Origin of the sequence: Curtobacterium sp. MCJR17_020 (assembly GCF_003234365.2) — a bacterium.
Taxonomy (GTDB): domain Bacteria; phylum Actinomycetota; class Actinomycetes; order Actinomycetales; family Microbacteriaceae; genus Curtobacterium.
This window is the reverse complement of sequence record NZ_CP126260.1, coordinates 2278492-2392581: the sequence shown is the minus strand read 5'-3', so window position 1 is coordinate 2392581 and position 114090 is coordinate 2278492. Positions and strand designations below refer to the sequence as shown.

Sequence of the window (114090 nt, the reverse complement as noted above, 5' to 3'; positions counted from 1 at the left end):
TCCTGTGCCTCGCGCACGGTGCGGTCGGCCTCGGCCCGGCTCGACGCCCGCAGGCGCTGCGCGTCGATGTCCGCCTGGCTGATGAGCCGGGTGGACTGCTCCTCCGCCACGCGCAGGGTCGACTCGAGTCGTGTGCCCAGGCCGCTGTAGGTGGGGGTGCCGGCCTCGTCGAGTTCGCCCTGGAGCTCGGAGACGCGGGACTGCAGGAGGCGGATCTCCTTCGCGGCGTCGGCACGGTCGGTGTTCGACTTGATGAGCTCACGGCGCAGGTCGTTCAGTGAGCGGTCGACGTCGTCGCGGCGGTACCCGCGCAGCTCGGTCCCGAACTCTGCCTCGTCGTTCGCCACGTGTCGCTCCTGGGTGCTCGGCGGAGGGCCGGATCCGGCCCGCGGTCGATTGTAGTGGTGGCCCGACGGGGTCGTCTGAGTCCGGCGACAGCCCGGATGGATGCGCTGCTCAGCCATGCTCGCTATCCTGAGTCGCTGATTCGCGCGCCGACATCCCCACCCCGGCGCGGTAGGGAGAGTGTTCGTGCGATTCGTCCTGGCGATCGTCAGTTTCGTCATCGGCCTGCTGCTCGTCGCGTTGGCGGTCGGACAGCGGACCGTGTTCGCTCCGCCGTCCTCGCTCGTCGCGGACAGCTCGACCACCAGCTCCGCTCCGGTCACCGTGATCCCCGGGTCGACGCTCAACGCGAACCCCGGCTACCAGCGCATCAACGTGTCCGGCTCCGGCAAGGTCTTCGCGGCGTACGGCAAGACGGCCGACGTCGACGCGTGGGTCGGTGACGCCGAGCACACCACGCTCCGGTTCGACGCCGAGAGCGCGGAGCTGGTGGGCAAGACCACCGGCTCCGAGGCGTCCGTCCCGTCGCCGAAGGGCAGTGACCTCTGGTACCAGGAGTACGACGGCTCCGGGCAGTTCACGGTCCGCCTGCCGCAGGACGTCTCGGTCCTCATCGTCAGCGACGGCACCGCCGCCGCCCCGAGCGACGTCTCGGTCACCTGGCCGAAGGACACCGCGACGCCGTCCGTCGGGCCCCTGCTGGTCGCCGGTGGCGTCTTCGCGCTCGGCGGCATCGTGCTGCTGGTGCTGGCGTTCCTGCACCAGCGCCGCGGTCGTGGGCCGCGTCGTCGCAGCGGCGGCACCCGACCGCCGCGCGTGCGGGCCTCGCGTCGTGCCGCCGCTGCCGGTGCACAGGTCCCGACGCGGGGCCGCCGTGGGTCGCGCGCCTTCATCGCGGTCCCCGTGGTCCTGGTCGGCACGCTCGCCCTGGCCGGCTGCTCGTCCGACTACTGGCCGCAGGGCGGGGACCCCTCGCTCGCGACCCCGACCCCCACGGCCAGCGCGACCGGCGCGGCGGAGACCACCGAGCCCACGGCTGCGACCAAGCAGCAGATCACCCGGGTCGTCGAGCGGATCGCCACGGTGGCGAAGCAGTCCGACGGCGCCCGCGACCGTGACCTGGCGAAGACCCGGTTCACCGGTGCCGCGCTCGACCTGCGGCTGGCGAACTACTCCATCCGCGGCAAGGACTCCGACGCAAAGGCACCGCCGGCGATCTCGGCCGGTCAGGTGTGCGTCGCGTTGCCGCAGCAGACCGACACGTGGCCGCGCACGGTCTTCGTGATCGTCGCCGAGGACTGCGACGCCAAGTCGGCACCGCAGGCCCTGACGCTCGTGCAGGACACCGCGCGCGACCCGTACAAGGTCGCCTACGACGTCTCGCTCGAGGCCGACGCCAAGATCCCGAGCCTCGCGCCGACGTCGATCGGCGCGGCGCTCCTGGCTCCGCAGTCGAAGCTCCTCGCGATCGCCCCGGACCAGGTCGCGACCGCCTACGGCGACATCCTTTCCAAGGACTCGAAGAGCGAGTACGCCGACCTCTTCGCCACCGAGGGTGACGGCCTCCGCACCACCATCGGCAAGGCGTACAAGGACAAGAAGGCGAAGTCCCTGCCGGACACGGCGAAGATCGAGTACTCGTCCGAGGCTCCGGAGGACTCCGCCGTCGCGATCGCGACCGACGACGCCGGCGCGCTCGTCTCCGCCGACCTCAACGAGATCGAGAAGGTGACCCCGACCGCCTCCGGCGCCGAGGTCAACACCGAGGGTGCCGTCAAGGCACTGTCCGGGGTCGACACGAGCAAGAAGGGCATCAGCGCCACGTATGGCGTCCAGCTGCTCTTCTACGTGCCGCCGGTCGCCTCGGATGACAAAGTGGTCCTGCTCGGGTTCACGCAGGGCCTGACCGCAGCGAGTGAGGTGCAATGAGCAACATCCCCCCGACCCCGTCCGGGCTCCGCGGAGCCGTGGACCTGTCGTCCCTCGTCGACCGCGCACAGCGGCCGCCCCAGCCGCCCGCCGGTGCTCCGGCGCAGGCGGGAAGCCCGACCGGTGCAGCAGTGCCGGGCACCGAGACGGGCGGCGACCTGACCGTCCCGTCACTCGTGCTCGACGTCACCGACGACACGTTCCAGGACGTCCTGGAGCTGTCGTCCGTGGTGCCGGTCATCGTCGACATCTGGGCCGAGTGGTGCGGGCCGTGCAAGCAGCTCTCGCCGATCCTCGAGCAGCTGACCGCCGAGTACGGCGGGCGCGTGCTGCTCGCCAAGGTGGACGCCGACACGAACCCACAGCTCGTGCAGGCGTTCCAGGCGCAGTCGATCCCGACCGTCGCCGCGCTGATCGGCGGACGCCCGCTCGGGCTCTTCGTCGGCGCGCTGCCCGAGGCGCAGGTCCGCGACGTCTACGAGCAGGTGCTCCAGGCAGCCGAGCAGAACGGCGTCTCCGGTCGCGTCACCGTGGACGGTGCCGCCGCGCCGGAGGACACCGCCGAGCAGGGTGAGCCGGAACCGGAAGCGTTGCCGCCGCACCACCAGGCCGCGTACGACGCGATCGAGCAAGGCGACTACGCCACGGCGATCACCGAGTACAAGACCGCGATCCTGCAGGACCCGCACGACCAGATGGCCGTCGCGGGGCTCGCACAGGTGTCGCTGCTGGACCGGCTGAACGGCCACACCGCCGAGGACATCCGTGCCGCCGCCGGCGCGGGTCCGAAGGACGTCCAGGCGCAACTCGCGGTCGCCGACCTCGACATCTCCGGTGGCCACGTCGAGGACGCCTTCGGGCGCCTGCTCGACCTGGTGCCGACGGTGTTCGGCGAGGACCGTGAGGCCCTGCGTGTCCGCCTCGTCGAGTACTTCGAGCTCATCGGGACCGACGACCCGCGCGTGGTCGCGGCCCGCCGTCGTCTGGCGAGCGCCCTGTACTAGACGCACGCAACGAACGGACGGGAGGCCCGTGGCGGATCCGCCACGGGCCTCCCGTCCGTTGGTGCGCTCGGAACGTCCTACTGCTCGAGCTTGAGCCAGACGGCGCCGAGCGGCGGCACCACGAGGTGCGCCGACGCGGGTCGACCCGCCCACGGGGTGTCCTCGGCCGTGACGACCCCGAGGTTGCCGACACCGGAGCCGCCGTACTCCGCCGCGTCGGTGTTGAGCACCTCGTGCCAGTCGCCGGCGCTCGGCAGGCCGAACCGACGCTCCACGGGCACGCCCGAGAAGTTCACGAACACCGCCAGCCGGTCGTCGCCGTCCTTGCGCAGGAACCCGAGTGTCGAGTGCGGTGCGTCGCCGCCCTCAATCCACTCGAAGCCGTCGGCCGTGCTGTCGTGCGTCCAGAGGGCGGGCGTGTCCTTGTAGACCCGGTTCAGGGCGGCGACGAGGTCCTGCACACCGCGGTGCCCGGGCTGGTCGAGGAGCCACCAGTCGAGCCCCTTCGCCTCGGACCACTCTGCGGGCTGGGCGAACTCCTGCCCCATGAAGAGCAGCTGCTTGCCGGGGTGCGCCCACATGAACGCCAGGTAGGCCCGGACGTTCGCGAGCTTCTGCCACTCGTCGCCGGGCATCTTGCCGTAGAGCGAACCCTTGCCGTGCACGACCTCGTCGTGGCTGATCGGCAGGGTGAACTGCTCACTGAAGGCGTAGACGAGCGAGAACGTGATCTCGTCGTGGTGGTAGCTCCGGTACGCGGGGTCGCGCTGCACGTACTCGAGCGAGTCGTGCATCCAGCCCATGTTCCACTTCTGGCCGAACCCGAGCCCACCGGCGCTGGTCGGCTGGGTCACGCCGGGCCACGAGGTGCTCTCCTCGGCGATCATCACGATGCCCGGGTAGCGCTTGTACGCGGTGGCGTTCGTCTCCTGCAGGAACGCGACGGCGTCGAGGTTCTCACGGCCGCCGTGGATGTTCGGCAGCCAGTCGGTGCGGGAGTAGTCGAGGTACAGGATCGAGGCGACGGCGTCGACGCGCAGGCCGTCGATGTGGAACTCCTCGAGCCAGTACAGGGCGTTGGCGACCAGGAAGTTCCGGACCTGCGGCTGCCCGAAGTCGAACACGTAGGTGCCCCAGTCGAGCTGCTCGCCGCGGCGGGGGTCCGGGTGCTCGAACAGCGCGTGGCCGTCGAAGCGTCCGAGTGCCCACTCGTCCTTCGGGAAGTGTCCGGGGACCCAGTCCATGATCACGCCGATGCCTGCGGAGTGCAGGCGGTCGATCAGGTACCGCAAGTCGTCGGGGGAGCCGTAGCGTGCGGTCGGGGCGTAGTACCCGGTGACCTGGTAGCCCCACGAGCCGCCGAACGGGTGCTCGGCGAGCGGCAGGAACTCCACGTGCGTGAAGCCCGTGTACTGCACGTGCCCGATGAGCTGGTCGGCGACCTCGCGGTACGACAGCCCGGGGCGCCACGAGCCGAGGTGCACCTCGTAGACGCTCATCGGCGCATCGTGCGTGGTCGTCTCCGCGCGGCGGTCCATCCAGGCGCGGTCGCCCTCGGACCACGTGTAGCTCGACTCGGTGATGACCGAGGCGGTGGCCGGGGCGATCTCGGCCTCGCGGGCGAACGGGTCCGCGCGCTCGACCCAGCCGGAGTCGGTGAGGATCTGGAACTTGTACCGCTGCCCGGCGACGGCCCCCGGCCAGAACAGCTCCCAGACGCCGAGGTCGCTCAGGCGGCGCATCGCGGTGGTGCGGCCCTCCCAGCCCTCGAAGTCGCCGATCACGCGGACGGCCGTGGCTCGGGGTGCCCACACGGAGAACGCGACGCCGTCGACGCCGTCGATCGAGCGGACGTGCGCGCCGAGGTGGTGCCAGAGCTGCTCGTCGCGGCCCTCTCCGAACAGGTGCAGGTCGAGCTCGCCGAGCGTCGGGGCGAACCGGTACGCGTCGTCGGTCGTCCAGGTGGCGTCGTCCTCTTCCGAGGACTCGTCGAAGTCGTAGTCGGCCTCGACCCGGTAGCGCCCGAGCTCCTCGGCGGTGGCACCGGCCCAGAGACCGTCGCCCTCGTGGGTCAACTCGACGTCGTCGCCGTCGAGCCGGACGAGCCGGACCGCCTGCGCCAGGTGGCGCACCACGCGGACGCTCGTGCCGCCGTCGACGGCGTGCGGGCCGAGGACGTCGTGGGGCTGCGACCAACGGCCCTCGGCGACCTGCTGCCGGAGCCACTGCTCGACCGGCGCCGGACGCGGGCCCGTGCTGCCGGCGGTGGCGGGCTCGGGCGCCGGCGGCGTCGGGAGGGCGAACGACGGCGCGACGGTGGCCGGGCTTCCGGTCGGAGCGTCCGAGTGCGCGACGGCGTCGACGGACGGTACCCGCGGATGGGTGGCGTCGGCGGGGTGTCCCGCCAGCGTGGCGGATTCGGCGACCCCGCGGTCGGGCGCCTCGCGCGGTGCAGCGGGAGCACCGGGCAGGTCTTCGTCGGGGGCGGAGACCCGCGGCTCGTAGCGCGGCTCCTGCTCGGCGTCGGACGGCGTCCGCGCGGGCACGGGCGGCGGCGGGGGCGGTACCGGCGGCACGGCGGGGCCGCGGCGCGACGGCGGGGTCGGCTGGGGTGCGGTCGGGTCGTTCGTCATCGGTGCAGTCCTTCCACGACGAGCAGGTGCACGGGTTCTTGGAACGCGTCCAGGCGGACGTAGTTCGATGCGCCCCAGACCCAGCGCTGCCCGGTCACGACGTCACGGACGTCGAACCGGCTGTCGGCCGGCAGGCCGAGCGCAGCGAGGTCCAGGTGCACGGTGGTCTCACGCGCCGAGTGCGGGTCGACGTTCGCGACGACGATCACGGTGTCGGCGTGCCCGGAGCGGATGAACTCGCCGGACAGGTGCTTCGAGTACACGACGGTCGCCGGGTCGTCCGCGGCGTGCACGTGCAGGTTCCGCAGCTGGCGGAGGGCGGGGTGCGCGGCACGGAGCCGGTTGAGCATCGTCACGTACGGGGCGAGCGACGCGCCCTCGGCCTCGGCCAGGGCGAAGTCACGCGGCTTGTACTCGTACTTCTCGTTGTCGATGTTCTCTTCCGAGCCCGGTCGGGCGACGTCCTCGAACAGCTCGTACCCGGAGTACATGCCCCATGTCGGGGCGCCCGTCGCAGCGAGCGCGGCACGCACCTTGTAGCCGGCGCGACCACCGAACTGCAGGTACTCGGTAAGGATGTCCGGCGTGTTCACGAACAGGTTCGGGCGCAGGTAGTCGCTCGTCTCGTGCGACAGCTCCTCGAAGTAGGACTCGACCTCTTCCTTCGTGTTCCGCCACGTGAAGTACGAGTACGACTGCTGGAACCCGACCTCGGCGAGCGCACGCATCATCGCCGGCCGGGTGAACGCCTCGGCCAGGAACACGGTGTCCGGGTGCTCGTCGCGGACTTCGCGGATCACGCGCTCCCAGAACCAGAGCGGCTTGGTGTGCGGGTTGTCGACACGGAAGATCCGGATGCCGAAGTCGATCCAGTGCCGCAGGACGCGCAGGACCTCGGCGACCAGGCCCTCGGGGTCGGAGTCGAACTGGATCGGGTAGATGTCCTGGTAGCGCTTCGGCGGGTTCTCGGCCGTGGCGATCGAGCCGTCGGCGCGCTGCGTGAACCAGTTCGGGTGCTCGGTGACCCAGGGGTGGTCGGGGGAGCACTGCAACGCGAAGTCGAGCGCCACTTCCATGCCGGTGTTCTTCGCGGTCTCGACGAAGTCGCGGAAGTCGTCCTCCGACCCGAGGTCGGGGTGGATCGTGTCGTGCCCACCCTCGGCGGAGCCGATCGCCCAGGGGCTGCCGGGGTCGTGCGGCCCCGGGGTGAGCGTGTTGTTCGGGCCCTTGCGCGCGGTCGTGCCGATCGGGTGGATCGGCGGCAGGTAGACGACGTCGAAGCCCATCCGGGCGACGGCGGGCAGACGACGGGCCGAGGTCCGGAAGTCGCCGCTCTTCCACGAGCCGTCCGGGTTCTTCTTCGCGCCTTCGCTGCGGGGGAAGAACTCGTACCAGGCGCCGACGCCGGCGCGGGTGCGCTCGACGTCGAGCAGCTGCGTCGGGGAGTGCGTGCGGAGCGAGGTGAGCGGGGCTTCCTCGACCTCGGCCACGATGCGCGGGTCGTCGACGGCGGCCAGGCGCTCGGCCGGGTCGAGGTCGGTGTCGCGCACCTTGGCTGCCGCACGGGTGGCGGCGGGGGAGTCGGTCTCGTCGGCGAGGCGGTCGAGCAACAGGGCGCCGTCGAGGAGCGTCGCCTCGGTGTCCACCCCGGCCGCGATCTTCAGCCGTGCGGCGTGCAGCCACGTGGCCCAGTCGTCGGAGTAGGACTCGACGTGCCAGGTCCAGACGCCGACGTGGTCGACCTGGACGGTCGCCTCGTACCGGTCGGTACCGGGCGCGCCGAGGGCCAGGGGGACGGTCCTGGTGCCCCCGTCCGGGCGTTCGAGGACGAGGTCGGCGCCGATGATGCCGTGTCCTTCTCGGAAGACGGTCGCACCGAACGTGATCACCTCGCCGTCGAACGCCTTGCCGGGGAACCCGTTCGGCGTCCTCGGGGCGAGCTCGGTGATCGGGATGCGCCCGATCTTCGGTCGGCGGGGTCGGTCTGCGGTGGCCACGGAGCCGACGCTACCCGGCGAGCGCCTCCGCGTTCCCCGGAATCCGCCCGCTGTGGACGGTCGGGCGCGCCGTGGACCTGTGGAGGAACCGGACGGGAGGCCCGTGGCGGGGCCGCCACGGGCCTCCCGTCCGCCCCTGGTCGCGTGCCGGGCGCGGGCCGGATCGCGCGCTACGCCGGCTCGAACAGGTGGATGCCGGGGCCGTAGGCGGTGAACACCTGACCGGCGGGGCGGAGCCGCTCGTGGTCACGGTGCTTCTCGCTCGACCACGCGAGGCGGTAGCCGAGCACGTCCTCGCGCACCGGCAGCGTCAGGTCACGTGTGCGTCCGCTGCCGTGCACGACGACCAGCACGCGGTCGTACGGCTCGTGCTCGGGCGTCGACTCGGCGAAGTACTGCAGGACGCGGTGCACCGGCTGGTCCCAGCCCTCGATGGTCATCGGGTGCCCGTCCGGCCCGTACCAGGACATCCGCGAGGCACCCGGGGTCTCCTGCCCCTCGACACCGAAGCGCGTCGGCCGGAGTGCGGGGTGCGCGTGCCGGAACCGGGCGAGCGCGGCGACGGCCTCGGTCATCGACTCGGCGTCCTCGTCGCCCGACCAGTCCACGGGGGTGAGGTCGTCGGAGACGACGTACGCGTTGTTGTTGCCGTGCTGCGTGCGGCTCCGCTCGTCGCCCGCGGTGAGCATCGGCACCCCGGCGGAGAGCAGCAGCGTCGCGGCGAGGTTCCGCATCGACCGGCAGCGCGCTGCCCGGACGCCGCGGTCGGCGGTGTCGCCCTCGACGCCGTGGTTGAACGAGCGGTTGTCGTTCGAGCCGTCGCGGTTCTCCTCGCCGTTCGCCTCGTTGTGCTTGCCGTCGTACGACACCAGGTCGAGCAGCGTGAAGCCGTCGTGCGCGGTGACGAAGTTGACGCTCGCGAGCGGGCCGCGCTCGGCGCCGAACAGGTGGCGGGAGCCGGTCAGCGCGCCGGCCAGCGCGCCGATGCCGGTCTGGGGCATGCCGTTGCGGCGTTCCTCGGCGATGTCGGTGAGCCAGAACTGGCGGACCGTGTTGCGGAACCCGTCGTTCCACTCGCTCGTGCGTTCCCCTGCCCCGCCGAAGCCCCCGGTCTTCCAGCCGTCCGGACCGACGTCCCACGGCTCGGCGATGACCAGGGTGTCCTGCAGGTCGGGGTGGTTCCGGATCCGCTCGAGCAGCGGGTGCGACGGGTCGAAGACGTGGTCGGCGTTCCGGGCCAGGGCAGCCATCAGGTCGAAGCGGAAGCCGTCGACCTGCACCTCGCGCGCCCAGTAGACCAGGCTGTCGACGATCAGGTCCGCCGTGGACTCCACCGAGGTGTCCAGGGTGTTCCCGCAGCCGGTGGTGTCGTAGTAGGTGTCCCGGAACGGCGGCGCGGCCTGGGTCCACCGGTACCGGTTCGCGCCGTCGGTGCCGCGCAGGCTGGTGGTGGGTCCGCCGAGGCCCTCTTCCGCCGTGTGGTTGTAGACGACGTCGAGCACCACCTGGATGCCGGCCTCGTGCAGCAGCCGGACCATGCCCTTGAACTCGCGCAGGACCGCGGACGCGCCCTCCGCCCGTGCGGGTGCGGAAGCGTGCGCGGCGTGCGGCGCGAAGAACCCGAGCGTGTTGTAGCCCCAGGCGTTCTCGCGGCCGGCGTCCCGCAACCAGTTCTCGGTGTCGAACGCGTGCACCGGCAGGAGCTCGAGCGTCGTGACACCGATCCGGTGCAGGTGCGCGATGGTGCTCTCGTGCGCCACCCCGGCGTACGTGCCGCGCAGGTGCTCCGGCAGGTGGGGGTTCGCGGCGGTCAGGGTGCGGACGTTCGCCTCGTAGACGACGGCGCGGTCGAGCGGGACCGTGGGCTTCACGACGCCGCCCCAGTCGAAGGCGTCGTCCACGACGACGCTCGTCCAGCGGGGCGTGCTGGTCCCGGTGACGAGTCCGAGCCCGGCCCCGTCGTCGGGTCCGCTCTCGTGCGCGCCGGTCGGCGCGATGCCGCGGGCGTACGGGTCGAGCAGGGGCCGTGTCGGGTCGAACTCGTTCCGCGGTCCGACGGGGCCGTTGACGAGCAGGTGGTACCGGTCACCGGGGACGACGCCGGGCGTCTCGGCCGCCCACACGTCGGTCGCCGGCAGCCGCTCGAGCGGGTACCGGGCCGACTGCCCGTCCGCTCGCTCGACGACCACGACGACGGCCGTGGCGGTGGCGGACCGCAGGGAGAACCGCGGGACGTCGGCCCCGAGGTCGAACCCCGGGGTGTGGTCGATCGCTGTCTCGTGCACCCGACAAGGGTACGAGGACCGACGCGTATCCTGGACACCGCTCGTTCCAGGGGGTGCAGATGCCGGTCTACCTCGACCACGCCGCGACGACGCCGATCCTGCCGGAGGCGCTCGCCGCGTTCACCGACGCGCTCGGGACCGTCGGCAACCCGTCCTCGATCCACAGCGCCGGGCAGCGCGCCAAGATGCTGCTCGAGGACGGCCGCGCCGCCGTCGCCCGGTCGCTCGACGCCGACACCGTCGAGGTCGTGTTCACCTCCGGCGGCACCGAGAGCATCAACCTCGCCGTGAAGGGCCTGTTCTGGGCTCGTCAACGCGACCGTGCCCGCCCCCGCATCGTCGTCCCGGGTGGCGAGCACCACGCCACCGTCGACACCCTGACCTGGTTGGAGACGCACGAGGGCGCCGTCGTCGACGTGGTCCCGTTGGACGCGCAGGGTCGCGTCGACCTCGTCGGACTGGAGGCACGACTCGCCTCCGCCGACGACGTCGCCCTGGTCACGTTCCTGTGGGCGAACAACGAGGTGGGCACCATCCAGCCCGTGTCACGGATCGTGGAGCTGGCGCACGCCGCCGGCGTGCCCGTGCACAGCGATGCCGTCGCCGCCTACGGCCAGGTGCCGGTGTCGTTCGCCGCGTCCGGCCTCGACGCCCTGAGCGTCTCCGCGCACAAGGTCGGCGGACCGGTCGGCATCGGTGCGCTGGTGCTCGGGCGGAAGGCCACAGTCGAGCCCCTCATCCACGGCGGGGGGCAGCAGCGGCAGGTGCGGAGCGGCACCCAGGACGCCCCCGCTGCAGCATCGTTCGGCGTCGCGGCCACGATGGTCGCCGCCGAGCCGATGCCGCACCCGTCGCTCGTCGCCCTGCGCGACCGGCTCGTCGCCGGAGTCCGTGCGGCCGTGCCGTCCGCCGTCCTGATGGGCGACCCCGACGACCGGCTGCCCGGCAACGCGCACTTCACGTTCCCGGGCTGCGAGGGCGACTCGCTGCTGTTCCTGCTCGACGCGGCCGGGGTCGCGGTGTCGACCGGGTCGGCGTGCCAGGCCGGCGTTCCCGAGGCGTCGCACGTGCTGCTCGCGATGGGCCTGTCGGAGCAGGACGCCCGCGGCGCGCTCCGGATCACGCTCGGACACACCTCGACCGATGACGACGTCGACGCCTTCCTGGCGGCGTTGCCGGACGCGGTCGCGCGGGCCGGGGCTGCGGGCATGGCGTCGCGGGAGCCGCTGCTGGGGCGGTAGAGCGCCCGCCGGCGGCGGTGCGACGCCGACCGGCCTGCCACGCCGGTAGGATCGGTGACCATGGTCGAACTGGACTTCACCGAGCAGCTCTCCGCCCTCCGAGAGACCTTCGGCAACATCCGCTCGGTGGTCGACGTCGACCGCCTGCAGCGTGAGATCGCCGACCTCAGCGAGCAGGCGGGCGCCCAGGACCTCTGGGACGACGTCGAGCACGCGCAGCAGGTGACGAGCGCGCTCTCGCACCGGCAGTCGGAGCTCAAGAAGATCACCGACACCGAGCGACGCATCGACGACCTCGAGGTGCTGGTCGAGATGGCGAACGAGGGCGACGACCAGGACTCGGCGGACGAAGCCGTCGCCGAGCTCAAGGCGATCCAGAAGACGATGGGCGACCTCGAGGTGCAGACGCTCCTCGACGGCGAGTACGACGACCGCCCCGCCGTGATCACCATCCGGGCCGGGGCCGGGGGCGTCGACGCCGCGGACTTCGCCGAGATGCTCATGCGCATGTACCTCCGGTACGCCGAGCAGCACGGCTTCAAGACCACCGTGATGGAGACGTCCTACGCCGAAGAAGCGGGCATCAAGTCCGCCACGTTCGAGGTCGACGCCCCCCACGCCTTCGGCACCCTGTCGATCGAGGCCGGCACCCACCGACTCGTCCGCATGTCGCCGTTCGGCGCCGCGGGCAAGCGGCAGACCTCGTTCGCCGCGGTCGAGGTCATCCCGCTCATGCCGGAGACGATGGTCATCGACATCCCGGAGAACGACATCCGCGTCGACGTCTTCCGCTCGTCGGGCCCCGGCGGGCAGTCCGTCAACACGACCGACTCCGCGGTCCGTCTGACGCACATCCCGACCGGCACCGTCGTCTCGATGCAGAACGAGAAGTCGCAGATCCAGAACCGTGCGGCCGCCATGCGCGTGCTGCAGTCGCGCCTGCTCCTCCTGAAGAAGGAAGAGGAGAACGCGAAGAAGAAGGAGCTCGCCGGCAACATCACGGCGAGCTGGGGCGACCAGATCCGGTCCTACGTGCTGGCGCCGTACCAGATGGTCAAGGACCTGCGGAGCGAGCACGAGGTGAACAACCCCTCAGCCGTGTTCGACGGCGACCTGGACGGCTTCATCAACGCCGGCATCCGCTGGCGCAAGCAATCCGTCGACGCGTAGGGGTTCGTGAGCCGCGCGCCTCGCTTGCTTTCCAAGCGGGGCGACCTACCCTGATCCGGTCATGATCAAATTCGACCAGGTCACCAAGGTCTACTCGGGCAACCCGAGTCCGGCGCTCGACAACCTCACCCTCGAGATCCTCAAGGGCGAGTTCGTGTTCCTCGTGGGCGCCTCGGGTTCCGGCAAGTCCAGCTTCCTGCGCCTCGTGCTCAAGGAGGAGAAGCCCTCCCGCGGCCAGATCCACGTGCTCGGGCAGCGCCTCGGCTCCCTGGCGTCGCGGAAGGTCCCGTACTTCCGGCGCAACCTCGGCGTCGTGTTCCAGGACTTCCGACTCCTGCCCAACAAGAACGTCTTCGACAACGTCGCGTTCTCGCTGCAGGTGATCGGCAAGAGCAAGGGCTTCATCAGCGAGGCCGTCACCGACGTGCTGAAGCTCGTCGGTCTCGCGGGCAAGGCGACCCGCATGCCGCACGAGCTCTCCGGTGGTGAGCAGCAGCGCGTGGCGATCGCCCGCGCCGTCGTCAACAAGCCGGCGATCCTGCTGGCCGACGAGCCCACCGGCAACCTGGACCCCACCACGTCCGCCGGCATCATGGCGCTCCTCGAACGCATCAACCAGGGAGGCACCACTGTGCTCATGGCGACCCACGACGCCAGCATCGTGAACCAGATGCAGCGTCGGGTCATCGAGCTGTCGAACGGCACGGTCCTCCGTGACGAGCAGTCCGGCGGCTACCAGACCCAGGCGGTCCCGATCCAGCGCGGAACCGTCTCGAACACGACCGGCATCCAGACCATCCCGGGGCTCATCCGATGAGGCTCGGGCTCGTCATGTCCGAGGTCGGCTCGGGCCTGCGGCGCAACGCGTCGATGGTCGTGTCCGTCGTCCTCGTGACCTTCATCTCGCTCACCTTCGTCGGGACCGCGATCCTGCTCCAGATGCAGATCAACCAGATGAAGGGGTACTGGTACGACCGGGCGCAGGTCGCCGTCTACCTGTGCACCGACACCGACACCACCGGCAACTGCACGGGTGCCAAGGCCACCGAGGACCAGCGGAAGCAGGTCCAGGCCCAGCTCGAGTCGTCCACCCTCAAGCCGTACATCGAGAAGACGTACTACGAGGACCAGGACCAGGCGTTCACCCGCTTCAAGGAGCAGTTCAAGGACTCGGCGGCGACAGAGTTCGTCAAGCCCGAGTACCTCAACGAGACGTTCTGGGTGAACCTGAAGAACCCGTCGCAGGCCGACGTCCTCGTCGAGAGCCTGTCGAAGGTCGCCGGTGTGCAGAGCGTCGTCGACCAACGCGGCTACCTGCAACCGATCTTCAACCTGCTCAACGCGTCGTCGTACACGGCGATCGGCATCGCGGCGCTCATGCTCGTCGCCGCCGTGCTCCTCATCGCGACCACGATCCGGTTGTCCGCCTTCAGTCGCCGGCGAGAGCTCGGCATCATGCGGCTGGTCGGTGCGTCGAACCGGTTCATCCAGACGCCGTTCGTGCTCGAGGGGGTGATCGCCGCCGCCATCGGAGCCGTCCTGGCGGGTGGTGCCATCACCGCCGTGGTGTGGTTCTTCGTCCGGAACTTCCTGGCCGAGCGCTTCACCGGCACGGCGTTCATCGGCATGGGCGACGCCGCCATCGTGGTGCCGTCGGTGATCGTCATCGGGGTGTTGCTCGCCGCGGTGTCGGCGTCGATCGCCATCCGCCGCTACCTCAAGGTCTGATCCGCCGCGCCGGGAAGGTGCGTGCGGCGTCCGCTGTTGGGTAGTCTGTAGGGCTGCGCAGTGCAGTGCCCGGAACGAGAGGAGTCGTCATGGCGAAGGAACGCGGTGAGAAGATCGTCGCGACGAACCGTCGCGCCCGACACGACTACCTCATCGAGGACACGTACGAGGCCGGCATGGTCCTGTCCGGCACCGAGGTGAAGTCCCTGCGCATGGGTCGTGCCTCGTTGGTCGACGGGTACGCCTACATCGACCGGGGCGAAGCCTGGATCGATGCGGTGCACATCCCCGAGTACACCGAGGGCACGTGGAACAACCATTCACCCCGGCGCAAGCGGAAGCTGCTCCTGCACAAGCAGCAGATCGTGAAGATCTCGCACAAGACGTCACAGGGCGGCTACACCCTCGTGCCGCTGCAGATCTACTTCCACGACGGTCGTGCCAAGATCGAGATCGCGGTCGCCAAGGGCAAGCGCGAGTTCGACAAGCGTCAGGCCATGCGGGAGAAGACCGACAAGCGTGAGGCCGAGCGGGCCATGCGCACGAAGAACCGCGTCGGCGAGTAGCGCGTCACACCTCGGTCAGCTAGACTGAGGGACTGCTTCATCGGAGCAGACGCGACACAACTCAACAGCGTGACAGCGGCTCGCACGTCCGGCCCGCATGGGGATGATCGGTTTCGACATTGCCTGTGTGCCGACGGGAAGCGGGCCGAGGACCCACGGTTATCTCGTGAACGATCCGTGGAAAACAACAAGTGCCAATTCCAAGCGCACTGACTTCGCTCTCGCTGCGTAAGCAGCCCAGCACATGAAGTCCGTCGGCCAGGTGACCGTCCCCTAACCTGATCCCGGCGTCATCCAGAGGACTTGCTGCACGGTTGCGCCTCAGGGCCGTGCGGGACTTGCACTGAGACTGGGCCCGTCGTCCTAGAAGCCGGTAGCAAAGGACGGGGCCGAGCAGAACGAACCATCCGGATACGCCCGTAGAAGACGTCGAATTGCAGCGATGGACGGGGGTTCGATTCCCCCCATCTCCACCATTCGCCGGTCGTCGAGCCGCTGTCACCACGTGTTGCACGAACGCCCCGTCACCGTCCCTGGACGATGCCGGGGCGTTCGCTGTCTCGCCACGTCAGGGGACTACGCTCCGGGGGAGGCGCAGGGAAACGCCCGCGCCGACCCCGAACGGAAGGCCCCCACGTGGTGCAGGAGATCGCGATCCGAGTCCGTCTGCGCGAACAGGAGCGAGTGGTCCTCGCCGACTACGAGCGGATCGTCGGGTCCGTCGCGACGGTCGCTGCCCTCGCCGCCTGGTTGCCCACGCCCGACGCTCGCCTGGTCGTCCGCGGCCGGGGTGCCGAGCCCGTCCGCCTCGAGACCGTCACCTACGGTTCGGTCGTCGAGATGCTCGTCGTGCTCGACCAGCGCTCGACTGCTGTCGAGCGGGGTGCTGCAGCGATCGCCGCGCTGATCGAGTCGGTGCGGCACGAGCACGTCGCGGATGACGTGGCCGGGGTCGCCGGTGAGCTGGACCGCTTGGACCGCGCTGCGCCGCGTGGGCGGTCGGTCGTCGAGCGGACGCTCCGCACGTTCCTCGAAGGGGCTCGGGCCGACGTCCTGGCACGCAAGACCACGACCCGGGTGCGGACCGCGCAGGCGCTGCTGCGGCTCGCCGAGGACGATGCCGTGCTCACCGTCGAGCGGGTCACCGACGCGCTCGCTCCCGTGCTCGAGGAACACGTGGTGGACGTCACGCTGGACACGGGTTCCGCCGTGGTCGTCGAGCCGATCGACGGGGTCGAGTCGCCGGAACTGGCCCCGGTCCTGCCGCTGCCCTCCGGGGAAGCGCAGCAGAAGCAGCATGCGGGTGACGGCAAGAAGCTGCAGAAGGACGAGAAGAAGCCGTCCAAGAAGCAGGACGACGGCAAGAAGAAGCAGGAAGACGGCAAGAAGAAGAAGTCCGACAAGAAGAAGTCCGACAAGAAGAAGAAGTCCGACAAGAAGAAGAAGTCCAAGAAGTAGCAGCCTGAGTGCTTATACAGCACAATTGTTTCCGGCGTGTTAAGAAATTCGGCCAACCCGCTGTCCCGGTGCCAGAGTCGATGAGCGCGACCCCCGTTCGTGGGGTCCCGCTCACTCGACGGGAGCAGCAGTGGCTACAACGACGACGCCGGCGTTGCCGGACTCCGGCCTCAAGCGGAACGTGGGCTTCATCGGGCTCATCTGGGCCTCGACGGGCTCGATCATCGGCTCCGGTTGGCTCTTCGGGTCGCAGGAGGCCCTGAAGACCGCCGGGCCGGCCGCGATCATCTCGTGGCTCATCGGTGGTGTGGCGATCCTCGTCCTCGCCCTCGTGCACGCCGAACTCGGCGGCATGTTCCCGATCGCTGGCGGAACGGCGCGGTTCCCGCACATCGCGTTCGGGGGCATCGCCGGTGCGTCGTTCGGCTGGTTCTCCTGGTTGCAGTCCGTGACCGTCGCCCCGATCGAGGTCGAGGCGATGATCAAGTACGCGCAGCACTGGCAGTTCGCGCACCCGTGGCTGCACACCACGACGGTGGACGGGGAGACGCAGCAGCTGCTCACCGGCGCGGGCATCGCGGTCGCCGTCGTCCTCATGGCGGTGGTCACCGTGATCAACCTGCTCAGCGTCCGGATCCTCGCGAACACGAACTCGGCGGCGACGTGGTGGAAGGTCGCCATCCCGCTGCTGGTCATCATCGTGCTGGCGTTCAGCGGGTTCCACGGCTCGAACTTCACGGCGGCCGACGGCTTCATGCCCGAGGGGGCCAAGGGGGTCCTCGCGGCCGTGTCCACCTCCGGCATCATCTTCGCCTTCCTCGGCTTCGAGCAGGCCGACCAGCTCGCGGGTGAGGCGAAGAACCCGCGACGGGACATCCCGCGTGCCGTCATCGGCTCGGTGCTCATCGGGCTGGTGATCTACCTGCTGCTGCAGGTCGTGTTCCTCGGGGTGCTCCGGTCGGACGCGATCCAGGGGTCCTGGGCCACGGCCGACTTCACGAAGTACACGGGGCCGTTCGCCGACATCGCGATGGCAGCGGGCATCACCTGGCTGGCGGTGGTCATCTTCATCGACGCGATCATCTCGCCCGCGGGGACCGGGCTGATCTACGTGACGGCGACGAGCCGCATCTCCTACGGACTCAGTCGCAACGGGTACTTCCCGAAGGCGTTCGAGTGGACGACGAAGCAGGGCGTGCCGTGGGTCGGGCTCGTCACGGCGTTCGTCGTCGGGTGCGCGTGCTTCGCACCGTTCCCGTCGTGGCAGGGGTTGGTGAGCCTCATCACGAGCGCGTCGGTCCTGATGTACGCCGGTGCCCCGTTGGCGCTCGGTGCGTTCCGGAAGCGGATCCCGGAGATCGAACGTCCCTACCGGATGCCCGCCGCTGCGGTGCTGTCGCCGATCGCGTTCATCGTCGCGAACCTCATCATCCTGTGGACCGGGTGGGACACCGACTGGAAGCTCGGCGTCGCGATCCTCATCGGTGCGGTGGTGATCGTCCTGAACAACGTGTTCCGTGGCCGGTCGAGCGTCCGGCCGCGATGGGACTGGAAGGCCGCACAGTGGCTGCTGCCCTACCTGATCGGCATGGGACTCATCGTGTTCCTCAGCGACTTCGGTCCGCTGACGCACCCGGTGTTCCCGCTGTGGATCGACATCGTCGTCGTCGCGGTGTTCTCGCTGGTGGTCTACTACTGGGCGATCAACTCCGCGTCGGACCGTGCGGAGATCCTCCGCACGGCCGACGACGTCCGTGACGTCGAGGAATCAGGCGTGGTCGAGCCGGTCCACCACTAGAAGTCGAACAGGTTCGCCCGGATGCCCCCGGCGCCGTACTCCCGCCGCAGGAGCCCACGGCGCCGGAGCACCGGCACCAGGTCGCCGAACATCCGGTGGATCTGCGCCGGGTGCAGGTCGCCCGAGAAGATGATGCCGTCGTTGTCGGCGTCCGACCCGAGCTCCTCGATGAAGTCCGCGAACTCGTCGGCGGTCCCGACGAAGCCCTCGCGCGAGGACACCCGACCCTTGCGGGCCTTGCGTTCCAGAAGCGCACGCAGCGGGGCGTCCGGGGTGTCGCCGAGCAGCCCGCGGATCGTGCCGGCGGAGACGTGGTCACCGAAGGTCCCGTCCGGCACGGGAGCGTCGAGGTCGAGCGCGAGCAGGTCCGTCTCGGAGTCGCTCGACCACGCGATCGCCGCGGTCCGCAGGTCGTCGTCGGACGGATGCCTCGAAGCGGACACGATCCGGTCGGCTTCCTCGGGGGACGACACGATCTCGGGCTTCAGGACGAACAGGATCCGCAGGGAGTCCGCGGAACGCCCGGCGACGGCGGCCGCGGAGACCACCCGAGCGCGGTAGTCCCGCACAGCCGACGCCGACAACGGCGCGAGCGCGAGTTGCACGTCCGAGTGGGTGCCGGCGAACGCGAGGCCCCGACCGGAGCCACCGGGGGAGACGACCACCGGGTCCGAGTCGAGCGGCAGTGCGTTGAGCGGACCGTCGGCGGTGAAGTGCTCGCCCTCGTGGTGGAAGGCGTCGAGCGCGTCACCGTCGGCGAAACTCCAGTCCGATCGGTTCCCGATGAACCCGGATCCCCACGACCCCCAGAGCCGGCGGAGCAGCGTGATCCACTCCTCGGCCCGGTCGTAGGCCTGGTCGTGCGGCAGCGGCGGCAGACCGGCGTGCCGGGCACTGCCGACGTCGGTCACGACGTTGATGCCGAGCCGCTCGGAGGAGAGGTGCGCCAGCGTGGCGAACTGTCGTGCAGCCAGGTACGGCGGGGTGAACCCTGCGTTGACGGTCGGCGCGATGCCGATGTGCGAGGTCGCCGCGAACAGGTACGGCGCGAGCAGCAGCGGGTCGTGCTTCGGGCCGCCGTACGCCTGGCGGATGCGCAGGTCGAGCGTCGACGGGTTGCCGAGCGAGATGGCGTCCTCGGCGATGACCAGGTCCATGCCGGCCTGCTCGAGCGTGCGGACGGACTGCTGGTACAGGTCGGGCTTGGTCCAGTCGTGGCCCCAGTCCCAGTCCGAGCGCCCCCACGCCTGCGGGCCGAACCCGCGTGAGAAGAAGTACCCGAAGTGTTGCGGTCGTGCCATCGTCTAGAGCTCCTCCGAGATCACGTGCGTGCCTGGGACCGAGTGTTCCAGGGACGCGCGCTCCGCGTCGGACGCGCCACGGGCCTCCAGACCGACTCTGCCGTCTGCAGAACGCAACGCGGCGAACCCGCGCTCCAGGTCGCGGAGCAGGTCCGCGACGTCCTCGATGCCGACGGACAGCCGGATCAGGCCGTCGTCGATGCCCTGGTCGGCGCGCTCCGCGGCGGTCTTGCCGGCGTGCGTCGTCGTCGCGGGGTGCAGGATCAACGAGCGGACGTCGCCCAGGTGGGTCATCCGGCTGAACAGCTGGACGCTGTCGATGAAGGTGTGCGCGGCGGCTTCGCCGCCCGCCAGCGTGAACGCGAAGACGGAGCCGGCCCCGCGCGGCAGGTAGCGCTGGGCGAGGTCGTGGAACGGACTGGAGGCCAGACCCGCGTGGTCGACGCTCGTCACCTCCGGCTGTGCTTCCAACCACTGCGCCACCGCCAGCGCGTTCGCGCTGTGGCGTTCCACGCGCAGGCTCAGCGTCTCGATGCCCTGGCGGATCAGGAACGCGTTGAACGGCGACGGGGTGGGGCCGATGCGCGAGGCGACGACGTCACGGGCGAAGACGACGAACGCCCGGTTGCCGTAGCGCTCGACGTAGCTGTCGCCGCCGAGCGACCGCTCCGGGCTGGTGAGGTGCTGCCAGCGCTCGGGGGAGGCGGACCAGTCGAACGTGCCGCCGTCGACGACCACGCCGCCCAGACCCGCGCCGTGGCCGGACAGGAACTTCGAGGCCGAGTGGATGACGATGTCGGCGCCGTGCTCGACCGGGCGGACCAGGTACGGCGTCGCCAGCGTGTTGTCGACGATCAGGGGGACGCCGGCACGGTGCGCGGTGTCGGCGACGCCGGTGATGTCGAGGACGTCGTTCTTCGGGTTCGGGATCGTCTCGGCGAAGAACGCCTTCGTGTTCGGGCGGACGAGCCGTGCCCACTCGTCGAGGTCGCGCTGGTCGGCGACGAAGTCGACCTCGATGCCGAGGCGGCCGAGGTTCTGCACGAGCAGCCCCTTGGTGCCCTCGTAGATGCTGCGGGCGGCGACGACGTGGTCGCCGGCCTGCAGGAGGCCGAGGAACGCGATGGTGGCCGCCGCCTGGCCGCTGCCGACGAGGATCGCCTCGACGCCCCGCTCGAGCAGGGCGACGCGGCGCTCGACGTCGGCGTTCGTCGGGTTGCCGAGGCGGGTGTAGGTGTAGCCGTCCTCGGTGCCGGCGAAGCGGTCGCGCGCCTGGTCGAAGTCGTCGAACAGGAAGCCGGAGGACATGTGGATGGCGGGGATCCGTGCGCCGTGCCCTGCGTCGGGCACGAAGCCGCCGTGCACCTGTTCGGTCGAGAAACCGTGATCGTCGTTCGCCATGGGACACCTCCGGGAGTCGTCTGGCGGTAGCCTCGCAGCCTTCGCTGCGTGGACAGGCGATTGCGGCGTTCCGTTACGCGGAACGGGGGCTGCGCACCTGCTTTTCGACACGCCACGAGTCGATCACCGCGTGGATCGTCGCGGACGTCGTGCGAGCACGACGCGCGAGCCGTCAGCCCCGGTACCCGACCGATGCGACGGCCGCCGACAGTCGGCCGGGCAGCCCCGGCGGGATCTCGGCCGGCAGGGCGTCGAGCGCGAACCAGCGGACGTCGTCGCTCTCATCGCTGACGGCCGTCACCACCGACGGGTCGGCGAGGGCGACGAAGCCGACGTCCCAGTGCGCCGCGCAGGTGAACCCGCCGCCGAGCTCGTGCCGGTCCAGGTCCGCGATGCGGCCGTCGAGGAGTTCGAGGTCGGTGATGCCGGACTCCTCGCGGGCCTCGCGACGAGCGGCGTCGGCCAACGAGGCATCCGACGGCTCGAGGTGCCCGCCGAACTGCACCCAGAAGCCGCCCTTGCGGTGCAGGCAGAGCAGCACCCGGGCCAGGTCCGGCGAGAACACGAAGCACGACGCGGTGAGGTGCTCCGGGCCGCCGTCACGCCACAGGGAGGCATCCCCTCCGGCGGCGACGAACGCGGCGAACGCATCGCGGTGCCGATCGTCAGCGGTGGCGAGGGCGGTGGTGACGATGTCGAGCAGCACCGCACCATCCTCCCAGGTGTGATGACGGGCAGGGCTGCGATGCTGGTCCCTTGACCACCGCAGCCCCGCCCCTCGTGTTCGTCGCGCTCGTCGTCGGCGCGCTCCTGCCGTTCCTGCCGCTCGTCGGACGTGTCGCCCGGATCGCCGCGACCATCGCTCACGAGGTCGGGCACTGCATCGTCGTCGTCCCGTTCGGTGGCCGCATCCAGCGCATCGACCTGCACCCGGACGGCTCCGGCGAGGCCTGGGTCCAGCTCGGTCGGGTCCCCGGCGGCATCCGCTGGCTCGTCCGGATCCTCAACCTCTACGCCGGGTACAGCGCACCGCTCTGGGCCGGGGTGCTGCTGGTCACCGGGGTGCTGCACGGCTCGCGGTGGCTGCCCGTCGCCGTGCTCGGTGTGATCGGGCTCGTGGCGCTGGTGTTCGTGCGGAACTGGTTCGGGCTGCTCGTCGTGCTCGGGTTCGACGTCCTGGCGCTGTGGGTGGCACTGCGTCCGTCCGAGACCACGGTGCTCGTGGTCGCCGCCGTCGGGGCGTTCTTCGTCGTCGACGGACTGCGGTCGGTCGTGCAGGTCGCGCGGTGGCTGCTCACCGGTGCCCGCGTGCAGACGGACTTCCACATCGCCGCGGCCGAGATGCGGGTGCCGGCCGGAGTCTGGTTCGTGCTGTTCGTGCTGGTGAACGGCATCGCGGTGTGGCTCGCACGGGTCCCGCTGCTCGAGGTCTGGGACACCGTCGTGGCGGGCGTGCGCGCGCTGGTCTGACCGCGCGCCGGGGTCAGCCCAGGACGGTCGGCCCGGCCACCACGACGACGAGCACCGTCGTCATGGCGATCGCGAACGCCGTGAGCACGACCAGGAACGTCGTCAGGTGGTTCATCCGACCGCGCATCACTCGACCGTCACCGACTTGGCCAGGTTGCGCGGCTTGTCGACGTCGCAGCCGAGCTGCAGCGCGAGTTCGCGGGCGAGCATCTGCAGCGGCACGACGGCCTCGAGCGGACCCCACGGCGCCGCCATGGCGCCCCAGGCGAGTCCGCCGGTGCCGCGGCTGCCGAGCGCCGGGATGTCCGACCCGTCGCCGCCGATGGTGATGACGAACCCGCCGCGGGCCCGGACCTCGGCGATCGCCGACTGGATCTTCGGCTCGCCGTGGTCGATCACGACGACGGGGGTGCCCTCGTCGACGAGTGCGAGCGGACCGTGCTTCAGTTCACCCGCGGGGTACGCCTCGGCCCAGCGGTAGCTGAGCTCCTTGAGCTTGAGTGCGCCCTCGGCGGCGTACGGCAGGCCGGCACCGCGGCCGAGGAACAGGAAGCCGGTGGCCTCCTTCACGCTCGACACCAGGAGCGGCATCCGGTCGGCGGACACCTGCGTGGCGTGCTCGATGCGTGCCGGCAGGTCGAGGAGCTCGTCGACGAGCGCGTGGGCACGTGCGACCTCGATGCGGCCGGACGCCACGAGTGCGGAGATCACCGCGGCGACACCGACGACGACCTGCGCGGTGAACGTCTTCGTCGCGGCGACACCGATCTCCGGACCCGCGTGGCAGTCGAGCACGGCGTCGGCGCGACGGGCCAGCGAGGAGTGCACGTTGTTCGTCAGCGCGAGCACCGGGTGGCGGTCCTCGAAGCGGTCGAGCGCGCGGAGGACGTCGGCGGTCTCGCCGGACTGGCTGATCGCGACGACCAGGGTGTCGGGGCCGAGCACGGCCTGGTCGGCCTCACTGGCGACGACGATGTCGGTGGGGACGCCGCCGATGCCACGCAGCGCGGTGGCGATCACCTGGCCGGCGTTGAGCGAGGTGCCGCACGCGACGATCGCCAGGCGCTGGAAGGCGGGCAGCCCGAGGCCGACCCACATGCTGCCGTCCGCGGTGCGGCGGGCGATGCGGTCCAGGATCGTGCTGACGACGTCGGCCTGCTCGCCGATCTCCTTCGCCATGTGGTCGGGGTGGTCGCCGAGGTCCAGCGCGGTGGCGGCGAACGGCGACGGGGTCGGGAACGGCACGGGCACGGTGATCCCGTTCGACGACCAGGTCCAGGCCTCGCCGAGCTCGACGACGTCACCGTCGCGGAGCGCCACGAAGGTCTCGCACCACTCGGCGATCGCACCGATGTCGCTCGCCACGAAGTCGCCGCGGGCGGACCGGGCGACGACGAGCGGAGAACGGTCCGCGGCCACGACCATCCGGCCGTCGCGGGCGTCGAGGACGACGATCGCCCACGACCCCTCGAGCTGCGCGGTCGCGATCTGCACGGCGAGCATCAGGTCCGGGTCGACGGCCAGGGCGCGCTCGACGAGGTGCGCGATGACCTCGGAGTCGACCTCGGAGCGGAACCGGTGGCCCTGCGCCGTGAGCATGTCGCGCAGGCGCTCGGCGTTCTCGATGATGCCGTTGTGCACGATGCTGATCCGGCGTGAGCAGTCGGCGTGCGGGTGGGCGTTCGCCTCGCGCACGGCGCCGTGCGTGGCCCAGCGGGTGTGGCCGATGCCGACGCCGGTCAGGGCGTCGCCGGACCGGGCGGCGACGAGCGTGCGCAGGTCCCCGACGCGGGAGACCGATCGGATCGTCTCGGTGCGTCCGGCGGCGGTCCGGACGGCGATGCCGGCGGAGTCGTAGCCGCGGTACTCGAGTCGTTCGAGTCCGTCGAGCAGGTAGGGCGTCGCGTCGTCAGACACGCGGGCCGCGATGATGCCGCACATCGGCTGTCCCTTCGGGGGAACGGGGTGGGGGAGTGGAGCGGGGGTTCGGCACCGACCGCCGTCGGGTCTGCCGCGCGTCCGGGTCCTCGCGGTCCTGACCGGCGCCCGTCCTCGGATCAGGCGAGGACGGACGACGGAGTGGGTGGGCCACGAGGTTCGGGTACCGGACGGGGTACCGCGGTCTGGCCCCTGGGGAGGGGCACGGCGGTCGGTGCATGAGAAGCCTCACCCCGCGACGCCGCCACGGCAACAGTCGTCGACTGCTCTTGCGGTTCCCCGCGTGCGGGGGACGCCGCGGTGCGGTCGCGTGCGGACTCCCGCAACGCGCGCCGCGTTCTGACCATGGAAAAGACGGACGGGAGGCCCGGTACCAGCTGGTACCGGGCCTCCCGTCCGTCTTGTGCTCGCGTCGACTACGTGAGCAGCGCGACCAGGTGGGAGCGCGACCGCGCGCCCACCTTGCGGTAGATCTGCGTGAGCCGCAGCTCCACCGTGCGCTGCGACATGAACAGCGACGACGCGATCTCGCGGTTGCGGTAGCCCTCCGTCACCTTCTGCACCACGGCGCGCTCCTCGGCCGTGAGCGAGGTGAGCACCGCGGAGGCGTCCGGAGCGCTCCGGGGCGTCCCCGGCATCGACGCGGACAGCACCGGTGCGGACCGGAGCGACGGCCCCGTGCCGAACGGCGGCATGGCCGCTGCCGGTGCGGGGGTGACGAGGGGACGGCGCATGCCGGCCGCCTCGTACGCTGCCGCTGCCGCCGCACCGAGACGCGGACGCTCGGCGGGGCTGCCGACCGTCGCGAGGGCCGCGAACGTCCGTGCCCGCTCGAACTGCGAGTCGTGCGGCTGGAACAGCTCCAACGCGCGGCGACGGGCGGTGTCACGGGTGGTGTCGTCGGCGACGAGCGCGAGGCTCCTCGCCAGCACGAGCGCACCCCAGCGACCCGGTCGGGCGTGGTGGTCCGCAGCGAGCCGAGCGGTGATGGTGCGGGCGTCGTCGATCCGTCCGAGGCGTGCGTACGCCTCGACCAGGTCGCCGAGGTGCCGGAGCACCGCGGGGTTCCGCAGGGACCGGCCGATGGCGTCCGCCGCTTCGAGTGCGGCGGCTGCCTCCTCCAGTCGGCCATCGAGCAGCAGGACCCGACCGCGGAGCGCGTGCAGCTTCGCCGTCGCGCCCCACAGGCGGCTCGTCGAACGCTGCTCGAGGCACCGGTCGACGACGGCGAGGGCCTCGGCCGAGCGCCCCTCGGCGAAGTGCCGCCAGGCGATCGCGATGGCCCGCGACGGCTCACGGAGCCGCTCGACCACCGAGGATCCGGCTTCCCACACGTCGATCGCGCGGAGCGCCTGCCGGAAGTTCCCGGAGCGCACCTCGTTCTCGGCGGTCAGGTAGCGGGCTGCCTCGATCCACACCGGCGCCGTCTGCGGGCCGCGGGCGAGGACGAGTGCGAACACCCGACGCGCGCTCCGGTACCGCTCGGCGATGCTCAGCGCGTGGGCGAGGAGCAGCAGGGCCGGGTCGGACATCGCCAGCAGCACCGACGTCGCGAGTCCGTCGTGCAGGTCGGTGTCCGACGGCAGGGTGCCGTCGATCGCGGCGATGAGCTCCCGCGCGGTCGTCGTGATCTCCACCGTGTGCGGAGACGCCGACGCCTCGAGGGGCTCGACGCGGTGCAGCAGGTCCTTCGCCTGGTCGAGCTCCCACGCCTCGGCTCGGAAGCACGCCACCATGGCCATCAGCCCGGCGACCGCGTCCACGTCGGCCGGCTCGGTCGCGTCCACCGACACGAGGAGTTCGTCCGCGTGCACGGCGTCGCCGCTGAGGTACTGCGCCGAGTACTGCAGGCGCAGCCGGCGGACCTCGTGCGCCGTCGTCCGGAACGGACGGAGCGCGGCGAGGTAGCGCGCGGCGAAGCCGAGCAGCCGGTTGCCGAGCAGGGCCTCAGCGACGCCGAGCAGCGCGACGAGCTCGTCCTCGGTGCCACCACCGACGTGCAGGGCACGCTCGGTGAGGGCGATCGCGGCGTGCACGTTGCCGTCCACCACGTAGGACCGTGCGGCGCTGAGCAGCGCGACCACGTCGGGGACGTCGTCGACGAAGCTCCGGTGCCACGCGGCTGCCCGCGGGTCGGACTCGGCGCTCGCCGTGGCCAGCGCGGCGTGCGCCGCGCGGCGGTCACGGGCGGGCATCCGCCAGTACAGCGCGGACCGGACCAGGGGGTCGCGGACCGTCACGCTCTGGCCCCGCACGGTGGCGAGGCCTGCTCCGACCAGGTCGTCCAACTCGTCGCGGTCCCAGGCCGTGGTCTTCGCGACCGGCACCAGGGCGAGTTTCGCGAGGACGTCCAGATCTCGTCCCGCGGCGGACCCGAGTGCGAGGGCTGCGAGGGCCTCGGTCGTCGGAGTGGGTCGGAGCGGGAGCACGATCGGCTCCGCGCCGGCGAGCTGCTCGCGGCTGAGCACCGCGAGTTGTTCGCGGAGCGCGCCGGGGTTGCCCCCGGTCTCCGCGGCGAGGACGGCGAGGACGCCGTCGTTCGCTTCTTCCGGTGCCATGGTCCGGGCGAGGATGAGTGCCTCGTCGGACGGCAGCGGCTCGATGCGGAGCGCCGGCAGGGCCGCGAGCGGACCGTCCGACGGCACCGAACGGACCGTCGCCACGACGCGCAGGGCGGTGCCTGCGAGTCGGCCGGCGAGGAACGCGATGAGCTCCTGGCTCTCGACGTCCATGCGGTCGAGGTCGTCGATCAGCACGAGCGTCGGCGGCAGGGTGAGGGCGTGCACGGCGTCGAGGAAGTCGTGCGCCGCCGCCAGTCCGGCGGTCACGGGGACCGCCGTCTCACCCGTCTGCAGGAGATGGGCGATGTGGGCCGTCGCACGGGGGTCGTCGAGCGCGGTGAACAAGGAGGTCACGCCGGCCAGCGGCCAACGGGATTCACTCCCGTTGACACCGACCCGCACGACGGGGAGGGAAACGCGGTTCGAGACCGCGTCGAGGACGCTGCTGCGTCCGGAACCAGGGTCGCCGACCACGACCATCGCGGACTCCCGAGGGAGTACAGCGAGGGTCGCGATCCGGTCGACCTCGAGACGTCGACCGGTGAGTGCCATGACTCACCGGCCTCCGGGCCCGGAAGCGGATCCTGCGGAGAGGTCGTCGGCGAACGCGGTGAACGCTGCGACGGGGCGCCGTGAGGCGGACCGGACTGCTGCACGGTGGGTGGCCGTGTCGGAGTGCGGACGGATGGCGGCGACTGCGCGCGCGCCGGAGCTGTCGTGGATTGAATGCGGTCGACGAGTGAGGGTGCACTCGGTTCCGCTCGGGAACGATGATGTCATCGTCTGTATCACCCCTCGGGTTAGGGTCTTCGGACGAACACGGGAGGCCGTGCACGTGCACTCGGATCTAGGGAATCCAGGTGCTTGCGTGACCTTCCGTACGAGCACGATAACTCAGGTCCTGGCCATCTGAGCCGCCCCGCGCACCGCGTATCCGGCAACGGTGCCCCCAGTCCGGGGGGCCATGACGAGGGGGTGTCACCCACCCGTGGGGTGGGTCTCGCCCGCCCGGAGGCCGGTCGGTGTACGAACGATGGTGATGTCCAGCGCTGACCCGACCGACGCCCGCCTCGACGACCGCACGCGCTGGAGGGCCTTCGCCGTGTGCGTCGCGGTGGCCGCCCTGACGATCCTCGACCTGTCGAAGGTCAACGTCGGGCTGCCGTCGATCGAGAAGTCCCTCGACGCCACCAGTTCGTCGCTGCAGCTCATCGTGGCGGGGTACGCGCTGGCGTTCGGCCTCGCCCTCGTGCCCGCCGGCCGGCTCGGCGACCTGAAGAGCCGCCGTGCCCTGTTCATCATCGGGCTCGTGGCGTTCACCGTGTCGAGCCTGCTCTGCGCCGTGGCGCCGACCATCGAGGTGCTCATGGTCACGCGGATCCTGCAGGGCTTCGCCGCCGGCACCCAGATGCCGCAGGTGATCGGGCTCGTGCAGCAGTTGTTCCGGGGCCCGGAGCGCGGACGGGCCTTCGGGCTGTTCGGCGCCATGATCGGCATCTCGACGGCACTCGGCCCGACGATCGGCGGTGGCCTCATCGCGATCGGCGGCGAGGAGAACGGGTGGCGGCTGCTGTTCTGGATGAACGTGCCGCTCGGGCTCGTCGCGCTGTTCTTCGCGATGCGGCTGCTGCCCAAGGGGGCGCAGGGTCAGGCGAAGGACCGCGAGCTGGACATCGTCGGCATCCTGCTGCTCGGCGCCGCCATCATCACGCTGATGCTGCCGTTCGTGCTCACCACGGGTGCCGGCGACTCCGGTGCCCGGTGGCTCTGGCTGATCGCCTTCGTCGTGTTCCTCGGCCTGTTCGTGCTCTGGGAGGTCCGGTACAAGCAGCAGGGCAAGTCGCCGGTGGTGCACTTCGAGCTGTTCCGGCTGTCGTCGTACCGCAACGGGCTGTCGATCGTGGCCGTCTACTTCGCGGCGATCCCGGCGTCCTTCCTGATGGTGACGCTGTTCCTGCAGGAGGGGCTCGGGCTGTCACCGCTGTTCGCCGGCATGGTGAGCATCCCGTTCGCGGCCACGAGCGCCGTGGGGTCCTACATCGGCGGACGGATCGTCGACCGGGTCGGACGGGCCCTGGTGGTCTTCGGGCTCTTCATGGTCGTCGTCGGCTTCGTGCTCCTCATGCTCGCCGCGGTGCTGACCCCGCCGGAGATCACGCCGTGGGCGATGGCCGGGGCGTTCCTGGTCGGCGGGCTCGGCGGCGGGTTCGTGGTGTCGCCGAACCAGACGCTCACGCTGGCCGAGATCCCCGTGGAGCAGTCCGGGGTCGCCGGGTCGATGCAGCAGCTCGGGCAGCGGGTCGGCACGGCGATCGGTACCGCGGTGGCGACGAGCATCTTCTACGGGATCGTGCGGGGTGCTGCTGCCGGTTCGGGCGGTTCCGGCGGGAGTCGGCTCGATGCGTACCACGACGCGTTCCGGAGCGGCACGACGTTCACGGTGTCGCTGATGGCGCTCGCGCTCGTGCTGGCGGTCGGGGACCTGGTGGTGCGGCGTCGCGCTGCCCGACGCGAGGCCGCGACGGCCTGATCGACTCGGAACGACACCGTCGACGTCGCCCGACGTCGACGGTGTCGTTCTGCGTCGCGCTAGCGGCGGATGACCTCGACGACGGCGTCGTGCACCAGGCCGTTCGTCGCGAGTGCACTGCCGTGCCAGGCCCCGGGGTCGCCGTCGAGCGAACTGAAGCGCCCGCCGGCCTCTTCCACGATGGGCACGAGGGCTGCGATGTCCCACGGCTTCAGGTCGGGTTCGCCCGCGATGTCGATGACCCCCTCGGCGACCAGCATGTACGACCACATGTCGCCGTAGGCGCGCGTCCGCCAGACCTTGCGGGACAGGTCGACGAGGGACTCGAGCCGGTCGTCGTCGTCCCACTGCTGGATGCTGTTGTAGCTCAGGCTCGCGTCGGACAGGTCAGCGACACCGGAGACGCGCAGCTCGCCGTCGAACGAGTGTGCGCCGAGCCCCTCGGCCGCCCACCAGCGCTTGCCGAGCGCCGGGGCGCTCACGACGCCGAGCACGGGGCGGCCGTCGACCGCCAGGGCGATGAGCGTCGCCCACACCGGCACGCCGCGCAGGTAGTTCGCGGTGCCGTCGATCGGGTCGACGACCCACTGACGGTGGCCCTCGCTCGTCGCTTCGGCGCCGGTGTCCGCCGTGGTCTCCTCGCCGAGGAACGCGTCGTCGGGCCGTTCCGTCGCGATCCGCTCACGCAGGGCGTGTTCGACGGCCTGGTCGGCGTCGGTCACGTGCGTGCTGTCGGCCTTCTTCGAGACGTGCAGGTCGGCGGCGCGGAACCGCTCGAGGCTGATCGTGTCGGCGATGTCGGCGAGCGAGCGGGCGAAGTCCAGGTCGGCGCTGAGGTCCACGGGTCGAGCGTAGCGGGGCTACGCGGCGACGACCTCTTCCTCTTCGAGGCGGGTGACCTCGCGCTCGCGGGCGATGCGGGTGCGGCGGGCGACGAGGCCGTGCACGACCACGCAGAGCAGGACGGCCGCGGCGAGCCAGAGCGCGAGCACCAGGGACGACCGGCCGAGCGAGGCGTCCGGGAAGTACTGCAGGTCCTGAGCCGCCTGCAGCCACGCTGCGCCGCTCCAGAAGGAGTGGAGCGCGGAGAAGAACCCGGGGACGAACGACGCCTGGAAGATGCCGCCCGACGACGTGAAGTTGAGCATCACGAACAGCATGGTGAGCACGGGCGTGGTCCACCGCCCGAGGACCGGGTGCAGGCCGACCCCGATCGCGACGATGATCGCGTCGTAGAGCCAGGCGAACAGGAACACCTGCCAGTGGTGCGTGGTGATGACGCCGTAGATCGGCCCGGCGACGATGATCCCGATGCCGGCGACGACCCCGGCGGTGGCGAGCCCGACCACCGCGGTCCACACCGCGCGGAGCTTCGTCGCGACGGACGCCACGGCGATGGCCGATGCGTAGCCGCCGACGCTCAGTGCGACGAGCAGGAAGAACAGCCCCTGGCCGGTGCTGTCCTGTTCGCCCGTGGGGACGACGTCGACGACGCGGAACGGCACGTGCTGCTCGTAGGCGATCGGCAGGAAGACCTTCTGCGCGGCGCTCGCGGTCGTCTCCGATGCCGCGGTCGACACGTAGAGCGTCGCGCCTGTGGTGGTCGGGGCGTAGACGGCGGCCAGGTCGCGGTCGCGGATCTGCCGCTCGGCGTCCTTGGTCGACGCGACGACGTGGGCGACGAGGGCGCCGTCGGACTCGTCGGTGACGGTCTGCGCGAAGACCTGGGTGGCAGCGGCCTGCCCGACGATGCCGACCGGCAGTTCCTTCGGTGCGGGGGCGTGGAAGGCGCCGAGGTAGGCGAGGCCCATCCCGGCGGCGAGGAAGAGCGGCACGAGGATGTGCGTGGCGAAGGTCAGGAGCACGCGTCCGAGGCCGGCGGGCCGCAGGACGCTGTCGGTGCGCTGCGGTCGCGGTGCTCGTGGGGACTTGTGGGTGGGGGAGTGGTGCGCGTGCGACGTCGTTGTCGTGCTCGAGGACGGGGCGTCGACGGCGGGGGTCGGCGCAAAGTTGTACTTTGCAACTTCAGACACGAGGGTTCACTGTACAACACCGCTGCACACTTGTCGACGCGTGCTGGGTGGGTGGGACGCAGCCTCGCCCGAGCGCCCTCCGCCGAGGTTCCACAACATGCCGCGCGCTGTCCATCGAGGTTCCACGAACGGCCCGATCTGCCGCCGAGATGTGCAGATTTCGGAACCTGGACGGGTGCGACGGGGTGCGGCGACGGGCGCGACGCGCGCGCCGGGCTACTCGAGGCCGGGGTCGGAGGCGCCCATGCCCGTCAGGAGTGCGCGGAACGAGTCGAGCCGTTCGACACCGGTGGCGCCGAGCTCGCCGTCCTGCACCCGGTCGACGATCTCCCAGTCGTGCGCCTGCGCCAACGGGATGTCGTCCCGCGCGGGCCGCACCGGGATCGCGTGCGAGGCGAACGCGCGGAAGACGTTCGCCGGGTCGACGTGCCCGAGGCCGAACGACCGCACGCCGGGGGTGTCGATGATCCAGCCGCCGTCCCGCACCCGCAGCGCGATCGACGACGACGAAGTGTGCCGCCCGCGCCCGGTCACCGAGTTCACGACGCCGATCGCCCGCGTCGACCCGGTCAGGGCGTTCACGAGCGTCGACTTGCCGACACCGGAGTGCCCCACGGTCACGGTGACCTTGTCGTCGAGCAGGTCGTGCAGGGCCTCGAACGGGACGTCGTCGGACCGGCTCGTCACGATCCGCAGGTCGAGGCAGGCGAAGTGCGCCAGGAACGGGGCCGGGTCGGCGAGGTCGGTCTTCGTGATGCAGAGGATCGGGTCGAGCCCGGCGTCGAACGCGGCGACCAGGTAGCGGTCGATGAGCCGGGTGCGAGGCTCGGGGTCGGCGGCCGCCACGACGATGAGCATCTGGTCGGCGTTCGCCACGATGACGCGCTCGACCTCGTCGGAGTCGTCGGCGCTGCGGCGGAGCAGCGTGGTGCGCTCGGCGACCTTCACGATGCGCGCCAGTGATCCGGGGTCGCCGGAGACGTCGCCGACGAGCGACACGTGGTCGCCGGTGACGACCGACTTCTTGCCGAGCTCGCGCGCCTTCGTCGCCGTGATGACGTGCTCGGATCCGGGATCGGAGCCGGACTCCGTCCCCACCAGCACGCCGAACCGCCCACGGTCGACGTTCGTGACCCACCCCACGGGCGCGTCGTCGTACGTCGGCCGGGTCTTCGTGCGGGGCCGGTTGCCCTTCGGGTTCGGACGCACCCGCACGCTCGACTCGTCGTACTGTCCGTACGGCTCGTCCGCGTCGGAGTCGTCACCGTCGACGTCGTCCCACCAGCTCATGCGCTCAGACCCCGCTCGGAGCCGGGTCGACCGCGCCGGAGGACTCCACCAACGCCGCCCACAGTTCGGGGAACTGCGGCAGCGTCTTCGCCGTGCACCCGATGTCGTCGACGGCGACGCCGTCGACGACGAGGCCCACGACGGCGCCGGCCGTCGCCATCCGGTGGTCGTCGTACGCGGCCCAGTCGCCGCCGTGGAGCGCGGCAGGCTCGATCCGCAGGCCGTCGTCGAGTTCGTGCACCGCGCCTCCCGACCGGTTCACGTCCGCCGCGAGCGCGGCGAGACGATCCGTCTCGTGCCCACGCAGGTGGCCGATCCCGGTGATCTCGGTCGGCCCGCCGGCCAGCGCGGCCAGCGCGACGAGCGCCGGTGCGAGTTCGCCGCCGCGGCTGAGGTCCAGGTCGAGACCCGGCAAGGAGGCCCCGCCCCGGATCCCGACGCCGCCGTCGACGAGCAGGTCGTCGCCGTCCCGGGCCACGGTCGCGCCCCACAGGGGCAGGAGCGTCTCGAGGTCGGCGCCGACCTGCGTGGTCTCGCGCGGCCAGGTGCGGATGCGGACGGTGCCGCCGGCGACGAGCGCGGCGACCGCGAACGGCGCGGCGTTCGACAGGTCGGGCTCGACCGTGACGTCGCGCGCGGCGATCGGACCGGGGTGGACGACCCACTCGCCGACCGCGGGTTCGTCGACGGTCACGCCGCGGGCACGGAGCGCGGCGACGGTCATCTCGATGTGCGGCAGGCTCGGCAGGCGCTCCCCGACGTGGGTGAGGTGCAGGCCCTCGTCGAAGCGCGGTGCGGAGAGCAGCAGGCCCGAGACGAACTGCGACGAGGCCGACGCATCGATCGACAGGGCACCACCGCGCACCGAACCGGTGCCGGTGAACGCGAACGGCATCGAGCCGTCGCCGTCGTCGGTGACGTCGACGCCCAGGTCGACGAGCGCCCGGATGATCGCGTGCATCGGACGCTTGCGGGCGTAGGGGTCGCCGTCGACGACGACCGGGCCGACCGCCAGGGCGGCCAACGGCGGCAGGAACCGCATCACGGTGCCAGCGAGGCCGCAGTCGACGCGGACATCGCCGTGCATCGGGGCCGGAGTGATCCGGAGGTCGGGCCCGTAGGGGTTCGGCTGCTCGCCCGGTGCCGGCTCGACCTCGTCGATCCCGACGCCGAGCTGCCGGAGCGCCGCGATCATGAGCGCCGAGTCGCGCGAGTGCAGCGGCAGGCGGATGACGGAGGGGCCGTCGGCGAGGGCGGCGAGCACGAGCTCGCGGTTCGTCAGCGACTTCGAGCCGGGCAGCGCGACGTCGCCGCGCAGGGGACCGCGCGCGAGCGGGGCGATCCAGGGGGCCGGGTCCGCGGCGGCCTGTGCACCGCTCTGGGAATGCGTCGTGTCTGCCATCGGTTCACAAGACTACTGAAACGATCGGGAGGACCCTTGGCGACAGCACTCGCACCCTCGCGGACGCGCCTGCCCGGCGTGTCCACGTCGCTCGCTCTAGACTGGCCCGCGATGACGACCGACGAGCCGCAGGCGGCACCGCACGACCTGGTCGAGGAGACCGAGGAGCAGCTCGACGCGGTCGAGGCGGAAGAAGAGGCGTCGTTTGTCGACGCCAAGACCGTGCCGGCCGACGAACTCCGGGCGCTCTTCGAGACCCAGGCGCTGCCCTTCATGGACCAGCTGTACGGCGCGGCGATGCGGATGACCCGCAACCCGGCCGACGCCTCGGACCTGGTGCAGGAGACCTTCGTCAAGGCGTTCGCCGCGTTCCGGCAGTTCAAGCAGGGCACGAACCTGAAGGCCTGGCTGTACCGGATCCTGACGAACACCTTCATCAACACGTACCGCAAGAACCAGCGGAACCCGTACCAGGGCACCATCGACGAGCTCGAGGACTGGCAGCTCGGCGGCGCCGAGAGCGTCACCCAGTCGATCTCCGCACGCTCGGCCGAGGCCGACGCGATCGACCACCTGCCGTCCTCTGCCGTCAAGGACGCCCTGCAGGCCATCCCCGAGGACTTCCGGATGGCCGTGTACTTCGCCGATGTCGAGGGCTTCTCGTACCAGGAGATCGCCGACATCATGAAGACCCCCGTGGGGACGGTCATGAGCCGTCTGCACCGTGGTCGCCGGCTCCTCCGGGGGCTCCTGGCGGACCACGCCCGTGAGACCGGCATCGTCCCGGACGCAGCGTCGACGGCGACGATGCGCGGACGAGGCCGGAAGACTGCCGCGACCGAGGGTCGCGTCGATGGGAAGGAAGCACGATGAGCGGCTGCGACTGCTCCAAGGCGAAGGCCGAGCTCGAGGAGTTCCTGCACGGGGAGCTCTGCCGCGAGGACGCGGCGGACATCCGTGAGCACATGGACGACTGCGAGGACTGCACGACCGAACACCGCGTCGGCGTCGTCCTGATCGAGACCGTGCGCCGCGCGTGCAAGGAGACCGCTCCGGAAGAACTGCGTGGCGAGATCCTCGCGCGCATCCGGCTGGAGCAGTCGACGCACTGATCGATCGGCGTGGTCGTGGCGGTCCGCGACCGGCCGCGTCTCACCGTCCTGCGGCGTGGTGCGCTGCGATCGTCGCTGCGTCCAGCACGGCGGCGTGGACACGGACCGTGTCGACGTCGCCGGTGTACGCGTAGTCGCCCGCATCGGGCCAGCCGGCAAGGGTCTGCCGCCCTGCTCGCCAGTGCCCGTCGTACTGTCGGAGCGACGCGGCATCGGCCCGGGTGCCCTGCTGTACGCCGTCGAGCCAGAGGGTCATCGACCGCGGCTGGAAGGTCGCGACCGCGTGGTGCCAGTCCCCGTCGGTGACGGCCGCGGACGATCCCACGGTGAACTTGAACTGGGTACCCGACCCCTCGACGCCGAAGCGGAGGCGACCGCTGCTGTCGATGTAGAGGTGCCGGTCACGGTGCGTCGACGCGGCGTTCCGGTCGGATCCGAACCCGAACAGGCGACCGCCGCCGGTGTCGGTGGTCCGGAACCACACCTCGATCGTGAAGGCGTTCGGGGCGCTCACGGCGGTGTCGGTGACGGCCCAGGTCTCCGCGCTGCCGGTGACCCCGAACGCCGCGTGGGGGTTGTCCGCGCAGCTCCCGATCGTCCGGGTCCCGTCGCCGACGAACTGCCCGTCGGCACCGGCCCCGCTCGAGTCGGTGACGAGCCGGTCGCCCTTGTCGGCGAAGTCCCACGCGAGCACTGCACCGGGCGCGGGGTCGTGGAAGCACCCGAACGTCTGGCTCCGGAGTGACGCTGCAGAGCTCGTGCTGCTGCTGAACCCCGCCGATGCCATGGTGCTGAGCATGATCGTCGAGACAGCCAGGGCGACGACGATCGGCAACGAGTCCTGAGACGGTCGCACCGCACCGGCCGGGGTCAGCGCTCGCGCGTGCAGGTCCCACCGTGGCGTCCCGCACCGTCGGCACGGCTGGCCGGCCACGATGTCCCGGTCTGCGCGTGCCAGGACGGCGAGGACCGCGGCGACGGCGGCTGTGAGCGCCACCGAGGTCCACGCTCCGGACCGGATCCACACCGTGGGCAGGCCGATGCCGGGGAAGCGGAGGACGCCGACACCGTGGACGGCCGTCGGGGCGACAGGGGTCCGGTCGGCCTCGGCGTTGGCGTCGCCCCGGAGCCGGAGCGACCCGTCGTGCTCGATGCGCTCGAGTCGGTGCAGCCGGAGGCGGTCGTCGTGGTCGGGGTCGTCGACGAGCAGGACCTGCCCGGGCGTGACGGCCTCGGCGTCGACGGGCATCGCTGCCACGACGTCACCGGCGCGGATGCCGGGCGCCATCGAGTCCGACGCCACCGTGGTGACGTGCCAGCCGAACGCCGCGGGCAGGGCAGCCCAGGCGGCGAGCAGCAGCACGGACCACAACACCGTCCGCGCGGCGATCGCGAGGAGCAGCCGCGGGGCGTCCCCGGCGCAGGGTCGGGCACGGGTGCGCTTCGGCATCGGCTGCTCCTCGTGGTCGGTGGCGGTCACTGGGCGGGGCGGGACGGTCAGTCGGTCTGCGCTTCCCAGACGAACGTCGTGCCGGCCTCGGACGACTGCACGGTGTTCGGGGCGTCGTCGGCGAGGGTGTAGCTGATCCGGTACGTGGCGTCCGTGGTCCCGGTGGCGGGCTCCCACGCGTCGAGGCCGGTGCCGAACGAGTCGTGCGCGGCGAGGTCGGCGAGGGTGCCGTCGTGGACGGTGGAGCCGGCGGCGAAGGAGCTGCAGTCACCGGCGGTCGCGAGGGACCCGCGCTCCACCTGTACGTCGAGGTACCGGCCGAGCGAGTCGGCGTCGGTCTGCTCGTCGACGTAGAACTTGACGGTGGAGGGGTCGTGGTCTCGGCGGTGACGGTGATGCAGTTCGTGCCGGACGACCCGGGGACGAGGTCGCCGACGTCGAACATCGCGGCGCCCAGGTCATCGTCAGTCAGTGCGACGGCACCGGTGCGCCAGCTGTTCGCGGCGTTGTCGGTCGTGTCGGAGAACGCGGCGTACGAGGCCGTGGCGATGAGTGCCCCGCTCGCGACGACGGCGAGGGGGAAGGCGATCCAGGCGGCGGTGCGGCCGTGGCGGGAGGTGATGTGCATGGCTGTCCTGTCGGTCGGAATCACCCGGCGGGTGATATGACAGCAGGATATATGAATATCAGGCGCTTGGAAACTCCGTCGCAACACGTCGCAGTGCCCGGGTAGGGTCGCCAGCATGACCCTCCTCGTCGAGTCGATCACCACCTGGTCCGACACGGACGTCTCCGACGTCGCTGCCCTCGTCCGCCTGCTCGGCCACGAGGTCGACGACGCGGCGATGCGCGCACGCCTCGAACGGCTCACGCCCGAGGCCGGACACCGCACCTGGGTGGTGCGTGGGGACGACGGACGGCCGGTCGCCGTCGCCGGCGCGCAGGTCACGTGGGCGTACGCGAGCGACGAGCCGACGGCGCAGCTCCTGCTGTTGGTGGTCGACGACACCGCCAGGAGGCTCGGCACCGGTTCGGCGCTCATCGGCACCTTCGAAGCGTGGGCCGTCGAGCAGGGCGCGCGTCGCCTGAGCGCCGTCAGTGCGGCCGCGACGGACAGCGCGCACCGGTTCTACCAGAAGCGCGGATACCACGACGCGGGTGTGCGCTACACGAAGATCGCGTAGCGCACACCCGCGTCGGGGTTCTGGACGAGGGTCTAGCCGAGGGCCTTCTCGATGACCTCGGTGGCTTCCTGTGCGGAGCGCTTCGACGAACCGGTGGCCGGCGCGGCACTCGCGGCACGGGCGGCGACCGACAGCGGTCGACCGTCGAGGTGCGGCGACAGGTTCATGCAGACGAACGGCCAGGCGCCCTGGTTCTCCGGCTCCTCCTGCGCCCACACGACGTCGGCGTCCGGGTAGCCCGCCAGCACGTCGAGGATGCGCTCGAGGGGGAGCGGCGCGAGCTGCTCGAGCCGGACGAGGGCGACGTCGGTGACCCCGCGCTTGTCCACCTCGGCGCGCAGGTCGTGGTGCACCTTGCCGGAGTGCAGGACCACGCGACGCACCGCCCCCTTGTCGGCCACGCGGTCGTCGTCGATGACTTCCTCGAAGGTGCCGTTCGTGAAGGCCTCGACCGCGCTCGTCGCCTGGCGCAGGCGGAGCATGGCCTTCGGGGAGAACACGATCAGCGGCTTCTGCGGACGCTCCCACGCCTGACGACGCAGCAGGTGGAAGTACGACGCCGGGGTCGACGGGCGGGCGACGACCATGTTGTCCTCGGCGCACAGCTGCAGGTAGCGCTCGATGCGGGCGGACGAGTGGTCGGGTCCCTGGCCCTCGTAGCCGTGCGGCAACAGCAGGACGAGGCCGGAGCGCTGCCCCCACTTCTGCTCGGCGGACGAGATGAACTCGTCGATGACGGTCTGGGCGCCGTTGGCGAAGTCGCCGAACTGCGCCTCCCACAGCACGAGTGCCTCGGGCCGCTCGACCGAGTAGCCGTACTCGAACGCCATCGCCGCGTACTCGCTGAGCAGCGAGTCGTAGATGGTGAACCGGGCCTGGTCCTCGGTGAGGTTCGACAGCGGCAGCCACTCCTGGCCGTTCGACCGGTCGTGGAACACCGCCTGGCGCTGGACGAAGGTGCCGCGGCGGGCGTCCTGGCCGGCGAACCGGACGGGCTTGCCCTCCACCAGCAGCGAACCGATCGCCATGAGCTCGGCCATCGCCCAGTCCACGCCGCCGTTGCGCGTCATGTCGGTGCGCTTCGACAGCAGCTGCTGCAGCTTCGGGTGGATCGAGAAGCCGGCGGGCGGGTTGCTGTGTGCGTCACCGATGGAGCGGACGAGCTCTTCGGACACTGCGGTCTCGCGGACCTCGACCTCGGAGTCGTCCTGCTGCGCCGCCGGGCGTTCGAGCCCCTGCACGGCGCCGTCGTCGTCGACCTGGATCACCGGGATGGTGCCGGTCTGCGCCTCGTGCGTCTCGGCGAAGGCCCGCTCCAGGCGGTCCTGGAAGTCGCGGTGCGCCTCGTCGTACTCTTCCTGCGTGATGTCCCCGCGGCCGACGAGGGCTTCGGTGTACAGCGTGCGGACGGAGCGCTTCGCCTCGATCAGGTTGTACATGAGCGGCTGGGTCATCGAGGGGTCGTCGCCCTCGTTGTGCCCGCGGCGGCGGTAGCAGATGAGGTCGATGACGACGTCACGGTGGAACGCCTCGCGGTACGCGAACGCCAGGTCGGCGACGCGTGCGACGGCCTCGGGGTCGTCGCCGTTCACGTGGAAGATCGGCGCCTGGATCGTCTTCGCGACGTCGGTGGAGTACACCGAGCTGCGCGCCGACTCGGGCGGGGTGGTGAACCCGACCTGGTTGTTGATGACCAGGTGCACGGTGCCGCCCGTGCGGTAGCCGCGGAGCTGCGACATCTGCAGCGTCTCGACGACCACGCCCTGACCCGCCATCGCCGCGTCGCCGTGCACGAGCACCGGCAGGACGTTGGTCGAACCGGGGCCCTGTTTGTCCTGCTTGGCGCGGACGATGCCCTCGAGCACGCCGTCGACGGCCTCGAGGTGGGACGGGTTCGCCGCGATCGTCACGGGGATGCTCGAGCCGTCCGAGGTGCGGAACAGCCCCTCCGTGCCGACGTGGTACTTCACGTCGCCGGAACCTTGACCGGACACCGAGCCTGGCAGGGACGAGCCCTCGAACTCACGGAAGATCTGGCCGTACGTCTTGCCGGCGATGTTCGTCAGGACGTTCAGGCGACCGCGGTGGGCCATGCCGATCGCGACCTCGGCCAGGCCGACACCGGCGGCGTGCTGGATGAGCGTGTCGAGGAAGGCGATGGTGGACTCGCCGCCCTCGAGCGAGAAGCGCTTCTGTCCGACGTACTTGGTCTGCAGGAAGGTCTCGAACGCCTCGGCCTCGTTGAGCTTGCCGAGGACGCGCAGCTGTTCGTCCTTCGACGGCTTCGAGTAGGGGACCTCGATGCGTTCCTGCACCCAGCGGCGCTGCTCCGGGTCCTGGATGTGCATGTACTCGATGCCGACCGTCCGGCAGTAGGCGTCGCGCAGGATCCCGAGGACGTCGCGCAGCGGAGCACTCGTCGTGCCGGCCAGCCCGCCGGTGACGAACTCGCGGTCGAGGTCCCAGAACGTCAGCCCGTGGCTCTCGATCTCGAGGTCGGGGTGCGTGCGCTGGCGGTACTCGAGCGGGTCGATGTCGGCCATCAGGTGCCCGCGGACGCGGTAGCTGTTGATGAGCTCCTGCACGCGAGCGGTCTTGTTGACCCGGTGCGCCAGGTCGACGTTGATGTCGTTCGCCCACTGGATCGGCTTGTACGGGATCCGGAGCGCCGCGAAGATGCCGTCGTAGAAGCCGTGCTCGCCGATGAGGCGCTCGTGCACGTGCTTGAGGTACTCGCCCGAACCGGCGCCCTGGATGACGCGGTGGTCGTAGGTGCTGGTCAGCGTGATGGTCTTGCCGATGCCGAGCTCGACCAGGGTCTTCGACGCCGAGCCCTGGAACTGCGCCGGGTACTCGAGGGCACCGGCACCGATGATGGCGCCCTGCCCCTTCGTCAAGCGGGGGACCGAGTGCACGGTGCCGATGCCGCCCGGGTTCGTGAGCGAGATCGTGGTGCCCTGGAAGTCGGCCGGCGTGAGCTTGTTGTCGCGGGCCCGCTTGACCAGGTCCTCGTACGCCGACAGGAACTGGCCGAAGGTCAGGGTCTCCGCGCGCTTGATGCTCGGCACGAGGAGCGACCGGGTGCCGTCCTTCTTCGGGACGTCGATCGCGATGCCGAGGCCCACGTGCGCCGGGGCGACGACGAACGGCTTGCCGTCGCGCTCTTCGTAGAACACGTTCTGGCTCGGGAAGTCCTTGAGTGCCTGCACCATCGCCCACCCGATGAGGTGCGTGAAGGAGATCTTGCCGCCGCGGGCACGGCGCAGGTGGTTGTTGATGACGATCCGGTTGTCGATCATCAGCTTCGCCGGGATCGTCCGGACGCTCGTGGCCGTGGGGACCGTGAGCGAGGCGTCCATGTTCGACGCCAGGGTCTTCGCCATGCCCCGGAGCGGGGTCGCCACGTCCTCGTGGGTCTCCTCGTGGTCGTCGGCGGCGTCGTTGGCCTCGGCCGGGATCGGCTGCGGCGACGGCTGACGCGACGTGGTCTTCGCCTGGATCGGACCGCCGGCCGGAGCGGACGCGCCCTCGGTCGGAGCGGACGTTCCCGCCGCGGCAGCGGGCGCAGCAGCGGCGGTGTCAGGGGCGGTGGTGTCGGCTGCCGGAGCGCCGCCGACCTGCGTGCGGTGGTAGCTCTCGAGGACCGGCCACCAGGACTTGTCGACCGACTCCTTGTCCGCGACGAACTGCTCGTAGAGCTCGTCGACGAGCCACTCGTTCGCCCCGAATTCGCCCGCGGTCTCGTCCGTTCCGGTCAGATGGCTCGACACAGCCGATCGCCCACTCTCCGTCGATAGATGCTCGTGTGTGTCGTGCGGTGCAACCCTGCCCCGCACAGGTGCCAAGCCTAGCCGCTCGCACATGTCCGTTCGGTGTCAGCCGCGGCGCGAGTCGGGGCCCGGTCCGGCCCCCGGGCGGAGCCGTACAGTGGGGCCCATGAGGTTCTACGAGACGCGGCCGACACACGACCTGACCTACTCCGACGTCTTCCTCGTCCCGAGCCGTTCCGGCGTGACGAGCCGCTTCGACGTCGACCTCGCGTCGAACGACGGCAGCGGTGCGACGATCCCGATCGTCAGCGCCAACATGAACTCGGTCACGGGTCCGCGCCTCGCCGCGACCCTGGCCCGGCGCGGGGGCCTCGGCGTCCTGCCGCAGGACATGCACCTGCAGGACCTCGACGCCGCGATCCGCTGGGTGAAGGACCAGCCGGTCGACTACGACACCGCCTACGACATGGGCTCGTCCACCACCGTCGCCGAGGCACTCGAGCAGCTGCTGCCCGTCGCCGGTCGGGGCGTGGTGGTCCGCGACGCCGCCGGGGAGTACCTCGGGTGCGTCCCCGCCAGCAGACTCGGCGACGCCGGTCCCGACGCGACGCTCGGCGACCTGCTGCACGGCGCCTCGACCGCGATCGACGCCGAGGACGCCGGCACGCCCCGCCACGTCTACGACGTGCTGAGCGGTGCCGAGGTCGACTTCGCGCCCGTCGTGCGGCACGGCAAGGTCGTCGGCACCACGAGCCGGACCAGCGCCATCCGCTCGGACATCTACACGCCGGCCGTCGACGCCTCCGGCCGCCTGCGCGTCGCAGCCGCGATCGGCATCAACGGCGACGTGGCGTCCAAGGCGCGGGCCCTCGCCGCCGCCGGGGTCGACGTGCTCGTGCTCGACACCGCCCACGGACACCAGGAGGGCATGCTCCGCGCGCTCCGCACCGTCGCCGGACTGCGGCTCGGCATCCCGCTCGTCGCCGGCAACGTCGTCACCGCCGATGCCGTGGCCCACCTCGTCGACGCGGGCGCGGACATCATCAAGGTCGGTGTCGGACCCGGCGCCATGTGCACCACGCGCATGATGACCGCCGTCGGTCGGCCGCAGTTCTCCGCCGTGCTCGAGACCGCCGCCGCCGCCCGGTCCCTCGGCGCGCACGTGTGGGCCGACGGCGGGGTCCGCTACCCGCGCGACGTCGCCCTCGCACTGGCGGCCGGCGCCTCGGCCGTGATGATCGGCTCGTGGTTCGCCGGCACCCTCGAAGCGCCGGGCGTGCTCCGTCGCGACGCCGCCGGCAAGGCCTACAAGGAGAGCTGGGGGATGGCGTCCGCCAAGGCCGTCCGCGAGCGCTTCGAGCGGCTCGACCCGTACGAGCGGGCCCGCAAGGAGCTCTTCGCCGAGGGGATCTCGTCGTCGACGATCTACCTCGACCCGGAGCGCCCGAGCGTCGAGGACCTGCTCGACATGATCACCACGGGCGTCCGCAGCTCGGCCACCTACGCGGGCGCCGCGTCGCTCGCCGAGTTCTCCGAGCGCGCTCTGGTCGGCATCCAGTCCGCCGCCGGTTACGAAGAGGGCAAGCCGCTCCCCGTCAGCTGGTAGCGCGCGCAGGCGGGCGCGGCCCTGGTCGCGACCACGAACGGACGGGAGGCACGGTGCCAGCTGGCACCGTGCCTCCCGTCCGTCTGTTCTCGCGTCTACCGGCGTCGGGTCGCGTCCTCGACCTCGCCGACGAGCTCCTCGAGGATGTCCTCGAGGAAGAGCACGCCGAGCGTCCGGCCGTCGGCGTCGAACGCCCGCGCGACGTGGCGGCCCGCGGCCCGCATGGTGGCCAAGGCGTCCTCCAGGTCCATCTCCGTGTAGAGCGAGATGAGCTGGCGGATGCGCTTCGGCGGCACCGGGTCGTCGAACTCGTCCGGCCGCAGGTCGATGACGTCCTTCACGTGCACGTAGCCCGTGGGGGAGCCGTCCTCGCCGACGAGCACGTACCGCGAGAACCCGCGCTGCGCCACCGCACGCTCGACGTCCGCCGGGGTGGCGTCCTCGGGCAGGGTGACGAGCTCGGCCATCGGCACGGCGACGTCGCGGACCTTCTTCTCGGTGAACTCGAACGCCAGGGCGAGCTTGCCGTCGTCGGTCAGGGTGCCCTCGCGGCGCGACTGCTCCACGATCGTCTGCACCTCCTCCACCGTGAAGGCGCTGACGGCTTCGTCCTTGGGCTCGACGCGGAACAGCCGCAGCACGGCGTTCGCGACCTCGTTCAGACCGACGATGACCCAGTGCAGGCCGTGGCCGATGTACCAGAGCGTCGGCACGAGCAGCAGCGCTGCACGGTCCGGCATCGAGAACGAGATGTTCTTCGGGACCATCTCGCCGAACACCACGTGCAGGAACGAGACGAGCAGCAGCGTGATCACGAACGCCACGGTGCCGATGACCTCGACGCTCCAGCCCGTCAGGTGCAGCGGGACCTCGAGCAGGTGGTGGATCGCCGGCTCGGAGACGTTCAGGATGAGCAGCGAGCAGACCGTGATGCCGAGCTGCGTGGTCGCGAGCATGCGGGTGGCGTGCTCCATCGCCCACAGGGTCATCTGCGCGGCCTTCGAGCCCTCTTCTGCGCGCGGTTCGATCTGGGAGCGGCGGGCGGAGATGACGGCGAACTCGGCGGCGACGAAGTACGCGTTGCCGAGCAGCAGCACGAAGAGCCAGAAGATGCCCCACCAGTCGGAGCTCATCGGGTGGTCTCCTTCGTCTCGGACCGCTTCGCGGTCTTCGTGGCGGGGATGATGATGGCGGTCGCCGCGGTGTCCGTCGGCGGGGGCGTCGGGGTCCAGCGGATGCGGTCGATCCGGCGGCCGTCCAGGCGTTCGACCCGGAAGACGCCGCCGTCGAGCGGGACCTCGTCACCGACCACGGGCAGGCGGCCGAGCGTCGACATGAGGAAGCCGCCGACGGTCTCGTACGGGCCGTCCTCCGGCACCTTCACGCCCGCGCGGTCCTCGAGCTCGTCGGGACGCAGGAGACCGGGGAAGGTCAACCAGTCGCGGGAGCGGACCACGTCGATGCGCGCGCGGTCGTGCTCGTCGGAGACCTCGCCGACGATCTCCTCGATGAGGTCCTCGAGCGTGACGACCCCGGCGGTGCCGCCGTACTCGTCGACCACGATGACCATCTGGTAGCCGCGGCCGCGGACCTCGGCGAGCAGGGTGTCGCCCGGCATCGTCTCGGGCACGCGTTCGGCGTCGGTCATGAGTGCCCCGACGGGGACCTCCGGGCGCTTCTCGCGGGGGACGGCGACGGCCTGCTTGACGTGCACGATGCCGACGACGTCGTCCGCGTCCTCCTCGATGACGGGGAAGCGGCTGAAGCCGGTCTTGCGGGCGAGGGCGATGACGTCCTGTGCGGACTCGGACACCCGGATGGTGGAGAGCCGCGGGCGCGGCGTCATGACGTCGCTGGCGCTGAGCTCCGAGAACGAGATCGTCCGCTCGAGGAGCGTCGCGGTGTCCTGCTCGAGCGACCCCTCGGACGCCGAACGGCGGAGCAGCGAGGTGAGCTCCTCGGCGCTGCGAGCACCGGAGAGTTCCTCTTGCGGCTCGATCCCGATCGACCGGAGCACGGCGTTCGCGGTGCCGTTGAGCACCGCGACCGCCGGCTTGAACACCGTCGTGAAGGCGATCTGCAACGGCACGACGAGCTTCGCGGTCTGCAGCGGGAGCGCGAGCGCGAAGTTCTTCGGCACGAGCTCGCCGAGGATCATCGACAGCAGGATCGCGATGACGAGCGCGATGATCGATCCGACGGTCTCGACGATGCCCTCGGGCAGGTTCATCGCCAGGAATGGCGCCTCGAGCAGCTTCGCGATGGACGGCTCGAGCAGGTAGCCGGTGAGCAGCGTGGTCAGCGTGATGCCGAGCTGCGCACTCGACAGGTGCGTCGAGGTGACCTTCAACGCCCCGATGACGGGTGCCAGGCCCGGCTCACCGCGGTCGCGACGCGCTTCGACGTCGGCGCGATCGAGGTTGACCAGCGCGAACTCGGACGCGACGAAGACGCCGGTGCCGAGTGTCAACAGGATGCCGCCGACGAGCATGACGATGTCGATCGGACTCATGATTCACCCCCGTCCGCGCACGGGGATGACGTGCAGCTCACCGAGTGAGCGGCGGATGAGTGAGGCGAAGAACTATTCGGGGGATCGTCCACAGTGCTGCCAATCGTACTGCCTGCCGAGGCCCGGAGCCGTGAATCCGTTCAGGAAGGGCTCGCGTCTACGCGGTGACGCGGGCGCGGTGGTACTGCTGCGGCTCGTAGTCGACGGTCACGCCGAGCTCGACGGCCACGCGCAGCGGGAAGCCCGGGTCGCGCAGGAACTCGCGGCCCACCATCACCACGTCGGCCTGGCCGGTCGCGACGATCTGCTCGGCCTGGAAGCCCTCGGAGATCATGCCGACCGCGATGGTGCCGATGCCGGCGTCGCGCTTGATCGCTGCGGCGTGCGGCACCTGGTAGCCCGGGCCGACCGGGATCGGTGCGCTCGCGACGTTGCCGCCGGTCGAGACGTCGGCCAGATCGGCACCGTGCTCGGCGGCCCAGCGGGCGACCTGCGTCGTCTCGTCGAGCGTGACCCCGCCGTCCACCCAGTCGGTCGCAGAGAACCGCACGACGATCGGGAAGCCCTCGCCGACCTCGGCACGGACGGCGTCGACGACCTCGAGCAGCGCCCGGGCACGGTTCTCGAGCGATCCGCCGTACTGGTCGGTGCGGTGGTTGCTCAGCGGCGAGAGGAACTGGTGCAGCAGGTACCCGTGGGCGGCGTGGATCTCGACCAGGTCGAACCCGGCCTCGACGGCGCGGCGAGCGGACTGCGCGAACGCCAGTGCGACGACCCGGATGTCCTCGGTCTCCAGCTCGCGCGGGACCGCGTAGCCGTCGAAGGCCACGGCGGACGGGGCGACGGTGGACCAGCCGCCCTGGTCGGCGGGGACCGAACCGTGCGTGGACTCCCACGGGCGGAACGTCGACGCCTTGCGGCCGGCGTGTGCGAGCTGGACACCGGCGGCAGCGCCCTGCGCGTGCAGGAAGTCGACGATCGGCTTGAAGGCATCGCGCTGCTGGTCGTTCCAGAGCCCGAGGTCCTGCGGGCTGATCCGACCCTCCGGCACCACGCCGGTGGCCTCGACGACGACCGCACCGGCACCGCCCTTGGCGAAGCCGCCCAGGTGGACGAGGTGCCACGCGGTCGGCACGCCGTCCTGCTCCTCGGCCGAGTACTGGCACATCGGGGAGACCCAGATGCGGTTGCGGACCGTCAGGTCGCGGATGGTGATCGGCTCGAACAGGGCGTGCGTCACGCGGGACTCCTCAGGGGACGGGCGCCGGCTCGGCCGCGAGTTCCGTCAGGAACGACCGCAGTGACGCCGACGACGTGTAGTGGTGGCCGACCGCCCCGATCGCTTCCGCGCCGGTGGCGTTCTCGGCCCTGTTGTCCACGAACACCATCTGCTGCGGCTCGATTCCCAGACGCGCGCACGTGTCGCGGTAGATGGATGCGGCGGGCTTCAGGACGTGCTCCTCGGCGCTCACCACCACCGTCTCGAACAGCGAGCCCATCGGGGAGCGTCGGTACGGGTCACCGAAGTCGAAGCCGGCGTTCGACAGCAGCGCCACCCGGGTCCCCGCGTCGTGCAGCTCCTCGACGATCGCCAGGGTCTCCGGCTCGACCTCGAACCAGCCCGTGAAGTCGACGGCCCAGAACCGGTGGATGTCCGTGATGCTCCAGGTCCGCCCGACGCGCTCGCCGATGGCCCGCCAGTACGCCACGACGGACAGATCGCCGCGGTCCAGGTCGTGGCGGAGCTCCTGGTAGACGGGGAACAGCTCGTCGGCCGGTACCCCGGTGAGCTCGACGAGGGCATCGCGCGACGCGTGCGGCGTCCGGCTGATCACCTCGCCGTAGTCGAAGACCACCACGCGACCAGGCAGGAACAGGCTCATGCGCTCCACCGTAACGTGGGGCCGGTGAACGACTTCGTGCCCGTCCAGCCGTCCGATGCCGCCGCGTGGGTCACCGCGCCGACGGGGGAGTCCACCAAGTACCGCCGTGGGGTGCTCGGCATCGCGACCGGCTCCGACCAGTACCCGGGTGCCGCGGTGCTCGGGGTCGACGCCGCGGTCCACACCGGCGTCGGCATGGTCCGGTACGTCGGGCCGTCGCGGGCGTCGGACCACGTCCTGGCGCGTCGCCCCGAGTCCGTCGCCGGCGTCGGTCGGGTGCAGGCCTGGCTCGTCGGCTCGGGCATCTCGGCGTCGTCGCTCGGTGACCTGGACGACACGACCGCCTCGGCCTTCACACACGCTTCGGACGACGGCGTCCCGGTCGTGGTCGATGCCGGTGCGATCCCGCTCGTCGACCTCGGGCCGCTCGCCGTCCTGACCCCGCACGCGGGGGAGCTCGCGTCGTTGCTCGGGGTCTCCCGCGAGTCGATCGAGCAGGATCCCGCCGCAGCAGCGCTCCGTGCCGCCGAGCAGACCGACAGCGTCGTGCTGCTCAAGGGCGAGCGCACGCACGTGGTCACGCCCGACGGATCGGTCCGGTTGGTGGCGTCGTCGGCGACGCCGTGGCTCGCGGCGGCCGGTGCCGGGGACGTGCTCGGCGGGGTGCTCGGCGCGCTCGTGGCGTCGCGGCAGGGTTCCGTCGAGGCTGCGGGGTCGTCGCTGACGCCGTCGGACCTCGCGCACCTGGCCGCGTCGGCTGCGGTGGTGCACGGGCTCGCGGCGCGGCGGGCGTCCGGTGGCGGGCCGTTCCCGATGACCGGGCTCATCGGCGAGCTGCCCGGGGTCGTACGGGACCTGGTCGTGGACGGCGACGCGCGCGGGTAGCGTTCGGTGCGCATGCATCTTCCGACGATGCACGAGGTGATCGACGCGTGTTCCGTCGAAAGATGCGCACGCAACGGGTTCGTGCGCATGTTGCGACGAAACACCACCGGATCGACGGGTGGAAGGTCGCAACATGCGCACGCATGCGCGAGGGGGCGCGGCCCGGGACGCGAGCGGGGACGGACGGGAGGCCCGGTGCCAGCTGGCACCGGGCCTCCCGTCCGCCTGTCGCGCACGTCACGGGCGTGACGCGCGTCGCGGACGTCAGCTCGCGGGGGTCGCGTGCACCAGGAACTCGACCGTGCCGGAGTCGTCGACCTTCACGAAGCCGAAGCTCGGCGCCTGCACGTCGTAGTCCGAGAAGGTGACCGGGATCGAGCCGGAGATGTCGACGCCGTCGCCGTTCAGGCCGACCTGCAGGTCGGCGGTGACGTCCTTCGTGACGCCGTGCAGCGTGAGCTTGCCGGCAGCGGTGACCGTCGTCGTGTCCGAGCCGCTCGGGACCGCGTCGGCGATCGGCTCGGTCAGTTCGAACGTGGCCTCGGGGAAGGCCGACGTGTCCATCGCGGAGTCGCGGAAGTACGAGTCGCGCTGGTCGGAGTCGGTGGCGATGTCGGCGACCTGCACGGTGATGGTCGCCTTCGTGATGCTCGTGCCGTCGACGGTGGCGCTGCCGGAGACGCTGTCGGTGCGGCCGGTGACGGTGACGTCGGAGCCGTTCAGGACCTCGTGCAGGCGGTAGCCGGCCTCGGAGTCACCGCCGACCGTCCAGTTGCCGGACAGGTCCGCGTCGTCGAGGGTGGAGGCCTCGCGGCTGGCGGCCACGGACGGCGCCGCGGACGCCTTCGCGTTCTCGTTGCTCGTGTAGACGTTCGTCGCGACGATCGCCCCGATGACGCTGAGCACGACGACGGCGGCGATGACGGAGATCCAGATGACGGCCTTGCGGCGCTTGCGCGGGGGTTCGGTGGTCACGAGCAAGACGGTGACACGTCATGGTTGGGAGAGCCTGGGATTCTCAGCAGGTTCGGGTGTGCTCGCTGCGGTGTGCTCGCTGCCGGTACGCCCGCTGCCGGTACGCCCGCTGCCGGTACGCTCGTCCGGTGCGCAGGACCGGGAACCCGTGGATCGAACGCGTCGGGTTCGTCCTGGCGTTCGCCGCCGTGCACGCGGCGCTGTGGTGGCTGACCGTGGTCTCGGCGAACCTGCCGCTCGGCGACGTGACGATCACGTACAGCCGGTGGATCGAGACCGGGCGGAGCGCGGACTTCTGGGTCGGGATCGACGGCGAGTGGGTCTACCCGATCCTGGCGATCGTGCCGATGGCCGCCGCGGCACTCGGTGGGATCGCGTCGATCGGCTCCGGGTGGCTGCTGCTGATGGTGCTGCTCGACGCCGTGGCGTGCGCGTTCCTGTGGCGGTTCCGGGCGCGTGGCGCGTTCGGCTCGCGTGCGGGCAGCTCGTCGGCGCGTGGCGTGCGGGTCGTGTGGTGGTGGCTCGTCTTCCTGCTCGCGCTCGGGCCGATCGCGCTCGGCCGCATCGACACCGTCGCCACGGTGTTCGCCCTGGTCGGGGTGGCGTTCGTCGCCTCGCGGCCGGCGGTCGCTTCGGCGCTGTTCACCGCCGGTGCCTGGACGAAGGTCTGGCCGGCCGCCCTCGTCGCCGTGCTGCTGCTCCTGCGCAAGGGGCACCGCCGCGGTGTGCTCGCCGGTGCGCTCGTGCTCAGCGCGCTCATCGTGCTCGTCGACGTGCTCTGGGGCGGAGCGCCGTACCTGCTGTCGTTCATCGGGGAGCAGACCGGCCGGGCGTTGCAGATCGAGTCACCGCTCGCGACGCCGTTCATGTGGGCGGCGGCGTTCGGGGCTCCTGGTGCTGCCGTGTTCTACAACCAGCAGATTCTGACGTTCGAGGTCTCCGGTGCCGGCACGCACGCCGCTGCCGCGGTCTCGACGCCGCTGATGGCCCTCGTGGTCGTCGCCGGTGTCGTGCTCGCGCTGTGGGCCGCACGCCGTGGTGCTCGTCGAGCCGAGCTCGCTCCGGTCCTCGCGCTGCTGTTCGTCGCCGCGCTCATCGCCACCAACAAGGTCGGGTCGCCGCAGTACATCGGGTGGCTCGCCGTGCCGATCGTGTGGGGGCTCGCCGCCGGGACGCCGAGTGTGCGCCGGTTCGTGCCGATCGCGATCGCCGCGCTGCCCACCGCCGTCCTGACGCAGCTGATCTACCCGGCGTACTACGACCAGGTGCTCACGCTGCAGCCGTGGATGCTCGTGGTGCTGACGCTGCGGAACGTGCTCGAGGTGGCGATCCTGGCGTGGACCGTGGTCGAGCTGGTGCGGATGGGGCGGGGCGCGGGCAGGATGGACGCATGATCGTCGCCTTCTCCGTTGCTCCGTCCGGTGGTCCCTCCGAACAGGCGGACGGCTCCGTGCACGATGCCGTCGCCGCGGCCGTGCGGGTGGTCCGCGAGAGCGGACTGCCGAACCGGACGTCGTCGATGTTCACCGAACTCGAGGGGGAGTGGGACGAGGTCATGGACGTCGTCAAGCGCGCCACCGACGCCGTGGGCGCCTACGGCACGCGGGTGTCGCTCGTGCTCAAGGCCGACATCCGACCAGGGCACACCGGCGAGATCGACGGCAAGCTCGAGCGGCTCGAAGCGGCACTGGGCGAGTAGCGATCGGCGCTCAACGCTCGGCGGCCGCGCTCGGCGGCCGCGCTCGGCGGCCGCGCTCGGCGGCCGCGCTCAGCGCTTGTCGCGCCGCCGTGCCCGGGTGCGCCGGCGGGGGTCCGGCCCGAGCACCACGAGCACGGTGAGCAGCGCGATCCCGGCGAGCACGGCGATGAGCACGATGACCATGCCCATCGGGTCGGTGGCGTCCTCGCAGTTCACGGGCGCGCCGGCGGGGCACGAAGCGAGCACGGTGGCGGTGAGGGTCACGTGCTCATTGAACATCGAGGGCCCGCGCGACACGCCGACGCCCTCCCGCGGATGTCGGTGGTCGGGTGTCTCATGGCCCGTATCGAGCCACGTCCGGTGGCCCCGAGACGACGAGGAGCGCGTGATGACCCACGACGGCTGGTGCCCTGACTGCGACCTGCGAACGGTCGTCATCGACACGGACGAACAGGGCGAGAACGCCTGGGCCACGTGCGCCGAGTGCGGCGTCGGCTGCACGCACCGTGACGAGCTCCCCGAACTCGCGCCCGCATCGACGCGTCCTGCCCACACGGAGCGTCAGGCAGCCTGAGGCCGTCCCCTTCGGTCATGACGGCGTCCGTTCCGGCGGACCGAGCTGGCTCGGGTCGCCGGACTTCCGTTCGGCCTTTGGAGCGGTCTACACTGCTCGGACCGGATGGTCGTCGCCACCCGGACCGTCCCGTTCGCTGCTGAACCCGGACCGGCACCCCGTTCGGGCGTGGCCGCGCTGCCGATCGGCACGTGGACCGCGACGATCGCGGGTCGCCCCCGCCGACACCGTCCAGCCGACACCCCGATCCGACGCCGCCCGTGCAGGACGTCGTCCGAGAACAGGCCCCATGTCACAGCTCACGCCTGCGCGTCGCACCGCCGCGCTCATCTCGCTCGCCCTCGGCGGCTTCGCCATCGGGTCGACCGAGTTCGTCGCGATGGGCCTGCTGCCGAACATCGCGCAGGCGCTGCTGCCGCAGCAGTACGGCCTCGACCCGGACGCCGGCATCGCGCACGCGGGCTGGCTCGTCAGTGCCTACGCCCTCGGGGTCGTCGTCGGTGCTCCCACCATCGCGGCGATGTCGGCGAAGTTCCCGCGCAAGGGCCTGATCCTCGTGCTGCTCGTCGGGTTCGTCCTCGCGACGATCGCGAGCGCGCTGCTGCCGTCGTTCGGCCTGGTGCTCGTCGCCCGGTTCGTCGCCGGCCTGCCGCACGGCGCCTACTTCGGCATCGCCTCGATCGTCGCCGGCGACATGATGGGCCCGGGCAAGCGCGGCAAGGGCATCGCGATGGTGCTGCTCGGCCTGTCCGTCGCGAACGTCGTCGGCGTCCCCGCGATCACCTGGGTCGGCCAGCTCGCCGGCTGGCGGATCGCCTACGGCGTCGTCGCCGCACTGTTCGCGCTCACGTTCCTCGCCGTCGCGGCGTTCGTGCCGAAGAGCGCCCGTGACGAGCACGCGACGATCGGCCGGGAGCTCCGCGCCTTCCGCGTGCCGCAGGTCTGGATCGTGATGGGCCTCGGTGCCGTCGGGTTCGGTGGGTTCTTCGCCGTCTACTCGTACATCTCGCCGCTCGTGCAGCACGTCACCGGCATGCCGGAGTCGTTCGTGCCGATCGTCCTGGTGGTCGTCGGCATCGGCATGGTGGTCGGCGGCATCCTGGGCGGTCACCTCGCCGACCACAGCGTGAAGCGCACGATCTACTTCGGCATGTTCTCGCTCATCGGCGCCCTGCTGCTCACGGTGCTGACCGCGCAGTGGCTCTGGGGCATGCTGCTCGGCGCGTTCCTGCTCGGGGCGACGTCGTCGGCGATCCCGCCGGCGGTGCAGTCCCGCCTGATGGACGTCGCCGGCGACGCCCGGACGATCGCCGCGGCGCTCAACCACTCGGCGTTCAACATCGGCAACTCGCTCGGCGCAGCACTCGGCGGTGCGGTCATCGCTGCCGGCTTCGGGTTCGTCGCGCCGGGCTGGCTCGGCATCGTCCTCGCGCTGCTCGGCGTCCTCGTCACGATGGTCAGCTACTCGGTCGAGCGTCGCACCACGCGCCGTGCTGCGCTGCGCTCCCCGTCGCCGAGTACCGGCCCGATCACCGCGCCCGTCCCCATCCACTGACCACGCGCGGTGGGCGTGCCCACGCGCCGGACGGGAGGCCCGTGGCGACGCCGCCACGGGCCTCCCGTCCGATGTGGGGTGCGGCAGACCGCCGCACGTGCGTCACGCGCTACAGGCCCAGCGGGCCGCCGTCCTGCACGATGATGCCGTCGGTGATCGCCCGCTTCCGGAGCGCCACCTTCGTGCCCACGTCGAAGCCCGCGACGCGGTACTTCTCGCGGATGCGCTTGAGGTAGCTCTTCGCGGTCTCCTCGGAGATGCCGAGCTGGTACGCGACGCTCTTCACGGGCTCGCCACCGCCGTAGAGCGCCATGACGCGGCGCTCCTGGGCGCTGAGCTTCGGGACGCCACCGACGTCGCCGCTGTTGATGGCCAGGTCGAGCTCGGCGGAGACGTACTGCTCGCCGCGCTGGGCGGAGCGGATCGCCTCGACGATCATGTCGGCGTCCTCGCTCTTCACCAGGTAGCCGAGCGCGCCGGCCGCCAGGGCCTCGCGCACGACGTTCGGCTCCGAGTAGGTGCTCATCACGACGGTCTTCACACCGGCGGTCTTGAGCGTCGAGATCTTCAGCGACACCGGGATGGAGTCCTTGAGGTCCAGGTCGAGCAGCACCACGTCCACCGGGAACGCCGGGCTCGTCAGGAGCTCGGGCCAGGTCGTGACCGCGGCCACCAGCGTGATGTCGTCGGCAGCGCTCCGGATCCACTCCGTGAGCGCGCCGAGGAGCATCCTGTGGTCGTCGACGAGTGCGAGTCGGATGGGTTCCTCTGGAGTCGCCATGCGGGCGTCCTTTCTCGGGGGCAGTTCGTGCCCGATCCTAGGAGGGAGGGGCACGTGGCACGGGCAGGCTGTCCGGGTGTCCGGCAGCTACATCGACGGATGTCGGTCCACGACGCAGTGGGCGACGATGTGGAGCGCGCCGTCGCGGACGGTCTCGGTGTACGGACCGATGCGTTGCAGGGCACTCCAGGCGGTGGGGCCGAGGCGTCGGCGCTGGACGCCGCGGGACTCGATGACGACCGGCACGTCCATCCGCTCGTCGGTGACGGGGTGGCCGTCGGACCCGACCGGGCCGAGCGTGACCGAGACGACCGGCAGGCCGGGGGTGGCGGTGCGGCCGTCGCCGACCATCTGCCACAGGGCCTGCAGCAGTCCGTCGCGCTGGGCGGGCGAGAGGTGTCCGGCCAGGGCGCCCGGGTCGGCGACGCTCACCGAACGGCCGAGGTGGTCGGACTCCGTGATCGCGTGGTACAGCCAGGTCTCGCGCCGTCCCTCGATGAGGTGCAGGCGGAGCTCGGTCGCGAGCGAGGCGGCGACGGAGCTCGAGGCGTCCGACAGCGGCAGGGGATCGGTGCCGTTCGCGACGGCGTCGAGGAGCTTCTCGGCGGCCAGGTCGAGTCGGGCGAGCTCGTCCGAGGCGAGCATGCCGACCGCGAACTGCGGCGCCTGCACGTTGCTCTGCACGAGCACCCGGTCGAGTTCCCGCTGCACGAGCTGCCGGAACCGCTGCACGACGTACAGGGCGATCGACGGCGGCACGACGACCAGGGCGAGCAGGGACACGATGCCGGGCAGCGTGTCGTTGGTGATCGGGGTCGACGCGACGCTCATGCCGACGAACGCCAGGCCGAGGACCGCGATGGCCGCGGCGACCTCGCGGGCGGGCCGGAGCGTGGCGATCGGCAGGAGCGCGAAGCCGGCGGCGATCGACGCCGATGCCGTGTGGGCGATGTCGTGCTCGGGCCAGATCCCGATGAAGTCGAGGGTCACGACGCACGCGAGCACGACGCAGATCAGCACGAAGGCCAGCCCGGTCAGCCGCTCGCCGTAGGTCAGCACGCTCAGGCCGACACCGACCGCGGCGACGAGGTAGAGCATCCAGGCGGCCGCGGGCAGCCACGGGTCGGAGAAGTCGGACCAGCGGACCAGGAAGTACACGATGCCGGAGACGGCCTCGATCGCGGTGAGCACCGCGGCGCCGAGGCCGAGGTACCCGGCTCCGAGCGAGGCGCCGGGCTTGGCGGCCTGGCGGAGCGACCGTGCACCGGTCGAGGTCGAGGGGAGCCCGCGGGCCTGCCGACGCTCGCTGGTGCGGTAGCGCTCGCGCGCCTCGCGGCGGGTGCGCGGCGGCTGCTGGCCGGTCGACTCGCCGGGCAGGCCGCGGCTGATGGTGTCCTCGGGGACCCGGGTCATCGCGGTGCCTCCAGGACGACGGTGGTGCCGGAGCCCGGCGCGGAGAAGAGCTTGGCGTCGCCGCCGACCTCGCGCAGCCGGCTCACGACGCTCTCCTTGAAGCCGAGTCGTTCGGCGCTGACGGTGGTCAGGTCGAACCCGACGCCGGAGTCCGTGACCATGGCGCGCACCATGTCGTTGTCGTGGACGATCGTGACGTGCGCCTCGCCGACACCGGCGTGCCGGCGGACGTTCTCGAGGCACTCGCCCAGCGCCAGCAGGAACGCGTCGAGCACGTGCGACGGCAGCAGCACCTGACCGGTGCCGTGCCAGCTGACCTCGAGGCCCATCCGGCCGAAGCGCTGCTTCACCGACTCGAGGGTCTGGCCGAGCGGCGACTCCTCTTCGCGGGTGAGCGAGTAGTCGCCCGACTGCGACGGCTGGGGGGTCGCGCCGAGTCGCAGGTGGCGCAGGAGTCGGGCGTCCTCGGCGGCCTGCTCGCGCATGGCCTGCTCGGAGACCCCGACACCGGAGTGGGCCAGGAGCGTGAGCGTCGCGAGGACCGTGTCGTGCAGCAGCCGCGCACCCTGCCGCCGCTGTGCCTCGGTCTCGCTGGCCTGGCGTTCGGCGCGGTGCGCGGTGCCGATGCTGTAGATCCGTCGGGCGACGCGGGGGATGCTGCGCGAGATCCAGACGGCCACGACCGCGATGAGTACCCAGCCGAGCAGGGCGCCGCTGACGGGCGTCGACAGGACCGTGCCGGTTGCCCAGACCATCACGACCACGACGACGCCACCGGCGGCGATGGTGAGTCCGAGGCCCACGGGGTGCCCGCGCTGCGCCATCAACGGTGCGGAGAGGGAACCGCCCGCGAGCGTCATGACGGCGCTGGCGACGAGCGGGCGGACCGACTCGTCCACGCCGGAGAACAGCAGCGCGAGCGAGGCGAGCCCCGTCACGAGGATGGCGGCGGTCCACCACACGGTGCCGCTGCGCCCGAAGAACACGAACGAGGCCACCATCGCGGCGATGCACAGCAGGGCGCCCACGAGCGGCAGGGCGGAGACCGCGGCGGCGGAGACCACGCCGACGACGCTGATGAGCGCGCAGACGATGCCCACGACACGGGTCGTCGCCCGCAGCAAGCGGTCGCGTTCCTGTGCGATGAATTCCATCGATGTCCTGGTTGGTGACGAGCTGGTGTGACGGGTGGTACGGGTCGTGCGGGGAAACCGAGCCTCGTTCAGTCCGGGCTCGCAGCCATCCAACCACGGGCGACACCCGTTGGGGGGTGTTCGGCGCGCCGTGCCGCGCACGCCGTGCGTGCCGCCGCCGTGCCGCGCGTGCCGCCGCCGGGCCGCGCGTGCCGCCGCCCCGACGCCCCGACGCCCCGCCGCGCCGTGTCGCGCTCAGTCGTCGAGCAACCGCCGCAGGTGCGCGCCGACCTGCTCGTGCTCGATGAGGAACCCGTCGTGCCCGAACTCGCTCTCGATCACCGCGGCCGTGTCCCCGTCGAGCGTGTCCGGGACCCCTGCGGCGATCCGGTGCTGGTCCTCGATCGGGAACAGCCGGTCGCTCGAGATCCCCACGACGAGCGTGCGGGCCGTCACGAGTTCGAGCGCGGCAGCGACACCGCCCCGCCCGGCCCCGACGTCGTGGGAGTCCATCGCGTGCGTGAGCGTGATGTACGACGACGCGTCGAAGCGCCGGGTGAACTTGTTGCCGTGGAAGTCGAGGTAGCTCTCCACCGAGAACCGGCCGTCGTCGCCGAGCGGGGACACGTCGCTCTGCCACGACCGGGCGAACCGGCCGTTCAGCTCGTCCGACGCCCGGTAGGTCATCAACGCCATCCGCCGCGCGAGCGCCAGCCCGCGGTGCGGGCCCTCACCGGCGTCGGCCTCGTAGTAGTCGCCGCCTGCGAACGCCGGGTCCATCTGGATCGCCGAGCGCTGCAGGGAGTTCGCCGCGATCTGGTCCGCCGTGGTCTGCGCCGTCGAGGCCAGCACCGCCAGCCGTTGGACGCGCTCGGGGTGGGACACCGCGAACTCGAGCGCGTGCATGCCGCCCATCGACCCGCCGACGACGGCCGCGAACACGTCGATGCCGAGTCGGTCGGCGAGCTGGCGCTGCACCTCGACCTGGTCGCGCACGGTGACGAACGGGAACCGCGAGCCCCACTCGACCCCGGTGGGTGCCACCGACGACGGCCCGGTCGTGCCCTGGCAGCCGCCGAGCATGTTGGGCGCGATCACGAACCAGCGGTCGGTGTCGATCGCCAGGCCGGGGCCGACGACGTCGCCCCACCAGCCGGCGGTGCGGTGCCCCGGACCGGGTGCGCCCGCGACGTGCGAGTCGCCGGTCAGTGCGTGGAACAGCAGGACGGCGTTGTCGCGCGCCGCGTTGAGCGTGCCCCACGACTCGTACGCCACGCGCACGGCCGGCAGCCGCCCGCCGCGCACCCACTGCTCGCCGAGCGATGCGAAGTGGCGCGCACCCGGGTGGTCGCCGGGGCGCCAGGCGCCGGTGACCGGCGGTTTGCCGAGGGTGCCGAGTTCGGCACCGGGCACCAGCGTGGACGGCACGGAGTCCTCGGGGGTCGTCTGCCAGTCCATGGTGCGTCCAGTCTGCCGGGAGGCGCGGGTCGCCGCCGCCGTGTTACGTCACGTCCGCCCCGTGGCCGGGTCGCGGCCCGCGCTCGCCGTTTGCGTGCGTGCGCATGTTCCGACACCGTGCGCGTTGTTCGACTCGTGGATCGTCGCACCATGCGCACGCACCGGATGCGTGCGCAACGAGCGACGTCCCACGAGCCGATCGACTCGTGGGACGTCGCAACATGCACAGGCATCGAGCGCGTCGTGCCTCGCTGCTCGAGCGAACGCTAGGCGCGCTGCCCCTCCTGCGACACGGCTCGGGCCGCGGCGAGCCCGGCCTCGAGGTCGGCCTTCAGGTCCTCGATGTTCTCGATGCCGACGGACAGGCGCACCAGGCCCGGCGTCACCCCGGTGGTGAGCTGCTGCTCGGGCGTGAGCTGCGAGTGCGTGGTCGACGCCGGGTGGATCACGAGCGAGCGGACGTCGCCGATGTTCGCCAGGTGCGAGAACAGCTGCAGGTTGTCGACGAACGCCTTGCCCGCGGGCACGCCGCCCTTGAGCTCGAACGAGAGCACGGCGCCGACGCCCTTCGGCGCGTACCGGTTCGCCGCGGCGTACCAGGGCGACGTCGGCAGGCCGGCGTAGGCGACGGTCGCGACGTCCGGGTGCTGGTCGAGCCACTCGGCGATCTCCTGGGCGTTCGACACGTGACGCTCGATGCGGAGCGACAGCGTCTCGATGCCCTGCAGGAGTGCGAACGCGGTGTCCGCCGAGTTCGACGCCCCGAGGTCGCGGAGCAGCTGCACGCGGGCCTTCACGATGTAGGCGAGCTCGTTGCCGACGGCCTCGGCGAAGACCGCGCCGTGGTACGACGGGTCGGGCGTGTTGAACTCCGGGAACTTGTCCGGGTGCTGCGACCAGGCGAACTTCCCGCCGTCGACGATGATGCCGCCGATGACGGTGCCGTGGCCGCCGAGGAACTTCGTCGCCGAGTGCACGACGATGTCGGCCCCGTGCTCGAACGGACGGATCAGGTACGGCGTCGCGATCGTGTTGTCGACGATCAGCGGGACGCCGGACTCGTGCGCGACGTCGCTGACGCCGGTGATGTCGAGGACGTTGATCCGCGGGTTGCCGATGGTCTCGGCGAAGAAGAGCTTCGTGTTCGGGCGGACGGCGCGGCGCCACTCCTCGAGGTCGTCCTGGTCCTCGACGAACGTGGTCTCGATGCCGAGCTTCGCCAGCGTGTACTTGAACAGGTTGTACGTGCCGCCGTAGATCGACGACGACGACACGATGTGGTCACCAGCACCCGCGATGTTCAGCACGGCGTACGTCTCCGCTGCCTGGCCGGACGCCACGAGGAGTGCGCCGCTGCCGCCCTCGAGTGCCGCGATGCGCTGCTCCACGACGTCGTTCGTCGGGTTCATGATGCGGGAGTAGATGTTGCCCGGCTTGGCGAGGGCGAACAGGTCGCGGGCCTCGTCCGAGTTCGCGAACACGTACGAGGTCGTCTTGTAGATCGGGGTGGCGCGGGCGCCCGTGGTCGGGTCCGGCTGTGCGCCGGCGTGGACCTGCGTGGTCTCGAACCGCCACTGCGCGGCGTCGTGCTCGGTCATCTTGGTGCTCCTGTCCGGTGCGGCTGGTCGTCGGGTCGCCTTGCGCTCGGCCTGGAGGCGCGGCGCTGCTTTGCGTCGGCACTCACGGTACGCAGGTGGTCGCGCTGGTACCAGCGCACCCGCCTCGGGACGTAACGCGCACGCCCGACGCGCCACGGGCCTCCCGTCCGCGGAGCGCGACGCTGGGTCGCACCGTGCGAGGTCACCTGTGGTGCGAGGTTCCGGACTCGGTGCAGGCCTGGGTCCCCTGCACCACGGACGGAACCTCGCACCGTTCGCCGGCGGGCCTCGCACGGTGCGAGGAAGGGGGTCAGGCGGGGTCGCGACGGAACAGCCAGCCGACGTTCGGTTCCAGCAGCCAGCGCATCCCGCGCCGCACGAAGGGCTGCGCCAGGAAGAGGCTGACCGCGCAGGCGATCGCGACCATCAGGAGCACGAACGGCCACGCGGAGTGCGGACCGGCGAGCACGCCGGACTCGCGGATCGGGTAGAGCACGAACGTGTGCAGCAGGTACACGTACATCGTCGCCGCACCGAACTGCGTGAGCCAGATGTTCCGGCGGGGGATGAGCACCAGGAACGACGCGGTGAGCAGGGTCGCGAGCAGCATCAGCCCGAACCGGACGGCACCGGCCCACCAGGCGTCCTCGCCGAGACCCGAGTACGAGTCGTCGTAGAAGAACCAGTGGTGCAGGTCGAACTCCTTGAACTGCGGGATCCACACCGCGCACGACACGGCCCACGCGGCGAACACGACACCGGCGGCGACACGCACCCGGACGACGGTGCGACGCGAGGCCTCGTACCAGCGGTCGAAGAGCCCCCACTGCTTGACCTGCCACCCGAGCAGGAAGAACGGCAGCAGGCTGATCGCGCGTGAGAGGGACAGCGTGGAGTCGACGTTGTCGAAGTAGCCGACGCCGATGCTGAACACGACGGCCCAGAACAACGGCCACCGCAGCTGCGCCAGGTACGGCAGGATCAGCTTGAAGATGCCGAGGGCCAGCAGGAACCACAGGGTCCAGGTCGGCTGCGTCGGGTTGAAGTCCTTGCCGCCCTCGACGATGCCCTGCACCACCGTCCAGATCGTCTGCATGATGATGTACGGCACGACGATGTCGGTGATCGTCCGGCGCATGCGCTTCGCCGTCGGGGTGTCGGCCGACGAGAAGTAGCCGCTGATCACACCGAACGCTGGCATGTGGAACGCGTAGATGAACGTGTAGAGCGCCAGTGCGTGCTCGCTCGCCGTCGTCTGGCGCTGGATCGCGTGACCGATCACCACGAGGGTCACCGCGACGAACCGCGCGGTGTCCCACATCGGGATACGGCGCGGTGCCCGGCCGGGTTCGAGCTGCGTCGCCGGGGCCGAGGGTGCGGGAGGGGCGGCATCCGTCGTCATCGTCGGTCACGTTACCGGATCGTGACCTGGACGGCTCGGCGCGGTGCGGGAACGGTCCCGCTCGGTACGGTGGTCGGACCGGGCCGTCACGCGTCCTGGTCACCGACGCAGGAGGCAGATCACATGGCAGCACGGCGCGCAGTCGTCACCGGAGCGAGCTCGGGCATCGGGGCGGCCACCGTCCGGCTGTTCCGCTCGCGGGGCTGGGACGTGCTCGCCGTCGCACGCCGGGCGTCGAAGCTCGAGGCGCTCGCCGCGGAGACCGGGGCCGAGGTCCTGGTGGCGGACATCACGAGCGCCGCCGACGTCGAGGCGCTCGCCGCCCGCGTCGCCGAGCTCGGCGGCGCGGACGTCCTCGTGAACAACGCGGGTGGCGCGTTCGGCTCGGCCAGCGTCGAGGAGTCCGACGTCGACGACTGGCGGGCCATGTTCGAGGTGAACGTGATCGGCACGAAGCGCGTCGTCGCCGCGCTGCTGCCGCACCTGCGGGACCGTGCGCGCGACACCGGGGGAGCGGACATCGTCACGGTGACGAGCACGGCCGGCTTCGTGGCGTACGAGAACGGCGGTGGCTACAACGCCGCGAAGTTCGCCGAGCACGCCCTGGTCGGCGCGCTCCGGCTCGAGCTGAACGGCGAACCGATCCGCGTCGTCGAGATCGCCCCCGGTCTGGTGAAGACCGACGAGTTCGCGCTCACCCGCTTCCGCGGCGACGAGCAGAAGGCCGCTGCGGTCTACGACGACGTGCCGGACCCGCTCGTGGCCGACGACGTCGCTGAGGCGATCGTGCACGCGGTGGAACTGCCGCCGCACGTGAACCTCGACTTGGTCACGATCCGACCGGTCGCGCAGTCGGCGCAGCACAAGCTCGCGCGCGGGACGCTCACGCCGCGCTGACCGTCTGCGCAGCGCCCGGGCGGTGGCCACGGGTCGCGGGCGCGGGGTCCCTGCCGGTACCGTGGTCGGATGCCGATCAGCAGCGAACCCGAGCCCACGGCCCCGGCTCAGTCGACCGTGACCGTGACGAGCGGGCCCGAGGTGCTCGGATGGCTGGAGTTCGGTGACGCCGCACGCCTGCTCGCGAAGGACGTGCTGTCCTCCGGCTTCGAGCCCGAGGTCGTCGTCGCCGTCGCCCGTGGCGGGCTGATCATCGCCGGTGCCGTGGCCTACGCGCTCGGCACCAAGGAGTGCGGCTCGATCAACGTCGAGTTCTACACCGACGTCGAGCAGCGCCTGGACGAGCCCGTCGTGCTCGCACCCGCGCTCGACGCCCCGAGCCTCGCCGGCAAGCGCGTGCTCGTCGTCGACGACGTGTCGGACTCCGGTCGGACCCTGCGCTTGGTCGTCGACATCATCCGGAACGCCGGTGCCGACGTCCGCAGCGCCTGCCTGTACTCGAAGCCCGGCACCGTCCTCGAGCCCGACCACGTGTGGCGCCGGGTCGACGGCTGGATCACGTTCCCGTGGAGCGCCCTCGCACCGGTGACGGCCGAGTCGTGAGCATCCACCTCGTCGGCGGCGGACTCTTCGCCGCCTCGGACGCCGCAGCGCCCTTCCTCGCCGAGGCCACCGCACGGTCGGCAGCCGTCGGCCGGACGGTCCCGCGCATCGCCCTGCTCTCCGTCGCCGGTCCGGACGGCGGCAGTCCGTCGTCGACCGCCGACATCGCCGAGGTGCTCGGTGGTGCCCGCGCGGCCGAGGTCGTCGTCACCGAGGTCGCGGCCGGCCAGGTGTTCGACACGACCGTCCTGAGCGACGTCGACGCGCTCGTCGTCGGTGGCGGTGTCACTCCGGACTACCTGGGAGCGATCGCCCCGCTCGTCGACCAACTCCGGTTGCTCGTCGCCGACGGCCTGCCTTACCTGGGCTACTCGGCCGGCGCGATGATCGCCGCCGACCGCGCGCTCGTGGGCGGCTGGCGCATCGGTGGCGTCGAGATCTGCCCCGAAGCAGCCTCTGAAGGACTCGACGAGGTCGAGCTCCGCGAAGGCCTCGGCCTGGTCGACCTGACCATCGACGTCCACGCGGTTCAGGCCGGCACCCTCGCCCGCCTGATCGCGAGCGCCGAGGCCGAGTTCGTCACCGCCGGCCTGGCGATCGACGAGGACACCGCACTCGTCGTCGGCGAGGGCGCGCTCGAGGTCCGGGGTACCGGCAGCGTCTGGCGGGTCATGGCCGGCGAGGAGTCGGTGGCCGTCGCCACGATGGGCGCGTAGCCGTGGTGGAACCACGACCGCTCGCCGACCTGGTCGACCCGGGCTGGGCGTCGGCGCTCGCTCCGGTGGAGGCCGACGTGCACCGCATGGGTGCCTGGCTCCGTGACGAGACAGCGGCCGGCCGCTCCTACCTGCCGGCCGGCGCCGACGTGCTCCGGGCCTTCACCACGCCGTTCGACGCCGTGAAGGTGCTCGTGGTGGGGCAGGACCCCTACCCGACGCCTAGCAACCCGATCGGGCTGTCGTTCGCCGTCGACCCAGCGGTTCGTCCGGTGCCGCGCAGCCTGGTGAACATCTACAAGGAGCTCAGCGCCGACGTCGGCGTGACCCCGCCGGCGCACGGCGACCTGCGTGCGTGGTCGGACCAGGGCGTCCTGCTGCTCAACCGTGTGCTCACGGTCCGTGCGGGCGACGCCGGCAGTCACCGCGGCAAGGGCTGGGAAGCCGTCACGGACCAGGCAGTCCGCGCACTCGTCGCCCGGGGGACCCCGCTCGTCGCCGTGCTCTGGGGCGCGCAGGCCGCGTCCGTCCGGCCGCTGCTCGGCGACACCCCGGTGGTGGCGTCGGCGCACCCGAGCCCGTTGAGCGCGTCGCGGGGCTTCTTCGGCAGTCGGCCGTTCTCGCAGGTCAACGCGCTGCTGCAGGAACAGGGCGCGGCACCGGTCGACTGGTCGCTGCCCGCTCAGTAGGCTCGGCACGTGCTCGAGGAGGAATACCAGCGACGGCGGGTCCTGCCGCGACACCTGCGTGCCCGGCCGGCGAGCGAGACCGCCTTCGAGTACCGGATCCGTGCCGCCGAGGCGAGCGACCTGCCCGACGTGCGCGAGATCCACACGCACTACGTCCGCAACTCCTCCGTGACGTTCGACCCGTCGGCGTTCACCTTCGCCCGGTGGAAGCAGCGCTACGACGACATCCGGAAGCGCAAGCTGCCCTTCCTGGTGGCCGAGAACCCGGCCGGTCAGATCCTCGGCTACGCGCTGGTGGACGCCTGGAACCCGCGCGACCGGTCGAACCGGGTGGTCGAGGACTCGATCTACCTCGGAGCGGCCTCGGGCGGCAAGGGTCTCGGCCGTGCGCTCATGGAGGCTCTGCTCGACGAGTGCCGGTCCGCCGGGGTCCGCGAGGTCGTCGCCGTGATCGCCGACCGGCAGGCCGAGGCCTCGATCCGCCTGCACGAGCGGCTCGGCTTCGAGGAGGTCGGCCGGATGGGCAAGGTCGGCTACAAGTACGACCGGTGGCTCGGCACGGTGACGATGCGCCTGCGGTTGCGCGGTCCCCGTCTCTTCGCGCGCAGGTAGTCGGTCCGTCGTCCGTCGTCGTCCGTCGTCCGGTCGCGTCTCGGGCCGCGCCGAGGTTCCGAGATCTGCGCATCTCGGCGTGCGATCGCGTGCGTTGGGGAACCTCGACGACCAGCGCACGGCGTGTTGTGGAACCCGGGCGGCTGTCGGACGGGAGGCCCGTGGGCGCGTCGCCACGGGCCTCCCGTCCGTCGTTCGGTCGCGGTGGGCCGCGCCGAGGTTCCGAGATCTGCGCTTCTCGACGTGCGATCGCGCGCGATGTGGAACCTCGACGGTCAGTGCACGGCGTGTTATGGAACCTCGACGGTCAGCGCACGGCGTGCCGCCGCCCCGCGCCCGCCCCGCCCCTCGCCCGCGCCCGCCCCCGTCAGGGCCGCGGGGCCTCGGCGATGAACTCGTCGCGCGTGACGCCGACGAGCGCCGTCGTCGCGGCCGCCGCGGCGGCCCCGTCACCCGCGACGAGGGCGTGCCCGACGGCCTCGTGGCGGAGTGCTGCCTCGCGCGTCCAGCGCGTGATGGTGTCGCGCGACTCCGACGTGCGGGTGCGCAGCAGCGCCTCGACGGTGCCGGCGAAGTGCGCGAAGACGGCGTTGCCGGAGCCGGTGAGCAGGGCGCGGTGGAAGAGGACGTCGGCCTCGAGGTACGCGCGGCTGTCCTCGCGCGCGCATGCGGCGAGCATGTCCTGCGCGGCGTCGAGGACGACGGACGCCCCGGAGCCGCCAGCGGTGAGCGACGCCGCGACGGGTTCCACGCCGAGTCGCAGCTCGAGCAGTTCCCGCTGCTGCACGAAGTAGGCGGGCGAGGCGCCACGCCACCGGATGACCGTCGGGGCGAGCAGTTCCCACGACCCGATGCCGAGCACCTGCGTGCCGACGCGCTGCCGGGGTTCGACGAGCCCGAGCGACTGCAGGACGCGCAGCGCCTCGCGCACGACCGACCGGGACACGCCGAACTCGTCCGCCACGAGCTCGGGGCGGACCACCGTGCCGGGGTCGAGCGCACCGTCGACGATGCGCTGCCCGAGGGCGTCGAGCACGTGGGCGTGGAGTCCGCGGGCTGGGGGCATCGTTCCTCCGTGCAGTACGTGTCGCGCGGTCGGCGTGACGTCGGTCCCATCGAAACGGCAGACTGCGTCCGAGGGCGGATGGCGCGCGGCGGATCGTCGTATAGTCTGATTAATCAGATTATTGAGGGTCGGCGCGCGCAATGCCAACCGCCACTCGACACGAAGGCGACGGAGCCGCGCGGCAGCGGCTCCAGGAAGGGGCACCGATGCCTCACGCTCCAGTCCACCTGCTCGCCCACCCCGTGGGCACGGTCCTCGCGGCCGAGGGCGGCGGCACCGAGACGGTCGACCCGTCCGGACCGATCCCGCAGCTGATCATCGCGGCCCTGGTCGGCATCGTCGTGATCATCGCGCTCATCACGTGGCTCAAGGTCCACCCGTTCATCGCGCTCGTGATCGGTGCCCTGGGCGTCGGCATCGGGGCGGGGCTTGCGCCGGACAAGGCCGTCGTGAGCTTCGGCAACGGCTTCGGTGCGACGATGACGAGCGTCGGCATCCTGGTCGGCCTCGGGTCGATGTTCGGCAAGATGCTCGTCGACTCCGGCGCCGCCGACCGCGTGGTCGACACCCTGGTGCGCAAGTCGTCGAAGGCCGCGCTGCCGTGGACGATGGCCCTGATCGGTGCGCTGATCGGCCTGCCGATGTTCTTCGAGGTCGGCCTCGTGCTCCTCATCCCGATCATCGTGCTCGTCGCCAAGCGCAGCTCCGTGCCGATCATGAAGATCGCCGTGCCCGCCCTGGTCGGCCTGTCGACGATGCACGCGTTCGTCCCGCCGCACCCCGGCCCGCTCGTCGCGATCTCGACCGTCGGCGCGAACCTCGGCACCACGCTCGCCTTCGGCATCGTGCTGGCGATCCCGGTCATCATCCTGGCCGGACCGGTGTTCGCCCAGTTCGCGGCCCGCTGGGTCGACATCCCCGCTCCCGACCTGTTCGGGTCGCGTGGGTCGGACTCCGCGTCGGCGTCCGGTCCGCAGGACCCCGCCTCGGGCGGACGGGAGGCCCGGCGCGGCCCCGCCACGCAGGACACCGCATCCCTGCCGAACGGCAAGAGCGACTTCACGCGCGTCATCAGTGAGCCGCGCAGCCCGTCGTTCACCGTCGCGCTCATCGGCATCCTGCTGCCCGTCGTCCTCATGCTCGCCCAGGCCGTCCGCGAGGCCACGATGCCCGACGCAGCCGGCTCGTGGGTGAGCCTGCTCGACTTCCTCGGGTCGCCGATGATCGCGATCGGCATCGCGGCGATCTACGCGATGGTCTTCTTCGCGATCGGCGGCGGCATGGACCGGTCCGCCGTGGCGAAGTCGCTCGAGAGCGCGCTGCCCCCGGTCGCCGGGGTGCTGCTCATCGTCGGTGCCGGCGGTGGGTTCAAGCAGGTGCTCATCGACACGGGCATCGGCGGCGTGATCGCCGACGCCGTGAAGGACTCCGGCGTCTCGGTGCTCCTCGTCGCCTGGGTCGTGTCGGCCCTGGTGCGCGTCGCCACCGGTTCCGCCACGGTCGCCACCGTCACCGCGGCGGGCATCATGGCCCCGATCGCCGCCGACCTGTCCACGCCGATGACCTCGCTGCTCGTGCTGGCGATCGGTGCCGGCTCGGTGTTCCTGTCGCACGTCAACGACGCCGGGTTCTGGCTCGTCAAGGGCTACCTCAACACCACCGTGGGGCAGACCTTCAAGACGTGGACGGTGCTCGAGTGCCTCATCTCGGTGCTCGGTCTGCTCGGGGTGCTGCTGGCCGGGGTGTTCATCCGATGAGCGGCGACTCCGCTCTGGATGCGCGTGTCCTGGTCGTCATGGGGGTCTCCGGTTCCGGCAAGTCGACCGTCGCCGCGATGGTCGCCGAGCAGCTCGGGTGGGACTTCGCCGAGGGCGACGCCATGCACCCGCAGGGCAACGTCGACAAGATGCACGCTGGCACACCGCTCACCGACGAGGACCGCTGGCCGTGGCTCGACGTCGTCGCCGACTGGATCCGCGGGCACCTCCACGCCGGCACGCACGGTGTCGTGACCTGCTCGGCGCTGAAGCGGTCGTACCGCGACGTGCTGCGGGCGCCCGGCGTGGTGTTCGTGCACGTCGCCGGTGACGGCGCGTTGATCGAACGGCGCATGTCGCAGCGGTCTGGCCACTTCATGCCGACGTCGCTGCTGCAGTCCCAGCTCGCGACGCTCGAGCCGCCGCAGGACGACGAGGCGCACCTGACGATCGCGGCCGACCGGACCCCGGAGGAGGAGAGCGCCGAGGTCGTCGAGCGGCTCGGGCTCGGGCTCGGCGGCGGCCGCTAGCCAGCTAGCTGCCGCTGGAGTCCGAGTCGGATCCGGTGCCGGCGCGGCTGGCTTCGGACACCATTCGCGCTGCAGCGGCGGCGAGCTGCGCGTTCGACGTCACCGCCGTGCCGTCCTCGAGCACGCCCGTGTCCTCGAGCCCGGTGCGGATCGCGTGGCCACGCGCGAGGGCACGGCGGCTCACCTGCCACGAGGCGGCGCCGATGCCGTGGTGGAGCTGGGGGAGCCGGACCCCCGCGGCGGCGACGATCGACTCCATCGCCGCGTCGAGTGCGAGCGCGGTGTCGACGTCGTCCACGAGCGGCTCGACGACGAGGCGGACGAACCGGTCGTGGCCGCCCTTCCGGACGAACCGCTCGGCGTCGTCGGTGCTCAGCACGCACGCCTCGACCCCGACGCCGCGTCGCGCGAGGAGATCGGTCACGTCGTCGATCCCCTCCTCGCCCTGGTTCGCGGCGATCAGGTCGGGCAGCTCCGTCCACGAGGACACGAGGTCGAGTCGTTCGCGGGGGTCGGGCACGATCGCCGCGAAGGTCGTGACGTTGAGCGGGATACCCGGGCACGCCGCCCGCACGGCGCGGAGCATCCGGCCGACCGGTCCGGCGGCGAGCGACTCGGAGCCGTCGTCGTCGAAGGCGTGCAGGTGGAGGAGCGTCGCGCCCGCCGCCACGCAGGCTGCCGCGTCACGAGCGATCTCGGCCGGTGTGCGCGGCATCGCCGGGTGGGTGGTGTCGCCGTTCAGGGCGAGTTGCAGGTCGGGCACGTCGTCGCTCCTCAGCTGAACCGGATCGGGGTGCCGACGGGCAGGGCGGCGAGGGTGCGGGTCATCTGCGCGGAGATCCGCACGCACCCGTGCGAACTGCCGGTCGGGTCGGGGTAGTAGTGCAGCGCCGTCAGTGCCGCGTTGCCGCCGTACGACGGGATCCGCGACGAGTGCGCCCCGGTCAGGATGATCGGGTTGCCCTGCGTGTAGGTCACGCGGGTGTCCACGTACGCCGCCTCGACGTAGGTGGCGGTGTCGGACGGCGTGGGGTCCTCGGGGGTGCCGAGCCGGGCCGCCTCGCTCGCGGTGACCTGGCCGCTCCGGGTGACGACCGACACCGTGCTGCGGGCGACGTCGACGCGGATCATCCGGTCCGTGTCGGTGACCGTGAAGTCGGCGGCCCGTGCCCAGGCGAACGTGGCGCTCGGCGCGTCCGGGTCGCCGCCGTCGCCCGGGGTGCGGTTCCGGGCCGGGGTCGAGACGAGGAGCATGCCGCCGTCGACTCCGGGCGACCGGCCCCACACTGCAGTGGCGGCGGGCAGGTCGATCGTCGACACCAGGTGCGACAGCGTGGCCACCGGGCGGGCGCGGCTCGACGGGCTGGCGTACAGGGCCACGAGGTCGTGCCGCGGGGTGGCGATCTGCCAGGTGTCCGCGGGGCGGACGTCCCCGCCGTCGAGCAGTTCGGGGACGACGCCGTCGTGGAACGCCAACGGCAGGGCGGCGAGGGTGGCGGCCGACGGCGCTCGGGGGACGGCCGCGAGCGTCGGGGTGGGGGTCGGCGTCGGCGTCGCGGTCGGTGTGGCCCGTGCGACGTGGGTCGGGTCGGTGTCCGGACGGTCGGCGGTCACCCCGACGACGACGGCGGCCGCGACGGCGAGCGCCGCTGCACCCCCGACCACGGCGATCCAGCCCCTGCGTCGCATCGGCATCCCCCTGTGCTCCTGGTGTCGGTCAGCGTTCGGTGACCCGGCCGGCGTCGACGTGCCACTGCCGGTCGAGGCGGACGGTCTCCAGCATGCGCCGGTCGTGCGTGACGAGCAGCAGGGTGCCGTCGTACGACTCCAGTGCCTGTTCGAGCTGCTCGATGGCCACCAGGTCGAGGTGGTTCGTCGGTTCGTCGAGCACGAGCACGTTCACCCCGCGGGCCTGCAGCAGCGCGAGTCCGGCGCGGGTCCGTTCGCCGGGGGAGAGCGCCGACGCGGGCCGTCCGACGTGGTCGGCCTTCAACCCGAACTTCGCGAGCAGCGTCCGGACGTCGGCGGTGGTGTACTCGGGCACGATCGCCTCGAACGCCGCGGCGAGCGACTGGTCGCCGGTGAAGGCCGCACGGGCCTGGTCGACCTCGCCGACGGCGACGCTCGACCCGAGCGAGGCGGTGCCGGTCGTCGGTGCCTGCTTGCCGAGCAGTGCCCGGAGCAGCGTGGACTTGCCGGCGCCGTTCGGCCCGGTGATGCCGATGCGGTCGCCGCCGTCGACCTGCAGCGACACCGGGCCGAGCGTGAAGTCGCCCTGCGCGAAGGTGGCGTCGGACAGGGCGGCCACAACGGCCGAGGACCGTGGAGCGCTGCCGATCGTGAACTCGAGCTGCCACTCCTTGCGGGGCTCCTCGACCTCGTCGAGCCGCGCGATGCGGGACTCCATCTGGCGGACCTTCTGCGCCTGCTTCTCGCTCGACTCCGAGGCGGCCTTGCGCCGGATCTTGTCGTTGTCCGGGGCCTTCTTCATGGCGTTGCGCACGCCCTGGCTCGACCACTCGCGCTGTGTGCGGGCGCGGGAGACCAGGTCGGCCTTGGTGGAGGCGTAGTCCTCGTACGCGTCGCGCTTGTGCTGCCGGGCGATCTCGCGCTCCTCGAGGAACGAGTCGTACCCGCCGCCGAACAGCCGGTTGGACGACTGCGCCAGGTCGAGCTCGAGCACGCTCGTCACCGATCGCGCCAGGAACTCCCGGTCGTGGCTGACGAGCACGACCCCGCCGCGCAGGCCCCGGACGAACCCCTCGAGCCGGTCCAGCCCGTCGAGGTCGAGGTCGTTGGTGGGCTCGTCGAGCAGGACGATGTCGAACCGCGACAGCAGCAGCGCCGCGAGCCCGACCCGAGCGGCCTGCCCACCGGACAGTGCGGTCATGAGCGAGTCCGGCCCGACGCCGTCGTCATCGGTTCCGGTCTCCAGGCCGAGGTCGGCCAGGACGGCGGGGATGCGGTCTTCCAGATCAGCGGCGCCCGCGGCGAGCCAGCGGTCGAGCGCCGTCGAGTAGCGGTCCGCGGCAGCGTCGCCGGCGTCCGGGTCGCCGAGCGCGGCGGCCGCAGCGTCCATGGCCTCAGTCGCCTCGGCCGAGCCGGTCCGCCGGGCGATGTACGCGGCGACGGTCTCGCCCGCGATCCGTTCGTGCTCCTGGGGGAGCCAGCCGACGAACGCGTCGGTCGGTGCGAGCGACACCGTGCCCGCCAGGGGCTCGTCGACACCCGCCAGCAGTCGGAGCAGGGTGGACTTGCCGGCACCGTTCACGCCGACGACGCCGATCACGTCGCCCGGTGCCACCGTGAGGTCGAGGGAGTCGAACAGCGTGCGAGCGGCGTACCCGCCGGACAGGCCCTTGGCGACGAGCGTGGCGGTCATGCGCCAATCGTCCCACGCGGCGGCGCGCGCACGGCACCGCCGTCGGAGCGCCCGGGCTCCGGGTGCAGCACACTGGACGGATGGCATCCTGCGTCTTCTGCGCGATCATCGCCGGCGACGAACCGGCCGTGTGGGTCGAGCGCGAGGAACACGCCGTCGCGTTCGCGCCGCTGCCCGGGTCCGCGCTCGCGCCCGGGCACACGCTCGTGTCACCGGTCGAGCACGCCGACGACCTGCTCGGCGCCGCCCCGGTGGCGCTGGCCGCGACCGTCGCGCTCGCGCAACGTGTCGCGCGGGCGATGCGGGGCGCGCTCGGCGCCACCGGCACCGTCGTCCTGCAGGCCTCCGGCGCCGATGCCGGGCAGAGCGTGCGGCACCTGCACTTCCACGTCGTGCCGTGCTGGCCGGACGACGGCACGACGCACTGGCCGGAGCCGCCCTCGACACACGTCGTCGACGGTGACCCGCACGCACTCCTCGCCGAGATGTTCGAGTAGCCGATCCCGGGCGGCCGTGCGCGGAACGGAGTGGAGTGGGCGCTGCACCGTCACCCGTCCCGCCGACACCCGCAGGAGCACACCATGACCACGAAGATCACCCTGATCATCGACAACCCGGCCGACCCGTCGGCGTTCGAGCAGTCCTACGTGGAGCTCGAGGCGCTCGCCGCGAAGCTGCCCGGCCTGCGGCGGCTCGAGGCGGCGAAGGTCTGGCCGAAGGAGGACGGCACGCCCACACCGGCGCACCGCACGCTCGACCTGTACTTCGCCTCGTACGGGGACGCCTCCGACGCGGTGGCGACCGCCGAGGCCGGGGCGTTCTTCCAGCAGCTCGGCGGGACCGGCGCCACGTTCACCGGCCTGTTCTCCGACATCGAGCACGAGTAGCCCCGGCGCTGTGGCCCGGGTCTCGGGCTGAGCGACACTCCTCGGGCCCCGCGCCGCGTGGAGTGTCGCTCAGCGCGAGTCTCGGCCTGGCAGACCGCGCACCGGTACGGGCGCCAACCGGCCGGCGCCGGCGGGGAACGCACCCGCACGGTACTCGAGCACCTCGGCATCGCCGACGGTCACCGTCGCCGCGCCGAAGCGCCACGCCCGGTTGAACAGGTACACCCCGATCACGGTCCGGCCGTCGTCCGCGACCGCCCACGTGCCGGTGCCCCACTGCGCCGGGTGCCCGACCCCGTCGATCGTGACGGTCGGGCGGGCGAACCAGGTGAGCAGGGGGCGAGCGAGCCGGAGCTCGATCCGGCGCTTCGTCGTGCCGGAGGGGAGAGTCGTGTCCACCTCCGCAGGATAGGGCCAGCGCACGGCCGCCAGCGCACCCAGCCACCGCACCGCCGCCACCGCACCGCCGCCAGCGCACCTGTGCCCGCCGCACCCGCGCACCCGTAGCGTGGCGGCCATGACCACCACCGTCCTCGTCGCCGGCGCCACCGGAGACCTCGGCGGACGCATCGTCCGCGAGCTCCTGCAGCACGACACCCGCGTCCGCGTCCTCACCCGCCCGTCCAGCACCGGCGCCCAGCGGCAGTTCGCCGACGACGACCGCATCGACGTCGTCACCGCGGACTACACGGACGGACCGGCGCTGGTCACGGCGCTCGCCGGGGTCGACGTCGTCGTCTCCGCGGTCAGCGGTACCCGCGCGGTGATCGTGGACGCCCAGCGCGCCCTGCTCGACGCCGCGGTCCGGGCAGGCGTCCCGCGGTTCATCCCCTCGGACTACGCCGCCGACTACCGCTCGATCACGCCCGGCTCGAACCGCAACTTCGAGCTCCGCCGCGAGTTCGCCGCCGCCCTCGACGCCGCGCCGATCCGTGCGACCTCGGTGTTGAACGGGGCGTTCACGGACATGCTCACCGGTCAGGCACCGCTGATCCTGTTCGACCGCCAGCGGGTGCTCTACTGGTCGTCGGCCGACCAGGTCCTCGACTTCACCACGAAGGACGACGTCGCGCGCGTGACGGCGCTCGTCGCACTCGACGCGGACGCCCCCCGTGTGGTCGAGGTCGCCGGTGACCGCGTCACGGCACGGTCGATCGCCGACACGATGTCACGGCTGACCGGCACCCCGTTCCGACTGCAGTGGGCGGGGACGACCGGCACGCTGTCGGCGATGGCACGGATCGGCCGTCGGCTGTCGAAGGACGACGCCGAACCGTTCCCGGCCTGGCAGGGCATGCAGTACTTCGTGAGCATGTTCAGCGGCGAGGCAGAGCTCCACCACGTCGACGACGACCGCTACGGTCCGCACGGGTGGACGAGCGTCCGCGACGTGCTCACCGTCCACCTGGGCGTCTGACGGTCAGGCCGGGAGGCCCGCCCCGCGTCGCGCAGGACGGCCGGCGGTCCGCCGCCGTGGCCGTCACGGGCACGCGACGGCCGGGTCCTGCGCTGACGGTCAGGCGCCGCGGACGGCCCTGACGATCTCCTGCCGTGCTGCTCGTCCGCCGCGCGTCGGCAGCAGGGGGAACACGTGCAGGGCGCCGGGGCGCTCGCGCAGCGTGACGTCCACGCCCGCGGACCGGGCGGCCGCGACGAGCAGGTGCGCGTCGGGGTTGAGCACGTCATGGGTCCCGGTGTGGACGAGCATCGGGCCGAGGCCGTGGAACGAACCGGACAGGGGGCTGACGACCGGGTCGTCGATCGACAGGCCGTCGGCCCACAGGTGACCGAGGACACGGCCCCCGTCGCGACCGAGCCACGGGTCGCTCGGCTGCACCTCGGGGATGCGCGGGTTCGAGAAGCCGAGGTCGAGCGCCGGTGACACCAGGACGGTCCGGAGCGACCGGACGCCCTGGTCGCGCAGGGTCTGGGCGACGGAGAGCGCGATCTGCCCACCGGCGGAGTCACCGGCCAGCTGCACCCGTCCGCGCTGGTCGGTGATGCGGCGTGCGACGTCGATGACCAGGTCGTGCGCCTGCCGGGCATTGCCGTCCGGCAGGAGTCGGTAGATCGGGACGGTCACGGTGGCGCGCGCCTCGGCGGCGAGCTGGGCGATGAGCGCCCAGTGCTGCGGGGCGATCTCGTGGACCCACCCGCCGCCGTGCACGTACACGAGGTCGCGGAGCGGTGGCTGGCGGCTCGGCGTCACGGTGTACACGGGGGAGCCGCCCTGACGGTGGACGTCGACGCGCACGTCGGGCCGGAGGCGCCTCGGTGGTCCGAAGGGCTCGGGGCGGAGGGCCTGTCGGCGGACGGCCCGGTGCGCTCCCGCCTCGGTGACGAACGGCGCGTTCGCGCGCGTGGCCCGCAGGAACAGCGGGACCGCGGCTTCGGGGACGATCACGCTGCGCCTCCCGCGTCGGCGGTGTCGTCGGCGCCGTCGGGCTCGCGCACCGGCTCGCTGAGTCCGAGGAGTGCACCCCGCACCGCGGCGACGCGGATGGTCGCGGCGTCGTCGTACAGCACCGTCTGGCTGACCGCGCCGACGTGCGCGGCGACGACCGCACGGGTGAAGACGTCCGGTGCGACGGTGAGGCGTCGGCCCTGTGCCGTGACCGACTCGACGAGCAGCGGTTCGAGTGCCGCGTGGAAGGCGTCGGTGTGCGCTCGGAGCAGTGCCCGGAGCTCGGGTTCGTGTCGCGCCCGGGACAGCAGGACCGAGCGGATCGCGTACCACTTGCCCTCGGGGGGCAGGCCGCCGAGGACCCCGGAGACGATCGCGTCGACGGACTGCGGGTCGGTCGTGCCGAGCGCGGCCCGGAAGCCGTCCTCGAGCCGCTCGACGACCACGGCCTCCTGCGCTTCGTACACCGCGAAGAAGAGCTCGTCGGTCGTCGCGAAGTTCGAGTAGAAGGCCCCGCGCGTGAACCCCGCACGCGCGACGATCGCCTCGACGCTGGCCGAGGCCGAGCCGGTCTCGTCGAACAGCGCCTCGGCCGCGCGGACGAGCTCCGCGCGGGTGCTGCTGCGCCGCCGGGTGGGTCGGGCGGGTGCGGCGGTGTCGTCGCTCACTCGTGGGGACATCGGCTCATCCTAGGAGGCGTCGTCCGACCGGCGCGGGTCGGCCAGGTAGTCGTGCACGGACCGCACCGGCGCGAGCGTCAGGTCGGTCAGGACGTGCGAGGCGCTGATGACCTCGAGCACCGGCAGGTCGGCCATCGGCGCGAGGGCGTGCTCGAACAGCTGCAGGCGGGCGGGCCCGGTCCAGGCCCCCTTCACGACGATGTCGGTGATCTCGGTCCGCACGAGGTCGGCGGCCCGCAGCCCCAGCGTCGTCACGTCGGGGACGAGCTTCACCATCCAGGTCGGCACCGTGATCTGCGCCGCGGCCTCGACCGGGTCCATCGGCTCCCACTGGTACGCCATGGTCGCCGTCGCCACGCGCTCGGCACCTCGGTCGAGCGTGCCGACGAGGGCGCCCTGGTCGACGCGCAACCCCGGGGTCCCGAGCACCTTCGGGTAGGCGCTCAGTTCACGACCGGCGAGCGTCGCCGCGGAGTTGTCGAGGTACATGGCGTGCAGGTACTCGCCGACCTCGCCGTCGTGGGTGACCTGGATCGCCTGACCGGACTCGACGTAGGGGCCGTAGCCGTCGACGTCGCCCATCTTCATGACCTCGAAACGCACCAGCGGCGCGTCGACCTGCAGCGGCTCCGGCACGACGGCGCGGAGGGCGTCAGGGTCGGTCCGGTACACGACGTTGAAGTACTCGCGGTCGGTGAAGCGCGTCGGGCGCAGCGGGTAGACCGGCGCGGTGAGGGGCGTGGTGGCGTGGCGGAGGACGTCCGAAGCCTGCATGGGAACTCCTTGTCGAGTTGCGATACGTTCCGTACTGAGTACGTTGTGTATCGAACCTACACCCGAGAACGAAGGACACCATGGGCTTCTCCCTGCCGACCGACATCCGCAACCGACCCGTCACCGTGATCGGCGGTGGCACCCTCGGTCGTCGCATCGCCCTGGTGTTCGCCAGCGCCGGCGGCGAGTCCCGCGTGTACGACCTCGCCGAGCCGGTCCGCACGGCCGCCGTCGAGTACGTCGAGCGCGAGCTCCCGGCGCTCGCCGCGGCGCGGGACGGGGGCGCGGTCGGCACCGTCCGCGCGTTCGACGACCTGGACGAGGCCGTCGCCGGTGCGTGGCTCGTCGTCGAGGCGATCCCGGAGCGCCTCGACCTCAAGACGACGGTGTTCGGCCAGCTCGACCGCGCTGTCGGGGCGGACACGATCCTGGCGAGCAACTCGTCGTCGTACGCGAGCCGACTCGTGATCGACGAGGTCGAGCACCCCGAGCGCGTGCTGAACATGCACTTCTCCATGCCGCCGGCGCAGAACGCCGTCGACCTGATGAGCGACGGCGAGACCGACCCTGCGGTCATCGACCTGCTGCTCGAGGTCCTGCCGACCTACGGTGTCCGCCCGTTCGTCGCACGCAAGGAGTCGACCGGGTTCATCTTCAACCGCATCTGGGCGGCCATCAAGCGCGAGTCCCTGGCGGTCGTCGCCGACGGGGTCTCCACGCCGGAGGACGTCGACGCCATGTTCGCGGTGAACACCGGTTCGCCCGCGGGTCCGTTCCGGATGATGGACCAGGTGGGGCTCGACGTCGTCCTGGACATCGAGGAGCACTACGCGGCGGAGGACCCGCACCTGCCCGAGGGCCCGCGGCAGCTGCTCCGGCAGTACGTCGACGCGGGGCACCTGGGCGTGAAGTCCGGCCGCGGCTTCTACGCGTACGACCAGCACTGAAGGACGACCAGCACCGTCGCCGCCTAGGCTCGGGAACCGTGTTCGAACTCCACCACCTCGCCGCGCAGGAACTCTGGGACTGGATCCGCCGGGGGGAGGCGACCGCGCTCGAGGTGACGGAGCACTACCTCGCCCGCATCGAGCGCCTCGACCCGGCCCTCGGCGCGTTCGTGACGGTCACGGCGGACGCCGCGCGCACGAGAGCCGACCGTCTCGGGGACCTGGTGCCGACGTCCAGACCGTTGTGGGGCCTCCCGTCCGCCGACAAGGACCTGTACGACCGAGCCGGGGTCCCCACGCGCTCCGGCACCGCGAGTCTGCCGGAGCGCCCTGCCGGAGCCGACCACCCGCTCGTCGCGGCGCTCGACGCCGCCGGCACGGTGAGCCTCGGCAAGACGGCGTCGCCGGAGTTCGGGATGTCCTCGTCGTCGGAGACCCGGTTCGGCGTGACGCGGAACCCCTACGACACGACCCGCGGGCCCGGTGGGTCGTCGAGCGGGGCGGCGGTCGCCGTGGCGGCCGGGCTGCTGCCCGCGGCCGTCGGGTCCGACGGCGGGGGATCGGTCCGGATCCCGGCCGCCGCGACCGGACTCGTCGGCCTGAAGCCGAGCCGCGGGCGGGTGCCGTCGATGCCCGGCCGCTCCGGTGTCGGCGGACTCTCCGTCGCCGGGCCGCTGACCCGGTCCGTCGCGGACGCGGGGATGCTGCTCGACGCGCTCGTCGCGCCGACCGGGCTGCCGGAACCGTCGCCGTACGCCCTGGTCACGCCGTCCGGCGGTGACGGCCCGTTCACCTCGGCGGCCGTCCGCGGTGAGGGACGCTTCGTCGTCGGGCTGCTCGACGGCTCACCGTGGGACGACACCGTCGAAGTCGTGGTCGACCCCGCGGCGCGTGCCGCAGCCTCGACCGCGGTGCGGGTGCTCGGCGAACTGGGGCACGGCGTCGAGGACGTCCGGATGCCGCGGGCGCCGTACGCCGACGCGTTCCGGGTGGCGTGGGAGAGCTCCGCGGCGCGGCTGCCGATGGTCCCCGGCATCGACCTGACCGCGCTCACGCCGCTGGTGGCGTGGCTCGTGGAGCGGGGACAGCGGCTCACCGGTACGCAGGTGCTCGACGCGATGACGGCGCTCGACATGTTCTCGGCGACGCTGATCGGTGCGTTCGACCGGTTCGACGCCGTCCTGTCACCGACCCTCGCACTGACCCCGCGGCCGCTCGGCTGGTACGGCGACGACCCGGACGAGGACTTCCGCCGCCAGTGCGCGTACTCGCCCTGGACCTCGATGGCGAACGTGGCCGGGCTGCCGGCGATCACCCTGCCCGTCGGGGTCACCGCCGACGACCACCCGGACGGCGGCGGCCTGCCGATGGGCGTCCAGTTGATCGGGCGACCCGGGGGCGAGCGGGTGCTGCTCGCGATCGGGGCCCAGCTCGAGCGGCGGCTGCGGTGGCAGCGGCGGCACCCGGCGGCCTGGACCGCCTGACGCGGGTGCAACTCGCGCGGCGACCTGGAACGACGCTCCCGATGTCGGACGACGTCGATGCTGTCGTTCCGAGTCAGAGCCCGCCCGCCCCTACGGCAGCGTCGGCGCAGCCTCCACCAGCGCCTGCGTCACCGGGTGCACCGGCGCATCGAGCAACGACACCGGCCCGTGCTCCACGATGCGTCCCGCCGACATCACGGCCACGGTGTCGCACAGCCGCTGGACCACACCGATGTCGTGCGACACCAGGACCATGGTCAGCCCGAGGTCGTCGGCGAGCGAGCGGAACAGCTCGATGACCCGTGCCCGCACCACCACGTCGAGGGCGCTCATCGGCTCGTCGCCGAACAGGATCCGCGGCCTGTGCACCACGGCCCGGGCGATCGCGATGCGCTGCCGCTGCCCGCCCGAGAACTCGTGCGGGTACCGGTCGACGACGTCTGCCGGCAGGTCGACCCGCTCCAGCACGTCGCGCACCAGCGCCCGGTGATCGCCGTCGATCCGCAGTGCCCGCAGCGGTTCGCCGACGATCGCGCCGACGCGCATCCGGGGGTCGAGGGACGCGTACGGGTCCTGGAACACCACCCCGGTCTCGCGACGGAACCAGCGCATCGCGGCCGCGGAACCGGACGCCACCACCGGACGACCGGAGGCGGTCACGGAACCCGCGGAAGGTGCCTCCAGGCCGGCGAGCAGCCGTACCAGGGTGGACTTGCCGGACCCCGATTCGCCGACGATCCCGAGCCGCTGGCCCGGGGCGACCGTCAGGTCGACGCCGTCGACGGCGGTGCGGACGGGGCCCGGTTCGAAGGGCCCGCGGCGGGGGAGCCGGTAGGTGCGGTGCAGCCTGACCCCGTCGAGGACGGCGGTCATGCGGAGCCTCCGGACGGACGTGCCCGACGGGCGGTTGCGCGCGCGGCGTCGACGAGCGCGACGGTCGCGGGGTGCTGGGGCGCGGCGAGCAGCGACGCGACCGAGCCCTGCTCGACGACCCGTCCGGCGTCGAGCACGACGGCGGTGTCCGCGATCCGCGCGAGCACGGCGAGGTCGTGCGTGACGAAGACCATGCCGGCCGCCAGCCCTTCGAAGAGGTCGAGGATCCGCGCCTCGGTCGTGACGTCGAGCGCCGTGGTCGGTTCGTCGGCCACGAGGTACGCGGGCTGCCCGGCCATCGCCATCGCGATGCAGATCCGCTGTCGCTGGCCGCCGGACAGCTGGTGCGGGTACTGCCGGAGCAGCGACTCCGGGTCCGGCAGTCCGACGTCTGCGGCCAGGGTGGTCGCGGCGGCGCGTGCCGCCCGCCGGTCGAGTCCGCGGTGCAGGCGCAGCGGCTCCGCGATCTGCGCGCCGACGCGGCGCAGCGGGTCGAGGGCGGTGCCGGGCTCCTGGAAGACCATGCCGATGCCGGATCCGCGGTGCTCCGCACGCTCCAGGTCGGGCAGGCCGACCAGTTCCGTGCCGTCCAGGCGGATGCTGCCGGTGACGGTCGCGCCGGCGGGCTCCAGTCCCATCAGGGCGAGCGAGGTCATGGACTTGCCGGATCCGGATGCGCCGATCACGCCCACGCGTTCGCCGGGAGGCACGGTGAACGTCACGTCGTCCAGGATCGTCCGCCCCGCGATGCGGACGGAGAGCCCCACCACCGCGAGCCCGCCGGTGTCGGTGCCGGTGTCGGTGCCGGTGTGGCTGTGGCTGCGGTCGGTCATGCGGTCACCCCCGGGGTGGTCGTGGCCGGGTCGGTGCGACGGTCGCCGCCCGCTGCGCGGTCGTTCGTCGTCAGCCGCGGATCGGTGGCGTCGCGGATCGCGTCTCCGAGCAGGGAGAGCGCGGCGACGACCAGCGCGATCGCGGCCCCTGGCCAGGTGGCGCTCCACGGGTGCACGCCGATGTAGGTCTGGAGGTCGGAGAGCAGGTTGCCCCACGACGCCGTGTCCGACCCGGCGCCGTAGCCCAGGTACGACAGACCGGCTTCGGCGAGGACCGCGGTGGCCATCGCGAGCGAGAGCTGCACGGTGAACAGCGGCGCGGCGTTCGGCACCAGGTGGCGGAACAGCACCCCGACACCACCGACGCCAGAGGCCCGGGCGGCGGTGACGTAGTCGCTGCGGGCGATGCGCCGGATCTCGCCGCGGGCGACCCGGGCGATCGTGACCCCGAAGGACAGTCCGACGCTCACGATGACGACCCCGAGCGAGCCGCCGAACACCGCGGTCAGGAGCATCGCGGTCAGCAGGGTCGGGAACGCCACCAGGATGTCGAGCAGGACGGCCGTGCCCTCGCGCACCCAGCGGGCGGTGAGCGACCCGATCGCGGTCAGGACGATGCCGACGACGCTCGCGATCACCCCGGCCCCGACGGCGACGAGCACCGTGGTGCGGGTGCCGGCGAGCAGGTAGCTCGCGACGTCGCGGCCGGCGGCGTCGGTGCCGAACCAGTGCGTAGCGCTCGGGCCCTCCCACTGGTGGAACGGATCGGCGCGGAACGGGTCCTGCGGCGTCCACACGAGCGACACGGCGGCGAGCACCACGAGCAGGCCGAGCACGACGACGGCGAAGACCCCGGTGGGGCGGGAGAGCAGGCGGCGGATCATCCGGACACCTCGCGTTGGCGTGGGTCGAGGGCGCGGTGCACGACGTCGACGGCGAAGCCGACCAGCAGCACGAGCCCGGTGAGCACGAGCAGCTCGGACTGCACCTTGGTGACGTCGCGGCGACCGACGTCGGTCACGAGCATGCGACCGACCCCGGGCAGGGAGAACAGCTGCTCGACGACGACGGCCCCGACCAGCAGCCCGGCGATCTGCACCCCGAGCACGGCGAGCACGGTGAGGGCGACCGAGGGCAGCCCGTGCCGGAGCAACGCCTGCGTGCGGGTCAGCCCGATCGCGGCCGCGGTGCGGACGTGGTCGGCGTCGAGCACCGACAGCGTCGCGGACCGGGTGAAGCGCAGGATGACGGCACCCTCGACCGCGCCGATGGTCAGCGCGGGCAGCACGAGCGACGCGAACGCCCGCCCCGGCTCGGACCAGCCGTCGAGCGGAAAGCCCTGTGTCGGCAGCCAGTGCAGCGTGACGGCGAACAGCGCGACGAGCAGCATGCCGGCCCAGACGACCGGGATCGCGGCGACGGCCTGCGCCACGAACCCGATGACGGCGCCGCCGGGGCGACGGCGGAGCACCGCGGCGACGACCCCGAGGGGGACGCCGATCACGAGCGCGGTGACGAGTGACATGCCCGCGAGCGGCAGCGTGATCGCCAGCTTCTGTGCGATCTCCGGCGCGACCTGCCCGTTGGTCACCAGGGACCGGCCGAGGTCGCCGCGGAACACCTCGCCGATCCAGTCGAGGTACTGCACCACGACGGGCCGGTCGAGGCCGAGCTGCTGTCGGAGCTGCTCGACCTGCGCCGGGGTCGACTGGGTGCCGGCGACGACCTGGGCGACGTCGCCGGGCAGCACCCGCAGCGTCGCGAAGATGATGACGCTCGCGACGAGCAGCCCGACGACGAACAGCAGCAGCCTGCCGACCAGGAACCGGGTCACGTGCTCGGAGCTCCGGGCGCGGGTCGTCTCACTTGACGGCGAGCTTCGACAGGTCGAGTCGTGAGTTGCCGCCGTCCACGGGGAAGCCCGTCACGCCGGAGCGCACCGCGGTGATCTCGGTGGCCGTGTAGAGCCACTCGCCAGCGGCGTCCTCGCTCACGATCTTCGCGGCCTTCCGCAGGGCGTCGACCTTGGCGTCCTCGTCGGTGGCCGCGATCGACTCGGCGTACAGCGACTGCACCTCGGCGTTGTCGTAGCCGAAGTAGTAGTCGGGGTTCGCCCAGTTGCCGAAGTCGCGCGCCTCGACGTGGTCGACCATCGACAGGTCGAAGTCGCGCTCGCCCGACTTCGGCGCCTGGAACACCGTCGACAGCCAGGTGGCGAAGTCGACGCGCTGCACGGTCAGGGTGATCCCGACGTCGGCGAGCTGCGACTTGAGCACGTCGCCGATGGTCGCCGGGTAGATGTTCGCGTACGTCAGCGTGAGCTTCAGGTTCTCCTGACCGGCGGCGGCGAGGAGCTGCTTCGCGTTGTCGGGGTCGTACGCGTCGATGTCGGTCAGGTCCTCGTACCCGGGATCGAGCTCCGGGATCGGGCCGCCCTGCTCGACGCCCGTGCCACCGATGGCCTTGATGAGGGCCTTCGGGTCGATCGCCTGCCGGATCGCCTGGCGCACCTTCTTGTCGGTGAACGGCGCCTTCTGGTCGTTGAACGCGAGCGTGTACTTGTCGGTCGTCTTGCCGGAGTGCAGCGCGATGTCCGAGTTGCCGTCGAGCTGGCTCTTGAGTGTTCCGTCGACCGGGTTGAGGACGTCGAGGTCGCCGTTCGCCATGGCGTTGACGGCCGTCGACGGGTCGGTGATGTACCGGAAGACGATCTTCGCGACCTTCGCCTTCGTGCCCCAGTAGTCGTCGTTGCGGTCGAAGGTGAGCGAGTCGCCCTGCTTCCAGCTCGCGACCTCGTACGGGCCGGTGCCGTTCGCGGTGTCCGACAGGTCGTTCGTCGCGGCCTTCTCGAGCACCAGGCCGGAGCGGCCGGTCAGGTTCCAGAGCAGGTCCGAGTCGGGCTTCGCCAGCTTGAGCTCGACCACACCGGTCGACGGGGACGTGATCGAGGTGACGCCGGCGAGCTTGGCGGAGTCGACGTAGGTCTCGTTCGACTTGACCTGCTCGAGCGACCAGACGACGTCGGCCGCGGTGACGTCCTTGCCGTCCTGGAAGGTGATGCCGTCGCGCAGCGTGAACGTGTACGTCAGCCCGTCGTCGGAGACCTCGTGCTCGGAGGCCAGCACGTCGCGGATGTCGCCGTCGGCGGTCCGGCCGACGAGCCCCTGGTACACGTTGTCGATGAGCACCTGGTCGAGCGCTGCACCGGACTGCGTGCGGATGTCGAGGCTGGTCGGTTCGAGCACCAGGCCGACGCGGACGGTGGCGTCGGCGCCGCCGTCCTCGTTCGACGATCCGGAGCAGCCGGTCAGTGCGAGGGCGGAGACGACGGCGACCGCGGTGGCGGCGAGGGCAGCACGTCCGAGGCGCGTGGTGCGCGCCGCCCGGGCGGGACGGCGGGACAGGAGCGGACTCATGGGGGTGTGGGTTCCTTCCGGACGCGAGGGCGATGGTCACAGCTCGCGCTCGCACGAGGTTACCGGGGGCCGGTACGGTCCCGCGACGGTTCATCGATCCGGTGCAACAATCCGTGACGTGCGGCCCATGCCCGGATCGCCGAGGCCAGTTCGAGGGGCGCCTGGTTCTGCACCGCGTGCCGTGCCGTGACCGTCACGATCTCGGCGTCCGGCAGCCGCTCGGCGAACGCGGCGTGCAGCTTCGGGGACACGTACCCGCGGTCGCCGCGGACGAGCAGGATCGGCACGCGCAGGGCCTCGAGGTCGGGCCACGCGTCGGCGAAGCGCCCCACCGACGACGTGCGGCCGGCGGGCAGGTGCGGGAAGTGGTGGCGCCGCACGAGCGCGCCGTCGTCGCCGAGCCGCGTGGTGTGGCGCGCCTCACGCAGCAGCACGTGCCGGTCGTCGCCGACGCGTGCCTCGATCGCCCGGTCGACGACCTGGTCCAGGGTGGCGAACGGCTCCTCGGCCTCGAGCGCGCGGGCGATCCGGTCGACCGCCCGCTGCGCGAAGTCCGGCGACATGTCGACGAGGACGAGCCCGGTCACCCGCTCCGGTGCCGTGGCCGCGAGCCGTGCCGACAGGATCGCACCGAGGGAGTGCCCGACGACGATCCCCGGCGGCACGTCCAGGGCGTCGAGCGCCGCGAGCACGGTCGGCGCCGTCACGGACGCCCCGTAGTCCGCGTCGTCCCGCCACGACGATCGGCCGTGGCCGGGGAGGTCGAGGGCGACCGCCGGCTCGCCGACGGCGAGCGCGGTCTGGTCGAAACTGTGGGCGTCGATGCCGAGCCCGTGCAGGTAGGTGATCCGGGCCTCCCGGTCGCCCCACCGGATGGCGGACGTCTCCTGCCCGTCGGCGGTGCGGACCACCTGCCTGGAGGCGCGGAGCGGCTCCGTCACGCCGCTCGCGCGGGCGAGGGCGGCCAGGTCTGCGAATTCGTCGTCGGGGGCATCGGGCACGGAAGCGATCTTCGCACCGTCCGGAGGTCTGGAGACGTTAGGTAAGGCATGCCATACTCGGATCCGTGGCAACCCGGTACCGCGTCTTCTCCGTCCGTGTGGCAGCGGTCACGTCGCTCACCCCGCACTTCGTCCGGGTGACGCTGACGGGCGATGCCCTGGCGGACTTCTCCTCGGTCGGGCTCGACCAGCGGATCAAGGTCGTCCTGCCGCTCGACGGTGTGGGGTTCTCCGAACTGCCCGAGGACGAGGACTGGTACGCCGCCTGGCGTGCGCTGCCGGACGCGGAACGCAACCCGCTGCGCACCTACACCGTCCGCTCGTTCCGGCCCGACGCCCGTGAGCTCGACATCGACTTCGTCGCACACGGCGACGCCGGACCCGCATCCCGTTGGGTGTCGTCCTGCCGGGTCGGCGATGAGCTCCGGATCGTCGGACCCCGTGTGCCGGAATCGCCCGAGGACCTGCCGACCGGTGCCGCCGAGTTCGCACCCGGGCACGCGAACCGCATCCTGCTCGCCGGGGACGAGACCGCCGCCCCGGCGATCTGCGCCATCCTCGAGGCGCTCGACGTCTCGACCGTCGGACACGTCTTCATCGAGGTGCCGACCGACGCCGACCGGCTGCCCGTGACCGCGCCCGCCGGGGTCGAGGTCCGTTGGATCGCCCGGAACGGTGCGACCCACGGCGTCCGCATGACCGACCAGGTGCACGCGTGGGCGTCGACGGTCGTCGCCGGTGCTGCGCCCGTCGCCGGTTCGCCGTCGGTCGCCGCGGGTCCCGCCTGTGGGGACGCCGTCGAGCCGGCGGACGTCGACGTCGACGAGCAGGTCCTCTGGGACGTGCCGGCCACCGAGGAGTCGCGCCCCGTCTACGCCTGGATCGCGGGCGAGGCCGGCTGCGTCAAGGAGCTCCGGCGGCACCTGGTGCGCGGCGTCGGCATCGACCGCAAGCAGGTCGCGTTCATGGGGTACTGGCGGCACGGCAAGGCCGAGAACTGAACGGCGCAGCCGGACTGCCGACCAGCGTGGTCGGGGTCCCGACGACCGCGCTCGGCGTGCGTGGGCTGACGCTCGCGTACGACGACCGCATCGTGGTGGACGCGCTCGACGTGGACGTCCCCGACGGTGAACTGACCGTCATCGTCGGCCCGAACGCGTGCGGCAAGTCGACGCTGCTGAAGTCGCTCGCACGCACCCTCAAGCCCCGAGCCGGCACCGTGTACCTCGACGGAGCGCCGATCGACTCCTACCGTCCGAAGGCCGTGGCCCGGCGGGTCGGCATGCTGCCGCAGACGCCGATCGCCCCGGACGGCATCACCGTGCGCGACCTGGTGTCCCGCGGGCGGTTCCCGCACCAGGACCTGCTGCACCCGTCGTCCGGGTCCGACCGGCGTGCCGTGCAGGCCGCCCTCGAGCAGACGTCGACGGTGGAGCTGGCGGACCGGAGCGTCGACGAGCTCTCCGGGGGGCAGCGGCAGCGGGTGTGGATCGCGATGGTCCTGGCGCAGGAGACCGACATTGTGCTGCTCGACGAGCCGACGACGTTCCTCGACATCGCGCACCAGTACGACGTGCTCGAGCTGGCCTCCGCGCTGCACGCCGCGGGTCGGACGGTCGTCGCGGTGCTGCACGACCTGAACCAGGCGGCGCGCTACGCCACCCACGTCATCGCGATGCGCCAGGGGTCGATCGTCGCTGCCGGACCCCCGGCCGCGGTGCTGACGGCCGACCTCGTCGAGGACGTCTTCGGCCTGCCGTGCGTGGTCGTCCCCGACCCCGAGACCGGCACGCCCCTCATCGTCCCCCGTCGTCCCGCCGCCTGACCCCGCGCGCCCGCCCGCTCCCCAGGCCCGCCCGCTCCTGGCCCGCCCGCGCCCGCCCGCCCGCACCCGCACCCCGAGGTTCCGAAATCTCGGCATCTCGCGCCGCATCCGGGCCGTCCGTGGAACCTCGGCGCCACGCACGCGGCATGTCGTGGAACCTCGGCGGCAGGGGTGGAGGGCGTCTGACCGACCGCTCGGCGCCGCCCCGACGGGGTGTCGCGACCGATCAGCGCTCCTCAGCCGGGCAGGTGGGCCGGACCACGGCGGACGGGAGGCCCGTGGCGGCCGTGATCCGTGCCTCCCGTCCGCCGTTCGGTCACGTCTCGTCGCCTGGCCGGCCCTCACCGGAGGTCACGGCGCGCCGCGCGTGCGGCGCCGAGCGGTCGCAGACCGTCGGATGCGGCCGGAGCCGCCGACGGTCTGCGACCACTCGGCGCCGGCCCGACGGGGTGTCGTGACCGATCGGCACACGGCAAACAGAGGGGCGCACGGCCACCCGTCAGCGGTAGCCGCCGTCCTCCAGCCCCGCCTCGACCTCGAAGCGGTTGCGGAGCGGGTCTCGGCCGGCGACGGCGTACAGCACGGGCATGAGCATGCCGTACCGCCGCCACTGCTCGACGTGCACCCGCTCGTGCCGCAGCACCCGGGCCCCGTCGTTGTCCCGGGTCAGGTACACCGACCCCACGCAGGTGCCGCCACGACGGAACACCCACCGCGGCAACCCCGAGCAGACGACGAGCCCGTCGACCACGCGGACGCGGCCGGTCGACAGCGGTACGCCGATCGCCAGACCGACCGCCGTGGCGAACAGCCAGCCCACCCGCGACACGGGGGAGTCGAGCAGCGCCCGGCGCGCCAGTCCGCGCACGCTCAGGCCGGGCGACCGTAGGTCTCGAGCAGACGGAGCCAGATCTCGTTCATCGTCGGGTAGGCCGGCACCGCGTGCCAGAGGCGGTCGACCGGAACCTCGCCGACGACGGCGATAGTCGCCGCGTGCAGCATCTCGGCGACGTCCTGGCCGACGAAGGTGACGCCCACCACGACCCCGCGGTCCTCGTCGACGACCATCTTGGCGCGGCCGGTGTAGCCGTCGGCCTGCAGCGCGGAACCCGCGACGCCGCCGAGGTCGTACTCCACGGCACGGACGTTCAGCCCCTGCTCGCGCGCGGCCTGCTCGGTCAGGCCGACGCTCGCGACCTCGGGGTCGGTGAACGTGACCTGGGGGACCGCGGCGTGGTCGGCGGTCGCGACGTGGGCGCCCCACGGCTCGGTGTGCAGCGGCGTGCCCTGGTGCCGGGCGGCGATGGCCTCGCCGGCTGCGCGGGCCTGGTACTTGCCCTGGTGGGTGAGGAGCGCGCGGTGGTTGGCGTCGCCGACGGCGTACAGCCAGTCGGTGCCGTGCACGAGCATCGTGTCGTCGACCTCGAGCCAGTCGCCGGCGGTGAGCCCGACGGACTCGAGCCCGAGGTCGGCGGTGTGCGGGGTACGGCCGGTGGCGGCCAGCACCTCGCTCGTGATGACCGTCGTGTCGTCGTCGAGGGTCGTGGTGACCAGACCGTGCTCGTCGCGGTCGACCCGCACGGGGTTCACCCCGGTGCGGACGTCGACGCCGAGCTCGCGGAGCGCGTCGGTGACGAGCTCGCCGGCGAACGGTTCCATGCCGCCGAGCAGCCCGTGCCGGGCGACGAGGGTGACCTTCGCGCCGAGCGATGCCCAGGCGGTGGCGAGCTCGGAGCCGGCGACACCGCCCCCGATCACGAGCAGGCTCTCCGGCACCTGCTGGGCGCTGGTGCCCTCGCGGGTGCCCCACGGCGTCGCCTCGGCGAGACCCGGCACGTTCGGCAGCGCGTGCAGCGACCCGGTCACGACGGCGACGGCGGCGCGGGCGGTGTGCGTCTCACCGCCGACCTCGATGGTCTTCTCGCCGGTGATGCGGGCGTGGCCGCGGATCAGGGCGATGTCGGCGGACTCGAGCCAGGAGACCTGACCGTCGTCCTTCCAGTCCGAGGTGAACGAGTTGCGGCGGGCGAGCACGTGGGCGGCGTCGAGGTCGCCGGTGACGGCCTGCTTCGCGCCGTCCAGCCGCTTCGCCGCTGCCAACGCGTGGCCGCTGCGCAACAGTGCCTTCGACGGCATGCACGCCCAGTAGGAGCACTCGCCGCCGACCAGTTCGGACTCCACGATCGCGACCGCCAGGCCGCGCTTGTGGGCGTAGTCCGCCACGTTCTCGCCGACTGCGCCGGCGCCGATCACGATGAGGTCGTAGTCCGTCATGAGGCCGAGCGTACGCGGACCGGCATGGGGTGCGCCCGGCGCGCCGGGTCGGTTCTCAGGCCACCCGGGAGGCGCTGGTCAACGCCCCGACGACGCGCAGGATCACGCCGAGGTCGTCCACTGCACGGTCCGGGTCGACGGGAGCGAAGCCGGTGAGCGCGGCGCCGGCCAGGCGGCGGCCGCGGGTCGCGGCCTGGATCCGCTCGACCAGTCCCGCGCCGTCGAGTCCGAACGGCACCGGCTCGAGCAGACCGTCGACCTCGGACGGGTCGAGGACGTCGAGGTCGACGTGCACGAACACCGAGGTCGCTCCGGTGGCGTCGACGGCAGCGGCGAGGGCGTCAGGGGTGGCGGCGTCGACGTCGAGTCGGGTGATCCCGGCACGGTCGAGTGCGGCGTCCTCGGCGTCGTCGAGCCCGCGGACGCCCGCGACCACGACCGACGAGGCGGGGAGCACCGGCAGCGCGGGGAACAGCTCGTCGGCGCGGTCGACCAGGATCCGCAGGGCCGCGGTCTCGGCGGCGACGGGCTGGGCGCGGTTGAGTGCGCGGTACCCGCTGGACCCGGCGATGCGCACGAACGCGGTGTCCGGGCCGAGGCCCACGGTCGCGCCGAGGACACTCGCGCCGTCCCCACCGACGACGAGGACGGGTTCGCTCGCGACGCCGGTCTCCTCGGCCACGCGGTCGGCGACGGCGAGCACGGAGGTGTAGCGGGCGACCGCCGTCTCGAGCCGGTCGCCCGCGCCGGTGGGGACGTCGACCACGGTGGTGGACGCACGGGGGAGGTCGGCCGCGATCGCGGTCGCTCCGTCCCCGAGGCGCATCGCGCGCGACGACGCCGAACCCTGCCACTGACCGACCACGAGGAACTGCATCGTCTCAGTCTGTCAGCTGGGGTCCGGCGTCGTCCGGGAAGGTCGTCCGGGAAGGTCAGAGGCTCGACGAGCCGCCGGACTTCAGTGCGGCGAGTCGCGCCTCGACCTCGGCGTCCTTGCCGACGTCCTCGAGGCTCTCGAACTGGGCGTCGAGGCTCGACGACTGCAGCTCCTGCTGTCCGAGGACCTTGGCCTCTTCGCGACGGACCTTCTCCTCGAAGCGACCGAGGTCGCTCGTCGGGTCGAGCACGTCGATGTTGCCGAGGGCGTCGTTGACCTTGGACTGCGCCTCGGCCGTCTTCGAGCGGGCGACGAGGTTGTCGCGCTTCGCACGGAGCTCCTCGAGCTTCTGCTCCATGCCGGCGAGCCCGGTCTTGAGCTTCTCGACCGCTTCGTTCTGCGAGGCGAGGTTCGGCTCGGCGTCCTTGACCTCCTGCTCGGCCGCGATCTGCTTGCCGATCGCGATCTTGGCGAGGTTGTCGAACTTGTCCGCCTCGGCCGTCTTGCCCTCGGCGCGGTACTTGTCCGCGGCGGTGGAGGCGTTGGCGGCCTTCTGGCCCCACTCGGACGAGGCGCGCTTGTCCTCTTCGTGGTCCTGCTCGAGCAGGCGCACGTTGCCGATCGTCTGCGCGATCGCCGTCTTCGCGTCGGCGATGTTGTTCGTGTAGTCGCGCACGAGCTGGTCCAGCATCTTCTGCGGGTCCTCGGCGTCGTCGATGAGCTGGTTGATGTTCGCTCGCACGAGGGTGGAGATGCGGCCGAAGATCGTCTGCTTTGCCATTGCTGTTCCCTTTCCTGGAAGGTCTGACGTGGTGTGTCTGGTCTGTCGGGTTCTGGTCTGGCTCGTACTGGTCGGTCGAGTGTGTGGTCCGGCCTTCGGGCGGGCCGGGGTCAGAAGCGGCCGCCGCCGGAGAACCCGCCGCCTCCGCCGCCGCCTCCGCCGCCGAAGCCGCCCCCGCCGCCGAAGCCGCCGCCCCCGCCGCCGCCGAAGGAGCCGCCGCCGAAGCTGCCACCGCGACCGCCGAGCAGGCCGCCGAGCACGATGCCGGTGACGAGGCCGCCGAGTTGCGCGCCGTTGCCGCCGCCCCCGCCGAAGCCGCCGCCCCCGCCGCCCCAGCCGCCCATGTCGTCGTTCGCCGAGTCCATCGCCGCGGCGGCGTACTGCTCGGCCGCCCGTGCTGCCTGCAGTGCCTGTCCGGGGTCGGTGGTGGCGAGCTGCACGGCGTCATCGAGGGCGCGTTCGGCCTCGGACAGGCGGGTGCGGGCGGTGGGCCCGATACCACCGCGGTGCAGCGAGATGAACTCGCGAGCCTGGCTGATCCGGTTCCGAGCGTCGCGCAGGGCGTCGTCGAGGGCACGGGACGCCCGGCGCTGCTGCTCTTCGGCGCCCCGGGCGGCCGCGATGGCCTGGTCGATCTCGGTGTTCGCCTTCGTGAGGGCGTCGACCGCGGTGATCGGGTCCTTCGGGTCGAACCCCTGCCGCAGGACGGTCTGCGCCCGGGTGACGGCGGCGGCGAGGTCGGGCCCGCCGACGGTGAGGGTCCGGGCCGCGGCGACGTCGCCCTCGATGTCGATGCGCATCGCCTCGGCGCGTGCGGTGGCCTCGGTGAAGGTGCCCTCGGCCGCGATCGCGCTGTTCGTGAGCTGCTGCACCTGGGCCAGCGCGTGCTGGGCGTCGCGCACGGCGACCACCGCTTCGCCCTTGTCGCCGGCCGCGATCGCCGCGGTGGCCGCGTTCGAGCGTTCGGTGGCGTAGGCGAGGACCTGGTGTGCCTGGTCGACGTTGTCGGCCACGGTCGCGAGGGTGCGTCCGGTGTAGTTCGCGCGGACGCGGTCGAGCGCGGCTGCTGCTGCGCCGACCGCCGCCGGCGCTTCCGCGACCGCCTGGGCCAGTGCGGCGGCTGCTTCCTCGACGCCGTCCTCGAGCGACCGGAGCTTGTCGAACGACTCGGTCTGTTCCTCGATCGAGGCGTGCGCCTGCTGGCAGATCGCGATGATCTGGTTCGCCCAGTCGGCACGCTGCTGCGGGGAGTCCGGGATCTCGTCGTCGAGCTGCTGCCGGAACGTGAAGGCCTTGCGCACGGCCTGCTGCGCGGCGGCGACGGCGTCGGCGAAGGGCTTCGCGGCGTCGGGACCGAACTGGGCCGTGGCGAACCCGACTTCTTGCTCGGCGGTGCGGAGCTCGTCGTCGATCGTCACGAGCGCGCCGCCGGCGGTGCGCTCGAGGTCGGCAAGGGACTCCTGCTGCGCCTTCGTGGCCGCGGCGGTCTTCCGCTTGTTGCGGGTGCGGATGACGAGCACGACGACGATCAGGCCGACGACGATGACGAGCAACAGGATCCAGAGCCAGGTCAGGTTCGGCGGCGCCTGGGTGTCCGTCAGGCCGTTCGCGAACGCCACGGCTGCACCGGACCAGTCGCCCTGCTTCAGCGCGGGGAGCAGGGAGTCGTTCACGGCGCTCTGCACGTCGGACTCGGAGATGGCGGTCTCGTTCGTCTGCTGCACGTCGTAGTTGCGGTCGTCGACCGCGACCGACAGCAGGATGCCGTCGGTGTCGATCTGGTTCTGCTCCATGACCGCGGAGCCCCACGCAGTGTGGTCCGTGGGATCGGTGAACGTCGGCACGAACACGACGTACAGCTGCGTCTGGGTCTCGGCGTACAGGTCCTGCACCGCCTGTTCGACCTGCGCCTGCTGCGAGGAGCTGAGGGCGTCGGCTTCGTCGAGGACGTACGCCCCGCCCAGGTCGACCGGTGCCGTGGCCTGCGCGGTCGCTGCCGGAGCCAGGACGATCAGCACCGCCACGACCGCTGCCGTGACGCGACCCCAGAGTCGCGCTGTCCCCCGTTCCGTCCTCGACCCGCCTGTGCCCGATCCGCGCTGGACCGTTCGCATCCGTCCTCCGTCCGTCACCGGTCGGCGCCGTCGACGCCGTCCCGAACCGCGCCCTGAGAGCGCCGTCGCCCGGAGTCTATCCACGGCACGCAGGGCGTCGGACGGACTCTCGGCGAACACTGTGGACGAGCCGATCCATGGGTGTCTTGTCCCCCGGAGCGGGGTAGGCTGACGCCACTGTTCGACGACGAACGGAAGGGAACAGCAATGGAGCGAACCACGAGTACCGAGGTCGTCCCGCTCGAGGACGGCTACCACCGCGTCTCGACGCCGGCGACCGGCGTGATCGGCTTCGTGCGCGAGCACGACGGCCGCTACGAAGTCCTGCGCGGACGCGTCCGCCAGGCGACCCGGTCCGAGGGTCTCTACAGCACGATGAACGTCGCACTGATCGCACTGACCCACGCGTAGCGACCACGGCCATGGGCCGCCCGCCCGCGCACCGTAGGCTGCGTGCGTGGGTGAGTCGGACCTCCAGGCCGTCGTCGTGACGCTGTGCGCGCCGGGTCCGGACCGCGCGGCCGACTGGGAGGCCCTGGTCGCTGCCGTCGCCTCAGCTGCGGCCGTCGACACGGCCGCCGTGCGCGCGGGGCGCGTCTGCCCACACTGTGCGAGGACCGACCACGGTCGTCCCTGGGCCACGGTGCACGGCACCGCGTTCGGGGTCAGCCTGTCGCGCACGACCGGCGTGCTCGCGCTCGCGGTCGCGCCGGGCTCGGTCGGCGTCGACCTCGAGCGGGTGTCCCGCGTCGGCGCAGCGCCCCTCGACGTCTTCACGCCCGGCGAACGCGAGCGCTCGGCCGGTGATGCCGGCTTGCTCGCGGCCTGCTGGGCGGCGAAGGAGGCCGTGCTGAAGCGCGACGGCCGGGGGTTGCGCGTCGACCCGCTGTCGGTCGACGTGGACGTCGCTGCCGGTACCGCGCGGTTCGAGGGGCGGGACCACCCGGTGTCGGTCGTCCGGCCGGCACCCGACCTGGTGCTCGTCGTCGCGGCCGGCGGGCTGCCCGTCGTGGTCGAGGGGTCGCTCAGCGGGGGAGTGTGAGCACCTCGGCGCCGTCCTCGGTGATCGCGATGGTGTGCTCGGTGTGGGCCGTCCGGGCTCCCGTGGCGCTGCGGAGCGTCCAGCCGTCGGCGTCGGTGACGAGCACGTCGGTGTCCGCCATCACCCACGGCTCGAGCGCGAGCAGGAGTCCGGGCCGGAGCGTGTACCCGCGGCCCGCGCGGCCCGTGTTCGACACGTGCGGGTCCTGGTGCATGGTCGAACCGATGCCGTGTCCGCCGAACTCGACGTTGACGGGGTAGCCCGCTTCCTCGAGGACGGTCCCGATGGCGTGCGACAGGTCCCCGATGCGGGCCCCGGGTCCGGCGGCGGCGATCCCGGCGGCCAGCGCGCGCTCGGTCGCGTCGATGAGGGCGAGGTCCTCGGCGCGCGGGGTGCCGACGACGAAGCTCACGGCGGCGTCAGCTGCGATGCCGTCCAGCGACACCGCGAGGTCGAGGGTGAGCAGGTCGCCGTCGGCCAGGGCCCGGTCGTGCGGCAGGCCGTGCAGCACGGCGTCGTTCACGGCGGTGCAGATGTGGTGGCCGAACGGACCGCGGCCGAACGAGGGTGCGTAGTCGACGTAGCAGGAGTCCGCGCCGGCGTCCTCGATCATCTGCTTCGCCCACCGGTCGATCTCGAGCAGGTTCGTGCCCACGCGGGTGCGTTCGCGCAGGGTCTGCAGGATGGTGCCGACGAGGGCTCCGGTGGCACGGGCCTTGTCGACCTCGGCGGGCGTCAGGATCTCGATCACGCGGATGATCATACCGGTATTACTATGTGGGCATGGTCCGTCTCCCGCTCCGCCCCGACGAGGTCGCGCGCGGCCGCCGTCTCGGTGCCCTGATCCGCCGCGCACGTGGCCCACGGTCGATCGTCGACACCGCCCTCGCCGCCGGGATCTCGCCCGAGACCCTCCGCAAGATCGAGACCGGGCGGATCGCGACGCCGGCGTTCTCGACCATCGCCTCCGTCGCCGGCGTGGTCGGGCTGTCGCTCGACGCGGTCTGGTCCGAGGTCAGCTGCGACCCGGCGGGCGACGGCGAGCTCGCCGGTTAGCCGACCGGCAGCGGCGGCACCGCTGCCTCGTCGATCCACGGGCCGGTGACCGCCCGGACGGCCTCGACGTCGCACCCGGCGGCGTCGGCGAAGGCCTCGAGCACGTCGGGCACCGTCACCGAACCGTGTAGGTGCCGTTCGGTGATGCTGCGCAGCCCGGCGGAGAACGCGTCGTCGCCGAACGTGCGGCGGACGGCGTGCAGGGCGAGGGCCCCGCGCTTGTAGACCCGGTCGTCGAACATGTCCTTCGCGCCGGGGTCGCCGACGACGAGTTCCTCGGGCTGGTCGAGGAGCCCCTGCCGGTACTGCGCCGCGAGCGTGTCGGCGGTGTCGCCGCCGTGGTGCTCGGACCACAGCCACTCGGCGTAGCAGGCGAACCCCTCGTGCAGCCAGATGTCCTGCCAGCGGGCGACCGTCACCGAGTTGCCGAACCACTGGTGCGCGAGCTCGTGCGCGATGAGCCGGTCGGTGCCGTGCTCGCCGTCGACGTGGTTCCGGCCGAACACCGCCAGCCCGTGGGCCTCGAGCGGGATCTCGAGCTCGTCGTCGGTGACCACGACGCCGTACGCTGCGAACGGGTACGGGCCGAAGCGGTCCGAGAACAGTGCGAGCATCTCCGGCACCTGCCCGAAGTCGGTCTTCGCGGCGGCCGCCAGGTCGGCGGGGTGGTGCAGGGTCACGGGGACGACGGCGCCGCGGAGCTTCGTCGTGCGGTACCGCCCGATCTGCACCGTCGCCAGGTACGTCGCCATCGGCTCGGTGGTGGCGTAGGTCCAGCGTGTGCCGATCCGGTCGCGTTCCTTGCCGAGCAGTGCTCCGTTCGCCAGGACGTCGTACGCGGCCTCGGCGGCGATCTCGAACCGGTAGGTCGCTTTGTCGTCGGGTCGGTCGTTGCACGGGAACCACGAGGGCGCCCCCGTCGGCTGGGCCGCGACGATGACGCCGTCGGTGAGTTCCTCCCACCCGACCTGGCCCCAGGCGCTGCGGACGGGGCGCGGGTTGCCGCGGTACCGCAGGTGCACGGTGAACGTGGTGTCGGCCGCGATCGGCGACGCCGGGGTGACGGTGACCTTGTGCACGGCCTTCGACACCTTCTTCGCGCGGGTGCCGTCGACGTCGGCGCGCTCGACGCTCAGGCCGTGCAGGTCGATGACGATCCGGTCGAGCGGCTCGTGGGCACGGGCGGTGATCGTCGCCGTGCCGTCGAGGCGGTTCGTGGCGACGCGGTAGTCGAGGCGGAGGTCGTAGTGCTCGGCGCTCCAGCGTCGGTCGCCGCTGTGCGGGGTGTACGGGTCGGCAGCGGGGGTGTTCGGCACGGTCCCAGTCAACCCCATGGCGCCGGTCAGTCCGCCACGGTGGCCGGTTCGGCTGTCCACGGAGCGATGGGGTTGCCGGACCAGCGGGACCCGGTGGGCACCTGCTCACCGCGCATCACGAGCGAGGCGGGCCCGACCGTGGCGCCCGTGCCGATGCCGGCGGCGGGCAGGACGACGCTGTGCGGCCCGAGGGTCGCACCGGCGTCGAGCCGCACGGTGTCGAGCTGCATCACCCGGTCGTGGAACAGGTGGGTCTGCACGACGGTCCCGCGCGCCACCGATGCGCCGGCCCCGATCGTGACGAGGTCGGCCTCGGGCAGCCAGTACGTCTCGAGCCAGGTGCCGCGGCCGATCGTCGCGCCGAGGCTCCGCAGCCACGCCGCCAGGGCCGGGGTGCCGGTGGCCTGCTCGGCGAACCAGGGCCGGGCGACCGTCTCGACGAAGGTGTCCTGCACCTCGTTGCGCCACACGAACGACGACCACAGCGGGTGCTCCCGAGCGGTGATCCGGCCGACGAACGCCCACTTCGCGATCGTCGACACCACCGCGGCGACGGACCCGGCGACGATGAGCACCGGTCCGGCCAGCAGCACCGTCCAGCCGACGCCGACCGCCGACCACAGGGCGAGCAGGGAGCCCGCCACCCCGAGGGCGATCGCAGCGGACACCATCGGGGCCACGAGCCGCAGCAGCTCCCAGCAACCGCGGGCGACCTTGAGCCGGACGGGCGGGCGGAAGGTGCGCTCCTCGTCGAACTGCGTCGCCGCACGGCGCAGCCGCACCGGGGGCGAGCCGAGCCACGACGACCCGCGCTTGGCCTTCTTCGGCACGGCGGACAGCACCGCCACCAGCGCCTCGCGCGGGACCGAGCGTCCGGCGCCCGTCATCCCGCTGTTGCCGAGGAACGCCCGCCGCCCGACCTTCGACCGGCCGATCCGCACCCGGCCACCACCGAGCTCGTACGTGGCGACCATGGTGTCGTCGGCCAGGAAGGCACCGGACGCGATCTGCGTCAGCGTGGGGATGAGCAGAACCGTGGAGATCTCCGTGTTCCGGCCGACCTTCGCCCCGAGCAGCCGCAACCACACGGGCGTCACGAGCGAGGCGTACAGCGGGAACAGCAGCGTGCGCGCCGCGTCCAGCACCCGCTCCGTCGACCACGCCTGCCACCCGATCCGCGACCGCACGGGGTGCCGGCCCTCGTGCAGCCCGATGCCGAGCATCCGCACCGACACCACCACGAGCAGCGCGTACACGGCCCCGGCGACGACGGTCGCGAGCGGCACGGTCGCGAGCGCGCGCAGCACCGCGTCGCCGAGCGTCGACGCACGCCCGACCAGGGCGACGGCGACCAGCAGCCCGACCGCGACACCGATCACCGGCAACCCGGCCACGGCCACGGAGCCGGCCCCGTACGCCAACAGCCAGCGACGGCGTGACGGGGGACGGGCCTCCCGGCCGTGCCTGGCCGACCCGACGCGTTCGGCGGGCGAACCCGCCCAGCGCTCACCGGCGGGCACCCGGCCGGCGACCGCCGAACCGGCCTCGACCTCGGCACCCGCACCCACGTGCGCACCGGGCAGCAGCGTGGTGCGGCTGTGCACGACGGCGTCGTCGTCCACACGGACCCGGCCGAGCCGGAACACGTCACCGTCCACCCAGTGCCCCGCGAGGTCCACCTCGGGCTCGATCGAGGCACGCTTGCCGATCGTGAGCATCCCGGTGACCGGCGGGAGCGTGTGCAGGTCGACGTCCGTACCGATCCGCGCCCCGAGCGCCCGGGCGTAGTAGCTGATCCACGGGGCCCCGGCGGTCGAGGGACCGTCGACCGCCTCGGCGATCCGCTCCGCCAGCCAGACGCGCAGGTGCACCGAGCCACCCCGGGGGTGGTCGCCCGGCCGGACCCCGACGAGCAGCAGCCGGGCCAGCACGACCGTGAGCGCCATCTTGCCGATCGGCGTCACGAACACCAGCAGCGCGACGATGAGGGCCGGCCAGGGGAGCACCGGCAGGAACGGCAGCGTCGTCGCGTGCAGGACCGCCGCGACCAGCGCCGTCCACGTCAGCACCCGCAACCCGCGCAGCACCTGCACCGGCAGCCCGAGCAGCGTCATCGCGAGCCCCGTCGTCGGCGGCACCGGCGTCACGTCCCGCGAAGCAGCCGCCACCGGACCGGACTCGTCCAACGCGGCCGCCAGCGCGCCGATGCGCGGGTGGTCGTAGACGTCGGCGACGGTCGTCGTCGGGAACCGCTCGCGGATCGCCGACACCAGCTGCGCCGCCGTCAGCGACCCGCCACCGTGCGCGAAGAAGTCGTCGTCGACGCTCGACACCGGCACCCCGAGGATCGCCGCCCAGCGCTCCGCGATCCACGCCACCGTGTCCGGCAGCATCGCGGCGTCCGTCGCCCCGGGCAACGGCCACGGCAGCGCCGCACGGTCGACCTTGCCCGACGTCCGCGTCGGCAACGAGTCCACCACCGCGACGAGCGGGACGAGCGCAGCGGGCAGCTCCTGCCGCAACCGGGCGTTCGCAGCCGCGACGTCCACCGTGGCACCCGCCACCGGCGCCACGTACCCCACCAGCACCTGGTTGCCCGCCGGGGTCCGCTGCACCACTGCCGCACCACCGGCCACGTCGTCGAGGGCCTGCAGGGCCGCGTCGATCTCCCCGAGCTCGATGCGCCGGCCACCGAGCTTCACCTGGTCGTCCGCACGCCCCTGGAACACGAGCCCCTCGGGGTCGTACCGCACCAGGTCACCACTCCGGTACGCCCGCTCCCACCCGAGCTCCGGGAACGGCGCGTACTTCTCCGCGTCCTTCGCCGGGTCCAGGTACCGCCCCAACCCGACACCACCGATCACGAGCTCACCGACCCCGCCCGGCTCCACCCGCTGCCCGGCACCGTCCACGACCGCCAGGTCCCACCCGTCCAGCGGCAGCCCGATCCGGATCGGCTGCCCGCCGTCGAGCAGCGACCCGCACGCCACCACCGTCGCCTCGGTCGGACCGTACGTGTTCCACACCTCACGATCGCGACTCGCGATCCGCGCCGCCAGCTCCGGCGGGCAGGCCTCACCACCGAAGATGACCAGCCGCACCTGCTCCAACGCGTCGTCCGGCCACAGCGCCGCGAGCGTCGGCACCGTCGACACCACCGTGATCGTGTGCGCGATCAGCCACGGCCCGAGGTCCACCCCCGTCCGCACCAACGACCGCGGCGCCGGCACCAACGCGGCACCGTGCCCCCACGCCAGCCACATCTCCTCGCACGACGCATCGAACGCGACACTCAGCCCCGCCAGCACCCGGTCGCCCGGACCGAGCGGCGCCGCCTGCAGGAACATCCGCGCCTCGGCGTCCACGAACGCCGCAGCACTGCGGTGGGTGACCGCCACGCCCTTCGGCACCCCGGTCGACCCCGAGGTGAAGATGATCCACGCGTCGTCGTCCAGGTGGGGGAGTGCGGCGCTCGCCGTGGGGTCCGTCACGGGCAGCTCGCCGCCGTCGCGGTCGCGCAGGACGCCGCCGGCCCCGATGATGCCGACGACGCCGGCCTCGCCGAACACGAGGGTCGCGCGTTCCTCGGGGTCGTCGGCGTCGACGGGCACGTAGGCGGCTCCGGCGGCGAGGACCGCGAGGATCGACAGGTACAGGTCCCGTCCGCCGGAGGGGACCCGCACCCCGACCCGGTCACCTCGGCGGACTCCGCGACGGGCGAGGTCGTCGGCCTGCGCGCGCACGAGGTCGAGCAGGGCGGCGTAGTCGACGGTGCCGGCGGGGTCCTCGAGCGCGGTGGCGGTGGGGTGGGTGGCCGCCGTCGCCGCGAGGACGTCGAACAGGGTCCGTGGTGCAGGCGCGTGCCCGCCCCGTGCGAGTTCGAGCTGCGCGTTCCCGGTGCCGGTGGTCATCGGTTCCCTCTTCCCGGTCGCGTGCAGGACGACCGGCCCGTGATCCTAGGGGACCGGGGTGTCGCGCTCGGAAACACGGGGTAGCGCGGTGCGCGCGGGCTCTTCGTGCGCAGAAACTGTCGAGTCGCTTCCCCCGACCCGACCGTTCCTGCTCATCATCCGCGCGAACGCCGACATCGGCCACGAGATGCGCAACCCATCCCGGAGGAGCCTCAACGGGAGAAGGTCGCCGCAGGCGGCATCGCGCGCAGCTGACTGAGCGCAGCGAAGACAACTGCTTGCGCGGGGATGTCACAGTGCCCCCAGGAGGATTCGAACCTCCGCCCCTGCCTCCGGAGGGCAGTGCTCTATCCCCTGAGCTATGGGGGCCAAGGGGTGCAACAACCGTAGCAGGTCCGGCGCACGCTCCTGGACAGCGCGTGTCGCGCACGAGACGCGACTGCAGGGCGGACGGGAGGCGCGGTGCGGGCCCGCCACGGGCCTCCCGTCCGCACCGTGCGCGCGTCGCGGGCCCGGCACCGTGCCGGCGCGGTCGCGTCAGCCCGCGGGTGTCGCCGACGCCGACGCCGACGGCTGCAGCGCTGCGCGCACCGCGTCGACGACCGGCTGTGCGGCGCCGGGCTCGGTGAACAGCGTCGACTGCGTGGTGATCCAGTACGGGTCGGCGAAGGCGTCTGCGCGGCCGATGCCGTCGTTCAACGCGAAGTAGCCCTCGACGCGGTAGGTGGGGACCGAGCCGCCCCGGTCGTACAGCGCGTCCTTCAGGTTCGTGAGCGACTTCTCAGGCAGGTCCGCGACGGCCAGGGTGATCGTCTCGGTGTCGTCGTCGGTGGCGACGAACTGGCAGACGCGGCCCCGCTGCTTCGCGATGGTGGCGGCGGGGGAGCCCTTCGCCGGCGTGGAGGAGTCGTCGAGCGCGAAGGTCGTCCCGTACACGGACAGGGCCTCGGTCGGCAGGAGCTCGGCGCAGGTCTGCGACACCGTCTTGCCCACCGGGGTCGCGCTGGGCGTCGGGTCGCTGTCCCCGCTGCCCGAGCAGGCCGACAGGGCGAGTGCTGCTGCGGCGGTGACGACGGCGACGGAGCACGCCCGGGCACGGCTTCGGGTGGTCATCCCGACATGATGGCCCATCGTCCGGCGTGCACCTGGGTGTCCCGGTAGACTCGTCCGCCGTGACTCCTGCCGAACTCTCCGCCGCGTACCTGTCGATCCTGACCGGGATCGTCGAGCGACGAGGCGCGTCCGAGACCGTGACGATCGGGGACTCCCACGTGGTGCTCGAGCGTCCGAAGAACCGTGCGCACGGCGACTGGGCCTCGAACGCCGCCATGCAGCTCGCGAAGCGCATCGGCACGAACCCGCGCGAGCTCGCGACGGAGGTCGCCGGCGAGCTGACCGAGCTCGACGGCGTGGCCTCGGTCGACGTCGCCGGCCCGGGGTTCATCAACATCACGCTCGAGGCCGCAGCGGCCGGTGAGATCGCCCGCACCATCGTCGAGGGCGGCGATGCCTTCGGGCACGGCGACCTGTACGACGGCGTCCGGATCAACCTGGAGTTCGTGTCGGCGAACCCGACCGGCCCGATCCACATGGGTGGCGTGCGCTGGGCGGCGGTCGGCGACAGCCTGGCCCGCGTGTTCCAGGCGCAGGGCGGCCTCGTCACCCGCGAGTACTACTTCAACGACCACGGCGCGCAGATCGACCGCTTCGCCCGGTCGCTCGTCGCGTCGGCGCTCGGTGAGCCCACGCCGGAGGACGGCTACGGCGGTGCGTACATCGCCGAGATCGCGGCGCGCGTCATCGCGACGCTCGACCCCTCGGTCGACGTGAAGGACCTGCCGCGCGACGAGGCGCAGGAACTCTTCCGGCGCGAGGGCGTCGACTTCATGTTCGCGGACATCAAGTCGTCGCTGCACGACTTCGGCGTGGACTTCGACGTCTACTTCCACGAGAACGCCCTGCACGAGTCGAAGGCCGTCGAGCGCGCCATCGCCCGGCTGCGTTCGGCGGGCGTGATGTACGAGGCCGAGGGCGCCGAGTGGCTCCGCACGACCGACTTCGGCGACGACCGCGACCGCGTGGTCATCAAGTCCGACGGCGAGCCCGCGTACATCGCCGGCGACCTGGCGTACTACCTCGACAAGCGCGAGCGCGGCTTCGAGCGCAACCTGATCATGCTCGGCGCGGACCACCACGGCTACGTCGGTCGGATGATGGCGATGTGCGCCGCGTTCGGCGACGAGCCGGGCACGAACCTCGAGATCCTGATCGGGCAGATGGTCAACCTGCTCAAGGACGGCGAGCCGATGCGCATGTCCAAGCGCGCCGGCACGATCGTCACGATGGAGGACCTCGTCGACGCCGTGGGCGTCGACGCCGGCCGCTACTCGCTCGTCCGGTTCGCCAGCGACACCGCGATCGACATCGACCTCGACCTGCTCACGAAGCGGACGAACGACAACCCGGTCTTCTACGTGCAGTACGCCCACGCGCGCACCCAGTCGGTGGCCCGCAACGCCGAGGCCGCGGGGGTCGACCGGACCGCGTTCGACGCCTCGCTGTTGACGCACGACTCCGAGGGCGCGCTGCTCGGTGCCCTCGCCGAGTACCCGCGCGTGGTGCGCCACGCCGCGGAGCTCCGCGAGCCGCACCGCATCGCCCGGTACATCGAGCAGCTGGCGGGCCTGTACCACCGCTGGTACGACGCCTGCCGCGTGACCCCGCTCGGCGACGAGCCCGTCACCGACCTGCACCGCACGCGCCTGTGGCTGAACGACGCCACCGGTCAGGTCGTCCGCAACGGCCTCGGCCTGCTCGGCGTGAGTGCTCCGTCCCGCATGTAGCGGAGCGGCGTCACGAGCAGACGGCCGAGCCGTTGTCGTGACGCGCCCCCTGACGGTCATCGCGCCCCGGTGTGCGGGGGCGCGATGACCGTGGCGGGGCGCGATCGAGCGGGCCCGCCCCCGCGCACCGCGCCCCGTCCCGCGCACCGCGCCTCCAGGCAGGCTGACGGGACCACCTGGCAGGGTGGGAGGCATGTCCGCCGCCACCGAACGCCCCCGCAAGCGCCGCCGCTGGCCCGTCGTCCTGATCGTGGTCGTCGTCGTGCTCGCCGCCCTCGTCGTGATCGCCGAGTTCGTCCTGCGCGGGGTCGTCGACCGCATCATCGCCCAGCAGGTCGAGCAGTCGCTGCCCGACGGCACCACGGGCCAAGTCGAGGCGCACGCCGACGGCATCGTCATCCCGCAGCTCATCGGGGGCACCCTCGACCAGGTCGAGATCACCTCCGAGAAGCTCACCGTGGACGGCATCCCGCTCGCCGCCGACGTCACCGCGAAGGACGTCCCGGTGGACGGCAAGGGCGACGTGCACGACGTCGACGGCACGGTCACCCTGGCGTCGTCGAGCGTGAAGGACCTGTCGAAGTACAGCCCGTTGTTCGACCGGCTGACCCTGGTGGACGGCGGTGTCGAGCTGTCCGGTTCCACGGCGGTGCTCGGCTACGACATCACGTACGCGGCGAAGGGCGACGTGGTCGCGCAGGACGACGGCCGCGGCATCACGATCACCCCGAAGAGCGTGCGCATCACCAACTCCGACCTCGGTCTCAAGGTCGACTCGATCCCCGGCGTCACGAACGTGCCGGTGCAGGTCTGCACGGCGCAGTTCCTGCCCGAGGCGCTCCGCGTGCGCTCGCTCGACGTCTCGAAGGCCGACGCGACGGTCCGCGTCACCGCGGACGCGCTGCCGCTCAACGAGCAGGGCCTGCAGACGGTCGGCAGCTGCGGCTGATCCCGTGGCTGCGTCACACGGACGGGAGGCCCGCCCCGCGTCGGTAGGATCGGGTCCCGTGAGCGAGAACCCCCTTGCACCGCCGCGGCTGCGGTTCCCGACCGACGCCTCCGAGCTGGTGGACCGGATCTGGCCCGCGTCCGCGACGCGGACCGAGGACGGCGACCTGGCGGTCGGCGGTGTCACCGCGACGGACCTCGTCCGGCAGTACGGCACCCCGCTGTACGTCGTCGACGAGCGTGACGTGCAGTCCCGTGCGGTCCGGGTGCGCAACGCGTTCACCGAGGCGTTCGAGGGCATCGGCACCCGGGCGCACGTCTACTACGCCGGCAAGGCGTTCCTGACGACGCAGGTCGTGGCGTGGATGGCCGAGGCCGAGCTGCGCGTGGACGTCTGCACCGGCGGGGAGCTCGCGGTCGCCCTGGCCGCCGGGATCGACCCGGCGATGCTCGGCTTCCACGGCAACGACAAGTCCGACGCCGAGATCGCCCGCGCGGTCGAGGTCGGCGTGGGCACGATCGTGCTCGACAGCCACGAGGAGGTCCAGCGCGTCGCCCGTGCCGCTGCCGACGCCGGGGTCGTGCAGCGCGTGCGGATCCGCATCAACAGCGGCGTCCACGCGTCCACCCACGAGTACCTGGCGACCGCGCGCGAGGACCAGAAGTTCGGCATCCCGCTCACCGAGGCCGTCGCTGCGGCCGAGGCGGTGCGCGCCGAGTCCTCACTCGTGTTCGTCGGGCTGCACTCGCACATCGGATCGCAGATCTTCGACGAGTCCGGGTTCCGCGAGGCCGCTCGACGCCTGATGGACGTGCACGCCACCCTCGTCGAGACCGGTCCGGTGCCCGAACTGAACCTCGGCGGCGGCTGGGGCATCGACTACACCGAGGCCGACTCCGCGTTCGCGCCCGAGGACGTCGCCGACGCCCTCGCCGCGATCATCGCCGAGGCCTGCGCCGAGCGGGACATCCCGGTGCCCGAGGTCGCGGTCGAGCCCGGTCGCTACATCGTCGGGCCGGCGGGCATCACGCTCTACCGCGTCGGGACGATCAAGCCCGTCACCCTCGAGACCGGCGACGCGGACACCGGCCACGCCACCCGCACCTACGTGTCCGTCGACGGCGGCATGAGCGACAACGCCCGCCCAGCCCTGTACGGCGCGGACTACACCGCCCGGCTCGCCCGGACGTCGGAGTCGCCGGCCGTGCTCACCCGCGTCGTCGGGAAACACTGCGAGAGCGGGGACATCGTGGTGAACGACGAGTACCTGCCGGGTGACGTCCAGCGCGGTGACCTGCTCGCCGTCGCGGCCACCGGCGCGTACTGCTGGGCGCTGTCGAGCAACTACAACCACGTGGGCCGACCGCCGGTCGTCGCCGTGGCGGACGGCGCAGCCCGTATCCTCGTGCGGGGCGAGTCGATCGACGACCTCCTCGCCCGCGACACCGGGGTCGTGCCCGTACCCCACGCCGGCACCGGCAACTGACCCGACGAACAGGGCTCACCCCCACCGACAGGAACCACACCAGATGATCGAATACCGCAACGTCCGCGTCGCGCTGCTCGGGGCCGGCTCGGTCGGGTCCCAGGTCGCGCGGCTCCTGCTCGAGCACGCCGACGAACTCGCCTCGCGCGCCGGTGCCGGCCTCGAACTCGTCGGGATCGCCGTGCGCGACGTCGACGCCCCGCGCGACGTCGACCTGCCCCGTGAGCTCTACACGACCGATGCCGGATCGCTCATCCTCGGTGCCGACATCGTCGTCGAGCTGATCGGCGGCATCGAGCCCGCGCGCACGCTCGTGCTGCAGGCGCTGCAGTCCGGCGCAGACGTCGTCACGGGCAACAAGGCGCTCCTGGCGACCCACGGTCCGGAGCTCTTCGCGGTGGCCGAGCAGGTCGGCGCGCAGCTGTACTACGAGGCCGCCGTCGCCGGTGCGATCCCGATCATCCGACCGCTGCACGACTCGCTCGCCGGTGACCGCATCGAGCGGATCATGGGCATCGTCAACGGCACCACGAACTTCATCCTCGACCTGATGGACCGGCAGGGGAGCACGTTCGAGGACGCCCTGGCCACCGCGACCGACCTCGGGTACGCCGAGGCCGACCCGACCGCCGACATCGAGGGCTACGACGCCGCGCAGAAGGCCGCGATCCTGGCCTCGCTGGCGTTCCACACCTCGGTGCCGCTGGCTGCGGTGCACCGCGAGGGCATCACGTCGGTCACGATCGAGCAGGTCCGTGCCGCGCGCAAGGCCGGCTACGTCGTGAAGATCCTGGCGACCGCCGAGCGACTGACCGACGAGGACGGCCGCGAGGGCGTCAGCGCCCGGGTGTACCCGGCCCTCGTGCCGGAGTCGCACCCCCTGGCGAGCGTGCACGGTGCGAAGAACGCGGTGTTCGTCGAGGCCGAAGCGGCCGGCGACCTCATGTTCTACGGTGCCGGTGCCGGTGGCGTCGAGACGGCCTCCGCCGTGCTCGGTGACCTCGTGTCCGCCGCACGTCGGCACGTCATCGGCGGCCCGGGCGTCGCGGAGTCGACCCAGTCTGACCTGCCCGTCTTCCCGATCGGCACCGTCCGCACGCGCTACCAGATCACCTTGCACGTCACGGACGCCCCCGGCGTGCTGTCGACGGTCGCCGGCGTGCTCGCGAAGCACGGTGTGAGCGTCGAGACCGTCGAGCAGACCACCGCGGGCGCCTCCGAGGGGACGGCCGCGCTCGTCATCGGCACGCACCTGGCGCGCGAAGCCGACCTGGCGGACACCGTCCGCACGCTCCGCGGCGAGGACGTGGTCCTGGACGTGACCAGCGTCCTGCGCTTCGTCGGCGCCTGACGCACCACGGGCCTCCAGGCCGACCCCGAACCGAAACCAGACCGACCCACCGGACAGAGAGAGAAGCCTGATGGCCCACCAGTGGCAGGGAGTCCTGCGCGAGTACGCCGACCGACTCGACGTGACCGAGGCGACGCCGATCGTCACGCTCGGTGAGGGCGGCACGCCCCTCATCCCGGCTCGTCGGCTCTCCGAGCGCACCGGCGCCGAGGTCTACGTCAAGTTCGAGGGCATGAACCCGACCGGGTCCTTCAAGGACCGCGGCATGACGATGGCGATCTCGAAGGCCGTCGAGCACGGTGCGAAGGCCGTCATCTGCGCCTCGACCGGCAACACGAGCGCCTCGGCCGCCGCGTACGCCACGCACGCCGGCATCACCGCCGCGGTGCTCGTGCCCGAGGGCAAGATCGCCATGGGCAAGCTCAGCCAGGCCGTCGCGCACGACGCGCAGCTGCTGCAGGTCCAGGGAAACTTCGACGACTGCCTCGACATCGCCCGGGACCTGGCGGCGAACTACCCGGTGCACCTCGTCAACTCGGTCAACAACGACCGCATCGAGGGCCAGAAGACCGCCGCGTTCGAGGTCGTCGACGTGCTCGGCGACGCCCCGGACTTCCACTTCCTGCCGGTCGGCAACGCGGGCAACTACACCGCGTACTCGCGCGGCTACCGCGAGGACGTGGCCGCCGGTCGCACGACGAAGCTCCCGCGCATGTTCGGCTTCCAGGCGGCCGGCTCCGCGCCGATCGTCCGCGGCGAGGTCGTCAAGAACCCGGACACCATCGCGTCGGCGATCCGCATCGGCAACCCGGCCTCGTGGCAGTTCGCCCTCGAAGCCCGCGACGAGACCGACGGCTACTTCGGCGCCATCTCGGACGAGGCCATCCTCGCCGCGCACCACATCCTGTCGGCCGAGGTCGGCGTCTTCGTCGAGCCCGCGTCGGCGATCGGTGTCGCCGGGCTGCTCGAGCGCGCCGACGCCGGCATCGTGCCGAAGGGCGCGAAGGTCGTCATCACCGTCACCGGCCACGGGCTGAAGGACCCGCAGTGGGCCCTGCGCACCGAGGACGGCAGCGAGGTCACCCCGACGAGCGTGCCGGTCGACACCAAGTCGATCGCGGACGTGCTCGGACTGGTCGCGGCGCAGTGAGCCTCGACCGCTCGTCCGGACCGGGGGAGGGCGTCATCGCCCACAGTGCTGTACCGGCCGGACGGGCGGTCCACGCTGTGCCCGCCGGACGGGCCGTGCGCGTCCGCGTGCCGGCGACGTCCGCGAACCTCGGCCCGGGGTTCGACTCGCTCGGCCTCGCGCTCTCGCTGTACGACGAGGTCGTCGTCCGGGTCCGCCCGGAACCCGGTGCCACCGTCACGGTGCAGGGCGTCGGTGCGGGCGAGGTCGCCACCGACGACACGAACCTGGTCGTGCGCGCCGTCCGCCGCGGCCTCGAGCACGCCGGCGTCGACCAGCCCGGCCTCGAACTGCACGCCACGAACGCGATCCCGCACGGCCGTGGGCTCGGTTCCTCGGCGGCCGCGATCGTCGCCGGCCTGATGGCGGCCCGCGGGCTGCTCGAGGGCGTCGTCGACCTGGACGCCTCGACGCTGCTCAGCCTGGCCACCGAGATGGAGGGGCACCCGGACAACGTCGCCCCCGCACTGTTCGGTGGGCTCACCATCGCGTGGATGACGGCCGAAGGACCCGCCTACAAGCGGCTCCTGGTGCACCGCGGTGTCGCACCGGTCGTGTTCGTGCCGACGTCCACGCTGTCGACGAAGCTGGCCCGCTCCCTGCAGCCCGAGAACGTCCCGCACGCCGACGCCGCGTTCAACGTCTCCCGCTCCGCACTGCTCGTCGCCGCGCTCATCCAGAGCCCCGAGCTCCTGCTCGCCGCGACCGAGGACCGTCTGCACCAGGCCTACCGGGCCAGCGCGATGCCGGAGACCGACGCGCTGATCGGACTGCTCCGTCAGCACGGGCTCGCGGCCGTCGTGTCCGGGGCGGGACCGAGCCTGCTCGTGCTCGGCAGCGACCCGGCGCAACGGCTCACCGCCGCGGATCTCGTCGCCCGGCACGGGGAATCCGACTGGCGGGCGCTCATGCTGGCCGTCGATCTCGGTGGTGCTACAGTGGTGGCGCACTCGGCGCTCGAAGCCGAACCCGCGTAGTCGCCCGGACTGCTCGTGCCATGGGGTCCATCCCGTGGCCAGCTCCGACGCAACGCAGGGTCCGGTGCGCGGGGGCACTCTCTTTCTGATCACCGAATCCCGGTCCGTCGTCTGAACGGCGGTCGATGCATACCCGTGCATCCGGGACGGTGGAAACTCTCCGCGTTCTGCGGTTCGAAAGGAAACACCGACCTTGACCGACAACAACTCCGCCCAGGTGGAGATCCCCAGCGACCTGCGCGCCCTCCGACTGCCGGAACTCCAGCGCATCGCCTCCTCGCTCGGCATCACCGGGCTCTCCAAGCTCCGCAAGGGCGACCTCATCGCCTCCATCGAGGACAAGCGCCCCGTCACGGACGACGTCCCCGCCGCGGCAGCGCCCGCCACGACCCCCGCCGCGGCGCCGGTGACCGAGCAGCCGACGCTGCCGGAGCCCGCAGCCGAGGCACCGACCGCTCCGGTCGCCGACCCCGAGGCCCCCGCCGTCGAGTCCGAGCCGGCCGCGCCGTCGCGTGCCCGCCGTTCGCGCCGCGCATCCTCCGGCGGCACCGTGAACGCCGGTCCGACCTCGGCCGCCGAGCACACCAACGCCGGCCACACCGGCACCGAGGACCTGCTCGCGGGCCTCGACCAGGTGCGTGCCGAGAAGGACGCCCAGGAAGCCGCGCAGACGCAGACCGGTGGGCAGCGTCGCGGCCGCGGCCAGCGCGGTGCCGACCAGCAGGCCCAGCAGCCGAACGAGTCGGCCGAGCAGCAGACGCCGACCTCGGCCCCTGCCCAGACCGACCAGCCGGCCCGCGCGGAGCAGCCGGCGCGCACCGAGCAGCAGAGCACCGACGGCGAGTCGCAGGACCAGTCCGGTGCCGCCGACTCCGGCGAGCAGCACGACCAGAACGACCAGAACGGTGAGGGCGGTTCGCGTCGCGGCCGTCGCAGCCGTGGCCGCGGTCGTGGCCGTGGGCAGAACGCCGAGAACGGCGAGCAGAACGGTGATCAGCAGGACGGCCAGCAGCACCAGCAGGGCGGCCAGCAGAAGCAGAACGGCGGCGACCAGCAGAAGCAGGCCGACGCCAAGCAGGGCGACCCGAAGCAGGGCGACGCCAAGCAGCGCGACGCGAAGCAGGACGACCGCGCCGAGCAGAAGCAGCAGGCGGCGAACCAGCAGAAGCAGAACGGTCAGCAGAAGCAGGGCCAGCAGGCCCAGCAGAACGCCGACGACACCGAGGGCGGCCGCAGCCGTCGCCAGCGTGACCGCAAGCGCGGCCGTGGCGGCCAGAACGACGACTTCGAGCCCGAGGTCACCGAGGACGACGTCCTGATCCCGATCGCGGGCATCCTCGACGTCCTCGACAACTACGCGTTCGTCCGCACCACCGGCTACCTGCCCGGACCGAACGACGTCTACGTCTCCCTCGGCCAGGTGAAGAAGTACCACCTGCGCAAGGGCGACGCCGTCGTCGGCTCGATCAAGCAGCCCCGTGACAACGAGCAGCAGAGCCGTCAGAAGTACAACGCGCTCGTGACCGTCGACTCGGTCAACGGGCAGACCGCCGAAGAAGCAGCGGCCCGCGTCGAGTTCTCGGACCTCACCCCGCTGTACCCGAACGAGCGCCTGCGTCTCGAGACGGAGCCGGGCAAGCTGAGCACCCGCATCATCGACCTCGTGTCGCCGATCGGCAAGGGCCAGCGCGGCCTCATCGTCTCGCCGCCCAAGGCCGGCAAGACCGTCGTGCTGCAGGCCATCGCCAACGCCGTCGCGAAGAACAACCCCGAGGCGCACCTCATGGTCGTCCTCGTCGACGAGCGGCCCGAAGAGGTCACCGACATGCAGCGCACGGTGAAGGGCGAGGTCATCGCCTCGACCTTCGACCGTCCGGCCGAGGACCACACCACGGTCGCCGAGCTCGCCATCGAGCGTGCGAAGCGCCTGGTGGAGCTGGGCCACGACGTCGTGCTCCTGCTCGACTCGATCACCCGTCTCGGCCGTGCCTACAACCTGTCGACCCCGGCGTCGGGCCGCGTGCTCTCCGGTGGCGTCGACTCGGCGGCGCTCTACCCGCCGAAGCGCTTCTTCGGTGCCGCGCGCAACATCGAGGACGGCGGCTCGCTGACCATCCTCGCCACCGCGCTCGTCGAGACCGGTTCCAAGATGGACGAGGTCATCTTCGAGGAGTTCAAGGGCACCGGCAACATGGAGCTCCGCCTGAACCGTCACCTGGCGGACAAGCGGATCTTCCCGGCCGTCGACGTCAACGCCTCCGGTACCCGTCGCGAGGAGCAGCTGCTCTCCGCCGACGAGGTCAAGATCACCTGGCGTCTGCGCCGAGCCCTCGCCGGGCTCGACCCGCAGCAGGCCCTCGAGATCGTGCTGCGGAACCTCAAGGAGACGCAGTCGAACGTCGAGTTCCTGGTGCAGGTGCAGAAGTCGGTCCCGACGACCGGCGGCGCTCACCACAACGGTCACCAGGAGTAACGCGTGTTCGAGTCGGTGGCAGGGCTGCTGGCGGAACACGAGGACCTGACGCAGCAGCTGTCGGACCCCGCGCTCCACGCCGATGCGGCCCGGGCGAAGAAGGTGAACCGGCGCTACGCCGAGCTCAACCAGATCAAGTCCGCGTACGAGTCCTGGCAGGCGGCGGGGGACGACCTCGCCGCCGCCCAGGAGCTCGCGCGTGAGGACTCGGCGTTCGCGGACGAGGTCCCCGGGCTCGAGGAGCAGTTGGCGGAGCGCCAGGAGCGTCTCCGCCGGCTGCTCATCCCGCGCGACCCCGACGACGGGCGCGACGTGATCATGGAGATCAAGGGCGGCGAGGGCGGCGAGGAATCGGCGCTGTTCGCGGCCGACCTCCTGCGCATGTACTCGCACTACGCCGAGACCAAGGGCTGGAAGGTCGAACTCCTCGAGCGCACCGAGTCCGACCTGGGTGGCTACAAGGACGTCCAGGTCGCGATCAAGTCGAACACGACCGACCCGTCGCAGGGCGTCTGGGCGCACCTGAAGTACGAGGGCGGCGTGCACCGCGTGCAGCGCGTGCCGCAGACCGAGTCGCAGGGGCGCATCCACACCTCGACGACCGGTGTGCTGGTGTTCCCCGAGGTCGACGAGCCCGAAGAGGTCGCGATCAACCAGAACGACCTGAAGATCGACGTGTACCGGTCCTCCGGCCCCGGCGGGCAGTCCGTCAACACGACGGACTCCGCCGTCCGCATCACCCACCTGCCCACGGGCATCACGGTGGCGATGCAGAACGAGAAGTCGCAGCTGCAGAACCGTGAGGCCGGCATGCGCGTGCTCCGCGCACGCATCCTCGCGCGGCAGCAGGAGGAGCTCGACGCGATCGCCTCGGACGCGCGCAAGTCGCAGATCCGCGGGATGGACCGTTCGGAGCGCATCCGGACGTACAACTTCCCGGAGAACCGGATCGCGGACCACCGCACCGGCTACAAGGCGTACGACCTCGACCGCGTCATGAACGGTGCGCTCGAGCCCGTCGTCCAGTCCGCCATCCAGGCGGACGAAGAGGCACGTCTGGCCGCCATCGGCGACCAGGACGCGTAACCGCTCACCCCGCCTGGAGGCCCGGCTCGTGTCCGACACGCCCCTCACGTTCGCCGCGGATCGCCTGCTCGAGCAGGCGGCCGCGGCGCTCGTCGCATCCGGCGTCCCGACGCCACAGGTCGACGCCGAGCTGCTGCTCGCGTGGGCGACCGACACCTCGCGCGGTGCCGTGCAGGCCCGCGCGATGACCGGCGGCGCGATCGCTCCGGAGCACGTCGAGCGCTTCCGGCACGCGATCGCCCGGCGGAGCACCCGCGAACCCCTGCAGCACATCACCGGGCAGGCGTACTTCCGAGCGCTGACCCTGGCGGTCGGACCCGGCGTGTTCGTGCCCCGCCCCGAGACCGAGGGCGTCGTGCAGTTCGGCATCGACGCGCTCCGGGCGGTCGCGGTGCCGGCGCCGATCGCGGTCGACCTCGGCTCCGGCAGCGGTGCGATCGCCATCGCGATGGACACCGAGGTGCCGAACGCCGTCGTGTACGCCGTCGAGCGGTCGCCCGAGGCCCTGCCCTGGACCCGCCGGAACATCGACGCCCACGGAGGCACGGTGCGACTCGTCGAGGGCGACCTCGCCGACGCGCTGCCCGAACTCGACGGCACGGTGTCCGTCGTGGTGTCGAACCCGCCGTACGTGCCGGACGACGCGATCCCGATCGACCCCGAGGTCCGCGACCACGACCCCGCGATGGCGCTGTACGGCGGACCCGACGGCCTCGACGCCGTGCGCGCCCTGGCCGAGACGGCGTGGCGGTTGCTGGTGCCCGGCGGGGCGCTCGTCATCGAGCACGCCGAGCCGCAGGGCGCCGGCGTCCGGCAGGTCCTGGCGCGCCGGGGGTTCCGGACCCCGGAGACGCACGTCGACCTGACAGGCCGCGACCGCACGACCACCGCGACGCGGTAGTCGGACGCACCCCGGGCCTCCCGGTCGGTGTGTCGGTCAGGCGACGGGGGAGGCCTCGCGCTGCTGCGCGACGAAGGCGCGGACGTGCTCGCGCAGGTCGGTGTCGCGCTCGACCAGGACCGCGTGGATGCCGACGCTCCGGGCACCCGCGATGTTCTCCGGCATGTCGTCGGCGAAGAACGTGCGCTCGGCGGGCACGCCGTGGTGCTCGATCGCGCGGAGGAAGACCTCGGGCTCGGGCTTGCGGGCGCCGAAGTTGCTCGACGTGTCCAGGTGCTCGCCGAACAGCCCCGGCAGTGACGGCGCCCACTGGTGGATCCACCGCCCCGCGAGCGGCCCGTTGTTGGTGAGCAGGCCGACACGCCCGTGCTCGCTCGCGATCCGGACGGCCTCGATGCGTTCCGGCAGCTCGGTCATCGCGGATCCGCGGATGCGCGCCCACTCGGCCTCGGGGACGTCGCACTCCATGGCCTGCTCGAACGCGGCGAGGTACTCGTCGCCGTCGGCGAAGTCGCCGGCCTCGGCACGCATCTCGTGGCCGCAGTCCCACCAGCGGCGTCGGAGCTCCTCGAACTCGTGTCCGGTGAACTCGGAGAGTGCGGCCATCCGCACCTGCCAGTCGTAGCGGACGAGGACGTCGTCCATGTCGAAGAGGAACAGGAGGCGGGGCGCAGGGGACTCGTTCACGATGTCCTCCATTGTGGCGCACTATCATCGTCGAGTCATGGCATCCCGATACGACTGCACCGACTCCGACGGGCTCCTGACCGGGATGCGGCTCGCACGTGCCGCCCTCGGGCGCGGAGACCTCGTCGTCGTCCCCACCGACACCGTCTACGGCCTCGCCGCGGACGCCTTCAACGCGGCTGCCGTCCAGCGGCTGCTCGACGCGAAGGGCCGGACGCGGCAGTCGCCGCCGCCGGTGTTGATCCCCGGCCCGCCGACGCTCGACGCGCTCGCGAGCGACGTGCCGCAGCAGGTGCGCGACCTCGTCGCCGAGTTCTGGCCCGGCGGCCTG

The 114090-nt window shown here is 71.9% G+C and carries 100 protein-coding genes, 1 tRNA gene and 1 other RNA gene (2 of these 102 cut by a window edge); 48 read left to right on the top strand and 54 right to left on the bottom strand.

All coding sequences use genetic code 11. The annotated features are described in order from the left end of the window. Window positions 1–347, bottom strand: partial view of a coiled-coil domain-containing protein gene (locus tag DEJ14_RS11240; protein ID WP_111086092.1) — the 5' end (the start) only. Its footprint begins 1492 nt before the window's first position; 347 of the gene's 1839 nt are visible here — the first part of the coding sequence; its start codon is at window positions 345–347; its stop codon lies beyond the left edge, outside the window. 184 nt (window positions 348–531) lie between these two features. Here DEJ14_RS11240 and DEJ14_RS11235 point away from each other — a divergent pair, with 184 nt between their 5' ends. Both DEJ14_RS11235 and DEJ14_RS11230 read left to right on the top strand, forming a co-directional pair. Beyond that, window positions 532–2274, top strand: a complete 1743-nt coding sequence (locus DEJ14_RS11235; protein ID WP_146249794.1) for a DUF8094 domain-containing protein — start codon at window positions 532–534, stop codon at window positions 2272–2274. Further along, entirely contained in the window at window positions 2271–3278 is a 1008-nt protein-coding gene (locus DEJ14_RS11230) for a tetratricopeptide repeat protein (RefSeq protein WP_111086094.1), read from the top strand. Before DEJ14_RS11235 ends, DEJ14_RS11230 begins: the two co-directional genes overlap by 4 nt. Before the next feature lie 77 nt (window positions 3279–3355). Here DEJ14_RS11230 and glgB read toward each other — a convergent pair whose 3' ends face one another. The 3 genes from glgB to DEJ14_RS11215 form a co-directional block, all read right to left on the bottom strand. Then, on the bottom strand, window positions 3356–5911 hold the full coding sequence (glgB, locus tag DEJ14_RS11225; protein ID WP_284179139.1) for a 1,4-alpha-glucan branching protein GlgB: 2556 nt from the start codon (window positions 5909–5911) through the stop codon (window positions 3356–3358). After that, window positions 5908–7908 (bottom strand): alpha-1,4-glucan--maltose-1-phosphate maltosyltransferase, encoded by a 2001-nt coding sequence (locus tag DEJ14_RS11220; RefSeq protein WP_181437632.1) that lies wholly within the window; start codon window positions 7906–7908, stop codon window positions 5908–5910. The genes glgB and DEJ14_RS11220 overlap by 4 nt, the downstream gene beginning before the upstream one ends. 170 nt (window positions 7909–8078) lie before the next feature. Next, a complete protein-coding gene (locus DEJ14_RS11215; RefSeq protein WP_111086443.1) occupies window positions 8079–10193 on the bottom strand; it encodes a glycogen debranching protein in 2115 nt (704 codons plus the stop codon). 59 nt (window positions 10194–10252) lie between these two features. Between DEJ14_RS11215 and DEJ14_RS11210 the strand changes: the two genes are divergently transcribed. From DEJ14_RS11210 to DEJ14_RS11175, 8 genes are all read left to right on the top strand, one after another. Then, the gene (locus DEJ14_RS11210) at window positions 10253–11434 is read left to right on the top strand and encodes a cysteine desulfurase family protein (RefSeq protein WP_111086450.1); all 1182 of its coding nucleotides are present in this window, start codon (window positions 10253–10255) and stop codon (window positions 11432–11434) included. 60 nt (window positions 11435–11494) lie between these two features. After that, complete coding sequence (gene prfB / locus DEJ14_RS11205) at window positions 11495–12604, top strand: peptide chain release factor 2 (RefSeq protein ID WP_111086442.1); 1110 nt, start codon at window positions 11495–11497, stop codon at window positions 12602–12604. A 61-nt stretch (window positions 12605–12665) separates the two neighbouring features. Further along, entirely contained in the window at window positions 12666–13421 is a 756-nt protein-coding gene (gene ftsE, locus DEJ14_RS11200) for a cell division ATP-binding protein FtsE (RefSeq protein WP_111086441.1), read from the top strand. Continuing rightward, window positions 13418–14332, top strand: a complete 915-nt coding sequence (gene ftsX / locus DEJ14_RS11195) for a permease-like cell division protein FtsX (RefSeq protein ID WP_111086440.1) — start codon at window positions 13418–13420, stop codon at window positions 14330–14332. Before ftsE ends, ftsX begins: the two co-directional genes overlap by 4 nt. 89 nt (window positions 14333–14421) lie before the next feature. Next, the gene (gene smpB / locus DEJ14_RS11190; RefSeq protein ID WP_111086439.1) at window positions 14422–14898 is read left to right on the top strand and encodes an SsrA-binding protein SmpB; all 477 of its coding nucleotides are present in this window, start codon (window positions 14422–14424) and stop codon (window positions 14896–14898) included. A 99-nt stretch (window positions 14899–14997) separates the two neighbouring features. Continuing rightward, window positions 14998–15374, top strand: a transfer-messenger RNA (tmRNA) gene (ssrA, locus tag DEJ14_RS11185). 160 nt (window positions 15375–15534) lie between these two features. Then, window positions 15535–16356 (top strand): hypothetical protein, encoded by an 822-nt coding sequence (locus tag DEJ14_RS11180; RefSeq protein WP_146249819.1) that lies wholly within the window; start codon window positions 15535–15537, stop codon window positions 16354–16356. A 130-nt stretch (window positions 16357–16486) separates the two neighbouring features. Beyond that, window positions 16487–18154 carry an APC family permease gene (locus tag DEJ14_RS11175; RefSeq protein WP_220036454.1) on the top strand — a complete coding sequence of 556 codons (1668 nt, stop codon included), beginning with the start codon at window positions 16487–16489 and terminating at the stop codon, window positions 18152–18154. On the opposite strand, the gene DEJ14_RS11170 is transcribed toward DEJ14_RS11175, so the two are convergent. The 3 genes from DEJ14_RS11170 to DEJ14_RS11160 all read right to left on the bottom strand — a co-directional run bounded on the left by DEJ14_RS11170 (window position 18151) and on the right by DEJ14_RS11160 (window position 21562). Continuing rightward, window positions 18151–19455, bottom strand: coding sequence for an LLM class flavin-dependent oxidoreductase (locus DEJ14_RS11170; protein WP_111086438.1), 1305 nt, complete (start codon window positions 19453–19455; stop codon window positions 18151–18153). The two genes, DEJ14_RS11175 and DEJ14_RS11170, sit on opposite strands and share 4 nt — an antisense overlap. 3 nt (window positions 19456–19458) lie before the next feature. After that, window positions 19459–20856, bottom strand: a complete 1398-nt coding sequence (locus tag DEJ14_RS11165; RefSeq protein ID WP_111086437.1) for an O-acetylhomoserine aminocarboxypropyltransferase/cysteine synthase family protein — start codon at window positions 20854–20856, stop codon at window positions 19459–19461. Between the two features lie 172 nt (window positions 20857–21028). After that, window positions 21029–21562, bottom strand: a complete 534-nt coding sequence (locus DEJ14_RS11160; RefSeq protein WP_111086436.1) for an NUDIX hydrolase — start codon at window positions 21560–21562, stop codon at window positions 21029–21031. Window positions 21563–21612: 50 nt separating this feature from the next. Here DEJ14_RS11160 and DEJ14_RS11155 point away from each other — a divergent pair, with 50 nt between their 5' ends. Further along, window positions 21613–22326: a M50 family metallopeptidase gene (locus DEJ14_RS11155; protein WP_111086435.1), complete on the top strand. Its 714-nt coding sequence runs from the start codon at window positions 21613–21615 to the stop codon at window positions 22324–22326. Window positions 22327–22339: 13 nt separating this feature from the next. Here DEJ14_RS11155 and DEJ14_RS11150 read toward each other — a convergent pair whose 3' ends face one another. The 3 genes from DEJ14_RS11150 to DEJ14_RS11140 all read right to left on the bottom strand — a co-directional run bounded on the left by DEJ14_RS11150 (window position 22340) and on the right by DEJ14_RS11140 (window position 27377). Further along, complete coding sequence (locus DEJ14_RS11150; protein WP_240347339.1) at window positions 22340–22453, bottom strand: Rax2 family protein; 114 nt, start codon at window positions 22451–22453, stop codon at window positions 22340–22342. After that, a complete protein-coding gene (gene glmS, locus DEJ14_RS11145; RefSeq protein WP_111086434.1) occupies window positions 22453–24267 on the bottom strand; it encodes a glutamine--fructose-6-phosphate transaminase (isomerizing) in 1815 nt (604 codons plus the stop codon). The genes DEJ14_RS11150 and glmS overlap by 1 nt, the downstream gene beginning before the upstream one ends. A 413-nt stretch (window positions 24268–24680) precedes the next feature. Next, a complete protein-coding gene (locus DEJ14_RS11140) occupies window positions 24681–27377 on the bottom strand; it encodes a helix-turn-helix transcriptional regulator (RefSeq protein WP_111086433.1) in 2697 nt (898 codons plus the stop codon). Window positions 27378–27864: 487 nt separating this feature from the next. On the opposite strand from DEJ14_RS11140, the gene DEJ14_RS11135 reads away from it, so the two are divergent. After that, on the top strand, window positions 27865–29355 hold the full coding sequence (locus DEJ14_RS11135; protein ID WP_111086432.1) for an MFS transporter: 1491 nt from the start codon (window positions 27865–27867) through the stop codon (window positions 29353–29355). Window positions 29356–29414: 59 nt separating this feature from the next. Here DEJ14_RS11135 and hisN read toward each other — a convergent pair whose 3' ends face one another. The 4 genes from hisN to aroA form a co-directional block, all read right to left on the bottom strand. Continuing rightward, window positions 29415–30197, bottom strand: coding sequence for a histidinol-phosphatase (gene hisN / locus DEJ14_RS11130; RefSeq protein ID WP_111086431.1), 783 nt, complete (start codon window positions 30195–30197; stop codon window positions 29415–29417). 18 nt (window positions 30198–30215) lie between these two features. After that, window positions 30216–31388, bottom strand: a complete 1173-nt coding sequence (locus tag DEJ14_RS11125) for an ABC transporter permease (protein WP_146249818.1) — start codon at window positions 31386–31388, stop codon at window positions 30216–30218. Window positions 31389–31604: 216 nt separating this feature from the next. Further along, a complete protein-coding gene (gene rsgA, locus DEJ14_RS11120) occupies window positions 31605–32678 on the bottom strand; it encodes a ribosome small subunit-dependent GTPase A (protein ID WP_111086429.1) in 1074 nt (357 codons plus the stop codon). Between the two features lie 4 nt (window positions 32679–32682). Further along, the gene (gene aroA / locus DEJ14_RS11115) at window positions 32683–34080 is read right to left on the bottom strand and encodes a 3-phosphoshikimate 1-carboxyvinyltransferase (protein WP_111086428.1); all 1398 of its coding nucleotides are present in this window, start codon (window positions 34078–34080) and stop codon (window positions 32683–32685) included. A 111-nt stretch (window positions 34081–34191) separates the two neighbouring features. Between aroA and DEJ14_RS11110 the strand changes: the two genes are divergently transcribed. Both DEJ14_RS11110 and DEJ14_RS11105 read left to right on the top strand, forming a co-directional pair. Next, entirely contained in the window at window positions 34192–34953 is a 762-nt protein-coding gene (locus DEJ14_RS11110) for a sigma-70 family RNA polymerase sigma factor (RefSeq protein WP_111086427.1), read from the top strand. Further along, window positions 34950–35192: a zf-HC2 domain-containing protein gene (locus DEJ14_RS11105; RefSeq protein WP_111086426.1), complete on the top strand. Its 243-nt coding sequence runs from the start codon at window positions 34950–34952 to the stop codon at window positions 35190–35192. The genes DEJ14_RS11110 and DEJ14_RS11105 overlap by 4 nt, the downstream gene beginning before the upstream one ends. Before the next feature lie 40 nt (window positions 35193–35232). Here DEJ14_RS11105 and DEJ14_RS11100 read toward each other — a convergent pair whose 3' ends face one another. After that, entirely contained in the window at window positions 35233–36672 is a 1440-nt protein-coding gene (locus DEJ14_RS11100; protein ID WP_111086425.1) for a LamG-like jellyroll fold domain-containing protein, read from the bottom strand. A gap of 17 nt (window positions 36673–36689) precedes the next feature. Then, a complete protein-coding gene (locus DEJ14_RS11095; protein ID WP_111086424.1) occupies window positions 36690–36941 on the bottom strand; it encodes a hypothetical protein in 252 nt (83 codons plus the stop codon). A gap of 75 nt (window positions 36942–37016) precedes the next feature. Here DEJ14_RS11095 and DEJ14_RS11090 point away from each other — a divergent pair, with 75 nt between their 5' ends. Both DEJ14_RS11090 and DEJ14_RS11085 read left to right on the top strand, forming a co-directional pair. Further along, window positions 37017–37310: a hypothetical protein gene (locus DEJ14_RS11090; RefSeq protein ID WP_111086423.1), complete on the top strand. Its 294-nt coding sequence runs from the start codon at window positions 37017–37019 to the stop codon at window positions 37308–37310. Between the two features lie 75 nt (window positions 37311–37385). After that, window positions 37386–37826: a GNAT family N-acetyltransferase gene (locus tag DEJ14_RS11085; protein ID WP_111086422.1), complete on the top strand. Its 441-nt coding sequence runs from the start codon at window positions 37386–37388 to the stop codon at window positions 37824–37826. Window positions 37827–37858: 32 nt separating this feature from the next. Here DEJ14_RS11085 and DEJ14_RS11080 read toward each other — a convergent pair whose 3' ends face one another. After that, a complete protein-coding gene (locus DEJ14_RS11080) occupies window positions 37859–41596 on the bottom strand; it encodes a multifunctional oxoglutarate decarboxylase/oxoglutarate dehydrogenase thiamine pyrophosphate-binding subunit/dihydrolipoyllysine-residue succinyltransferase subunit (RefSeq protein ID WP_181437631.1) in 3738 nt (1245 codons plus the stop codon). Window positions 41597–41762: 166 nt separating this feature from the next. Here DEJ14_RS11080 and guaB1 point away from each other — a divergent pair, with 166 nt between their 5' ends. Continuing rightward, on the top strand, window positions 41763–43202 hold the full coding sequence (gene guaB1, locus DEJ14_RS11075; RefSeq protein WP_111086421.1) for a GMP reductase: 1440 nt from the start codon (window positions 41763–41765) through the stop codon (window positions 43200–43202). 95 nt (window positions 43203–43297) lie between these two features. Here the strand turns inward: guaB1 and DEJ14_RS11070 are convergent, their stop codons facing one another. The 4 genes from DEJ14_RS11070 to DEJ14_RS11055 all read right to left on the bottom strand — a co-directional run bounded on the left by DEJ14_RS11070 (window position 43298) and on the right by DEJ14_RS11055 (window position 47597). Beyond that, window positions 43298–44335: a hemolysin family protein gene (locus DEJ14_RS11070; protein WP_111086420.1), complete on the bottom strand. Its 1038-nt coding sequence runs from the start codon at window positions 44333–44335 to the stop codon at window positions 43298–43300. Next, window positions 44332–45714, bottom strand: coding sequence for a hemolysin family protein (locus DEJ14_RS11065; RefSeq protein WP_111086419.1), 1383 nt, complete (start codon window positions 45712–45714; stop codon window positions 44332–44334). The genes DEJ14_RS11070 and DEJ14_RS11065 overlap by 4 nt, the downstream gene beginning before the upstream one ends. Before the next feature lie 157 nt (window positions 45715–45871). Then, window positions 45872–46954: an NADH:flavin oxidoreductase/NADH oxidase gene (locus DEJ14_RS11060; RefSeq protein ID WP_111086418.1), complete on the bottom strand. Its 1083-nt coding sequence runs from the start codon at window positions 46952–46954 to the stop codon at window positions 45872–45874. A 10-nt stretch (window positions 46955–46964) separates the two neighbouring features. Beyond that, the gene (locus tag DEJ14_RS11055) at window positions 46965–47597 is read right to left on the bottom strand and encodes an HAD family hydrolase (RefSeq protein WP_111086417.1); all 633 of its coding nucleotides are present in this window, start codon (window positions 47595–47597) and stop codon (window positions 46965–46967) included. A 24-nt stretch (window positions 47598–47621) separates the two neighbouring features. On the opposite strand from DEJ14_RS11055, the gene DEJ14_RS11050 reads away from it, so the two are divergent. Next, a complete protein-coding gene (locus DEJ14_RS11050) occupies window positions 47622–48482 on the top strand; it encodes an ADP-dependent NAD(P)H-hydrate dehydratase (RefSeq protein WP_111086416.1) in 861 nt (286 codons plus the stop codon). Between the two features lie 264 nt (window positions 48483–48746). On the opposite strand, the gene DEJ14_RS11045 is transcribed toward DEJ14_RS11050, so the two are convergent. After that, window positions 48747–49457 carry a YceI family protein gene (locus DEJ14_RS11045; protein ID WP_181437630.1) on the bottom strand — a complete coding sequence of 237 codons (711 nt, stop codon included), beginning with the start codon at window positions 49455–49457 and terminating at the stop codon, window positions 48747–48749. A 128-nt stretch (window positions 49458–49585) separates the two neighbouring features. Between DEJ14_RS11045 and DEJ14_RS11040 the strand changes: the two genes are divergently transcribed. Further along, window positions 49586–50851, top strand: a complete 1266-nt coding sequence (locus tag DEJ14_RS11040; protein WP_181437629.1) for a glycosyltransferase 87 family protein — start codon at window positions 49586–49588, stop codon at window positions 50849–50851. Beyond that, the gene (locus DEJ14_RS11035) at window positions 50848–51156 is read left to right on the top strand and encodes a thiamine-binding protein (protein ID WP_111086414.1); all 309 of its coding nucleotides are present in this window, start codon (window positions 50848–50850) and stop codon (window positions 51154–51156) included. The genes DEJ14_RS11040 and DEJ14_RS11035 overlap by 4 nt, the downstream gene beginning before the upstream one ends. Before the next feature lie 69 nt (window positions 51157–51225). Here the strand turns inward: DEJ14_RS11035 and DEJ14_RS11030 are convergent, their stop codons facing one another. Then, window positions 51226–51420, bottom strand: coding sequence for a hypothetical protein (locus DEJ14_RS11030; RefSeq protein WP_111086413.1), 195 nt, complete (start codon window positions 51418–51420; stop codon window positions 51226–51228). A 599-nt stretch (window positions 51421–52019) separates the two neighbouring features. Between DEJ14_RS11030 and DEJ14_RS11025 the strand changes: the two genes are divergently transcribed. Next, entirely contained in the window at window positions 52020–53285 is a 1266-nt protein-coding gene (locus tag DEJ14_RS11025; protein ID WP_111086411.1) for an MFS transporter, read from the top strand. Window positions 53286–53394: 109 nt separating this feature from the next. Here the strand turns inward: DEJ14_RS11025 and DEJ14_RS11020 are convergent, their stop codons facing one another. From DEJ14_RS11020 to DEJ14_RS10995, 6 genes are all read right to left on the bottom strand, one after another. Further along, window positions 53395–54066, bottom strand: a complete 672-nt coding sequence (locus DEJ14_RS11020) for a response regulator transcription factor (protein ID WP_111086410.1) — start codon at window positions 54064–54066, stop codon at window positions 53395–53397. An 87-nt stretch (window positions 54067–54153) separates the two neighbouring features. After that, a complete protein-coding gene (locus DEJ14_RS11015) occupies window positions 54154–55479 on the bottom strand; it encodes a hypothetical protein (protein WP_111086409.1) in 1326 nt (441 codons plus the stop codon). Next, complete coding sequence (locus tag DEJ14_RS11010; protein WP_111086408.1) at window positions 55476–56633, bottom strand: sensor histidine kinase; 1158 nt, start codon at window positions 56631–56633, stop codon at window positions 55476–55478. Before DEJ14_RS11010 ends, DEJ14_RS11015 begins: the two co-directional genes overlap by 4 nt. Window positions 56634–56867: 234 nt before the next feature. Next, window positions 56868–58070, bottom strand: a complete 1203-nt coding sequence (metX, locus tag DEJ14_RS11005; RefSeq protein ID WP_111086407.1) for a homoserine O-acetyltransferase MetX — start codon at window positions 58068–58070, stop codon at window positions 56868–56870. Between the two features lie 266 nt (window positions 58071–58336). After that, window positions 58337–59668 carry a bifunctional o-acetylhomoserine/o-acetylserine sulfhydrylase gene (locus DEJ14_RS11000; protein WP_111086406.1) on the bottom strand — a complete coding sequence of 444 codons (1332 nt, stop codon included), beginning with the start codon at window positions 59666–59668 and terminating at the stop codon, window positions 58337–58339. A gap of 310 nt (window positions 59669–59978) precedes the next feature. Next, a complete protein-coding gene (locus tag DEJ14_RS10995; RefSeq protein ID WP_111086405.1) occupies window positions 59979–61070 on the bottom strand; it encodes an acyltransferase family protein in 1092 nt (363 codons plus the stop codon). Window positions 61071–61193: 123 nt separating this feature from the next. Here DEJ14_RS10995 and DEJ14_RS10990 point away from each other — a divergent pair, with 123 nt between their 5' ends. The 5 genes from DEJ14_RS10990 (at window position 61194) to DEJ14_RS10970 (ending at window position 64587) form a co-directional block, all read left to right on the top strand. Beyond that, window positions 61194–61967, top strand: coding sequence for an SDR family oxidoreductase (locus tag DEJ14_RS10990; protein WP_111086404.1), 774 nt, complete (start codon window positions 61194–61196; stop codon window positions 61965–61967). A gap of 69 nt (window positions 61968–62036) precedes the next feature. Next, window positions 62037–62570, top strand: coding sequence for a phosphoribosyltransferase (locus DEJ14_RS10985; RefSeq protein WP_173168683.1), 534 nt, complete (start codon window positions 62037–62039; stop codon window positions 62568–62570). Further along, the gene (locus DEJ14_RS10980; protein ID WP_111086446.1) at window positions 62567–63286 is read left to right on the top strand and encodes a Type 1 glutamine amidotransferase-like domain-containing protein; all 720 of its coding nucleotides are present in this window, start codon (window positions 62567–62569) and stop codon (window positions 63284–63286) included. The genes DEJ14_RS10985 and DEJ14_RS10980 overlap by 4 nt, the downstream gene beginning before the upstream one ends. A gap of 5 nt (window positions 63287–63291) precedes the next feature. Next, entirely contained in the window at window positions 63292–63975 is a 684-nt protein-coding gene (locus DEJ14_RS10975) for a uracil-DNA glycosylase (RefSeq protein WP_111086444.1), read from the top strand. A 9-nt stretch (window positions 63976–63984) separates the two neighbouring features. Further along, the gene (locus tag DEJ14_RS10970; protein ID WP_111086403.1) at window positions 63985–64587 is read left to right on the top strand and encodes a GNAT family N-acetyltransferase; all 603 of its coding nucleotides are present in this window, start codon (window positions 63985–63987) and stop codon (window positions 64585–64587) included. Between the two features lie 367 nt (window positions 64588–64954). On the opposite strand, the gene DEJ14_RS10965 is transcribed toward DEJ14_RS10970, so the two are convergent. Next, window positions 64955–65653: a FadR/GntR family transcriptional regulator gene (locus tag DEJ14_RS10965; RefSeq protein ID WP_111086975.1), complete on the bottom strand. Its 699-nt coding sequence runs from the start codon at window positions 65651–65653 to the stop codon at window positions 64955–64957. Window positions 65654–65859: 206 nt separating this feature from the next. Between DEJ14_RS10965 and DEJ14_RS10960 the strand changes: the two genes are divergently transcribed. Continuing rightward, entirely contained in the window at window positions 65860–67410 is a 1551-nt protein-coding gene (locus tag DEJ14_RS10960) for a GntP family permease (protein WP_111086974.1), read from the top strand. Further along, on the top strand, window positions 67407–67940 hold the full coding sequence (locus DEJ14_RS10955) for a gluconokinase (RefSeq protein WP_111086973.1): 534 nt from the start codon (window positions 67407–67409) through the stop codon (window positions 67938–67940). The genes DEJ14_RS10960 and DEJ14_RS10955 overlap by 4 nt, the downstream gene beginning before the upstream one ends. 4 nt (window positions 67941–67944) lie before the next feature. Here the strand turns inward: DEJ14_RS10955 and DEJ14_RS10950 are convergent, their stop codons facing one another. The 3 genes from DEJ14_RS10950 to DEJ14_RS10940 are packed head-to-tail and all read right to left on the bottom strand — an operon-like array spanning window position 67945 to window position 71322. Next, on the bottom strand, window positions 67945–68703 hold the full coding sequence (locus DEJ14_RS10950) for a 3-keto-5-aminohexanoate cleavage protein (RefSeq protein ID WP_111086972.1): 759 nt from the start codon (window positions 68701–68703) through the stop codon (window positions 67945–67947). An 11-nt stretch (window positions 68704–68714) separates the two neighbouring features. Beyond that, entirely contained in the window at window positions 68715–69629 is a 915-nt protein-coding gene (locus DEJ14_RS10945; RefSeq protein ID WP_146249861.1) for a L,D-transpeptidase, read from the bottom strand. 28 nt (window positions 69630–69657) lie between these two features. Further along, on the bottom strand, window positions 69658–71322 hold the full coding sequence (locus DEJ14_RS10940) for an ABC-F family ATP-binding cassette domain-containing protein (RefSeq protein WP_111086970.1): 1665 nt from the start codon (window positions 71320–71322) through the stop codon (window positions 69658–69660). A gap of 80 nt (window positions 71323–71402) precedes the next feature. Between DEJ14_RS10940 and DEJ14_RS10935 the strand changes: the two genes are divergently transcribed. After that, window positions 71403–71819 (top strand): HIT family protein, encoded by a 417-nt coding sequence (locus tag DEJ14_RS10935; RefSeq protein WP_111086969.1) that lies wholly within the window; start codon window positions 71403–71405, stop codon window positions 71817–71819. An 84-nt stretch (window positions 71820–71903) separates the two neighbouring features. Next, window positions 71904–72209: an EthD domain-containing protein gene (locus DEJ14_RS10930; RefSeq protein ID WP_111086968.1), complete on the top strand. Its 306-nt coding sequence runs from the start codon at window positions 71904–71906 to the stop codon at window positions 72207–72209. 69 nt (window positions 72210–72278) lie between these two features. Here DEJ14_RS10930 and DEJ14_RS10925 read toward each other — a convergent pair whose 3' ends face one another. Further along, a complete protein-coding gene (locus DEJ14_RS10925; protein WP_111086977.1) occupies window positions 72279–72608 on the bottom strand; it encodes a hypothetical protein in 330 nt (109 codons plus the stop codon). A 118-nt stretch (window positions 72609–72726) separates the two neighbouring features. Here DEJ14_RS10925 and DEJ14_RS10920 point away from each other — a divergent pair, with 118 nt between their 5' ends. Further along, entirely contained in the window at window positions 72727–73626 is a 900-nt protein-coding gene (locus DEJ14_RS10920) for an NmrA family NAD(P)-binding protein (RefSeq protein WP_111086967.1), read from the top strand. Window positions 73627–73725: 99 nt separating this feature from the next. On the opposite strand, the gene DEJ14_RS10915 is transcribed toward DEJ14_RS10920, so the two are convergent. The 3 genes from DEJ14_RS10915 to DEJ14_RS10905 are packed head-to-tail and all read right to left on the bottom strand — an operon-like array spanning window position 73726 to window position 76067. Then, the gene (locus DEJ14_RS10915) at window positions 73726–74613 is read right to left on the bottom strand and encodes an alpha/beta hydrolase fold domain-containing protein (RefSeq protein ID WP_111086966.1); all 888 of its coding nucleotides are present in this window, start codon (window positions 74611–74613) and stop codon (window positions 73726–73728) included. After that, complete coding sequence (locus tag DEJ14_RS10910; protein ID WP_111086965.1) at window positions 74610–75293, bottom strand: TetR/AcrR family transcriptional regulator; 684 nt, start codon at window positions 75291–75293, stop codon at window positions 74610–74612. Before DEJ14_RS10910 ends, DEJ14_RS10915 begins: the two co-directional genes overlap by 4 nt. 9 nt (window positions 75294–75302) lie before the next feature. Continuing rightward, a complete protein-coding gene (locus tag DEJ14_RS10905) occupies window positions 75303–76067 on the bottom strand; it encodes an acetoacetate decarboxylase (RefSeq protein ID WP_111086964.1) in 765 nt (254 codons plus the stop codon). An 80-nt stretch (window positions 76068–76147) separates the two neighbouring features. On the opposite strand from DEJ14_RS10905, the gene DEJ14_RS10900 reads away from it, so the two are divergent. Continuing rightward, a complete protein-coding gene (locus DEJ14_RS10900; protein WP_111086963.1) occupies window positions 76148–77014 on the top strand; it encodes a 3-hydroxyacyl-CoA dehydrogenase family protein in 867 nt (288 codons plus the stop codon). 38 nt (window positions 77015–77052) lie between these two features. Beyond that, window positions 77053–78498 (top strand): amidase, encoded by a 1446-nt coding sequence (locus DEJ14_RS10895; protein WP_111086962.1) that lies wholly within the window; start codon window positions 77053–77055, stop codon window positions 78496–78498. Between the two features lie 90 nt (window positions 78499–78588). Here the strand turns inward: DEJ14_RS10895 and DEJ14_RS10890 are convergent, their stop codons facing one another. From DEJ14_RS10890 to DEJ14_RS10865, 6 genes are read right to left on the bottom strand one after another with little or no spacing between them, the layout of a single operon-like run. Further along, complete coding sequence (locus DEJ14_RS10890; RefSeq protein ID WP_111086961.1) at window positions 78589–79371, bottom strand: ABC transporter ATP-binding protein; 783 nt, start codon at window positions 79369–79371, stop codon at window positions 78589–78591. Next, window positions 79368–80204 (bottom strand): ABC transporter ATP-binding protein, encoded by an 837-nt coding sequence (locus DEJ14_RS10885; RefSeq protein ID WP_111086960.1) that lies wholly within the window; start codon window positions 80202–80204, stop codon window positions 79368–79370. Before DEJ14_RS10885 ends, DEJ14_RS10890 begins: the two co-directional genes overlap by 4 nt. Further along, on the bottom strand, window positions 80201–81088 hold the full coding sequence (locus tag DEJ14_RS10880) for an ABC transporter permease (protein ID WP_111086959.1): 888 nt from the start codon (window positions 81086–81088) through the stop codon (window positions 80201–80203). The genes DEJ14_RS10885 and DEJ14_RS10880 overlap by 4 nt, the downstream gene beginning before the upstream one ends. Further along, complete coding sequence (locus DEJ14_RS10875; protein WP_111086958.1) at window positions 81085–82038, bottom strand: ABC transporter permease; 954 nt, start codon at window positions 82036–82038, stop codon at window positions 81085–81087. Before DEJ14_RS10875 ends, DEJ14_RS10880 begins: the two co-directional genes overlap by 4 nt. A gap of 28 nt (window positions 82039–82066) precedes the next feature. Then, window positions 82067–83620 (bottom strand): ABC transporter substrate-binding protein, encoded by a 1554-nt coding sequence (locus DEJ14_RS10870; protein ID WP_111086957.1) that lies wholly within the window; start codon window positions 83618–83620, stop codon window positions 82067–82069. 59 nt (window positions 83621–83679) lie between these two features. Then, on the bottom strand, window positions 83680–84621 hold the full coding sequence (locus DEJ14_RS10865; protein ID WP_181437676.1) for an alpha/beta fold hydrolase: 942 nt from the start codon (window positions 84619–84621) through the stop codon (window positions 83680–83682). Window positions 84622–84686: 65 nt separating this feature from the next. Here DEJ14_RS10865 and DEJ14_RS10860 point away from each other — a divergent pair, with 65 nt between their 5' ends. Continuing rightward, window positions 84687–85622 carry a siderophore-interacting protein gene (locus DEJ14_RS10860; RefSeq protein ID WP_258373407.1) on the top strand — a complete coding sequence of 312 codons (936 nt, stop codon included), beginning with the start codon at window positions 84687–84689 and terminating at the stop codon, window positions 85620–85622. A 26-nt stretch (window positions 85623–85648) separates the two neighbouring features. Continuing rightward, window positions 85649–86446, top strand: coding sequence for an ABC transporter ATP-binding protein (locus DEJ14_RS10855; RefSeq protein WP_181437675.1), 798 nt, complete (start codon window positions 85649–85651; stop codon window positions 86444–86446). Between the two features lie 499 nt (window positions 86447–86945). On the opposite strand, the gene DEJ14_RS10850 is transcribed toward DEJ14_RS10855, so the two are convergent. The 5 genes from DEJ14_RS10850 to DEJ14_RS10830 form a co-directional block, all read right to left on the bottom strand. After that, window positions 86946–87314: a Fe-S oxidoreductase gene (locus tag DEJ14_RS10850; protein WP_131846467.1), complete on the bottom strand. Its 369-nt coding sequence runs from the start codon at window positions 87312–87314 to the stop codon at window positions 86946–86948. A 2-nt stretch (window positions 87315–87316) separates the two neighbouring features. Next, the gene (locus DEJ14_RS10845; protein ID WP_111087062.1) at window positions 87317–88720 is read right to left on the bottom strand and encodes a dihydrolipoyl dehydrogenase family protein; all 1404 of its coding nucleotides are present in this window, start codon (window positions 88718–88720) and stop codon (window positions 87317–87319) included. A gap of 55 nt (window positions 88721–88775) precedes the next feature. After that, window positions 88776–89597, bottom strand: coding sequence for an arginase family protein (locus DEJ14_RS10840; protein WP_111087061.1), 822 nt, complete (start codon window positions 89595–89597; stop codon window positions 88776–88778). A gap of 55 nt (window positions 89598–89652) precedes the next feature. Next, on the bottom strand, window positions 89653–90378 hold the full coding sequence (locus DEJ14_RS10835) for a PspA/IM30 family protein (RefSeq protein ID WP_111087060.1): 726 nt from the start codon (window positions 90376–90378) through the stop codon (window positions 89653–89655). A 110-nt stretch (window positions 90379–90488) separates the two neighbouring features. Continuing rightward, complete coding sequence (locus DEJ14_RS10830) at window positions 90489–92402, bottom strand: TPM domain-containing protein (RefSeq protein WP_284179103.1); 1914 nt, start codon at window positions 92400–92402, stop codon at window positions 90489–90491. Window positions 92403–92699: 297 nt separating this feature from the next. On the opposite strand from DEJ14_RS10830, the gene DEJ14_RS10825 reads away from it, so the two are divergent. Together DEJ14_RS10825 and DEJ14_RS10820 are read left to right on the top strand one after the other, a co-directional pair. Beyond that, the gene (locus DEJ14_RS10825) at window positions 92700–92903 is read left to right on the top strand and encodes a hypothetical protein (RefSeq protein ID WP_071255966.1); all 204 of its coding nucleotides are present in this window, start codon (window positions 92700–92702) and stop codon (window positions 92901–92903) included. A gap of 46 nt (window positions 92904–92949) precedes the next feature. Continuing rightward, on the top strand, window positions 92950–93534 hold the full coding sequence (locus tag DEJ14_RS10820) for a 4'-phosphopantetheinyl transferase family protein (RefSeq protein ID WP_111083852.1): 585 nt from the start codon (window positions 92950–92952) through the stop codon (window positions 93532–93534). Here the strand turns inward: DEJ14_RS10820 and map are convergent. Continuing rightward, entirely contained in the window at window positions 93518–94285 is a 768-nt protein-coding gene (gene map / locus DEJ14_RS10815) for a type I methionyl aminopeptidase (protein ID WP_111084150.1), read from the bottom strand. The genes DEJ14_RS10820 and map overlap by 17 nt on opposite strands. A gap of 32 nt (window positions 94286–94317) precedes the next feature. Here map and DEJ14_RS10810 point away from each other — a divergent pair, with 32 nt between their 5' ends. Beyond that, a complete protein-coding gene (locus DEJ14_RS10810) occupies window positions 94318–94590 on the top strand; it encodes a helix-turn-helix domain-containing protein (protein ID WP_111083853.1) in 273 nt (90 codons plus the stop codon). On the opposite strand, the gene DEJ14_RS10805 is transcribed toward DEJ14_RS10810, so the two are convergent. The 4 genes from DEJ14_RS10805 to DEJ14_RS10790 all read right to left on the bottom strand — a co-directional run bounded on the left by DEJ14_RS10805 (window position 94587) and on the right by DEJ14_RS10790 (window position 100930). Next, window positions 94587–95906 (bottom strand): M1 family metallopeptidase, encoded by a 1320-nt coding sequence (locus DEJ14_RS10805; RefSeq protein WP_258373155.1) that lies wholly within the window; start codon window positions 95904–95906, stop codon window positions 94587–94589. The genes DEJ14_RS10810 and DEJ14_RS10805 overlap by 4 nt on opposite strands. A gap of 26 nt (window positions 95907–95932) precedes the next feature. Next, window positions 95933–99817 (bottom strand): Pls/PosA family non-ribosomal peptide synthetase, encoded by a 3885-nt coding sequence (locus DEJ14_RS10800; protein WP_111083854.1) that lies wholly within the window; start codon window positions 99815–99817, stop codon window positions 95933–95935. Between the two features lie 297 nt (window positions 99818–100114). After that, window positions 100115–100186: transfer RNA gene (locus tag DEJ14_RS10795), tRNA-Arg, on the bottom strand. A gap of 168 nt (window positions 100187–100354) precedes the next feature. Further along, a complete protein-coding gene (locus DEJ14_RS10790) occupies window positions 100355–100930 on the bottom strand; it encodes a hypothetical protein (RefSeq protein WP_111083855.1) in 576 nt (191 codons plus the stop codon). A gap of 59 nt (window positions 100931–100989) precedes the next feature. Between DEJ14_RS10790 and argS the strand changes: the two genes are divergently transcribed. The 9 genes from argS (at window position 100990) to prmC (ending at window position 113072) form a co-directional block, all read left to right on the top strand. Continuing rightward, a complete protein-coding gene (gene argS / locus DEJ14_RS10785; RefSeq protein ID WP_111083856.1) occupies window positions 100990–102660 on the top strand; it encodes an arginine--tRNA ligase in 1671 nt (556 codons plus the stop codon). A 193-nt stretch (window positions 102661–102853) separates the two neighbouring features. Beyond that, the gene (locus DEJ14_RS10780; RefSeq protein ID WP_111083857.1) at window positions 102854–103609 is read left to right on the top strand and encodes an LmeA family phospholipid-binding protein; all 756 of its coding nucleotides are present in this window, start codon (window positions 102854–102856) and stop codon (window positions 103607–103609) included. A gap of 58 nt (window positions 103610–103667) precedes the next feature. Beyond that, the gene (gene lysA / locus DEJ14_RS10775; protein ID WP_111083858.1) at window positions 103668–105095 is read left to right on the top strand and encodes a diaminopimelate decarboxylase; all 1428 of its coding nucleotides are present in this window, start codon (window positions 103668–103670) and stop codon (window positions 105093–105095) included. A gap of 43 nt (window positions 105096–105138) precedes the next feature. After that, a complete protein-coding gene (locus DEJ14_RS10770) occupies window positions 105139–106446 on the top strand; it encodes a homoserine dehydrogenase (RefSeq protein ID WP_111083859.1) in 1308 nt (435 codons plus the stop codon). A 70-nt stretch (window positions 106447–106516) separates the two neighbouring features. Then, complete coding sequence (gene thrC, locus DEJ14_RS10765) at window positions 106517–107596, top strand: threonine synthase (protein WP_111083860.1); 1080 nt, start codon at window positions 106517–106519, stop codon at window positions 107594–107596. A 77-nt stretch (window positions 107597–107673) separates the two neighbouring features. Continuing rightward, window positions 107674–108612 carry a homoserine kinase gene (gene thrB / locus DEJ14_RS10760; protein ID WP_111084152.1) on the top strand — a complete coding sequence of 313 codons (939 nt, stop codon included), beginning with the start codon at window positions 107674–107676 and terminating at the stop codon, window positions 108610–108612. A 193-nt stretch (window positions 108613–108805) separates the two neighbouring features. Further along, window positions 108806–111085: a transcription termination factor Rho gene (gene rho, locus DEJ14_RS10755; protein WP_111083861.1), complete on the top strand. Its 2280-nt coding sequence runs from the start codon at window positions 108806–108808 to the stop codon at window positions 111083–111085. A gap of 3 nt (window positions 111086–111088) precedes the next feature. Further along, window positions 111089–112171: a peptide chain release factor 1 gene (gene prfA / locus DEJ14_RS10750; protein WP_111083862.1), complete on the top strand. Its 1083-nt coding sequence runs from the start codon at window positions 111089–111091 to the stop codon at window positions 112169–112171. A 28-nt stretch (window positions 112172–112199) separates the two neighbouring features. After that, entirely contained in the window at window positions 112200–113072 is an 873-nt protein-coding gene (prmC, locus tag DEJ14_RS10745; RefSeq protein WP_111083863.1) for a peptide chain release factor N(5)-glutamine methyltransferase, read from the top strand. Between the two features lie 36 nt (window positions 113073–113108). Here the strand turns inward: prmC and DEJ14_RS10740 are convergent, their stop codons facing one another. Continuing rightward, window positions 113109–113759, bottom strand: a complete 651-nt coding sequence (locus tag DEJ14_RS10740; RefSeq protein ID WP_181437388.1) for an HAD family hydrolase — start codon at window positions 113757–113759, stop codon at window positions 113109–113111. A gap of 37 nt (window positions 113760–113796) precedes the next feature. On the opposite strand from DEJ14_RS10740, the gene DEJ14_RS10735 reads away from it, so the two are divergent. After that, on the top strand, window positions 113797–114090 hold the 5' end (the start) of the coding sequence (locus DEJ14_RS10735; RefSeq protein WP_111083865.1) for an L-threonylcarbamoyladenylate synthase. Its footprint extends 381 nt past the window's final position; 294 of the gene's 675 nt are visible here — the first part of the coding sequence; it begins with the start codon at window positions 113797–113799; its stop codon lies beyond the right edge, outside the window.

What these genes read in the sequence shown, in the direction of transcription:
- DEJ14_RS11230 (WP_111086094.1), top strand. Translation starts at nt 2,271, where the DNA reads ATGAGCAACATCCCCCCGACCCCGTCCGGGCTCCGCGGAGCCGTGGAC.
- glgB (WP_284179139.1), bottom strand. Translation starts at nt 5,911, where the DNA reads ATGACGAACGACCCGACCGCACCCCAGCCGACCCCGCCGTCGCGCCGC.
- DEJ14_RS11210 (WP_111086450.1), top strand. Translation starts at nt 10,253, where the DNA reads ATGCCGGTCTACCTCGACCACGCCGCGACGACGCCGATCCTGCCGGAG.
- prfB (WP_111086442.1), top strand. Translation starts at nt 11,495, where the DNA reads ATGGTCGAACTGGACTTCACCGAGCAGCTCTCCGCCCTCCGAGAGACC.
- ftsE (WP_111086441.1), top strand. Translation starts at nt 12,666, where the DNA reads ATGATCAAATTCGACCAGGTCACCAAGGTCTACTCGGGCAACCCGAGT.
- ftsX (WP_111086440.1), top strand. Translation starts at nt 13,418, where the DNA reads ATGAGGCTCGGGCTCGTCATGTCCGAGGTCGGCTCGGGCCTGCGGCGC.
- smpB (WP_111086439.1), top strand. Translation starts at nt 14,422, where the DNA reads ATGGCGAAGGAACGCGGTGAGAAGATCGTCGCGACGAACCGTCGCGCC.
- DEJ14_RS11170 (WP_111086438.1), bottom strand. Translation starts at nt 19,455, where the DNA reads ATGGCACGACCGCAACACTTCGGGTACTTCTTCTCACGCGGGTTCGGC.
- DEJ14_RS11165 (WP_111086437.1), bottom strand. Translation starts at nt 20,856, where the DNA reads ATGGCGAACGACGATCACGGTTTCTCGACCGAACAGGTGCACGGCGGC.
- DEJ14_RS11150 (WP_240347339.1), bottom strand. Translation starts at nt 22,453, where the DNA reads ATGCGCGGTCGGATGAACCACCTGACGACGTTCCTGGTCGTGCTCACG.
- glmS (WP_111086434.1), bottom strand. Translation starts at nt 24,267, where the DNA reads ATGTGCGGCATCATCGCGGCCCGCGTGTCTGACGACGCGACGCCCTAC.
- DEJ14_RS11140 (WP_111086433.1), bottom strand. Translation starts at nt 27,377, where the DNA reads ATGGCACTCACCGGTCGACGTCTCGAGGTCGACCGGATCGCGACCCTC.
- DEJ14_RS11135 (WP_111086432.1), top strand. Translation starts at nt 27,865, where the DNA reads ATGTCCAGCGCTGACCCGACCGACGCCCGCCTCGACGACCGCACGCGC.
- rsgA (WP_111086429.1), bottom strand. Translation starts at nt 32,678, where the DNA reads ATGAGCTGGTGGGACGACGTCGACGGTGACGACTCCGACGCGGACGAG.
- aroA (WP_111086428.1), bottom strand. Translation starts at nt 34,080, where the DNA reads ATGGCAGACACGACGCATTCCCAGAGCGGTGCACAGGCCGCCGCGGAC.
- DEJ14_RS11110 (WP_111086427.1), top strand. Translation starts at nt 34,192, where the DNA reads ATGACGACCGACGAGCCGCAGGCGGCACCGCACGACCTGGTCGAGGAG.
- DEJ14_RS11105 (WP_111086426.1), top strand. Translation starts at nt 34,950, where the DNA reads ATGAGCGGCTGCGACTGCTCCAAGGCGAAGGCCGAGCTCGAGGAGTTC.
- DEJ14_RS11085 (WP_111086422.1), top strand. Translation starts at nt 37,386, where the DNA reads ATGACCCTCCTCGTCGAGTCGATCACCACCTGGTCCGACACGGACGTC.
- guaB1 (WP_111086421.1), top strand. Translation starts at nt 41,763, where the DNA reads ATGAGGTTCTACGAGACGCGGCCGACACACGACCTGACCTACTCCGAC.
- DEJ14_RS11070 (WP_111086420.1), bottom strand. Translation starts at nt 44,335, where the DNA reads ATGAGCTCCGACTGGTGGGGCATCTTCTGGCTCTTCGTGCTGCTGCTC.
- DEJ14_RS11065 (WP_111086419.1), bottom strand. Translation starts at nt 45,714, where the DNA reads ATGAGTCCGATCGACATCGTCATGCTCGTCGGCGGCATCCTGTTGACA.
- DEJ14_RS11055 (WP_111086417.1), bottom strand. Translation starts at nt 47,597, where the DNA reads ATGAGCCTGTTCCTGCCTGGTCGCGTGGTGGTCTTCGACTACGGCGAG.
- DEJ14_RS11035 (WP_111086414.1), top strand. Translation starts at nt 50,848, where the DNA reads ATGATCGTCGCCTTCTCCGTTGCTCCGTCCGGTGGTCCCTCCGAACAG.
- DEJ14_RS11025 (WP_111086411.1), top strand. Translation starts at nt 52,020, where the DNA reads ATGTCACAGCTCACGCCTGCGCGTCGCACCGCCGCGCTCATCTCGCTC.
- DEJ14_RS11020 (WP_111086410.1), bottom strand. Translation starts at nt 54,066, where the DNA reads ATGGCGACTCCAGAGGAACCCATCCGACTCGCACTCGTCGACGACCAC.
- DEJ14_RS11015 (WP_111086409.1), bottom strand. Translation starts at nt 55,479, where the DNA reads ATGACCCGGGTCCCCGAGGACACCATCAGCCGCGGCCTGCCCGGCGAG.
- DEJ14_RS11010 (WP_111086408.1), bottom strand. Translation starts at nt 56,633, where the DNA reads ATGGAATTCATCGCACAGGAACGCGACCGCTTGCTGCGGGCGACGACC.
- metX (WP_111086407.1), bottom strand. Translation starts at nt 58,070, where the DNA reads ATGGACTGGCAGACGACCCCCGAGGACTCCGTGCCGTCCACGCTGGTG.
- DEJ14_RS11000 (WP_111086406.1), bottom strand. Translation starts at nt 59,668, where the DNA reads ATGACCGAGCACGACGCCGCGCAGTGGCGGTTCGAGACCACGCAGGTC.
- DEJ14_RS10995 (WP_111086405.1), bottom strand. Translation starts at nt 61,070, where the DNA reads ATGACGACGGATGCCGCCCCTCCCGCACCCTCGGCCCCGGCGACGCAG.
- DEJ14_RS10990 (WP_111086404.1), top strand. Translation starts at nt 61,194, where the DNA reads ATGGCAGCACGGCGCGCAGTCGTCACCGGAGCGAGCTCGGGCATCGGG.
- DEJ14_RS10985 (WP_173168683.1), top strand. Translation starts at nt 62,037, where the DNA reads ATGCCGATCAGCAGCGAACCCGAGCCCACGGCCCCGGCTCAGTCGACC.
- DEJ14_RS10965 (WP_111086975.1), bottom strand. Translation starts at nt 65,653, where the DNA reads ATGCCCCCAGCCCGCGGACTCCACGCCCACGTGCTCGACGCCCTCGGG.
- DEJ14_RS10960 (WP_111086974.1), top strand. Translation starts at nt 65,860, where the DNA reads ATGCCTCACGCTCCAGTCCACCTGCTCGCCCACCCCGTGGGCACGGTC.
- DEJ14_RS10955 (WP_111086973.1), top strand. Translation starts at nt 67,407, where the DNA reads ATGAGCGGCGACTCCGCTCTGGATGCGCGTGTCCTGGTCGTCATGGGG.
- DEJ14_RS10945 (WP_146249861.1), bottom strand. Translation starts at nt 69,629, where the DNA reads ATGCGACGCAGGGGCTGGATCGCCGTGGTCGGGGGTGCAGCGGCGCTC.
- DEJ14_RS10940 (WP_111086970.1), bottom strand. Translation starts at nt 71,322, where the DNA reads ATGACCGCCACGCTCGTCGCCAAGGGCCTGTCCGGCGGGTACGCCGCT.
- DEJ14_RS10935 (WP_111086969.1), top strand. Translation starts at nt 71,403, where the DNA reads ATGGCATCCTGCGTCTTCTGCGCGATCATCGCCGGCGACGAACCGGCC.
- DEJ14_RS10930 (WP_111086968.1), top strand. Translation starts at nt 71,904, where the DNA reads ATGACCACGAAGATCACCCTGATCATCGACAACCCGGCCGACCCGTCG.
- DEJ14_RS10920 (WP_111086967.1), top strand. Translation starts at nt 72,727, where the DNA reads ATGACCACCACCGTCCTCGTCGCCGGCGCCACCGGAGACCTCGGCGGA.
- DEJ14_RS10910 (WP_111086965.1), bottom strand. Translation starts at nt 75,293, where the DNA reads ATGTCCCCACGAGTGAGCGACGACACCGCCGCACCCGCCCGACCCACC.
- DEJ14_RS10905 (WP_111086964.1), bottom strand. Translation starts at nt 76,067, where the DNA reads ATGCAGGCTTCGGACGTCCTCCGCCACGCCACCACGCCCCTCACCGCG.
- DEJ14_RS10900 (WP_111086963.1), top strand. Translation starts at nt 76,148, where the DNA reads ATGGGCTTCTCCCTGCCGACCGACATCCGCAACCGACCCGTCACCGTG.
- DEJ14_RS10890 (WP_111086961.1), bottom strand. Translation starts at nt 79,371, where the DNA reads ATGACCGCCGTCCTCGACGGGGTCAGGCTGCACCGCACCTACCGGCTC.
- DEJ14_RS10885 (WP_111086960.1), bottom strand. Translation starts at nt 80,204, where the DNA reads ATGACCGACCGCAGCCACAGCCACACCGGCACCGACACCGGCACCGAC.
- DEJ14_RS10880 (WP_111086959.1), bottom strand. Translation starts at nt 81,088, where the DNA reads ATGATCCGCCGCCTGCTCTCCCGCCCCACCGGGGTCTTCGCCGTCGTC.
- DEJ14_RS10870 (WP_111086957.1), bottom strand. Translation starts at nt 83,620, where the DNA reads ATGAGTCCGCTCCTGTCCCGCCGTCCCGCCCGGGCGGCGCGCACCACG.
- DEJ14_RS10845 (WP_111087062.1), bottom strand. Translation starts at nt 88,720, where the DNA reads ATGACGGACTACGACCTCATCGTGATCGGCGCCGGCGCAGTCGGCGAG.
- DEJ14_RS10840 (WP_111087061.1), bottom strand. Translation starts at nt 89,597, where the DNA reads ATGCAGTTCCTCGTGGTCGGTCAGTGGCAGGGTTCGGCGTCGTCGCGC.
- DEJ14_RS10835 (WP_111087060.1), bottom strand. Translation starts at nt 90,378, where the DNA reads ATGGCAAAGCAGACGATCTTCGGCCGCATCTCCACCCTCGTGCGAGCG.
- DEJ14_RS10825 (WP_071255966.1), top strand. Translation starts at nt 92,700, where the DNA reads ATGGAGCGAACCACGAGTACCGAGGTCGTCCCGCTCGAGGACGGCTAC.
- DEJ14_RS10810 (WP_111083853.1), top strand. Translation starts at nt 94,318, where the DNA reads ATGGTCCGTCTCCCGCTCCGCCCCGACGAGGTCGCGCGCGGCCGCCGT.
- DEJ14_RS10800 (WP_111083854.1), bottom strand. Translation starts at nt 99,817, where the DNA reads ATGACCACCGGCACCGGGAACGCGCAGCTCGAACTCGCACGGGGCGGG.
- DEJ14_RS10790 (WP_111083855.1), bottom strand. Translation starts at nt 100,930, where the DNA reads ATGACCACCCGAAGCCGTGCCCGGGCGTGCTCCGTCGCCGTCGTCACC.
- DEJ14_RS10780 (WP_111083857.1), top strand. Translation starts at nt 102,854, where the DNA reads ATGTCCGCCGCCACCGAACGCCCCCGCAAGCGCCGCCGCTGGCCCGTC.
- DEJ14_RS10770 (WP_111083859.1), top strand. Translation starts at nt 105,139, where the DNA reads ATGATCGAATACCGCAACGTCCGCGTCGCGCTGCTCGGGGCCGGCTCG.
- thrC (WP_111083860.1), top strand. Translation starts at nt 106,517, where the DNA reads ATGGCCCACCAGTGGCAGGGAGTCCTGCGCGAGTACGCCGACCGACTC.